Origin of the sequence: Pusillimonas sp. NJUB218, assembly GCF_003788685.1 — a bacterium.
Taxonomy (GTDB): Bacteria; Pseudomonadota; Gammaproteobacteria; order Burkholderiales; family Burkholderiaceae_B; genus Neopusillimonas.
Window position 1 is genome coordinate 55,761 of record NZ_NQMK01000004.1, and the last position, 114,460, is coordinate 170,220.

Sequence of the window (114,460 nt, forward strand, 5' to 3'; positions counted from 1 at the left end):
AAAGCGCAAGTACCGACTTGACCGTCCAGCGGTCTGTTGTGTCGTTTGCGCCGACGGTTTCGTTACGGGAAATGGCGACTGCTTCCATGGATATCCACACAAAAATAATTAACCGGACTGTATGGTAGTAAGGACCCGAGAGGCAGGCAAGGGGGGTGATTTTTTAAGTTCGGCTAATTTGTCTTGAAAATAAATTAAATTCAATCAAGTTCATTCATTTTTCATTTAGTTTGGGCTCGAACGCGCGTGGATCGGCTTGCTTGCCTATTGGTAAATAAATGTAAAAATGACGTCGGGCAAAGTTACCCGCTATCATCATGCCTTTTGCCTGGCGGAGATTTGACGCATGAGTTTGTACACGAAAGAGGTCACCATCGAATGGGGTGATTGTGATGAAGCCGGAATCGTGTTTTATCCCAACTATTTTTACTGGTTCGATTGCACGTTCCAGGGCTTGCTGCGTAGTCGTGGCTTAAGCCAGCGCGACATCCGCCACAAGCTCAAGGGCGTTACACCGTTGGTCGACGTCGGTGCCCAGTTCCGTTCGCCCGGCGCGTACGACGATGTAATTACGATTGAGGCTGGCGAAATTGAATGGGCCGAGCGCCGTTTTCGTGTGCCCTACACCGTCAAATGCGGAGACCGCCTGGTAGCCACGGGCCACGAACTGCGCGCGTGGGCCCAGTACACCGAAGATGGCGGCATTAAGGGCGCTAGCGTACCTGACGAATTCAAGGCCTACTTTAAATAGGCCGACGTAGGGTCCAGCCGGGTGACGGGCGCGCACAAACATTGATGGGGCGGCCATGGCCCGGTGGGTAGGTAAATTAGAGTCGGCTGATCCCGTTCAGGCGGCTAGCGCATCGGCCCATGGCCGCGCTGGCGCTTGAATGGCGGCCATTAGCTGGTCGACTTCGGGCAGCAATTGCTCGACGTAAAACCGCGCGGTCTCGATTTTTGCCTTATGCCACAGGCTTGCAGCAGGGGCCTGGGCTGCGGCGACAGCGTTGCGCGCCCACACATAGGCCAGAACGCTATGCCCAGCCAAGCGCAAATAAGCCACACTGGCTTGCAAAGTCAGTTCGGTATCCTCGCTGTAGCGCGTTGCCAGCAGCTGGGTCGCGGCTTCGAGTTTGGCGGCTGTATTCAGGGCCGCTTCGGTAAAGCAGGCATGCTCGGGAGCTTGTGATGTTGCCCAGTCTCGAATATTGTTTAGTAGTAAGCCCAGCCGACGGCCGTCGTCGGCCAGCACTTTGCGCGTCAGCAGGTCGTGCGCCTGAATGCTGGTTGTGCCTTCGTAAATGGTCGTTACGCGTACGTCGCGCACCAGTTGCTCGATACCGGTTTCGGCAATAAAGCCATGCCCGCCGAACACCTGTAGCGCGTTGTAGGTACAGGTTTGTGCGTTTTCGGTCAGAAAGCCTTTGATGATGGGCGTGAGTAGCCCGACCAGGTCGGTTGTGTCTTGGCGGGTTTGGGCGTCGGTGGCCCAGTCGGCCTGGTCGATAAGCAAGGCCACCCAGTGTACAAAGGTGCGCCCACCCTCGATAAATGCCTTTTGCGTGAGCAGCATACGCTGCACGTCGGGATGATGAATGATGGGTGCGGGTTGGCCTTTGTTTGCGGCGCGACCTTGTCTGCGATCTTGGGCGTAAGCTAGCGCGTTCTGAAAAGCCAGGTCGCTGATGCCCAGGGCCTGAAGGCCGGACAGCAACCGGGCTTCGTTCATCATGGGGAACATCGCGGCCAGCCCTTTATTGGGCTCGCCGACCAGCCAGCCCTGGGCCGACTCGAAACGTAAGCTGCATGTGGCGCTGCCGTGCAACCCCATTTTGTGTTCGATGCCATCGCAAAAAATGGGGTTGGGTTGGCCATTGTCGAGTATTTTAGGCACCAGGAACAGGCTGAGCCCACGTGACCCGGAAGGGGCGCCAGCGATGCGAGCGAGTACCAGATGCGCAATGTTTTCGGTCAGATCGTGGTCGCCGCCGCTGGCAAAAATTTTCTGTCCGGAAATTAGGTAGCTGCCGTCTGGCGCAGGCTCTGCGCGCGTTGTTAGTAGCCCGATGTCGGATCCGGCGTGAGGCTCGGTCATGCACATGGAACTGGTGACTTCGCCGGTGGCCAGCAAGGGCAACCAACGGCGTTGCAGGCTTTCGGTTGCGCTATGCCGCAGGCAGGCCGATGCGCAATGATGGATGGCCGCATACATGACAAAAGCATGACTGGCGGCCGAGAGGATTTCGTTGGTGATACTGAATACCAAACGGGGTAAGGCTTGCCCCCCGTCGGCTTCGTCGGCGCACATCGAGGGCCAACCCAATTCGCAATATTTAGCATAGGCCTGTTTAAAGCCCGGGGGCGTCTGCACTTTGCCATTTTCCCAAGTGCAACCCGATTGGTCTGCGGCGTGGTTTAACGGCAGCACCTGCTCGGCGGCAAAACGCCCCGCTTCGTCGGCAATTTGCAGCAGTACGTCGGTACTTACCCCGCTGTAACGAGGAAGCGCCGATAGTACGGCATTGGCGTCAAGAACATCGTTCAGTATGAAGGCGAGGTCTTGCGAAGGGGGCGTGTAGTGCAGCATGGTTAGCGTGGTGCCAAACGGGTTGCGCCGTCGAGGCGGATGACTTCGCCGTTAAGGTAACGGTTGCTGATGATGTGGCTGGCCAGATCGGCAAACTCGGAGGGTTGGCCCAGCCGATGCGGAAATGGGATGGAGTTAGCCAAAGATTCCTGGACCTCGGGGCTGGCGGTGTAGAGCAACGGGGTCAGGAAAATGCCGGGTGCAATCGACATGACACGCACGCCAAACTGCGCGAATTCGCGAGCCAGCTGGATCGTCAATGACACCAGGCCACCCTTGGAGGCCGCGTAGGCAGCCTGACCGATTTGCCCTTCGTAGGCCGCAACCGAAGTGGTGAACAGGATAACGCCGCGCTCTTCGCCAATGAGGTCGCTGGCGATCATGTCGGCCGCCACCAGGCGTGTCATGTTGAAGCTGCCTACCAGGTTCAGGTTGACGATTTTGGTGAAGTCTTCAAGCGGCATGGGACCACTCTTGCCGACCACACGTTTGCCCGTCCCGGCGCCGGCGCAGTTGACGAGCACGCGGGCCACGCCGTGTTTCGAGCGGGCTTCGGCAATAGCGTCTTGTGCGCTGTCGGGGCTGGTGACGTCGCATTCGATGGCCAGGCCGCCTAAGCGAGTGGCCACGTCGCGAGCGCGATCCATTTGAATATCAAGAATGGCGACTTTGGCGCCTTGCGCGGCTAGGCGTTCGGCAGTGGCCTCGCCTAAGCCCGACGCGCCACCGGTAATTAGTACAGGGGTATCTTTCATTTCCATGGTGTTTTTCCTTAGCAGCAGCCGTCTTGAGTAGGCGGCTTGAGGCGTGCGTAGCGGCCATAGACCGGGTCTTTGTCCAGACCCAGCAGGCGCACGGCGTTGTCACGCAAGATGAGAGGTTTGACTTCGTCGCGGATGCCGATCTTGTCGAAGTCTTCGAGCCAGCGATCGGGCGTCATGACGGGGAAGTCGGAGCCGAACAACATTTTGTCTTTCAGGATGGTGTTGGCGTATTGGATCAAAATGGGCGGGAAATACTTGGGCGACCAGCCGGACAGGTCGATGTAGACCTGAGGCTTGTGTGTGGCCACAGCCAGCGCGTTTTCTTGCCATGGGAACGAAGGGTGGGCAATGACAATCGGCATGTCAGGGAAGTCGACAGCCACATCGTCAAGGAACATTGGGTCGGAATACTTCAAGCGTACGCCGCCACCGCCACGCATGCGTGCGCCGACACCTGTTTGACCACTGTGGAAAATGGCGGGTAGTCCGGCCTCTGCAATGACTTCGTACAGGTCGTAGGCGGCGCGGTCGTTGGGGTAGAACTCTTGCGCCGAGGGGTGAAACTTGAAACCGCGAATACCATAGTCGTCGATAAGGCGACGGGCTTCGCGGGCCCCCATTTTGCCGCGCATCGGGTCGATACTGGCAAACGGAATCAACACGTCTTTGTGCTTGGCTGTTTCTTCGGCGATTTCTTCGTTCGAGATACGGACCTGACCGTTGGCCCGCTCGGTGTCGACCGTGAAAATGACCGCCATCATGTTGCGTTCACGGTAGTAGGCTGCCGTTTCTTCGATGGTGGGGCGGGGCATTTTTTCTTTGAAGTACTCGGCCATGGCCTTGTCGAAGGCAATGGCCACTTCGTCGGGCGGGTTGCGGGTCGAGACTGTTGCGTGGATGTGGATATCGATCGCAACGAGGGGCTTCTGCTCGGTCATACAGCGTCCTTTCAGGCAGTTACAGAATGGGGTTGAGCCAGCATGACTTGGTCGTCGTCAGGCTGTGTAGCATAAAGTTTTTCGACCAGCGCAGCGCGGGTTTTAAGCATGGTGCGCTGGTTGATCGACCCTTTGTCGGTCATTTCGCCCAGCTCCATGAGGGCTGGGTCGCGCAGCAGCAGTGCTCGCACAACGCGGTTCGAGCTGCCGGTACCTTGTGCGGCAAGCTGGTTTAGCAAGTGTTGGGCCCAGGCCTTGACGTCGGGGTTGTCGGCAATTTCGGCCAGTGGCGCACCCTCGGCCAAGTTTGGCGACAGCGCCGAGGCGGTGGGCAGCAACAAAATCATCATGCCCAACTCGTCGCGGTCGTGGCCGGTAATGACGGCGTCGTGAATATAGGGCGCACCGGCGGCGATGATTTGCGAGCGCATGGCCCCGACGTTGACCCAGGTACCGCTGATCAGCTTGAAGTCTTCGGCAATACGGCCATTGAAACGCAGGCCGGCGCTGGGGTTGCTGTCGTCGATCATGATGGCGGCATCGCCGCTGCAGAAAAAGCCTTCGTCATCGAAGCTTTCGGCGGTCAGGTCGGGCTGACGCCAGTAACCCGGGGTAATGTTGGGACCGCGGTAACGGACTTCGGTTTTGTCGCCGCAAGGGGTCAGTTTGACGTCGCACCCCGGTGCCGGAATGCCAATGACGCCGGCCTGCCAGTTGGGCACGTGCGCCGAAATGGCAAACGGTGCGCTTTCGGTCATGCCCAGACCTGTGGTCATGGGTATGCGCGCCCCGACGGTTTGAATGGCCAACTCGTCGATGGTTTTCTTCAGCGGCGCGGGCAGGGCGGCGCCGCACGGGAAGATCAGGCGCATTTTGCGGAAGAAGCACTCGCGCAGCACCGGATCGCGTTTCATTTCGTGGGCCAGTACTTCAAGCCCTTTGGGCACCGAGTAATACATGGTTGACGGCACTTCGCGCAGGTTGCGCAGCGTTTCGACCATGCCGTCAGGCGTAGGCTTGCCTTCGTCGATATACATCGTGCCGCCGTTGTAAATGACGACGCCGATGTTGTTGTTGCCGGCGGCCGTGTGGTGCCAGGGCATCCAGTCGACCAGTACCGGGACTTCTTCGCGCAGGAAGGGGTAGCACTGCAGCAGCATTTGCTGGTTGCTGGTGACCATGCGCTGGGTGTTGATAACCGCTTTGGGCAGCTTGGTCGATCCTGAGGTAAACAGAAATTTGGCGATGGTGTCGCCGGTGATGGCCTGATGCGCGGCGTCGACCTGATCGGTGACGTCGGTGGCCTCAAGCGCGCTGAACGGTGTGCATTTGCGGCCTTCGATGCTGCCTTCAACAAAAATCAGTTCGACGTCTTCGGGGATGGCGATTTTAATGGCGTGTTCGTAGCGGGCGGCATCGTAGGCGAAAACTGCGCCGGGCGTGAGCAGATCGGCAGCATGTCGGACGCGCTCGGCGCTTTTCGACAGCAGCGAATAGGCGGGTGAAATGGGCGCGAACGGAATGCCAACGTGTTGTGCGGCCAACGCCAGCAGGCCGTGCTCGATGCTGTTTTCGGACAAGATCATGAGCGGTCGTTCGGCGCTCAGGCCCCGGTTGATCAAGGCCTGACCCAGATGCTGCATACGTTTTACAGCGTCTTTGTACGTTAAATGGCGCCATTGGCCCTGCTTGTCGCGCTGCGCCAGCAATGTGGCGTCGGGGCGCTCGGCGGCCCAGTGCAATAAAGGTTCGGTGTAGCAGCGCGGGTAATCTTGCAGCGGGTCGGTGCTGCGCATGATCATGCTGCCGTCAGGGCGCTGTTCGAGACTGGCGTCGTGGGGCCCCAACGAAAGGGCGCGAAATGCTGCGTTATCTGTGGTCATGGTTTGTCTCCTCGTCCTGCTTAACCCAGGCTGACTTTGGCGGCGCGTTTCTCAAGAAAGGCATTGACGCGCTCTTTGGCCTCGGGGGCCCCTTGCGTGATCGAGGCCATCAGGGCCTCGGTGAACAGTCCATGCGACATGGGTTGCTCGGCAATAAGGGGTAAAGCATTCATGATAGCGAAATTTGACAGCGGTGCGTTGCTGGCTATTTTGCGGGCAAGTTCGCGCGCCTTTTCCATGGCCTGGCCCTGGGGGGTGACGTAGTGAGTCAGGTTAATGGCCAGACCTTCTTTGGCGTCGAGCACGTGTCCGGTCAACATCATTTCGGTGACGCGTGAAAAGCCGATGAGCTTGGAGACACGTACGGACCCGCCGCCGCCCAGGAAAATACCGCGCTGTCCCTCGGGCAAGCCAAAGTAGGTGGTGTCGTCAGCGACGCGAACGTGGGCGGCTGAAGCCAGTTCCAGCCCTCCGCCCACGACGGCACCCTGCATGACGCAAATCACTGGGAATCGGCCAAACTGGATCTTTGAAAAGGCGTCGTACCATTTGAAAGAATGCTGAACGCCTTCTGCGGTTGTGGTTTCAGAAAGCTCCGACAGATCAAGGCCGGCGCAAAAATGCACCCCTTCGCCTGCCAGAATGGCGACCCGAATGGAGTCGGGCAGGCTTTCGAACGCTTGACGCAGTTGTTCGACAACGCGCAGGCTCAGGGCATTGCGTTTCTCCGGACGGTTCAGGGTTAGGGTGGCGATCTCGTCTTCGATCTGGACTTTGACCAGGACTTCGGGGTTAGTATTTTGAGTCATGAGGTTTTCCTTTAAATGAGTTTTACGCCGTGGCCGACGTGGCATTCTTCGAGGCGGATATGCCCAGGTAGCTTTCGGCGATTTTCGGATTGTTGGCTAATTCGTTGGCATTGCCTTCTAGCACAATGCGCCCGTTCTCAAGTACGTAGCCGTAATTGGCCAGTCGCAATGCGGCGCGGGCATTTTGTTCGATCAGCAGGGTTGAAACACCGTGTTCGCGCAGGCTGCCGACCACTTCCAGCACCTCTTTGACGATTCGCGGTGCCAGGCCCAGGCTGGGTTCGTCGAGCATGAGCAACCGGGGCTTGCCCATAAGCGCGCGCCCGACGGCCAGCATCTGGCGCTCGCCGCCCGAAAGCGTACCGGCCAGTTGGCTGGCACGTTCGCTAAGCCGGGGAAATAGCGAAAATACCCAGTCGAGCTGATCCATGGGTTGGCTTTCGCGTGCGCGGTAACGCCGGAAGCTGCCTAGTTTCAGATTGTCGAGTACGGTCATGTCGGCAAACAGCGCGCGCTGTTCAGGCACCAGTGACATCCCGCCCATGACGCGCGCCTCAACGTTTTTGCGCGCCAGCGACTGGCCTTCGAAATGGACGTCTCCGGTGCTGCGAATGACGCCCATGATGGCGTTGAGCAAGGTGGACTTGCCGGCCCCGTTGGGGCCGATGACCGTGACGATGCTGCCATGGGACACCTTGAGCGAGACGCCGTGCAGTGCCGTGACTTTGCCGTAACCGGCATTGAAGTTGCTGACTTCAAGAATGGGCGTCGTTGTGTTCATTCGACACCTCCCAGATAGGCTTCGAGTACGGCGGGGTTGGTTTGTATCGTAGCTGGCGGGCCTTCGGCAATTTTTTGCCCAAACACCATGACCACGATGTGGTCGGTTAACTGCATCACAAACTCCATGTCGTGCTCGACGATCAGTATGCCCATGCCTTCGTCACGCAGGCTGGATAGCAGTTTGGCCAGCGCTTCTTTTTCGAAGGCGCGCAGACCCGCCGCCGGCTCATCAAGGAGCAACAACACCGGGTCGCAACACAGGGCCCGTGCAATTTCAAGCAAGCGTTGCTGGCCCAGTGCCAGGCTGCCGGCTTCGGTGTACATATGCGCTTCCAGGCCGACACGCTTCAAGGCATGAGCAGCCTCTTGCAGAATGGAGGCTTCGGTACGTCGATCGGTGTGCAAGGTTGCCGACACTACACCGACATTGGCACGCAGATGGGCGCCCAGGGCGACGTTGTCGAGCACCGTCATGTTGGGAATCAGCTTGACGTGTTGAAACGTGCGAGCAACGCCCATGGCGGCAATTTCGCGCGAGGTTTGCGCTTCGATACGCTGCCCCATGAACGATACGGTACCTTCGTTGGCGTGCAGCAGGCCGGTGACGAGGTTGAAGGTTGTTGACTTGCCCGCCCCATTGGGGCCGATCAGACCAACGACTTCGCCGGCTTTAACCTGGAAGCTGACGTTGTCGACGGCGACCAGGCCGCCAAATTTTTTACGCACCCCTTGAACGTCGAGCAGCGGCGTGCCTTTGGCTGTGGGCGCCCGACGTGGCAGGGTGGGGGCTTTGGCCAGCGGGGGCGGTGTCTTGCGTGGCAGCAGGCGGGTAAACCAGGGCCACATGCCGTCGGGGGCAAAGCGAAGTAACAAGATCAGGATCAGACCAAAAACCAGCCATTCGAAATTACCGGCGGTGCCGAACAGGGCGGGCATAAGGACTTGTAGTTGGTCTTGCAACAACTTGACCACACCGGCGCCCAGTATGGCGCCCCACACGCTGCCAATCCCGCCAACGACCAGCATGATGACGTATTCAAGGCTGAAGGTCAGCCCAAAGGGCGTGGGGTTGATGGCGCGTTGCAGGTGAGCAAACAACCAGCCCGACACGGACGCAAACAGGGCCGCAATGACGAAAATAGTGATTTTCATGCGGGCAGTGTTGACGCCCATGGACTCGGCCATTTGCACGCCGCCTTTTAAGGCGCGGATGGCGCGCCCCGGGCGGGAGTTCAGCAGGTTGAGCATGGCCCAGCAGCCGATACCCAGGCACGCCCAGATCAGCCAGTACATGGCACGCCCGTTGTCCAGATCGACGCCAAACAAGGCGATGGAAGGCAAGTTGGCAATGCCATCGTACTTGCCCAGCCCTTCGACGCTGCCGAACAGGTAATACAGCGCAATGCTCCAGGCGATGGTAGCCAGTGGCAGATAATGGCCGGACATGCGTAAGGTAATGGCGCCAATAATGTAGGCGCTGCCCCCGGTAATCAGCAAGCCGGCGATCAGCGTAACCCAGGGCGACAACCCATACTGGGTCGAGAGTACCGCGGTTGCGTACGCCCCGATACCTACAAAGGCCGCCTGGCCAAACGACGTGAGGCCGCCAATGCCGGTAAGCAAGACCAGTCCAACAACGACCAGGGCATACAGGCCAATATAGTTCGCTTGCGTGATCCAGAAGTCGGGGACGGGCAGGAAGGGCACACTGGCAATAAGCAGCCAGATCAACAGAGTAAGGCGGTTCATTAGTGATCCTCCTCGTGAGTACCGCTGCGTAGTGACAACCACAGCAGCACGGGGACGACCAGCAGGAAAACAACAGCTTCTTTATAAGCACTGGCCTTGAACGACGAAAAAGACTCGACGATGCCTATGCCCAGTGCGCCGACCAGCGTCATGGGATAGCTGACCAGCCCCCCAAAAATCGAAGCGACGAACCCCTTTAGGCCAATGAGCAGGCCTGAGTCGTAGTAGATGGTGACGATGGGGGCGATGAGCATGCCGCACAGCGCACCGATAAAGGCGGCAATGGTGAAGGACAGCTTGCCCGAAAACGAGACTGAAATGGCCAGTAACCGCGCACCGACGTTATTTGAGGCCGCGGCACGCAGCGCCTTGCCCCACAGGGTGCGGCTGAACACAACCGCTAGTGCGATGATCAGTAAGGTCGCGACGGCCACGACGATGACGTTTTGGCCGTTCATGCGCAGCCAGCCCAGGCTGATCGAGCCATCCCAGAATACCGGCGTACGATAGCCTTCGACGCCGAAGAAAATAAGAGAAAAGCTGACCAGAACAAAGTGGATGCCAACCGAGACAATCAGCAGCACCAGGATGCTGGCGTTGGCCATGGGTTGATACACCAGGCGGTAAATAAGCGGACCCAGGGCGGTCACAATGATCAGCGCAATCAGGCACTGAAAGAAGAAGGGCAATTGGCTGGATGCCGCCCATACGGTAAGCGCTGCCAGTGCTAACGGGGCAACCACGTGCGACAGTGCAATCCGCCCGATCTGGCGGTAGTCGCGGTCGCGATGTGCTTCGAGGGCGTCGAACAGGCCGGCCAGCAAGGCCATGCCAACCAGCAGCCACACCGTGCCGGGCACTTTGCCGGTGTTAAGCCACGCTAAAGACAACGCGCCATAGACGACGAATTCGCCTTGCGCAAAAAACATGACGCGCGAAACGGCAAAGACCAGGACCAGCGCCATACCGAGCAGCGCATAGATAGCGCCCGTCGTGATGCCGTCCTGAATCAGAATTGCGCTGATTTGGAAGGAGTTCATGGTGATACCAGGGAGGATGTTGCTGAAATACCCCGCACAACACCATGTGTTGCGCGGGGTTAGAAGAAGCGCAGACCTCGGGTTTTAGTTGGACAGCTTCCAGTCGTTGCCATTGGGTGTGATGATCACCCGTGCGTCGGGCCCAAAGCCCCAATGGTCTTGAGGGGTGTACTTGAGCATGCCTTTGGTAGTGGCAATTTCGCCATAGTTTTCGAGTGCGTCGCGCAGCGCCGTGCGGAATTCTGGCGTGCCGGGCTTGGCGGTTTTTAGCGCGACAGGTACAACTTTTTCCAGGATCAGGGCGAAGTCGTAAACGTGAGCAGCAAACTGGGTGCGGGTGCCGGCACCGAACTTGTCTTCGTAGGTTTTCACGAACTTAACGGCGTTGGCCTTGCCGGGGTGGCTGTCGGGCAATTGCTCGGCGACTTGTTCGGGACCGGAGCTGACCAGAGCGCCCTGGGCGTCTTTGCTGGCAAGACGCAGGAAGTCGGGCGAGACGGACGCTGCGGTGTGATAGATTTTGCCTTGGTAGCCGCGTTCTTTCAGTGCTTTTTGGGGCAGTGCAGCACCGCCGCCTACGGCAACTACCACGACCGCATCGGGGTTGCCCGCGACGACGCTCAGGGCCTGGCCGGCCACGCTGTTATCAGCGCGTGTGAAACGTTCGATGGTGGTTAGTTTGATACCAGCGGCCTCTGCCTTTGCTTTAAAGGCTTGCAGATACGATTCGCCATAGGCATCAGACAGCCCCAGGAACGCAAGGGTCTTGACTCCGTTGGCTTTCATGTGTTCGAGCAAGCCGTCGGTGTAGTATTTGGCGTGCATCACGACGCGGAATGTCCAGTAGTCCTTGCCTTCGGGTAGTTCGGCGGGCGCGGGCGACAACTGGGGTACTTTCGCCTCGTTGGCCACTTGAGCCAGTGCAATGGTGGCCGGTGTATTGGCCGCGCCCACCATCAGGTCAACCTTGTCTTCTACAAAGCGCCAGCCGTTCTTGGTGGCCGAGGTCGGGTCGCCGGCATCGTCCAAAATGGTCACCACGAGTTTTTCGCCGGCAATTTCAGCCGGCCATAGCGTGGTGGCATTACGTACAGGTACGCCCAACGATGCGCCGGGGCCCGTCAGCGATGTGCTGACACCGATATTGATGTCGGCCAAGGCGGCCTGCGACAAAAATGCCGAGGCAAGGGCAACCGCGACTGCGCTTTTGAGTTTCATGGTTTGTCTCCTGGTGCTGTTTTTATGTGGGTAAAGCGGTATATTGTTAATGCGGTTAACAATGAACTTATGTTATATATTTGACGAAATCTCTTCTATAAGTGCAAACCCTTGGTTAACGACAATATCTCCAATGACGGCGCGCCAACGACCGAACTCGATCCGCCGCTCACGTACGTTGATTTGCAACGCGATTCGCTGGGCTATGCCATCAAGCGGGCGCAAGTACGTTCTTACGAAGTGCTGTTCCGGGTGCTCGGTCCAGACTCCCTTACACCCGGCCGCATGACGGCGCTAAGTATTGTGGCCACACAGCAGGGCATTAACCAAACGGTGCTGGCCGAAATGCTGGGTATTACCCGTGCGGGTGTGGTGAAAGTGATCGACTCGCTGGAGTCGTTGGGCTATGTCGAGCGACAGGCCATACCCGAAGACCGACGCAGTTATGCGCTGGCAGTCACGCCAGCAGGGTATGCCGAGTTGAGTCGCCTGAATACGCTGACGCGTGGCTACGAGAAAATGATTGCTTCGAAGCTGACGGCGAATGAGCGCAGGTTGTTGATGACGTTGCTGGATAAGGTGGCGACCGATTAGTCGCTGGCGCGGAACGCTCGAAATCGACCAGCCCCAGGTTGGTCGAAAACGCTTCGCGCAAACAAAAAGCCCTGCATTTTTCAATGCAGGGCTTTGGAATTTTTTGGCGGAGCGGACGGGACTCGAACCCGCGACCCCCGGCGTGACAGGCCGGTATTCTAACCAACTGAACTACCGCTCCGCAGCGGTTTGGTGTCTAACCAATGCCAAAAAATTTTGGCGTCCCCTAGGGGATTCGAACCCCTGTACTCACCGTGAAAGGGTGATGTCCTAGGCCTCTAGACGAAGGGGACAGGACGTTTTTAGCGTTGCGCAGTATAACATAAAATTTTACTACGCGTTCTTTGCGGGTTTTTGGTGGAGGTAAGCGGGATCGAACCGCTGACCTCTTGCATGCCATGCAAGCGCTCTCCCAGCTGAGCTATACCCCCTAAAACCGGTCAGTACTTTGTTTAACTTTCGTTAGAACTTGGTGCTGTCCTGCAAAGAAGTGAAATTATGCACGAGTTTTTTTTGTTGTGCAAGTCGATTCGCTAAAATTTTTTAAAAAAGCGTTATTTTTTTCGTCGAGGCCAATATTTTTGGCTCCGTCTGAGAGAAACCTCTGTTTCGAGAGCGGCGGATCTTTATGGCGCTAAGTACAGCTGAGAGCGACTGGGTATCAGGGCGACGATGGTGTTGTCACGGTGGTTTTGCTTGGGGCGGGAATTTGTTTGCATATGCGTTGATCAATGACAAGCGAATGAATCATTACTCCTTCATAATTAAGGGTTAATCTTTCTGTTTCTCCTGGTTATGTCAGAGCTACTTATGCAGGTGCCCCCCACGTGTACCGACCCGCTGTCTGAAGAAGGCTCCCTTTTCAAAGGGCTGGCCGAAAATGCCATGGTGGGCGTTTACGTTGTTTATCAGGGTCGGTTTTTATACGTCAATGCCAAGTTGCTCGATATGTTGGGGTATGCGCGTGCCGAAATGGTGCAGCGTATGTCGTTGTTCGATATCGTGGCCCACGACGAAAAGCACTTGGTCGAGGCCCACCTGAAGCGGACGATGTTGGGCGATATCTCGCAGTTTCACTACGAGCGCAAGGCACTGAAAAAAGACGGCTCTTTTATTGACGTCGAGGTGTATTGTTCGCGCATGGTGTTTGGCGGGCAGGTGGCATTGGTCGGTTTGATGCTTGACATCACTCAGCGCAAGGCAGATGCCGAATCGGCGCATCTGGCGTCGTTGGTGTACAAGCACAGCAGCGAAGCCATGGTCATTACCGACTCTAATGGCGTCATCATTACGGTTAATCCGTCGTTTACCGACATCACCGGGTACTCCCTCGACGAGGTCTTGGGGCAACGGCTCAATATTCTTAGTTCCGGTCGTCACCCCGAAACCTTCTACCGCGAGATGTGGGGGCACTTGGCTAAAACCGGCAAGTGGCGGGGGGAGATCTGGAATCGCCGTAAAAATGGCGAAGAATACGCTGAAAGTCTGGTGATCAATACGTCTTACAACGACGATGGTTCGGTACGGTGTCGTATCGGTGTTTTTTCCGATATCACCACCAAAAAAGAGAACGAGCAGTTCATTTGGCGCCAGGCTAATTACGATTTCCTTACGGGGTTGCCTAATCGCAAGCTGCTCGAAGACCGTCTGGCCATCGAGTTGGCCCGGGCGAATCGTTCAAAAACAGAGGTCGCACTTATTTTCCTTGACCTGGATTTTTTCAAAGAGGTCAACGATAGTATGGGGCATGCCATGGGCGACGAGCTTTTGCGGCAGGTAGCCCGTCGGCTGACGCAGTGTGTGCGGGAAGCCGATACAGTCGCGCGTTTGGGCGGGGACGAGTTCGTCATTATTACCGGTGGCCTGACCGACCGCGCGGTAGTGCGCCGTATTTGCGAGCAGGTGCTGCAGTCGCTGGCCAAGCCCTATCGCCTGAAAGACCAGTTGGCGTATGTGTCGGCCAGTGTGGGGGTGGCTTTTTACCCTGGCGATTCAAAAGACCAGGAACAACTGATGCAGCATGCCGATCTGGCGATGTACGCAGCCAAAGATGCGGGCAGAAGCCAATTTCGTTTCTATGACGTCAAGATGCGCGAAGCAGTGCGCGAACGTTGGCAGTTGTCGCGAGATCTGCTTGGCGCGCTTGAAACAGGGCAGTTCGAACTGCATTATCAGCCGGTTATTGACTTGGCGACGGGTCGCATTGCGAAAGCCGAGGCGCTTATTCGCTGGCGTCACCCCGATCGCGGCTTTGTCAGTCCGGCCCAGTTCATCCCGTTTGCCGAAGACAACGGAATCATTATTGGCATTGGCAACTGGGTGTTCGACGAGGCGACTCGCCAGTTGGTTGCCTGGCGCAATCTGGGGTTCGAGGACTTCAATGTGGGCATCAACGTATCGCCCGTACAGTTGCGTGGCGAAGGGCTCGATCACCGTCAATGGTTGCAGCGTCTACAAGACCTGGGCTTGCCGCCTGGCCAGTTGGTGGTTGAGCTTACCGAAAGGGTGCTGATGGACGTAGCACCCATTGTTACCGAAAAGCTTCTGGCGTTTCGCGATGCTGGGGTTCAGGTTGCGCTCGATGACTTCGGTACCGGCTATTCGTCGCTGTCATACCTTAAAAAATTCGACATCGATTACCTGAAGATCGATCAGTCATTTGTGCGCAACTTGGCCGAAGGTTCTGAAGATATGGCGTTGTGCGAGGCCATGATCATGATGGCCCATAAATTAGGCCTGCAGGTGATTGCCGAAGGTGTCGAGATGGCTCATCAGCGCGATTTGCTTAAAGGCATCGGTTGCGATTTTGCCCAGGGGTATCTGTTTTCTAAACCCGTACCTGCCGCCGCATTCACCGAACTACTGAGTTCTGGCCTTGCGAGCAATTAATGCGGCGGTAGCCAGGCTCAAGAGTGCCAGCAGCAGGGCCGGAATGTTGCCCCAGCGTACATAGGGCGTTAGGCCCTGAGTACCCTGCACCTCAACATCAAGTACGCCAGGTTGTAGTGGTGTCAATACGGCCCTGACCTTGCCGTCAGGGTCGATAGCTGCAGTCATGCCGGTGTTGGTGGCGCGCAGCATGGGGCGCGCCGTTTCAAGTGCCCGCATACGGGCAATTTGAAGGTGCTGCTGCAATGCCCACGACTGGCCAAACCACGCCAGGTTGCTGACATTGACCAGTAAACTGGCGCCCGGGTCGGTGCCGTTGATCGATCGTACGCCTTCGATAATTTCTTCGCCGAACACGTCTTCGTAGCAGATGTTGGGCGCAATACGTTGCCCCGCAAGACTGAACGAGGATTGTCGGGTTTGGCCCCGGTTGAAGTCGCCCAACGGAATATTCAAGGCGTCGACAAACCAGCGGAAGCCGGGTGGGATGAACTCGCCGAACGGCACCAGATGATGCTTGTCATAACGATAGCTTGCCGTGCCCGCCTGCAGGCTGGCCAGCGGTGTCGAGCCGTTGAATGCAATGACGCTATTCGTGTAACGATCTTCACCATTGTTGGTGTGTAGCGGAATCCCCATTAACAGTGTGGCTTGTCGAGCGTTGGCGACGTCAAGCCAGCGCTGCCAGGTTTGTGGCGCGATGCGGTTCTGAAACAAGGGTATGACCGTTTCGGGCAAGATAATCAGGGCTGGGTTGGCACCGGCTTCTTTTGGGGGCAGGCCCGCCAGTTGAAGGTAGGTGTCTATACCTTGCTGCAAATGATTCGGATCAAACTTAAGCGATTGCTCGATATTGCCTTGCACCAGCCTGACCAGCATGGGGTTGCCCAACGGTTGCCACCAGCGGATTTGCGCCAGGCCAAGGCCTCCGATGACCAGCCCGATGGCGCAAACGACCGTCATGGCCGCCGGCGATTCGCTGGGCGATTTTTGGGCTTGCATCAGTAAGGCGATGGCTCCTGCAGTAAATGCTGCGACCCAGGCTACGCCGTAAACGCCAAGTACCGACGCCCAGCCACTAAATGGGCCATCGGCGTGGGCGTAGCCGATGTTCATCCAGGGGAAACCGGTGAACAAGGTGCCACGCAGCCATTCGGCGAGCATCCAGAGCGAGGCCCAGGTGGTTGCTGTTAGCAGGAACGTCGAAAAGCCGGCGGGGGCCGCAAGCGCGGGCGCTTCGGCTTGTTGTGGCGCTGCGGCGTCGGGCTTGGCGATGACCGTGTTTATGCGCGGTGCCGCCAAGCGTGCAAGAAACGGACGGCAAAATTTATAGGTAAGGCCAGTGACCAGCGCAACGAATACCGCCTTGCCGGCGGCCATTACCAAGACCGCCACTCCTGACAGCACAGGATGCAGGCCGCCATATGTATGCAGGCTGATGTAGATCCAGTAAAGCCCCAACGCGAAGTTGCCCAGGCCGAAAAGGAATCCGCTGAGGGCAGCCTGACGGACCGTGCCCGAACGCCATACCCATAATGCCAGAAAGGTAAGGGTCAGCACTTGTACATACGGCAACAGCCAGGCGGGCAGGGGGCCGTCGGAGAAACTGAAGGCATGTGCCGCGCCAATAAGTAGCGGCTGCAAGGTGCGCCGGGCGTGATTCAGCCCGGCGAAAAGGTTACTGCGCATCGGAGGGGGTCAGCAGGGAGGTTTCGTCGTGTTGGATGTTAAGCCACAGAACACGCTTGGCGTCGGCGCCTACCACGGTGATGTTCAGGCCTTCACGGTTGATGGTGTCGCCCCGGCGGGGAATATGCCCTAGTTCTGCCGTGATCCAGCCGCCCAAGGTGTCGTAGTCGTCGTTGGGCAGGGTGGTATTGAATGCCCGATTGAAGACGTCGATTTCGGTGATCCCCATGGCTCGCCAGTTGTTGCTGCCTGTCTGGAAGATGGTTTTTTCGGCCTCTTCGTCGAACTCGTCTTCGATGTCGCCGACGATCTGTTCCAGTACGTCTTCCATGGTAACCAGCCCTGCGGTACCACCGTGTTCGTTGATGACAATGGCCAGGTGGTTGCGGTTGTTGCGGAATTCGTGCAACAGTACATTAAGCCGCTTTGACTCGGGGATAAACACGGCCGGGCGCACAAGGGGGCGCAAGTCAATAGACGGGTTGGTGATGGTGAGCAACAAATCTTTAGCCAGCAAGATGCCGACAATGTTGTCGCGATCGTTCTCGTAGATTGGAAAGCGCGAGTGGCCGGTTTCGATGATTTCGGGCAAGAGCTCGGCCAACGGTTTGCTGATGTCGAGCATGTCCATTTTAGAGCGCGGCACCATGATGTCGCCCGCTGTCTGGTTGGCTACATCTAGCGCGCCGGAGATCATCGAAAACGAGTCGTCGTCGATTACGTGACGGTCGTGTGCAGTTTCGAGCAGTGCACGTATGTCTTCGCGGTTTTCGGGTTCGGGACGGATGCGTGAGACCAGTCGGCCCAGCAAGGATTTTGACGCCGGTTTACCCGGTCGGGGTTCTGTATCGGGAGGTTGTGAGTCTGACATTGTCAGGAAGACGAGTTGATCAAGCCCCTAGCATAACGGAAATTTGTGACGATTTCAGGCGGCGTGCGTCTTAGGTGTTATACGGGTCCGGGATGTTCAGGCGCGCCAGCAGCCGGGTTTCGAGGGATTCCATTTCGTGGGCTTGTGCGTCGTCGAGGTGGTCGTAACCCAGGGCGTGCAGCACGCCGTGAATGGTCAGGTGCGCGGCATGATGTAGTACGGGCTTGCCATGTTGCCGGGCCTCGTCGAGCAGCACGGGGTGGCACAACACAATGTCTGCGCGCAGCGTGCCCTCGGGGTCAATGCCGTACTCGAATGTCAGTACGTTGGTGGCATAGGCCTTGTCGCGAAACTGGTGATTGAGCTCGCGCCCTTCGTCTGCGTCGACAATCCGCAGACTGAGCTCGACGCGCTCGGCGTCGGGCTCGACCCACTGGTAGATATTGTTGAGCGCGCTTCTAACCCAGTTGCGCAAACGCCAGCGGGGTAATTCGGGTGCGTTGGTGCCGTACTGTACCGACAGGCTGAAATCAGGGTGTGGATGGCTTGTCATTGGCTTTTTCGTAGGCGTCGACGATGCGAGCGACCAGCGGGTGACGCACAACGTCGCGGCTGGTGAAGCGTGTGGTGGCAATGCCCTGCACCGATGTCAGTACATCGAGCGCATGTGTCAGGCCGCTGGGGTGCCCTTTAGGTAAATCGATTTGAGACGGGTCGCCATTGATGACGGCCTTGCTGCCAAAGCCGATACGCGTCAGGAACATTTTCATTTGTTCTGGCGTTGTGTTCTGGGCTTCGTCGAGAATGACAAACGCATGGTTCAGCGTGCGGCCGCGCATATAGGCTAGCGGGGCGATTTCGATGGTTTGCTTTTCGAACAGGCGTTGGACTTTTTCGAAACCCATCAGGTCGTAAAGGGCGTCGTAAAGGGGCCGCAGGTAAGGATCAACTTTCTGGGCCAGATCGCCTGGCAAAAAGCCCAATCGTTCGCCCGCCTCGACCGCGGGGCGGGTGAGCACCAGGCGTTGTACTGATTCTCGTTCGAGCGCGTCGATGGCACAAGCCACGGCCAGCCAGGTTTTGCCCGTACCTGCGGGGCCGACACCAAAGGTGATGTCGTGCTTGAGAATGTTGTTGAGGTATTCACGCTGGCGGGGCGTGCGCGGCCGTAGGTCGGTGCGCCGGGTACGCAAGACCAGGTCCGAGCTCAGGTCGTCGACAGGCGGGATCTCGGGTAACGGCTCGGGCGGCTCGGGTTCGGCAGGCAATTGTGTTCGGCCTGCGCCCAGTTCGACCAGACCCAATTGGATATCATCAATGGTCAAGGCTTTATGCACGGCCCGATCATGAAACCATTGAACGGCTTTGGCTGCAGTCTTGGCTTGCTCGCCTTCGACGGTGATTTGACTGCCGCGACGGCTCAAGGAGACATTCCAGCCCTCGGCAATTTGACGCAAGTTGTCGTCGAGCGGGCCGCACAGATTGGCGAGGTGCATATTGTCGCCGTCGAGGCGCAATGTTACGGCCTTGCCGCGTCGGGTTTGTGTCATGAGTGCAGTTCGCCTTTAAGCGTATTGGTGTTGGTTTGTGTGACTTTGACGTCGACCATCTGGCCAATAAGCGCCGCCGATGCGGGGAAGTTGATGATCCGGTTGTTCTCGGTGCGGCCCATCAGTTCGTTCGGGTCGCGACGCGAAGGCCGTTCGGCAAGGACGCGCTGTACTGTGCCCACCATGTCGACACTGATAGCGGCGGCATGTTCGTTGATCAGCGCCTGCAAACGGTACAAGCGCTCAAGTTTTTGTTCTTTTGTGGTGTTGTCTTCGAGGTCGGCGGCAGGCGTGCCTGGGCGACGCGAATAGATGAACGAAAACGATTGGTCGAAGCCCACGTCGCGGATGAGTTTCAGGGTTTGCTCGAAGTCTTCTTCGGTTTCACCGGGGAAGCCCACAATGAAGTCGGACGAGAGCGTCATGCCCGGACGTGCAGCCTTCAGGCGACGCACAATAGACTTGAATTCGAGACCCGTGTAGCCCCGCTTCATGGCGGCCAGGACGCGATCGCTGCCTGCCTGAACGGGCAGGTGCAAAAAGGGCACCAGCTTGGGCAGCTTGCCGTGCGCCTCGATAAGGCGGGTGGTCATCTCTTTGGGGTGCGAGGTCGTGTAGCGGATGCGCTCGATCCCGGGAATATCGTGGATGTATTCAAGCAGCATGGCGAAATCGGCGATGTCGCTTGTGTCGCCCATAGGGCCTCGGTACGCATTGACGTTCTGCCCCAGCAGCGTAATTTCTTTAACGCCCTGGTCGGCCAGGTCGGCGACTTCGGTCAGCACATCATCGAACGGACGGGAGATTTCTTCGCCGCGGGTATAGGGCACGACGCAGAAAGTGCAGTATTTGCTGCAGCCTTCCATGATGGACACAAATGCCGTCGGGCCCTCGATGCGGGCGGGCGGCAGGGCATCGAATTTTTCGATTTCGGGAAAGCTGATGTCTACCTGTGAGCGCCCGGTACGGCGACGTTGTTCGATGAGCTGTGGCAGGCGGTGCAGGGTTTGCGGCCCGAACACAACATCGACATAGGGCGCGCGATGCACGATAGCTTCGCCTTCTTGACTGGCGACACAGCCGCCTACACCGATGACCAAGTTGGGGTTTTGCTGTTTCAGATGCTGTACGCGGCCCAGGTCTGAAAAAACTTTTTCTTGTGCCTTTTCGCGCACCGAACAGGTGTTGAACAGAATGACGTCGGCTTCTTCGGGGTTTTGGGTAATCTCCAGACCGCGATCGCCGCGCAGAACGTCGGCCATTTTGTCGGAATCGTATTCGTTCATCTGGCAACCGAAGGTTTTGATGAACAGCTTGCGCGGGCCAGTGGCGCCGTCGGCTTTGGGCGGGTTAATGCGCTTGAGGGGAGTTTCTTGCATGATTTTAGCCGTGACGGGTGTTTATCCCGGGGGCATTAATAGTGGAAAACCCTTTATTTTAACGTGTACCGGATTTTTTCAGGCGATTTGGTTGACCAAACCTATGTCAGCGGCCCTGTCATTGGTTTCGCAGGGTCGTTGATGTCACCCATTGTGCCTATAATGTTCCGGATCCATCATGGAAATAAGCTAATAACACCAAGATATATTGAGCTGGTGTGAAGGTTTTCCCGATTTACACAAGGAGGTTGTCATGTCTGAACAAATCAATGTGCCGCGTCGTCGCGTTATGGCCGCAGCAGGTGCTGCGGCTGCTTGGGTGGGGGTAGGCGGTGTGGCCCGCGCTGACTCTACCGAACCGGCCTCGCAATCGAATCCCGGCCCAGTGTCGGCGGCTAAGCCGCTGCCCGACTACGCCAAATGGAAAAACGCCGATAGCCTGATCGTACATAGCGCCAACACTATTGAAACGCGCCGCGATGCGTTTGGTAGCAGTGTGGTTACCCCGCTCGACCGTCTGTTCATTCGTAATAACGTCAGTCCGCCGCCCGAGTCCATCATGGCCGACCCCGACGGCTGGACACTTGAGGTTAACGGCGTGGGTAAGCCGGCTAAATTAACCGTGGCCCAGCTTAAAACGCTGGGGCTTCAGGCGTTGCCCATGGTGTTGCAGTGTTCGGGTAATGGTCGCGCGTACTTCCAACACAAGCCCAGCGGCACGCAGTGGCAGGTTGGGGCTGCTGGTTGCGTTATCTTTACGGGTGTACCTGTGGCCGCCGTTGTCGAGGCCTTGGGTGGTGTAACCGATGGCATGGTCTACATGACGGGTACAGGCGGTGAAGAGATCCCCGCCGGGCTCGACCCCAAGACGGTGCAAGTAGAACGCTCGGTGCCGCTAGACGCCATGAAAGACGCCATCCTGGCCTGGGAAATCAACGGCGAGCCGCTGCCTTTGGCGCATGGCGGCCCATTGCGGTTGATTGTGCCCGGCTACACCGGCGTAAATAACGTCAAGTACCTGAAGCAACTGGCTTTTACCAAAGAGCAGTCCCCTGCCAGCATTCAGCAAAACAGCTATCGCATGACCGATATTGGCGTCAAAGGCGGCCCACAGTTTCCCGCCGTCTGGGAAATGCCGCCCAAGTCCTGGGTTACATTGCCTTCCGACCCTGCTAAGCCCATTAAGGCCGGTAAAGTTGTCATTACGGGTTTGGCCATGGGTGGTATCGATGCAGCCACCAAAATCGAGGTTTCGGTTAACGGCGGTAAAGACTGGCAAGAGGCACGGTTTGTCGGCCCCGACCTGGGTAAGTATGCTTGGCGGCAGTTTGCCCTGACAGCAGACTTAAAACCCGGCAGCTACAATATTGCCAGCCGCACCACCAACGCCAAGGGCGAAACGCAACCAGCCGACCGTGTTGAGAACAATCGTGGCTACAACAACAACAGCTGGCGTGACCATATGGTCGCCATCAAGGTCGTTTAATAAGGAAACACAATGAAATTTGCAGCATTAGTTGCCGCTGCTGCGTTATCCATGGCAGGCGCGCCTGCCATGGCCGACGATGCGCAGTTGGCTCGTGGTAAAGAACTCTTCATGAGCAAGGCTGTACCGGCCTGTGCGGTTTGTCATACATTGGCCGATGCCGGTGCCAGTGGCGCCATTGGTCCTAACCTCGACGAGCTCAAACCTGACGCGGCTCGCGTTATGAAGGCGCTTAAAGAGGGCCTGGGCACCATGCCGTCGTTTGCAGCAACGCTTAACGCCGCTGACATGGAAGCCGTTACGGCCTACGTAGTGCACGCTACGTCTAAGTAAGCTTGGCCTGAAACGCCAATAAAAAAAATGCCCCGGTTTTTGTTAACCGGGGCATTTTTTTGTGTAGTGGTACGCGCGGCGTCAGAACATGCGTAAGCGTGTGTGGCCGCACATTAAACTGAGCGGCACACGACCATAAGAATTAGCCTTCTTCGATTTCTGCTGCAGGGTCGTCTTTTTTGACAGGCTTGACCAGGTCTTCGCGCTTGACGCCCAGCCACATGGCAATAGCGGCTGCCACAAAAACCGACGAATAAATACCGAACCAGATGCCAATGGTAAGCGCCATCGCAAAATAGTGAAGGGTGGGGCCACCAAAAATCAGCATGGAAATCACCATGATTTGCGTCGAACCGTGGGTGATGACGGTTCGGGAAATCGTCTGGGTGATGGCGCCGTCGATGACTTCGCTGACGCTGGCCTTGCGTTGTTTGCGGAAGTTTTCGCGGATGCGGTCCATGATGACGACTGATTCGTTGACCGAGTAACCCAGTACGGCAAGGACACCAGCCAGAACAGCCAGTGAGAATTCCCATTGGAAGAAGGCGAAGACCCCGAGAATAATAACGACGTCGTGCAAGTTGGCGACAACGCCCGCCAATGCGAACTTCCATTCGAACCGCATGGCCAGGTAAATCATGATGCCGATAACCACGCACAGCAGCGCCATAAGACCATTGTTGACCAGTTCCTGGCCGATTTGCGGCCCCACGAACTCGACGCGACGCAATTCGACGTCGGGGCTTTGAACCTTAAGTGCCTCGAAGACGCGTTCGCTTTGTTGGGCGGTGTTCTCGCCTTCGCGCAGGGGCAAGCGTATCAGGACGTCTTGCGACGTACCGAAGTTCTGGACTTGGTAGTCGGTGTAGCCTAGGTCGTTCAGGCTACCGCGGATCTGGTCAAGCTGGGCGGCCTGCTGGTAGTGTGTTTCCATGACTGTGCCGCCGGTAAATTCGATGGACAGATGAAAGCCACGCGTGGCGATAAAGAACACGGCCAGCAAGAATGTGATCAAACTGATGGCGTTCAGCACCAACGCGTGGCGCATGAACGGGATGGTACGGTGAATGCGGAAAAATTCCATGGTGTCGTTGCCTGATACTTAAGTTGCTGGGGGCGCTTAGTCTTGTTTCGGCTTCCAGATTTGGCCGATGGAAATGCTTTGCAGCTTGCGTTTGCGCCCGTACCACAGGTTGGCCAGCGCACGTACGCCCACCACCGAAGAGAACATTGACGTCAGAATACCGATGCAGTGAACGACGGCGAACCCGCGTACCGGACCCGAGCCGAAGGCCAGCAGGGCCAGACCCACGATAAGGGTGGTCAGGTTGGAGTCGAGAATTGTTGCCCAGGCGCGTTCGAAACCTTGATGAATGGCCTGTTGCGGCGGTAGCCCGGCCCGAAGCTCTTCGCGGATACGTTCGTTGATAAGTACGTTGGAGTCGATAGCCATGCCTAGCGTAAGGGCAATAGCCGCAATACCGGGTAGGGTTAGCGTAGCTTGCAGCATCGACAGCGCTGCCAGCAAGAGCAATACGTTGAAGGTCAGGCCTAGCGTAGAGAAAATGCCGAACAGGTGGTAATAGACCATGATGAACAGGGCCAGGGCAATAAACCCGTACAGGGTCGAGTAAAAGCCCATCTTGATGTTTTCGGCACCGAGGCTAGGGCCAATGGTGCGTTCTTCGATGATGTTCATGGGCGCTGCCAGCGAGCCGGCGCGCAGCAGCAGGGCTATGTCGGCCGCTTCCTGGGCATTCATGCTGCCGGTAATTTGTACCTGACCCCCGGGGATTTCGCTGCGAATGACGGGGGCGGTGACGACCTGGCCTTTGCCTTTCTCGAACAGCAGAATGGCCATGCGTTTATTGATGTTGTCGCGGGTGACATCGCGGAAAATACGCGCGCCCTTGGCGTCGAGCGTCAGGTTGACTGAAGGCTGTTGCGTTTGCTGGTCTCGGCCAGGCTGGGCGTCTTGAAGATTTTCGCCGGTAAGAATAACCTGGCGGCGCAGCAGCAGAGGGCGCCCGTTGGTGTCTTCGAAGCGTTCTAGCCCGAACGGTACAGTACCCGCAGCAAGTGCGTTTTGGGCCGACTGCGAGTCTTCAACCATACGGATTTCGAGTGTTGCTGTGCGACCCAGGATTTCTTTGGCCTTGGCAACATCTTGAACGCCGGGCAACTGAACAACGATACGATCGGCGCCTTGTTGCTGAATGACCGGTTCGGCCACACCCAGTTCGTTAATACGGTTATGTAGCGTGGTGATGTTTTGCTTTAGGGCGTTGTTCTGAACTTCGGTAATAGCGGTTTCGGTCAGGCGGCCGGTCAGCACTTCGGTGCTACCGGCAGTAGAAGCCGTGAAGGCCATTTCTGGCAGACGGCTGCGCAAGGTCGTCAGGGCGCTGTCGCGCGCCTGGGCGTTGGCAAAACGTGCAACAACCGACAGGCCTTCGCGCTCTATGCCGGAGTTTTCGACGCGATTTTCGCGCAAAATTGTACGTACGTCGTTTGACAGGGCATCGTAGCGGCCGGTCAGGGCGCCTTGCATGTCGACTTGCAACAAGAAGTGCACGCCACCGCGCAGGTCGAGGCCCAGGTACATAGGGTTGGCGCCCAGGGCAGTCAGCCAATCGGGCGATGCAGACAGCAAGTTAAGGGCGACGGTGTAGCTGGGGTCGGCTGGGTTGGGGTTAAAGGCTTTTTCCAGGACGTCGCGTGCCTTGAGCTGGGTGTCGGTCGAATCGAAGCGGATACGAACGGCCCCCACCGGGCCATTTTGTTCGAAATAGGCGCCCGTGGCGTTGATGCCCTCGGCGCGCAAGACGTCTTGGGCCCGCTGAAGCGTACCCATATCGACTTTCACCGATGTTTTCGCACCTGCAATCTGGACGGCCGGAGATTCACCGAAAAAATTGGGCAGCGTGTAGATAAACCCGATGATGACGGCGGCCAGGACGATCAGGTACTTCCAGAGAGGATAGCGATTCATGGTGAGTCGGTGATTAAGACATGAACGAGCCCCGGCGCATTAAAGAATGGCCGGGGCGACGATAGGCGCAATGCGCTTAAAGCGATTTGATGGTGCCCTTGGGCAGCACCGAAGTGACGGAGGCTCGCTGCAACAGTACTTCGACGGGCTTCTCGGCCAACGAGGAGACTTCGATGGTGATATAGCTGTCGGTGACTTTGGTGACTTTACCCAGCAGGCCGCCGGACGTGATGACCTCGTCGCCTTTGGCCAGATTGGCCACCAGGTTGCGGTGCTCTTTCTGACGCTTCATTTGGGGGCGAATCATCAGGAAGTACAGGATCACGAACATCAGGATGATGGGCAGCATACCCATCAGGGCGTTACCTTCGGCGGGGGCCTGGGCGATGATCTGTACAAGTGTGTCTGTGGCGGACATTCAATGACTCCTGGGAATAAAGTTAATTTTCTATTGTAGCGATATCTGGCTAGCTGATGCCCCGGGCACGATCTTCGTGAAATTTCGCTTTCCATTGGGCAAATGTACCGGCTTCTATGGCTGCTCGCATTTCGGCCATTATCTTTAAGTAAAAGTGCAGATTGTGCAAGGTGTTCAAGCGGGAACCGGTGATTTCATTTGCTTTTTGCAGGTGGTGCAGGTAGGCGCGTGAAAAGTGTGTGCAGGTGTGGCAGTCGCAGCTGGGGTCGAGCGGGCGGGTGTCGTCCCGATAGCGGGCATTACGGATCTTAATGTCGCCGTAGCGTGTGAACAGCCAGCCGTTGCGAGCGTTACGGGTGGGCATGACGCAATCGAACATGTCAACGCCCTGGCTCACGCCTTCGACCAGGTCTTCGGGTGTGCCTACGCCCATCAGGTAGCGCGGCGCGTTTTCGGGCAGCCGCGGGGCGACGTGCGCCAGAATGCGCATCATGTCTTCTTTGGGTTCGCCGACAGACAAGCCACCAATGGCATAACCATGAAAACCGATGTCGACCAGCCCGGCTAAAGACTCGTCGCGTAACGACTCGAACATGCCGCCTTGCACAATGCCGAACAGCGCATTGGGGTTTTCGAGCTGATTGAACGCATCGCGTGAGCGTTTGGCCCACCGTAAAGACATGCGCATCGACCGCGCAGCTTCTTCTGCCGTGGCGGGGCGTCCGTCAATGGTGTAGGGGGTGCACTCGTCAAACACCATGGCTATGTCGGAGTTGAGCGAGCGCTGGATGCGCATGGACTCTTCGGGGGTAAGGAATAGGCGCGCGCCATCAATGGGCGAGGCGAACTTCACCCCTTCTTCGGTAATTTTGCGCAAGCCGTTCAGGCTGAATACCTGAAACCCACCCGAATCGGTCAGGATGGGCTTGGGCCATTGCATGAATCCATGCAGGCCACCGTGCTTTTCCATGATTTCGGTGCCCGGGCGCAACCACAAATGAAAGGTGTTGCCCAGCACAATCTGCGCGCCGATGTCGTCGAGCTCGTGCGGCAGCATGGCTTTAACGCTGCCATAGGTGCCCACGGGCATGAAAATTGGGGTCTGAACAACCCCGTGGTTAAGCGTGATTTGGCCGCGGCGTGCCTGGCCGTCGGTGTGGAGCAGTTTGAAATTTAGGCCGGTCATGAGTGTGGGCTTTCGATGAGCATGGCATCGCCGTAGCTGAAGAAACGGTAACGCTGGGTGACGGCGTGCGCATACGCCTGACGGATAGGTTCGATACCCGCCAGTGCCGACACCAGCATCATGAGCGTCGAGCGCGGCAGATGGAAGTTGGTGATCAGGGCGTCGACCAGTTGAAAGGTGTAGCCCGGCGTGATGAAAAGATTGGTGTCGCCGGTCAGGCTGTTGTTGTGGCGGTCTGACGCCAGCAGTGCAGCGGCGGACTCGAGCGCGCGGACACTGGTAGTGCCTACCGCAATGACGCGTCCCCCCTTGGCTCGTGCCTGGCGTATGCGTGCAATGACGTCTGCGTCGACACTGAAGCGTTCGTAGTGCATGACGTGTTCGCTGATTTTGTCTACCCGTACGGGCTGGAACGTACCCGCGCCGACATGAAGTGTGACGTAGCACTGCCCGATACCGGCGCTGGCCAGCTGGTCGAGCATGGGTTGGTCGAAGTGCAGCCCGGCGGTTGGTGCCGCGACGGCGCCAGGTTGCTGGGCGTACACCGTTTGATAGCGCTCGTCGTCTTCGTTGTCTGCTGCGTGCTCGATATAGGGGGGGAGCGGTGTCGCGCCGTAATGCTCAAGCAGCGTTAGTGCGTCTTCGGGAAACTCGACTTCGAAAAGCTCGCCTTGGCGACCCGTTACTGTCATGGTGAACGCGTCGGCGATGCGCAGCCGGGTGCCCGGCTTTGGCGACTTGCTGGCTTTGATGTGAGCCAGTCCCCGGTTGATGTCTGTGATGCGTTCAATCAGCAGTTCGACCTTGCCGCCGCTTTCTTTGTGGCCGCGCAGCCGGGCCTTGATGACTTTGGTATTGTTGAATACCAGCAGGTCATTGGGGCGCAGCAAGTCGGGCAGGTCGGTAAATTGCCGGTCGTGCAGCTGGCTGGCTTTGTCGAGGTGCAGCAAGCGGCTAGCGGTGCGTTCGGCCGCCGGCTTTTGGGCAATCAGTTCGGGGGGGAGCTCGTAATCGAACGCCGCCAGGTCAAGGTCGTGTGTCACGTAATGGCGCAAAGAAAAGCGTTGTTTTTAATACCGGGGCAAACCACGGGGTGGGGTGTGTGCCGGGGCAAGGGTAACCCACTATTTTAAGCGCTTGTGTCAAAATTGCAGTTGGGCCAACTGGGCGGTTAGTTCCGTCGGTTCGCATAAGGGTAAAACCGGCTCGGTTTTATGACGGTGGGGTATCAGGCATGGTTTCAGGGGTAGTCATGGCGAGTTCAGCCAAATGGCGTGGTTTTCGATCGGTGTCTTCATGGGCAGGGGCGCTGGCCTTGGCGCTTATGGCTGGCGCGGCCTTCGGGCAGGGGCTGCCGCCCGAGCTCCAGCAGGCGTGGCGTGCAACGCGGCTTGCCGAAGCCGAAGTGTCCATTGTGGTGCAGGAACTCAATGGTCCGCGGTTGGTATCTATTAATGCTGATCAGGCTCGCAACCCTGCGTCGGTCATGAAAATGGTCACGACCTGGACAGCGCTTTCAGGATTGGGGCCCGAATATCGCTGGCGCACGGCGTTTTTTGCTGATGGCGACGGCCGGCCCGACGCCCAAGGTACCCTCAAAGGGCCGCTATATCTCAAAGCGGGCGGTGATCCTTTCTTAACTGTCCAAGAGCTTTGGTCACTGTTGCGCGAGCTTCGGCTGCGCGGCATTAAAAACTTGTCGGAAGTCGTTGTTGATCGATCCCTGTTTGGCCGTGTTGCCATCGATACCGGCGCCTTCGACAATGCACCCGATCGCCCTTACAACGCCAGTCCAGATGCGTTGATGGTGGGGCTGGGCGCGGTCCGTTTGTCGTTCCAGCCCGATCCGGTCGCTCGGAAATGGGTGACGGTAATCGATCCGCCTTCTCGCGACATCCGGGTTGTGGGAGAGGTCGCATGGACAGATCAAGTGTGTCCGGGCTCACCTCGCGTGGGGGCGGTTGTCGTGCCTGCCGGTAACGGGGCCACAATCCAGGTCTCGGGCGCTGCAGCCGGCTCGTGTGGCGAGTTCAGTGTGTACCGCGTTGCGCTCACGCAGCCAGCGCACTTCGAAACCTTATTCCGGTCATTGTGGTCCGAGCTTGGCGGCACTTTGGGTAAAGGGTTTCGAGATGGCGTTACGCCATCCCGCGCGGCATTGGTGGCATGGCATGACTCCGAAACCTTGTCGGACACTATCCGGCATGTGAACAAGTACAGCAATAATGTGATGGCGCGGACGCTGCTACTGACTCTCGGAGCCGAACAGTTGGGCAACGGGGCGACACCCCAACGCGGGGCCCAGGCCGCTGAGGCCGTCTTGCGCGAACAGGGTGTCGATACGCGCGGCTGGCTGATCGACAACGGCGCGGGCCTGTCGCGCGAGGCCCGGCTGACGGCCAATGGTCTGGCGCAAATGCTGACGGCTGCCTGGAATTCGCCCATGATGCCGGAGTTCATGTCGTCGCTGGCTATTGTCGGTGTTGACGGTACGGTGCGACGCCGTTTGCGGTCCGACGAAGCCCGGGGGCGTGCCCATCTGAAAACCGGCACTTTGCGCGACGTGCGAGCGGTGGCGGGTTATGTTCTGGGGGCCAGCGGTAAGCGATACTTAATAATCAGCATGGCCAATGGCGAGCGCGCTACGGCTATCCGGCCGTTCGACGATGCGTTAATCAGTTGGCTCAGCGAACGGTGATCAGGGCATCGTCCGATCGATTTGCCCTTCGATATTAGTGATGGGCTGGGGTGGTTGCCAACGGTCGCTGGTAAACGCATTAAACTTTCACAAAACGATTACCGATATTTATTGCAGGAAGCTGTTATGCCCATCCATGAAATTCGCCACCCCCTGATTCGTCACAAACTGGGCTTGATGCGTCGTGCCGATTTAAGCACTAAAAATTTCCGTGAAATGTCGCAAGAAATTGCGGCGCTGCTTACCTACGAGGCGACCAAAGATCTGCCCCTGGAGCCTAACCAGGTTCAGGGGTGGTGCGGCGAAATCGAAGTCGAGAAACTTGCCGGAAAAAAAGTGACCGTGGTCCCTATTTTGCGCGCGGGCATCGGTATGCTCGATGGCGTGTTAACGCTGGTGCCGGGTGCGAAGGTCAGCGCTGTGGGCATTGCCCGCAACGAGGAAACCCTTCAGGCGCAAACTTACCTTGAGCGTCTGGCCGGCTCTCTTGAGCAGCGCCTGGCACTGATTGTCGACCCCATGCTGGCCACGGGCGGTTCGATGGTGGCCACCATCGATATGCTTAAAAAGGCGGGTGCGGTCAATATCCGTGCTCTGGTGCTGGTGGCGGCCCCCGAAGGCATCAAGGCCGTCGAAACCTCCCACCCCGACGTGCATATTTACACCGCGTCCATCGATAGTCATCTTAACGAAGATGGCTATATTATTCCGGGCTTGGGCGACGCCGGTGACCGCATTTTTGGCACTCGCCAGAAAGAAGACTGACGCCAAAACACGGGTATGACAATTAAGCTTTTTTGCCGGCCTTTAACAATTGTCAATTTTTTGCGGCCCGATTGCGTTAGTATGAAGACTGATACACAACCTTTCCAAGGAGAGTTTCATGGCTAAGAATGATTTGAAAGCGCAAGAAGAAGAGTTCATCGACAGCGTCAAAGACAGTCTCGACGACGCTGAAAAATTGCTGCGCGAAGCTGCGCAGGCAACCGGTGACAAGGCCACCGAATTGCGTGAGCGTGCCATGCTCTCGTTGCGTCGCACCCGCGAAGCCCTTTACGACACTCAAGATGCCATGCTCGAACGCGGCCGCCGTGCTGCCCGCGTTACCGACGAATACGTTCACGACAACCCCTGGCAGGCTATTGGTATTGCCGGCCTGACTGGCTTGCTGATCGGCATGCTCATCAGCCGCCGCTAAGCCGGACGTCGCGCCTTATGGCATTACGTCAGTCCGTCAGCGATCTGTCCGTAACGTTTCTTTCGGCAGTTCGCACCCGCCTCGAACTTTTTTCCCTCGAGGCGGCCGAACAGCGCGCCCGTCTGGTCAGCATGCTGGCCATGGCGTTCGGCGCGCTGGTGTGTCTTACGCTGGCCTTATTTGTTTTTACGTTGCTCGTAGCGCTGTATTTTTGGCCTACCGAATACCGCTACATGGCCCTGGGTGTGCTGGCGCTGCTTTACGCTATCGCCGGGGGCGGTCTTTTGTGGGCGGTACGTCATGCGCTGGTTAATGGTCCGCCGCCTTTCTCCGCCACCCTCGACGAACTTCGCCGCGATGCCGATTTGCTGGTTCGGGTGCGTGAACCCGCCCGTACTTCGACTGACAGCGACACCTCCGACCGTTTGCAGGGGGGGCTATGAGCAAGCGTATGTCTCGCGCCGAGGCCCGTGAATTACGTATCGAGCTCTTGCGTGCGCGTGCCGCTATCGAGCGTCAAAATTTACGCAAGTATTCGGCGGGCTTGGTCAACGATCTGTCGCCGGGCAATTTGGTGCGCGGTGTTTTGCCGCGCGGCCTGGGTGAGGGCGGGGCCAGTAACCTGCTGATGCAGGGAGTGGGGCTGTTGACGCGTTATCCGTTTCTGGTGTCTAGCGTTACAGGTCTGTTGTCGGGCCGCGGGCGTGGCAAAGCTGGCAAGCGGCTATTCCGGGCGCTGTTGGGCGGCTTGCTGGGTTGGCAAGCCTTGCGCATGGCCCGGCGCAACAAAACGTCGGGCGCTGACTAATTACAGACCCAACTGCCCCCACATGGCGTCGACCCGTTTTTTTACATCGTCATCCATGGCAATAGGTACGCCCCATTCGCGCTGGGTTTCACCAGGCCATTTGTTGGTGGCGTCCAGGCCCATTTTGCCGCCCAAGCCCGATACGGGCGAGGCAAAGTCCAGGTAATCAATCGGTGTGTTTTCGACCAGGACCGTGTCACGTACCGGGTCCATACGCGTGGTCATGGCCCACACTACCTCTTGCCAATTGCGGGTGTCGATGTCCTCATCGACCACCACAATGAATTTGGTGTACATGAACTGACGTAACACGCTCCACAGGCCAAACATGACCCGTTTGGCGTGGCCAGGGTACTGTTTACGTATCGACACCACCGCCAGACGATAACTGCAGCCTTCAGGCGGCAAATAAAAATCGACAATCTCGGGAAGTTGGCGTTTGAGGAGCGGTACGAACACTTCGTTCAGGGCGACGCCCAATACAGCTGGCTCGTCTGGGGGTTTGCCGGTGTAGGTGCTGTGGTAAGTCGGGTTGCGCCGCATGGTGATGCGCTCGACGGTAAATACCGGAAACCAGTCTTGTTCGTTGTAGTAGCCGGTGTGGTCGCCGTAAGGCCCCTCGAGTGCCATTTCGTAGGCGGCGCCTTTGGGTGGGGTGACGCCGTCTGGAACAGACAACGGCATGGCATCAGGGTGGTCGGCCGGCAAGATGTGACCTTCGAGCACAATTTCGGCGTAAGCCGGTACCGACAGATCACTGCCAATGGCTTTGGTCAGCTCGGTGCGCGACCCGCGCAACAGACCCGCAAATTGATACTCTGACAGGCTGTCAGGTACCGGCGTCACGGCCCCCAGGATGGTGGCGGGGTCTGTGCCCAGCGCTACGGCAATCGGAAACGGTTTGCCTGGGTTGGCCAGGGCGTGATCACGGAAATCGAGGGCACCGCCCCGGTGCGATAGCCACCGCATAATGAGCTTGTTGCGTCCGACGAGCTGTTGGCGGTATATACCCAGGTTTTGCCGCTTGGCGTTAGGGCCCCGGGTAATGACCAGCCCCCAGGTTAACAATGGGGCAACGTCGCCTGGCCAGCAGTGCTGCAGGGGGATGTCGTTCAGGTTGACGTCTTTGCCTTCCAGAACAATGTCGTGGCACGGAGCGCCTTTGACATTTTTGGGGCTCATGTCCCAAAGCGCCGACTTGAGCATCGATACCTTAGCCAAGGCGTCTCGCAGTCCTTTAGGGGCCTCGGGCTCGCGTAGCGATGCCAGCAGTTCGCCAATATCCCGCAGTGCGCCGACGTCTTCAGCACCCATGCCCAAGGCTACCCGACGGGGTGTGCCGAACAAGTTGGCCAGCACCGGCATTTTGGCAGGTGCATTGTTGTGCGTTGCGTTTTCGAACAGCAAGGCTGGCCCTTGGTCGCGTAAAACCCGGTCGCTGATTTCCGTCATTTCGAGTTTGGTGGAAACAGCAGCCTTGATGCGCTTGAGTTCGCCATTGGCTTCCAGTTGCGTTATAAAGTCGCGTAAGTCACGATATTTCAAAAGACTCTCCAGGCAAGGCCCATGGTGCAAATCAATTCGGGTGCGGCGCTTGGCCGTGCGTTTCGAAGTTTACGACATCAGCTCAGCGAGCTGGTGCACGTGTGCGCGGTTTATTTGGGTCTTGCTGCACTGGTTACGTTTGCGCTTAGCATGACGGTGCCCGCGTTGCGCGAGCAAACCCGGCAGGTACACACCGCGCTGTTGTCCAGTTTACGTCCGGCCGCCTTGCAAGACGACCTGTTGGCCGAGCCCGGCCGCGTGTTTTCCGTTGATCGTTTGTTAGGGCAGTATCAATCTGGCGAAGCTAAGCCGCCAGTTGTCGACGGCGAGGTTGCGGCGCAGGGGCCGGGCCAACCCTCGATCGATCAGCCGTTTTCCCAGGTGTTGGCCGATGTCGACTCTTATGCCATTCCTGGCGTCAGCCGCGCTCAAAGTCAGGCACTGCGCAGCTACATAGCGCGTAAGTATCGTATTGCCCATAAGGCGGCAGGGGTACTCATTCAAAATGTTTTCAGTGTGGCTCGCGAACTCGACCTCGACCCTCAGTTGGTGCTTGCAGTCATTGCCATCGAGTCGCGCTACAACCCGTTTGCCGAAAGCCACGTCGGGGCGCAAGGCCTGATGCAGGTCATGCCAAGGGTGCACAAAGACAAATTTGAAGAGTTTGCCGAGGGGGTTGATGCCGCCTTGAATCCGTTGGCCAATATCCAGGTCGGTACCAAAATCTTGTACGACTGCATCAAGCGTCGTGGTTCGGTGCAAGGCGGGTTGGCGTGTTATGTGGGCGCTACCGGCCCCAACGATGGTGGCTACGGCGCCAAAGTACTGGCCGAACGACGTCGAATCGCTCTGGCTTCGGGTATACCCGTCGAACAGTAGTGCCACCGCACCGGCCCGGCGTGAATGCCGACCGATACGGCCGGTGCCGCGCCTGGGTTAACCCAAAAACTTCCGCATCCGGTCGACGGCTTCCTCAAGGCGATCGAGCCCCAACGTATACGAAAACCGCAGCATACGATTGGCATGAAACGGTCCGAAGTCGCGCCCGGGTACGGCGGCGACGTGCGCCTGTTTTAAAAGGCGCTGAGAAAAGTCTTCGCTGTCGGTGCTGTGCTGGCTGATATCGGCATAGATATAAAACGCGCCATCAGGCGTTACCGGCACATGTAGCCCCAGTTGTTCGAGCTGTGGCAACAGGTAATCGCGTCGCTGCTGAAAAGATAGGCGGCGGTTTTCGTAGATGTGCATGACGTCGGGCTCGAAGCAGGTCAGGGCTGCATGTTGCGCCAGACTGGGGGCGCAGATGGTCAAGCTGGCCGCCAGGCGGTCGACGGCTTCGATCATGTCGGGCGGGATAATCATCCAGCCCAGTCGCCAGCCGGTCATGTGAAAATACTTCGAAAAACTGTTGATAATGATGATGTCGTCATCAAGCACTAATGCACTTTGCGGACGATCGCCGTAATACAACCCCAAGTAGATTTCATCCATGATGATGAATCCGCCGTGGCGGCGCACTTCGGCGACCAGTGCTTTCAGTTCGTCGGGTGCGATGCGCGTGCCGGTGGGGTTGCTGGGTGATGCGATCAGTACACCACGTGTGGCCGGCCCCCAATGACGGCGGACATCGTCAGCCGACAGCTGAAAACGTTGTTCGGGGGTTGAGGGTATCAAGCGCGGAATACCGCCAGCGCTGATGATGAAATTCTGGTTGGCCGGGTAGGACGGGTCGGGCAGCAACACCTCGTCGCCCGGGTTGATCAGCGCCATGGCGGCCAGCATTAGTGCGCCCGATGCGCCGGCGGTAATGACCACGCGCGATGCGTCGACAGGCGCCCCGAAAGCGGCGCCGTAATATTGCGCAATGGCTTCGCGTAGCGCGCTCAGGCCCAGCGGCGGTGTGTACCCCGAAAGCCCGGCCGCTGAAGCGCGGTTCAGCGTGTCGAGTACTGGGCCGGGTGCGGTGAAGTCGGGCTCGCCAATGCCCAGACTGATAACGTCGTGCCCTTGGGCATTAAGGGCGTTGGCTTGCTTGAATAATTCGACGGCGTAGAATGGCAAAACTGCGTTGCATCGCTGGGCCAGATGAGGCATTTTGGGTCTCTGTAGTAGGCGCTGAATCGGGTCAAGGCATTATTAAATCTCATAAAGCGGTACAAAGGAAATCAGCAATGGAGTCTTCATCCCGTCGGGCATTTTTTACGGGGCGTCGTGTTGCAAAAACGGCCTGGGGCCAGTTCAGTCAGCGTTTGCGCCGGGTGGTGGGCGGTACGTTTTACGACGATGGCGAATACGACGGTTATGGTCGGGGGCGCCTGGTGGTTCAGGGTGTGGCCGATGCGCGTCATGCGCGCGAGCTTTGCGCCGAGTACGGCATCATCATGGTGCTTGATGGTATTGATTACCCGACGTTGCCGGTTGGCCAGTCCGTATTGCGCATCGACCCCGGCCGCGAAATGACCCAATGTCAGCCCATGCCCGACGCGCAGCACCTGTGGTTTGTTCAGCCGGGTTGCTTGGTGGGCGAGTTACAGCAAGCGGGCTTGCGACAGTTCGATTCGTTTCCCAGTTATTTGTCGGTCGCGGCGTGTATCGCCGACCGCACCCTGATGAACTGGCCGACAGGCCAAACCTGGCGATCGGGCCTGTCGTTGGCATCAGTGGTGCTTGCCGATGGCACCACCGGGGTGCTCGGGCCTTTTGGTGCCGACAACAAACAGCCGCTGGGCAGTCTGACGCTGCAAAGCCTGGTGCCGCAGCTGTTTCGTCTGGCCGCCGACGCGCCTGCCCGCGAATGCGCCGAAAGCCAATACTGGCCGGGTCGGTATCGTCTTGATGCGCTCATGCCTGAGCCGGGGCGGGTATTGAATTTGTCGCACTTGTTGTTGGGGCATGGCGGCGACCTGGCGTGGGTCGACTGGATGGTCTTCGAGGCGTTGAGCGACCCGGTTTCTCCGCCGGTACTTAAAGACTGGGGCAAACAAGCCGGCGAACCTGGCGATCATTGGTATACCGCGCAGGGGCTTGATCTTCAGATCAAAGGCATGTTCGACCCCTGTGGTATTTTTCCCCATCCGGGTCAGGACCTCTGATATTTTTATTACGGGTTCTGCGTAATAATCCTCGCCAACGCCCCGGCGTCGCGAAAGCGGGGCTAGAATGGGAACCCGTCATTCTTCGTTCATTCTGGTAAAGATCTATCATGGAAGAAAATCTGCGCAAAGCGGCCCTCGAGTACCACGAGAAAGGTCGCCCCGGCAAAATCGCTGTCACACCCACAAAACAGCTCTCAAACCAGCGCGACCTGATGCTGGCTTACTCGCCGGGGGTGGCTGCCGCCTGCGAAGAAATCGTAGCCGACCCGCAAAATGCGCATCGCTATACGGCGCGTGGCAATTTGGTCGGGGTCATCACCAACGGTACTGCGGTGTTAGGTTTGGGCAATATCGGTGCACTGGCGTCCAAGCCGGTCATGGAAGGTAAAGCCGTACTGTTCAAGAAATTTGCCGGCATCGATGTCTTCGACATCGAAATCAACGAATCCGACCCAGACAAACTCGTCAACATCATCGCTGGTCTCGAGCCTACATTTGGTGGCATCAACCTTGAAGACATCAAGGCGCCCGAATGCTTCGAGGTCGAACGCAAGTTACGCGAGCGCATGAGCATTCCGGTGTTTCACGACGACCAGCACGGTACAGCCATTTGCGTCGCTGCAGCCTTTATTGGCGCGCTCAGCGTGGTAAACAAAAAGATTGATCAGGTCAAGGTCGTGGTGTCCGGCGCTGGTGCGGCCGCGCTGGCCTGTCTCGATCTGATGGTCGACCTGGGGCTGCCCGTGTCCAATATCTGGGTGTCCGATATCGAAGGCGTTGTGTACAAGGGCCGTACCACGTTAATGGACCCCGAAAAAGCGCGGTACGCGCAAGATACCGATGCTCGTAAATTGGGCGATGTCATTGGTGATGCCGATGTATTTCTAGGTTTGTCGGCCGGGGGCGTACTTAAGCCCGACATGGTCAAACGCATGGCCGCCGACCCCATTATCCTGGCATTGGCCAACCCCAATCCCGAAATTCTTCCTGATGACGCGCACGCAGTGCGTGACGATGTCGTGATGGCTACCGGCCGTTCCGACTATCCCAACCAGGTCAACAACGTATTGTGCTTCCCGTATATTTTCCGGGGGGCGCTCGATGTCGGTGCCACAACCATTACCCGCGGCATGGAAAAAGCCGCGGTGTATGCCATTGCGGCCTTGGCCCAAGAAGAGCAAAACGACGTCGTGGCAGCCGCTTATGGCACCTATGGCGTGTCGTTTGGCCGCGAATACCTCATTCCCAAACCTTTCGACCCACGCCTGATTTTGCGTATTGCCCCTGCGGTTGCCAAAGCAGCGATGGATGACGGTGTGGCTACGCGCCCCATCGAAGACTTCGAAGCTTATGCCGAGCAGTTGCAACAGTTCATGTACCGCTCAGGTTCCTTCATGAAGCCGATGTTCTCGGCGGCAAAAGCCATGGTGCGCGACGGTGGCAAGGCGCGCATTGTCTTTACCGAAGGCGAAGACGAACGCGTGTTGCGTGCGGTTCAGATTATTGTCGACGAGAAACTGGCCAAGCCAATTTTGGTGGGGCGTCCCGACGTGCTCGAGGCCCGCATCAAGCGGTTTAACTTGCGGCTCAAACTTGGCGAGAATGTCGAAGTCACTAACCCCGACTGGGACGAGCGCTTCCACACATACTGGACAGCTTACTGGGAAATGATGTGTCGTCGCGGTGTCAGCAAAGAAATGGCGCGCGTCGAAATGCGTCGCCGCCTGACCCTGATTGGCGCCATGATGGTTCGTATGGGCGACGCCGACGGCATGATTTGCGGCACAGTGGGCTCGTATGCCGATCACCTGCGTTTTATCGATGAAGTCATCGGGAAGGCGCCGGGGGCAAATACCTACGCGGCCATGAATATTCTGCTGTTGTCCGAACGTACGGTCGCTTTAGCTGATACGCACGTCAACGACGATCCAACAGCCGAGCAGATTGCCGAAATCACGATCGCGGCGGCCCAGCAGATGCGTCGTGTCAATATCGAACCTAAAATCGCGCTGTTGTCGCGGTCTAATTTCGGTACGGGCAGTTCGTCGTCAGGCGGCAAAATGCGTCGTGCGCTCGAACTGGTCCACGAACACGCGCCCGATCTTGAGGTCGATGGCGAAATGCATGGCGATTGCGCGCTTGACGAGTCTCTGCGCGAGCGTATTCTGCCGTCCACAACCCTGAAAGGGGCAGCCAATTTGTTGATTTGTCCCAACGTCGACTCAGGAAATATTGCTTACAACTTGCTGAAAACAGCGGCGGGTGGCAATGTGGCAGTAGGACCGTTCTTGTTGGGTGCAAATGCACCGGTTCACATCCTGACATCAAGCTCAACTGTTCGCCGTATCGTCAACATGACGGCAATGGCCGTTGTCGATGCCAACACCCGGGGTTTGACTAAGTAATGCGTTTTAACTATTTGTCAGAGGCGCACTCATGACTCAGACCGCGTTGGAAAAAAAGCTGAAAAAGGGCGGCCAGTTTGACGCTGCTACAGTCACCCAGGAAGCGCTTGCCGATCAGGCGCAAGCCTTGGGGCTGAACTGGTGCGTAGTCGAATGTGACCGCGCACGCAGTCGCTCCGCCGTATTGCGTGCCGTGGTCAAGGCGGTCGATTTCCCCGAGTTTTTTGGTAGCAATCTCGACGCCCTTTACGATTGTTTATGCGACACCGTTATCGACCAGAAGGCGGGTATGGTGTTGTGGTTCCACAATCTGCACTCGGGTGATCCGGCCTTGGCTGACGATGCCAAAGCTATTGCCTCGGTCTGTGAAGACGTGGTCGAGTATGCCGCCAACAATGGGCGTATTTTTGCTTTTGCCATCGAGCATGCGGGTAAGCACCCCGACCCTGAACCGGGCGTTTCGCCCATGCCGTATTCAGGCAGTTAGTCTTTTTAAGCCGGGCTCGCCCCGGCTTTTTTGCGTGCGCCTGGCTTGTTGGCGCATATCGGTGGGTGTCTGGGCGGTTAGTGCCAGCCCAGCAGGGCGCTAATGGCCGAAATCATCGCCAGTCCTGCGGTCTCGGTACGCAGTACGCGGGCGCCAAAACTGATCTGCGTCGCGCCGTGCTTCAGTGCCGTGGCTGTTTCTTCGTCGGACCAACCGCCTTCTGGTCCGACAAGCAAGGTAATGTGGGGTGTGGTCAGGCCAGCAACGGCCTGAGCCAGCGTTGTAGATGACTGCGGGTGACACAGTAGGGTCAGGCCCGCTGTGCCACTAGCCAGAAAATCGGCCAGTGAAACCGGAGCGGTTACCGTGGGCAGACGGTTTCGACCACATTGCTCGCAAGCCGACTGTATGGTTTTTTCCCAGTGTTGCAGGCGTTTTTCGGTACGTGACCCCGATAGTTGCAGTACGCTGCGGCGGGCCGCGATAGGCACAACCCGGGTGGCACCAAGCTCGACGGCTTTTTCGATGATCCAGTCCATTTTGTCGCCGGACGCCAGGCCTTGCGCCAAGGTGATGTGGCCCGGCAACTCACGCTCTATCGGGTCTTTGTCACCCAATTGGGCGAAGGCGTGCTTGCCGTCGATGTGCAATATGGCCTGGTATTCTCCCCCCGTCCCATCGAACAGAGTGATAGGGCTGTTGTTTTTTAGCCGCAATACGCGTACGGCGTGATGCGCCAAGGCGTCGGGCAGCGCCATGGTGTGCTGCGCGGTTAACGGGGTGGGGCAATAGAAACGTGGCATGAATGTGGGTGTTGTCAGGTGATCAAAAGCGATGCGGATGCAGAAATCGCAGGCTTTACGTCGGTGTCGACAAGTGTATCGGGTTTGGCCGTAACAAGTTAATTCTTACCACGGTGTTAAAATGCCGGGCTTTACAACGCTAATTTATTGGGGTTTGCCCTAGTGTTTTGCGGGCATGCCCACGTTTTGCGAGTACTAAATGAGCCAATCGCCCACTCAAGATTCATCTCTGGCCAATGCCGTCCGAGCCCTGGCCATGGATGCAGTCCAGCAAGCCAAGTCGGGCCACCCCGGCGCCCCTATGGGTATGGCCGATATTGCCGAAGCCCTCTGGACGCGCCATTTGCGTCATAACCCGGCCGATCCGGCATGGGCCAACCGCGACCGTTTCGTATTGTCCAACGGTCACGGCTCCATGCTTATTTACGCGCTGCTGCATTTAAGTGGCTACGATCTTCCCATCGAAGAACTCAAAAACTTCCGGCAGCTGCATTCTCGTACGCCGGGCCACCCCGAAGTGGGTATTACCGCTGGCGTTGAAACCACAACCGGCCCGTTAGGCCAGGGTGTGAGCAATGCAGTTGGCATGGCGCTTGCCGAGGCCCTGCTGGCCAAAGAGTTCAACCGTGACGGTCATAATATTGTCGACCACTTCACGTATGCCTTTGTGGGCGACGGCTGCCTCATGGAAGGCATCTCCCACGAAGCGTGCTCGCTTGCCGGTACGCTTAAGTTGTCCAAGCTGATCGTTTACTACGACGACAACGGTATCTCCATCGACGGTAACGTCGAGCACTGGTTTGGCGACGATACCCCGGCGCGCTTTGAAAGTTATGGCTGGAATGTGATCCGTAATGTAGACGGGCACAACGTGATGGCGGTTGACCAGGCCACCGAACAGGCCAAACAGAATGCAGCCCAAAACAAGGGCCCCACGCTTATTTGCTGCCGTACGGTGATTGGCAAAGGCGCGCCCAACATGGAAGGTTCCGAAAAAGTACACGGAGCGCCATTGGGGGCCGACGAAATTGCTGCCACTCGTGCCGCCCTGAATTGGCCGCACGCGCCGTTCGAAATTCCGGCTCACATCTATCAACGTTGGGATGCCCGGGTCAAGGGTCAGCTTTGGCAGGGCGAGTGGGACACAGCCTTTGACGCATATGCCCAAGCCTATCCGCAACTGGCGGCCGAATACCAACGCCGCATGAAAGGCGACTTGCCCGACGGGTTCGAAGGTCAGGTTCAGGCATTCATTCGCGCTACCGCCGAGCGCGCCGAAACCGTGGCAACGCGCAAGGCTTCGCAGCTGGCCATTACTGCGTTGGTCGACGTGCTGCCCGAATTGCTGGGCGGCTCAGCCGATCTGACCGGTTCAAACTTTACCGACTGGAAGGGTGCCCAACCTGTCCGTGCCACTGAAAACGGTCTGCAGTTCGGCCGTCACATCAATTATGGCGTGCGCGAGTTCGGTATGGCTGCCATCATGAACGGCGTTGCCCTGCACGGTGGCTACCTGCCTTTCGGCGGCACGTTCCTGACATTCTCCGACTACTCTCGCAATGCGCTTCGCATGGCCGCGCTCATGAAACAGCGCGTGGTTCATGTGTTTACGCACGATTCTATCGGTTTGGGCGAAGACGGCCCCACTCACCAATCGGTCGAGCACGCCGCCAGCCTGCGTCTCATTCCAAACTTGCATGTCTGGCGTCCTTGCGACACCACCGAAACAGCCGTGGCCTGGGCGCAATCAGTATCTCGTCCGGCCAGTATTGGCATGAATGTTCGTGCAGGTGGGCCATCAGCGTTGTTGCTGTCGCGTCAAAATCTGCCTTTTGTCCAGCGTAACGACGACACGATCGCCGCGATTGCGCGTGGCGGTTATGTGTTGTCCGATGCCGATGGCTTCAAGGCGGTCATTATCGCCACAGGCTCTGAAGTCGAACTGGCATTGGCGGCACAACAGCAACTGGCCGAAAAAGGCGTGGCGGTGCGCGTTGTGTCCATGCCGTGTACCGAGCTTTTCGATGCACAAGACGCGACCTGGAAGGGTAGTGTTCTGCCTGCAGGTATTCCGCGTGTGGCGGTCGAAGCCGGCGTCACGGCAGGCTGGTACAAATATGTTGGCCTTGAAGGCGTCGTTGTCGGTATCGACACGTACGGCGAATCGGCGCCGGCAGGGGTGTTGTTCAAGCATTTCGGTCTGACTGCCGAGCGTGTTGTTGCGGCCGTCGAACAGGTTTTATAAACAGGAGATTTACCATGGCAATTCGCGTAGCGATTAACGGATACGGGCGTATTGGCCGCAACATTTTGCGTGCTCACTACGAAGGCGGCAAAAAACACGACATCGAAATCGTGGCCATCAACGATTTGGGCGACCCTAAAACCAACGCTCACTTAACGCGCTACGACACCGCGCACGGCAAGTTCCCAGGTACGGTCGAAGTCGACGGCGATCACCTCGTCGTTAATGGCGACAAAATCCGTGTTTTGGCTAACCGTAACCCGGCCGAATTGCCCTGGGGCGAACTGGGTGTCGACGTCGTGCTCGAGTGCACCGGCTTTTTCACCACCAAAGAAGCGGCTGGCGCGCACATCAAAGGCGGCGCTAAAAAAGTCATTATTTCGGCCCCCGGCGGTAAAGACGTCGACGCGACTGTTGTCTACGGCGTCAACCACGACGTGCTGAAGGCTTCCGACACCGTTATTTCGAACGCTTCGTGCACCACCAACTGCCTGGCCCCGCTGGTATTGCCACTGCACCAAAAACTGGGTGTTGTGAACGGCCTGATGACCACGATTCACGCTTACACCAACGACCAGGTTCTGACTGACGTCTATCACTCCGACCTGCGTCGCGCTCGTTCGGCTACCTCCAGCATGATCCCCACCAAAACCGGTGCGGCGTCTGCGGTCGGTCTGGTGTTGCCCGAACTGAACGGCAAGCTCGACGGCTACGCCATGCGCGTGCCCACTATCAACGTGTCCATCGTCGATCTGTCGTTTGTTGCGGCACGCGAAACCACGGTTGAAGAAGTCAACGCCATCCTCAAAGAAGCTGCAGCTTCCGGCCCGCTCAAAGGCATCCTCGACTACAGCGAAGAGCCTCTGGTGTCGGTCGACTACAACCACACTGCCGCATCGTCTACTGTCGACGCTGGTCTTACTAAAGTGTCGGGCAACCTGGTCAAGGTTTGCTCGTGGTACGACAACGAGTGGGGTTTCTCGAACCGCATGCTCGACACCACAGTGGCCTTGATGTCTGCCAAGTAAGCTGTTGGTTCTTTTGCAAAGGGCGGGGACTCCCCGCCCTTGCGCTATCTGTCAATTTCGTTTTCCCCGCCGCCCATGTCCAACGTCCAAACTCTTTCCGCCCTGGTTAAAGCCAATCAGCTGTCCGGTAAACGCGTGTTTATCCGCTCCGACCTGAACGTTCCCTTCAACGACAACCGCGAAATCACCGAAGATACGCGCATTCGTGCGTCTATTCCCGCCGTGCGCATGGCCCTCGACGCCGGCGCCGCCGTCATGGTGACCTCGCATTTGGGTCGCCCCACCGAAGGCACTGTCACAGCCGACGACTCTTTGGCGCCTGTGGCGCGCCGTATGTCCGAATTGCTGGGTACAGAGGTCAGGCTGGTCGCCAATTGGGTCGAAGGCGTTGACGTTGCACCGGGGCAGGTGGTTATGCTCGAGAACGCGCGTTGCAACGTGGGTGAAAAGAAAAACGACGAGGCCTTGTCGCGCAAAATGGCCGCCCTGTGCGACGTTTACGTAAACGACGCCTTTGGTACGGCTCACCGCGCCGAAGCTACCACGCACGGTATTGCGCGTTTTGCGCCGGTGGCTTGCGCAGGTCCCTTGCTCGAAGCCGAGCTCGACGCGCTGGGCCAGGCCCTTGAGCAACCCAAGCGTCCTATGGTGGCGATTGTGGCCGGCTCAAAAGTATCGACAAAGTTGTCCATTTTGCGTGCACTGGCCGACAAGGTCGACCAGTTGGTGGTGGGTGGCGGTATTGCCAACACCTTCATGCTGGCCCAGGGCTTGCCTATCGGCAAGTCGCTCGCCGAACCCGATCAAGTCGAAGAGGCCCGCGCGGTCATTGACATCATGCAGAAGCGCGGGGCGGGTGTGCCGATTCCTACCGACGTTGTCTGCGCAAAGTCTTTCAGCGCCGATGCCCAGGCGACGGTCAAGGCGTCTGCCGATGTCGCCGAAGATGACATGATTTTGGATATTGGTCCCGATACGGCGCAAACATTGGCCAACATTCTCAAACAGGCCGGTACCATCGTCTGGAACGGCCCCGTGGGCGTGTTTGAGTTTGATGCTTTCGAAAACGGCACCAAAGTGGTGGCGCAAGCCATTGCCGATTCCGCCGCGTTTTCAATTGCGGGCGGTGGCGACACCCTGGCGGCTATCGCCAAGTACAACATTGCCGACAAAGTTGGCTATATCTCGACCGGTGGCGGTGCTTTCCTCGAGTTCCTCGAAGGCAAGGTACTGCCCGCTGTGGACGTTCTGCAACAGCGCGCCGCCGGCTAAAGTCGATAAGGAGCTCTGCTATGACGACGGCGAAACGACTGGTTCGTACCCATCCTGATCAATTGTTGGTGGGCCTTGTGTCCATTTCCGATCGCGCGTCGTCGGGCACCTACGAAGATCAGGGTATCCCGGCGCTTCAGGGTTGGCTTGAAGGGGCGCTGGTCAACGGGGCGCAATTCGAGGCCCGTCTGATCCCAGACGAGCAAGCGCTTATTTCGAGTACGCTGGCCGAACTGGTCGACGAGGTCGGTTGCGACCTGGTGTTGACCACCGGGGGTACTGGTCCGGCGCGTCGCGATGTCACGCCTGAAGCCACGCTGGCTGTCGCGACAAAAACCATGCCGGGTTTCGGCGAACAAATGCGCCAGATCAGCCTGAAGTTCGTGCCCACGGCCATTTTGTCGCGGCAAGTTGCCGTCATTCGCGAAACGGCCGATCATGCGGCACTTATCATTAATTTGCCCGGTCAGCCCAAAGCTATTCGCGAAACCCTCGAAGGCCTGAAAGACGATCAGGGCAACACGCAGGTTGCAGGCATATTTGCCGCCGTGCCCTACTGTATCGACTTGATCGGCGGCCCCTACATCGAAACCCATGAGCACGTCGTGAAAGCCTTCCGTCCGAAGTCGGCTGTTCGGGTAAAATGACAACCATTCTTTATTCAATCTGACAGGAGTCTTTCCATGGCCCTCGTTTCCATGCGTCAGCTGCTCGACCACGCTGCCGAAAACGGTTACGGTATCCCCGCATTCAACGTCAACAACCTTGAGCAGGTTCAGGCCATTATGGAGGCCGCCGACGAAACCAACAGCCCGGTCATCATGCAGGCTTCGGCGGGTGCGCGTAAATACGCTGGCGAAGGCTTCCTGAAGTATCTTATTCAGGCGGCTGTCGAAAGCTACCCCCATCTGCCCGTTGTCATGCACCAAGACCACGGTCAGTCGCCCGCCATTTGCCAGGGCGCTATCAACCTGGGCTTCACCAGCGTCATGATGGACGGCTCGCTCAAAGAAGACGGCAAAACGATTGCCGACTACGACTACAACGTCGATGTCACCCGTAAAGTGGTCGACATGGCACACAAGCTGGGTATCACAGTCGAAGGCGAACTTGGCTGCCTTGGCTCGCTTGAAACCATGCAAGGCGACAAAGAAGACGGTCACGGCGCCGAAGGCAAACTGACCATGGACCAGCTCCTGACCGACCCTGAGCAAGCAGCCGATTTCGTACGCCAAACTCAGCTCGACGCCTTGGCTATCGCTATTGGCACGAGCCACGGTGCCTACAAGTTCTCGCGCAAGCCCACTGGCGACATCCTGTCTATCGCCCGCATCAAAGAAATCCACCAGCGCTTGCCCAATACGCACTTGGTTATGCACGGTTCGTCCAGCGTTCCCCAAGAACTCCTCGCCGAAATCCGTCAGTTTGGCGGCGACATGAAAGAAACTTATGGCGTGCCTGTCGAAGAAATTCAGGAAGCCATCAAGTTTGGCGTTCGCAAAATCAACATCGACACCGATATCCGTCTGGCCATGACCGGCGCCATCCGTCGTTTCATGGCCGAGAACCCCGGCAAGTTCGACCCGCGCGAATACCTCAAGCCTGCCCGTATTGCCGCCAAGCAAATTTGCTTGCAGCGCTACGAACAATTTGGTTGTGCCGGCAACGCCAGCAAAATCAAGCCGGTTGCGCTCGACGAAATGGCACGCAAGTATGCGGCCGGTGAACTTGCCCAGGTAGTTCAGTAAATGTCAGCCTTGCTTCAGTCGTCTATTCAGTCCTTGCCGCTGCTTGCGCGCGGCAAGGTGCGCGACATGTATGCGGTCGGTGACGACAAGCTGCTTATTGTTGCTACCGACCGCATCTCGGCGTTCGACGTCATTCTCGACGATCCTGTGCCCGGCAAAGGTCAAGTGCTCACCGACCTGACCGAGTTCTGGTTGAAAAAGCTCGCGCACATTGTGCCTAACCACAGTACCGGTGTCCGGCCCGAAGATGTCGTTCTTCCCGAAGAGCGCGATCAGGTAGTCGGACGCGCTATGGTGGTCAAGCGGCTCAAACCCGTGATGGTCGAAGCTGTCGCTCGTGGTTATCTGATCGGTTCGGGCTGGAAAGACTACCAGGCTACCGGTGCCGTATGCGGCATCGCCTTGCCGGCAGGGCTTAAACAGGCCGGTCGTTTGCCCCAGCCTATTTTTACGCCTGCAGCCAAAGCCGAAGTCGGCGCACACGACGAGAACGTCGACTTTGCACACGTCGTGCGCGAAGTTGGCCAGGAGATGGCCGAGAAAATCCGCGACATCACACTGCGCTTGTACAGCGAAGCCTCCGAGTACGCGGCGACCAAAGGCATTATCATTGCCGACACCAAATTCGAGTTCGGTCTGGATGACCAGGGTGTGCTGCATCTGATGGACGAAGTCCTGACGCCCGACTCGTCTCGTTTTTGGCCTGCCGCCGATTACGCCGAGGGCACCAGCCCGCCATCGTTCGACAAGCAGTTTGTGCGCGACTGGCTCGAGACCCAGGTGTGGGACAAAACGCCGCCCGCGCCGCGTTTGCCGGTCGATGTCGTCGAGAAGACGGCGGCCAAGTATCGCGAAGCCCTGACACGCCTGACGACCTGATCATGACCACAGCCAACACTGCCTCTAGTCAGCCCGTTGTGGGCGTCATCATGGGTTCATCCAGCGACTGGGATGTCATGAAGCACGCAACCGATATGCTTGATGCGTTTGGTGTGGCTTACGAAGCCCAAGTGATTTCGGCGCATCGTATGCCGACCGACATGGCCGAGTACGGCGCAGCAGCCCGGGCGCGTGGTTTGCGCGCCATTATTGCCGGTGCAGGCGGCGCAGCCCACTTGCCCGGCATGATGGCGGCCCTTACGCCGGTCCCGGTGTTTGGCGTGCCCGTGCCCTCGCGTTATTTGCGCGGTGAAGACTCGCTTCTGTCTATTGTGCAAATGCCGAAAGGTGTGCCTGTGGCGACCTTTGCCATTGGCGAGGCCGGCGCAGCCAATGCGGCATTGCACGCCATTGCCTGTCTGGCCACAACCGACAAGGCTCTGGCCGATCAACTCGATGCCTTCCGTGCCCGCCAAACCCAGGCGGCGCGCGATATGGTCGTTCCACCCGTTTAATAATTTTATGACTGCACTTCAGCATTCCATGCCTGTGCCGCCCGGTAGCTGGCTGGGTATGGTAGGCGGCGGCCAGCTGGGTCGCATGTTTTGCCACGCTGCACAAAGCCTGGGTTACAAGGTGGCCGTGCTCGACCCCGCAGCCGGCTGCCCCGCCGGGGTCGTTGCCGACCGCCATATTCAGGCCGCTTACGACGATCCTGCTGCGCTCGAGTTGCTGGGTAGTTTGTGCGCCGCGGTTAGTACTGAATTCGAAAATGTTCCGGCCGACAGTCTTCGTCGCTTGGCCAGACATTGCGCCGTCAGCCCCTCGGGTGATGCCGTCGCTGTGGTGCAAGACCGCATTCTTGAAAAGGCGTTTATTACGCAAGCCGGTGTGCCTGTTGCACCGTATTGCGCCGTTACCGATCGCGCACATATTGTCCAGGCGCCCGACAATTTGTTCCCGGGCATATTGAAGGCAGCCCGGTTGGGGTACGACGGCAAGGGCCAGGCCCGGGTAAGCTCGCGCGATGCAGCGCTTGAAGCGTTTGATGCCTTTGGCGGCGTGCCTTGCGTACTCGAAGCCATGTTGCCGCTGGCCGATGAAATTTCTGTGGTCATGGCACGGGGTTACGATGATGCCTGTGTGGTCTATACCCCAGCGCACAACGAACACCGTGATGGCATTTTGGCCGTTTCCACCGTCGACCCAGTAGCCGTCCAGTCGCGCCAGGCGCTGTATGCACAAGCGGCCCAGGCCGCTCAGCGCATCGCGGGGCAACTCGATTACCGTGGCGTTTTGTGTGTCGAGTTCTTCATTCTTGAAGACGGCAGCCTGGTGGCCAACGAAATTGCCCCACGTCCGCATAACAGCGGTCACCATACCATTAACGCCTGCGTATCCAGCCAGTTCGAACAACAAGTCAGGGTCATGGCAGGCTTGCCCTTGGGTTCGGCGCATAGTCATAGTGCGTCGGTCATGCTCAATATTTTGGGTGATTTATGGTTCGATGCGGCTGGTAATATGCGCGAGCCCGATTGGGCCGGTGTTTTGGGGTTCGATCATGCTCACTTGCATTTATATGGCAAGGCCGAGGCCCGCAAAGGCCGGAAGATGGGCCATATCACTGTAACTGGCGCAACGCTCGATCAGGCCCGGGAACAAGCCGCGGGCGTCGCTCGCGTGTTGGGTTTAGCCTATTCATGACGCTAGCTGCCGGCCCTACCGATATCGATGCCGCGGCGCGTCGGCTGGTCGCTGGCGGGCTGGTCGCCTTTCCGACTGAAACGGTTTATGGTTTAGGCGCCGATGCTGAAAATCCCGCTGCCATTGCGGGTATTTATGCGGCTAAAGGCCGGCCCTCCGATCACCCTGTCATTGTCCATCTTGCACCGGGGGCCGACCTTGCCTATTGGGCAAAAGACATTCCTGACGTCGCCTATGCGTTGGTTGAGGCGTTCTGGCCAGGTCCGCTGACGCTTATTTTGCCGCGCGCCGATCGCATCCCCGATGCCGTCAGTGGCGGGCAAGACACGGTTGGTTTGCGGTGTCCGTCGCACCCGGTAGCGCAGCAGTTACTGGCGCAATTTGCCCGACTTAAAGGCGGGCAGGGCGGGGTCGCTGCACCATCGGCCAATAAGTTTGGACAGGTGTCGCCCACAACGGCCGATCACGTCCGTGCCGAATTCCCCGAGCTGGATGATTCCCGTCTGCTCGTACTTGATGGCGGCGCCGCCCAGGTGGGTATCGAGTCGACCATTCTGGATGTATCGCGGTTAGGTAAGGGTGTGCCGCCGGCGCTGCTGCGGCCGGGGCATATTAGTGCCGCCCAAATTGCCGATGTCATCGGCGTCATGCCGTCATTGCAGGCAGGCACCGATGCGCCGCGCGTGTCGGGTTCATTGAAAGCGCACTACGCGCCTCATACGCCTTTGGTGTTGCTGGGGCGCGATGAGATCCAGACAGCAGCTCAGCGCTTGGTTGCTAAAGGTTCATCGGTCGTGGCCGTGGGCTTTGGTAACCCACCCGTCGGGTTTGTCCCTGCCGATACGGCGCTGCGCCACGCAGAGAAAAACGAAGGCGCCCGTGACCCAGGCATCGATTTTTTAGGTAACGCCCGCTTGCTGTGGGTGCAGGCACCAGAAGACCCGCACGCTTATGCGCATGCGCTTTACGCACAGTTGCGCGCCATTGACGCGCTGGGTGCAGACCAGATCATGCTGGAGCGCCCGCCGGAAACCGAGGCGTGGCGCGCTGTGAATGACCGTATCGGGCGCGCCGCCGCCGCGTTTGGCGGCTGACGCCCGATATCATTTAGATGGCGGTGAGATGTACCCCCGCCGTGTTGACCCAGACGTTTAAACGCCCAGATACCGCGTCAGCAGGTCGGGTTGGTTAATCAACGTGGCGCTTTCTTTTTCTTCGACTACCACGCCTTTTTCAAGTACGACGCAACGGTCAGTGTTGGCCAGTACCTTGCGATAGTTGCGGTCGACAATTAGCGTGGCTACGCCGGTGTCTCGAATGGTGCCGATAATGCGCCAGATTTCGGCGATGATCAGCGGCGCCAGACCTTCGGTGGCTTCATCAAGAATCAGGATGTCGGGGTTGGTCATCAGGGCGCGACCGATAGCCAGCATTTGCTGCTCACCCCCGGACAACTGTTGACCACCATGTTGCAGGCGCTCGGTCAGACGAGGGAAGGTCTCCAGCACCCGTTCGTATGTCCAGTCGTTGCGGCCATTAAACCCGGGGCGGGCGGCTACCAGCAGGTTTTCGCGCACGTCTAGGTTGGGGAAAATACCGCGCCCTTCGGGTACGTAGGCAATACCCTGACGGGCCACTTGGTGCGGTTCTGATCGGGTGTGGTCGGCACCTCGAATTTTAATGCTGCCCGCTGTGGGCCGGATATGGCCCATGAGTGTGCGGATTAGTGTGGTCTTGCCCATGCCGTTACGGCCCAGCAATCCGATAGACTCGCCTGCATTGATTTGCAAGTTCACGTCGAACAGGATGTGGCTTTCACCGTAGTGGGTATTGATGCCCTGGGCGTCGATCAGGACGGTCATTCTTCTTCTCCCAGGTATGCGGTTTGTACGTCGGGGTTGTGCCGGATGGATTCGGGGTCGCCATGCGCAATGACACAGCCGTTAACCATGACCGTGATTTCGTCGGAAATACGGAAAACGGCGTCCATGTCGTGTTCGACCAGCAAAATGGCGTGCTCTTTCTTAAGGGAGTCGAGCAAGTTCAGCATGCGGTCGGTTTCTTCGGCGCCCATGCCCGCCAGAGGCTCGTCGAGCAACAGGACTTTGGGGTGAGTGGCCAGGCACATGGCGATTTCGAGCTGGCGCTTGCCGCCGTGGGAGAGCAGCCCGGCTGGCCGGTCGGCGAACTCGGCCAACCCGGCCAGCTCTAGAGCGCGGTCGGCGGCTTCGTTACTGTAAGTGCACTTGCTGGCCGGGAAGGCCCAGCTCCAAAATTTTTGATGGTTCGACTGGGCCGAAATACGGCAGTTTTCGTGCACGCTGAGCGATGGAAAAATAGTGGTGCGTTGATAGCTGCGACCCAGGCCTGCCCGGGCGCGGTCGGGCTGCGGCCAGCGGGTGATGTCTTTGTCGAGCATAGTAATGTTGCCCTCGTTGGGGGGGATTTCGCCAGACAGGACGCTGACCAGTGTTGATTTGCCTGCGCCATTAGTGCCAATGACGGCGTGTACAGACCCCTGGTTAAGGTCGACTGAAACGCGGTCGATGGCCACCAGCCCACCGAAGCGGCGTGTGATGTTCTTGGCCGATAAGAGTGTTTTAGACATGCGTAATACCTTTACTTGGCCGTTGCCGGTGCGGTGGAACGATTGCGGCGGGCGCGAAGTTGCTCGGGCAGCCCAATAAGACCTTTAGGCATGAAGGCAACGAGCGCGATAATGGCCAGACCAAACGTTAAGTGCCAGTGGATGGCAAACGACCCGAAGATAGCCTCGGACTGAAAGACCTCTTGCAACAAAATAAGGCCGATAGCCCCAATAACGGCGCCCCAAAGGCGACCCATGCCCCCCAAGATAACCATAAGCAGCACCAGGCCGGACTGCTCCCAGGCGAGTAGTTCGGGATTAACGTAGCCATCTTTGACGGCATACAGCAGGCCGGCTAGCCCTCCGAATGCGGCGGCTATGACATAGGCGGTAAGTTTGTAGCCAAACGTAGAGAAGCCGGCGGCGCGCATGCGCTGTTCGTTGACGTGAATGCCGGTGAGCGCAGCGCCAAAGCGCGAGCGCATCAGCATGGTCAGAAAGCCCCAGGTAAACAGCAGGCAAGCCAGGGTGAACAGATAGAAGGTATAGCTGTTGTCGATATTAAGAATGACCCAGTCGCCAATGCGAAGCTCGGGGCGTACGTACAGGTAGATGCCGTCGCTGCCGCCACCTAGTTTGGTGTCGTGGAAGACGTAGTAAGCCATTTGCGCGAAGGCCAGCGTCACCATGATGAAGTAAATGCCTTTGGTGCGCAGGGCGAGTGCGCCGGTAATAACGGCATAAGCCATGGCACACAGAATGGCGGCGGGGATAACCCACAGCATGTTGCCCGACGCGTACTCGGGCGACAGCAGGGTGACCGCATACGCCGAGATGCCGAAAAATGCCGAATGCCCCAAGCTGACCAGCCCCGTGCAGCCCACCAGTAGTTGAAGGCTTAGCGCAAACAGGGAATAAATCATGATCTTGATGATCAGAGCGGTGTAGTAGTCGGCGGTGACCATGGGCAACAAGGCCGTGATGATGACCAGAACTGGCACCAGAAGGGTACGAAATGAGGATTGCATACGTCGTTAGCCTTGCTTGAACAGCCCCTCGGGCTTGAATAACAGAATGGCGGCCATCATGAGATAGACCAGAACCCCAGCGGCTTGCGGGAACAGAACTTGACCGAAGGTGTCGACAAAGCCAATTAGCATGGCGGCAACAAAAGCCCCCTTGATTGACCCGATGCCGCCGATAACGACCACGACGAAGCAAATAATAAGAATGGCATTACCCATGCCCGGATATACCGATGAAACGGGTGCGGCAATGGCGCCGGCCAGCGCGGCCAGGGCAACCCCTAGAGCGAAAACAATACGGAACAAACGGTTGATGTCGATACCCAGCGAATTGATCATTTCACGGTTGCTGGCGCCGGCGCGGATCATCATGCCCAGGCGGGTGCGGGCCAGCAGCCAGTACATAAGCAGGGCAACCACAATACATACGGCCGAGATGAAAAGGCGGTAAGTGGGATAGGTCATGACGTCGCTAAGCGCAATAGTGCCGCTGAGCCAGTCGGGCGGTGATACACCGTGAACGTCGTTGTCGATGATGATGCTGCGCAGTTCTTCGAAAACGAGAATCAGGCCGTATGTCATGAGGACCTGTTGCAGGTGCTCGCGGGTGTACAGGTAACTGTAAAACGCCCATTCTAGAAAGTAGCCCAGTATGGCGGCCAGAAAAATGCAAGCCACAAGGGTGGTTACAAAGCCCCCGCCCAAATACTGAGCCACAAGGGGCTCGAGGGCGAAGGCCATGTAGGCCCCGATCATATAGAAACTGCCATGCGCCAGGTTGATGATGCCCATGATGCCGAAAATGAGCGTAAGCCCGCTGGCAACCAGGAACAGCAACAACCCGTACTGTATGGCGTTAAGACACTGAATTAAAAATATGACCGGGTCCACGTGGCCTCCTACTGATTTATTGTTATTAGTTCATTTTGCAGCCAACCGACGGATCGGCCAGCGCTTTTACTGCAACCTTCACAGGTACGTTGTCTTCGCCTTTAACTTCGCGCAAGTACATGTCTTGCACAGGGTTACCCGACTTGGACAGCGTGAATTTGCCGCGAGGGCTGTCGATGGTAGCGTTGCGGATGGCATCGCGCATCTGGTCTTTTTTGGCAACGTCGCCACCGACGGCTTTCAGGCCGGCGTCGAGCATTTGCGCGGCGTCGTAGCCCTGAACGGCATAAACGTCAGGCGGCAGCTTGGGGAAGTTCTTTTTGTAGCTTTCGCGGAAGGCGTTGTCGCGTTCTGTGTTCAGGCCGTCGGCGTAGTGCAACGCCGTCAGCAGACCTTGTGCCGATTCTCCCTGAGCTTTTAGGGTGCCGTCGGTCAGGAAGCCGGCGCCGACCAGTTCGATATCTTTGCCCAAGCCAGCTGCGGCGTAGTCTTGTACGAATTTGACGGCACCACCACCCGCAAAGAAGGTGTAGACGACATCGGGCTTGGTGGCCGCGATTTCAGTCAGCAGGGGCTGGAATTCAACCTGAGGGAAAGGCAGTGTCAGGTGTTTGACGACTTTGCCACCGGCTTTTTCAAAAGATTCTTTGAAGCCATCGGTGGACTCTTTACCTGCAGCGTAGTTCCAGGAAATAGTGACCGCATTTTTGTGGCCTTTTTCGGCTGCAGCGGCGCCCATGGCGTAGCCCGGTTGCCAGTTGGAGAACGACGAACGGAATACGTTTTTGCTGCACAGGGGGCCGGTGATGGCGCCTGCACCCGCGTTGGGGATGATCAGGGTGGTGTCGGAATCGGTGGCGGCCTTAGCCAGCGCCATGGCCACGCCCGAGTGCACTGTGCCGACCAGAATGTCGACCTGGTCGCGCTTGATCAGGCGGTTGGCGTTATCGGGGCCCTTGGACGGGTTGGACTCGTCATCAACACGGAAGTAGGTGATTTCCTGGCCGGCAAGTTTGCCGCCTTGTTCTTGAACATAAAGTTTGAAGCCGTTTTCGATGGCCTCGCCTAATTGCGCATAGGTGCCGCTGTAGGGCAGCATGAAGCCGACCTTGACTTCGGCGGATGCAGCACCTGCGCCAAAAGCCATCGCGACGGCGAGGGCGGTACCTGTCAATACTTTCTTCATTTGTCTACTCCTTGGTGTTGTCAATAAAGGTACTGCTGGAAACGCGTTAACGCGTAGAAAGAACCCTGCGGGTTAATTGTTATTTGTTATCGGCCTGAATCGGGTTCAGGTTTGTTATGAAATTGATCAGTGCCGCATTGAGTTGTTCTGGCTGGTCTTTGTGCGGCGAATGACGGCAGTCGTCAATGATACAGAGTTTGGTATTACTGACTACCCGGTGAATCCCTTGGATTTGATCGAGTGTGCCGTATTCGTCGTCCTTGCCCTGAATGGCCAAAACCGGGCAACGGATATCGGGCAAATACTTTTCAATATTCCAGAATTTGAACTCGGGGTTGAGCCAGATATCGTTCCAGGCCCAGAATGTCAGGTCGGGGTTTTGGTGATAGCGCGCAAACTTTTGCGGCAAATCGGTGTGTAAGTAGGCTTCGCGCGCCTTTTCGATGCTGGCGATGGTTATGTCTTCGACAAAAATATGCGGCGCTGCCACTGCAATGGCTTTAGTGCGTTCGGGGTACATGGCCGCATACAACAGCGCAATCGAGCCCCCGTCGCTATGACCATAAAAAACGGGTTTTTCGTTATCAAGCCCGAGCGCGGCAAGTACGGCAGGCAGGAAATGTTCGGCTTGGGTGTGCATGTAGCTGACCGGCCATTTTTCGTCGGCTGGCCGAGGTGTGCTTTGACCATAGCCATAACGCGAAAACACCAGACCTCGGCAGTTGGCCAGCGCGCAAAGCTGTTCGGGCCAGTCGCGCCACAGGGCTACCGAGCCCAACCCTTCGTGCAAGAAAACGATGAGGTCTTTGTCGGTTTTTTCGGGCGACAACAGCCTGCATTCGATAGCGTAGTCGCGGCCTTGCGCCGTAATGTTCACCATACGGTCAACCGCATTCAGCGAGCCCTGCATATCTTATTGCTCCTGGCGCTGACGCAGACGGAAACGCTGGATTTTGCCGGTGGCCGTTTTGGGCAGCTCGTTGACAAAATGAATGGTACGCGGATATTTGAACGGGGCCAGTTGCGATTTAACATAGGCCTGCAGCTCGGTTTCGATACCGCCATCAGCCGTTTTCCCTTCGCGCAGTACGACGTAAGCCGTTGTTTTAACCAGGCCTTGGTCGTCGGTAACCCCAATGACGGCAGCCTCGAGTACCGACTCATGTTCGATCAGCACGTTTTCAACTTCGACGGGTGAAACATACTGCCCGCTGACTTTGATCATGTCGTCGCTGCGACCTGCATAGGTGTAATAGCCTTCGGCGTCGCAAATGTACTTGTCGCCGCTTTTCAGCCAGTCGCCCAGCATGGTTTCGCGGGTTTTGGCCCGATTGTTCCAGTACATAATGGCGGCGCTGGGACCCTTGATGTAAAGGTCGCCTATGGTGCCGGCCGGGACTGCCTTGCCGTGGTCGTCGCGCAATTCAATTTCGTAGCCCGGCACGGGTTTGCCTGTCGTACCGTAGCGTACGTCGCCTGTCTGGTTCGAAATGAAAATGTGCAGCATTTCGGTGGAACCAATCCCGTCGAGGATATGGCATCCAAAGTGCCGGGTAAAACGGTCGCCCAGGTCTTTGGGTAGCGCTTCGCCGGCCGACGCACAGACGCGCAGGTTGACGTCGGCACGGGCGGGCAGGTTGGGCGATGCGAGCATGCTGGCGTAAAGCGTGGGTACACCGTAAAAAACAGTAGGTTTGTGTTGAGTCAGGCGTTTGAAAACAGCGTCGGGGGTGGGGCGTTCGCCCATTAGTACGACTGTGGCGCCGACCGACAACGGGAATGTCAAACCGTTGCCGAGCCCATAGGCAAAAAACAGCTTGGCCGCCGAAAAAACGATGTCGTCTTCTTTCAGGCCCAGTACGGGTTTGCCATAAAGCTCGGCCGTGTGCCATAAGTTGGCGTGGCAGTGGACGACCCCTTTGGGTTGGCCGGTTGAGCCCGACGAATAAAGCCAGAACGCAATTTCGTCGGCTTTGGTGTTGACTGCAGGCGCCTGGGGGGCGCGATCCATGAGCGACTCGAAGCTGTCGATACCTGCCGGCAATGTATTGCCGCCTTCCGCCACCACAATGTGGCGCACTTCGTTGTTAGATTGGCTGACCGCTTTTTGGACGGTGTCGAGCAGGGCAGGCGATGTGAAGATGGCTTGTGCCCGGCTGTGTTCGAGCATGTAAGCGTAGTCTTCGGCCGTAAGCAGCGTATTAACGGCGACAGGAACGACACCGCCGTGCATTGCGCCTAAAAACACCACGGGCCAGTCGATGGTGTCGTGCATAACCAGCAGAATGCGCTCTTCCCGGCGTATGCCCAGATTTTTAAGCAACCCGGCGAAGGTCGAGACGCGAGTCGCGAGCTCGCCGTACGTCATGCGGCGGTTGTCGTCGATATAAGCCGTTTTATCGGCGCGAGTCTGGTTGAGCTCGGTCAGGTAGCGGGCGTAATTCAGTTCTGCAGGGCAGGCTTGCATTGTTTTGTCTCCAGGATGAATCAGTACCCGGCGTCTTGTGTATGTTTTTATGTGACGCCGGGGGCAGGTGTTTAGTTCACGATTTTTTCGAGTACGCCGGGGGCGCCCTGAATGGCTGAAAGCCGATGGTAGAAACGCAAAGCGCGCAACCCGCCTAACTCTTCGCCGCCACCTGCACGCCCGGGGCCGCCGTGGTTTGACTGCGGCATGACGTTACCGTGACCGGTGTGGACTTTGGCGACATCGTTGTTGATCAGGTGAACGCGTCCGTGGCTTTCGGCCAGGCCGATGGCGGCTTGGGCCAGGAAATCGGGGTCGTTGCTGTACACCGAGGCAACCAGCGAGCCCATGCCGCGCCGGGCTAGCGTCAAGGCGTGGTCGGTATCGCGATAAGGCATGAGCGTGGCAACGGGGCCGAAGACTTCCATTTCGTGGACCAAAGGATGGGTGTCTGGGGTTTGCGTGCCGAACACGACCGGGGGAACAATGGCGTGTTGGTTGCCTTCGGCCTGGATGTTGATGTCTTTGCGACCGTCGAAAATAATGTCGCTGCAGGTTTCGAACTTTTGAATGCCGGCCACAATGGCATCGCGTTGCGCCGTACTGACCAGGCTACCCATGCGAACACCCTCGATGCGCGGGTCGCCGACGGTAATGCCTTTGAGTTTGTCGGCCAACGCAGCGGCGACAGCAGCGTAGCGGGCTTGGGGTACCAGAATACGACGGATCGCGGTACATTTTTGGCCCGACTTGATGGTGAGTTCGCGCACCACTTCGCGCACGAGTAGCCCCATGGCGTCGTCGTCGGTGTCGGGGCCCAGCAGCGCACTGTTGACGCTGTCGGTTTCGGCATTGAAGCGTACGCCTTCGAGTTTGATTTTAGGATGGTTGCGTAACGAAGCGGCAGTGTCGGCAGAACCGGTGAACGAGACAACGTCGAGCGAATCAAGCGCTTCGAGCATATTGGCGGGGCGGCCGCATACGATACTGAGGGCGCCGGCCGGTAAAATGCCGGCGTCGATGACGTCTTTAACCATTTCGTGGGTAAGCCAGGCGGTGGCCGAGGCGGGCTTGATGACTACCGGCACACCCGAAAGTAATGCGGCAGCGGCCTTTTCCCAGAGCCCCCACGACGGAAAATTAAAAGCGTTGATGAATAAGGCAAGACCGCGCACCGGTACCAGAATGTGCTGTGTGGCAAAGGCGTTGTCGCGCGCCAGTGCGTCGGCAGTGCCGTCGGCCATTAGCTGGCCCGCAGTCAACTTGCTACCCAACTTGGCGTAGTACGACAGGGTATAGATACCGCCGTCTACATCGACGGCACTGTCGTTTTGTACGGTGCCCGAGTTTTTTAACGAAATATCGAAGTATTTGTCGCGGTTGGCTTGCAAGACCTTGACGATAGCCCCGAGAAGCTCGGCCCGTTGTGCATAAGACAAGGCACGCAGAGCGGCACCGCCCTGGTTGCGGGCAAACGCGTAGGCGGCGGCCATGTCGAGACCATCGGCGGTGACGCTGGCCAGGGTGTCGCCCGTTACCGGATCAAGCACCGGGCTGCCAGCGCCGGCGCCTTCTTGCCAGCGACCTTCAAGGTAGTTTGCGAGTTTGTTCATGACAATATTCTTTACAGTGGGGCGGGCATAGCCACCGGGGTTAACGTCGTGTCGGCGCAATACACGTACACGACAGGGGCGAACCGTCTGGCCTGACGCTTTTCCGGCGGTGCGCCGGGGCAGTTTGGTCAAGCCTTTTGGGGGTTAGCGCCGGGTAAATTCGATAGCGCCTTGCGGCAGGAGGTACAGCACCAGCGCGCGGCCTTTGCGCACGGTGGGGCTATGAGCGGTGTCGGGGCCGTAAACCAGCCACCCAGCCGGATGGCCGTCGAATTCGGCACCGTTGTCGAGGGGCATGATGAGGTCGATTTCACCGTTTGGGTGACGATGGTGCGGACCGGCAAGGTCGTTCATGTCGACGACATCAACCGAGTACCCGTTGAGAGACTCTGAAGGTTTGATGACGCGGCCGTAACGAATGCCGCCTCCCTCGTATTGGCACATCCAGCCTTCGGCAACGCCGGTTTTACAGGCCGCGACAATGTCGTTGTACATCGACCCGCCGGCCGGGAAGGCGGTATTCAGGTCGTTTTGCAAAGCGTTATCCAGGGGACGCGACCCAATGTGGTCGGTGACCTGTTTGATCAGCTGCTGAAATGTCTCGGGGGTCATTGTTATGGTTTCCTGTTCTGCCGGCGCGACAAGCAAAATACTGCAATGCGGACTTGGCATTAAACTGCTTGCTGCGTCGGCCAAGTTATCGCGACAAGGTTAAAAATTAGGGCTTTTCTTCAATATTGTCAAGCATTATAATGCATGTCATACCATTCATTAGGGTTAATCAGAGTGAACAATAAAGCACTAAGGCAACCGCTCGAGGCCCGCGAGGACGCTGGCGGGCAGGACCGAGACCCTTACCTTATTGCCTTGGGTGAGCGTGTTCGCAGTTTGCGCTCGATTCGTGGCATGACGCGCAAAGAATTGGCCCGGGCGGCGCAGGTGTCCGAGCGCCACCTGGCCAATCTCGAGCGTGGGTTGGGCAACGTTTCTATTCTGGTGCTTTTGCAAATTGCCAAGGCGTTTAATTGCGTGTTGGCCGAAATCGTCGGTGACGTCACGACATCCAGCCCCGAATGGCTGCTCATTCGCGAGTTGCTGCAGGGTCGGTCTGAGCACGATCTGCAGCGTGCCCGCGAAACGCTTGCCCAGTTGTTCGCCGGTCAGGTGGGGCAGGTCGGTAAAAACCGTAGCAAGCAAATTGCGCTGGTGGGCCTGCGCGGCGCAGGCAAGTCAACCATTGGCCGCATGCTGGCGGCCGACATCGGTTATCCGTTTATCGAACTCAGCGACGAAATCGAGCGTGTCGCGGGTTGCGGCATTCTTGAAATTCACAGTCTTTATGGGCCCACGGCCTATCGCCGCTACGAAAAGCGTGCCCTCGAAGAAGCCCTGCAGTTATATCCTGAAATGGTTCTGGCGACGCCGGGTGGTATTGTGTCCGAACCGGCCACCATGAATGTAATGCTTTCGCATTGCTACACCGTATGGCTCAAGGCCACGCCCGAAGATCACATGGCGCGGGTGATGGCTCAGGGCGATTTCCGACCCATGGCCGGCAACAACGAAGCCATGGCCGACCTCAAGCGCATTTTGGCCGGGCGCGAGGCGTTTTATTCCAAGGCCGATTACGTGTGCATGACCAGTCAGCTCAGTCTCTCAGAGGCTTTTGAAGGGCTGCGCAACCACATCCGCGAATTGGCGGGGCTATCTCTGGTCTAGCTGCATTTTAGTGCAAACATGCATTTTTTTGCATGAACCGTGTTGACGACCCGCTAATGTTGCATTATTATGCACACAAATTCATTAGATGCATTATTATTCAGGTTACCAAAGAGGAGACCCTTCCATGACTGAAGCCGCATCCCGCGTAGAGTTTCGCACCGACCCCAGCCAGTACAAACACTGGGACCTCAGCTTTGACGGTCAGGTTGCCACGCTGGCAATGGACGTTAATGAAGACGCTGGTTTGCGTCCTGGTTATAAGTTGAAGCTCAACTCGTACGACCTGGGGGTCGATATCGAGCTGCACGACGCCCTGCAACGCATCCGCTTCGAGCATCCCGAAGTGCGTACCGTGGTGTTGACCAGCAAGAAAGACCGCATTTTCTGTTCTGGTGCCAATATTTTCATGTTGGGTCTGTCTTCGCATGCCTGGAAGGTCAACTTCTGCAAATTCACCAACGAAACCCGTAACGGCATCGAAGACACCAGCCGTAACAGCGGTATCAAATTCATTGCCGCGGTAAACGGTGCGTGCGCGGGTGGTGGTTACGAAGTCGCCCTGGCTTGCGACGAAATCCTGCTCGTCGACGATCGTTCTTCGGCCGTATCTTTGCCCGAAGTCCCGCTGCTTGGCGTATTGCCCGGTACCGGCGGTCTGACTCGCGTGACTGACAAGCGCAAGGTGCGTCACGATCGTGCCGATATTTTCTGCACACTGGTCGAAGGTGTACGTGGCGAACGTGCCAAAGAGTGGCGTCTGGTCGACGACATTATCAAGCCTGCTCAGTTCGAAGAAGGCGTCAAAAAGCGTGCCGCCGAACTGGCCGCAACCAGCGATCGTCCCGCCGATGGCAAGGGCGTTGCGCTCACGCCGCTCAAGCGCGAAGATGCCGCCGATTCAATCACTTATCAGTACGTTCAGGTTGTCATCGACCGCGAACTGCGCACTGCCACACTGACCGTCAAGTCGCCGTCGGCCGATGTGCCCACCGATATCGCCGGTATCGAAGCCCAGGGCGCCGCCTGGTGGCCACTGCAAATGGCACGCGAACTCGACGATGCCATCCTGCAATTGCGTACCAACGAACTTGATGTCGGTACCTGGATCCTCAAAACCGAAGGCGACAGCGCACGCGTGCTGGCAGCCGACGAAACCCTCAAAAAATTTGCCGATCACTGGTTCGTCCGCGAAACCACCGGCATGTTGCGTCGCACGCTGGCACGTCTCGATGTCACCTCGCGTTCGCTGTTTGCTCTTATCGAGCCAGGTTCATGCTTTGCCGGCACGCTGCTCGAGCTGGCGCTGTCAGCCGACCGTACCTACATGCTCGACGACCCCGAGACCGACACCCCTGCACAGATCGTGGTTAACGACCTCAATTTTGGTACCTACCCCATGGTCAGCGCGCAGTCGCGCCTCGAACGCCGCTTCTACGAAGAAGCGCCGGCTCTTGACGCAGTACGTGCCGTCATGGGTCAGAAATTGTCGGCACAAGAAGCCGAGAAACTTGGCCTTATCACCTTCGCACTTGACGATATCGATTGGGCCGACGAAGTGCGTATCGCACTCGAAGAGCGCCGTGCCTTGTCGCCTGACTCGCTGACGGGTCTTGAGGCCAATTTGCGCTTTGGTGTGAAAGAAACGATGGAAACCCGTGTGTTTGGTCGCCTGTCGGCCTGGCAGAACTGGATTTTCTATCGGCCCAACGCTTCGGGTGACAAAGGCGCCCTCAAGCTGTACGGCAAAGGTGAGAAACCCAGCTTCGACTGGAATCGTGTGTAAATCTGCGACGATTGAAACTAACAGGAGTCAACAAGATGTCCGGTATCAACTACTCAGAGAAAATCCCCAACAACGTCAACTTGTCCAGCGACCGTACGTTGCAACGTGCGCTCGAACATTGGCAGCCTAACTACCTCAAGTGGTGGGCAGACATGGGCCCCGAATCGTCGCAGAACATGGACGTTTACTTGCGCACAGCAGTCAGCGTCGACCCAAGCGGCTGGGCTCACTTTGAACACGTCAAAATGCCTGATTACCGTTGGGGTATCTTTTTGACGCCGCCCGAGCAAGATCGCAAGATCCACTTCGGTGAGCACATGGGCGAAGCAGCCTGGCAAGATGCGCCCGGTGAATACCGCGCAAATCTGCGTCGTATCATCGTTACGCAGGGCGACACCGAGCCGGCGTCCGTCGAGCAACAACGCCATCTGGGCCTGACCGCGCCGTCGCAATACGACCTGCGTAACCTGTTCCAGGTGAACGTTGAAGAGGGCCGTCACCTGTGGGCCATGGTTTACCTGCTGCACCGCTACTTTGGCCGCGATGGCCGCGAAGAAGCCGATGCACTTTTGCAGCGTAACTCGGGCAGCGAAGACAGCCCCCGTATTCTGGGCGCGTTCAACGAGAAGACCCCCGATTGGCTCGCGTTCTACATGTTCACGTACTTTACCGACCGCGACGGCAAGTTCCAGTTGTGTGCTCTGGCCGAATCGGCCTTCGATCCGCTGGCTCGCACCACCAAGTTCATGCTGACCGAAGAAGCGCACCACATGTTTGTGGGCGAATCGGGCGTGTCGCGTGTTCTTCAGCGTACCGCGCAGGTCATGAACGAGCTCAAGACTGACGACCCCGGTGCGATCCGTCGTGCTGGTGTTATCGACCTGCCGACCATCCAGCGTTATCTGAATTTCCACTTCAGCGTAACCGTCGACCTTTTCGGTGCCGACCAATCGTCTAACGCTGCTACGTTCTACACCACCGGCCTGAAAGGTCGTTACGAAGAAGGCAAGCGTACCGATGATCACGTTCTGAAGAACGACACCTACCGTGTGCTGGAAGTCAAAAACGGTCAATTGAACGAAGTCGAAGTGCCTATGCTCAACGCACTGAACGAAGTGCTGCGCGACGACTACATCAAAGACTCGATGGCTGGTGTTGCTCGTTGGAACAAGGTGCTCGAAAAAGCAGGTGTCGATTTCCGTCTGACTGTGCCGCACAAGGCCTTCAACCGCAAAATCGGTACTTTGTCGGGTATTCGTGTTTCGCCCGATGGTCACGTACTGACCGAAGAGCAATGGAATGCCAACGTCGACAAATGGCTGCCCACCCCCGAAGACCGCGCTTTCGTGGCTTCGCTGATGGGTCGCGTTGTCGAACCCGGCAAATTCGCCAACTGGATCGCACCACCGGTCATGGGCATTAACCGTCAACCCATCGACTTCGAATACATCCGCTTCAACTAATTGATGTACCGGTGGTAACCTCGTAATCGGGCGTATGCGCTTGGCATCCGCCCGATTATCGATTTAGCATTTGTTTTATATAAAAAGTCGCATGGGCCGGCAATCTCGCCGCTGTGCGTCCAGCTAGGAGACTCCTGATGACAGCAGCGTCGGCCGTTACCGTAAAAAAACAGCACCTGATCGACCCTGAAATTTGTATTCGCTGCAATACGTGCGAAGAAACCTGTCCGATCGACGCGATCACCCACGACAGCAATAACTACGTGGTTGATGCCGCCATTTGTAATGACTGTATGGCTTGCGTGCCGCCGTGCCCCACAGGCGCCATCGACAACTGGATTCAGGTCGTCAGCAGCAATACCTACTCGATTGAAGAGCAGTACACCTGGGACGAACTGCCCGAGCCCCAAGAGGTGCCCGAGGGCGTTGCCCAAGATTTGTCAGAGCCCGTAGATGCGCCCGTGGCTGATGCGCGTTCGACCACCGTGGCCAACGATGCCACCGATCTGGAGAACGTGCCTTTTACAGCCGCCGGCGCCACGATTCCGCCCTGGTCGGCTGCACACCCGTACGTCAACTTGTACACCCACAAGAACCCGGTGTCGGCGACCGTTGTGGGTAACTACCGCGTTACCGGCAGTGATACTGAAAGCGATATCCACCACATTGTGCTCGATTTCGGCGACCACCCCATGCCGGTGCTCGAGGGCCAGTCTATCGCCATTTTCCCGCCCGGTACGGACGCGAAGGGGCGTGCCTACCACGCGCGCCAGTACTCTATCGCTAGTCCGCGCGATGGCGAGCGCCCGGGTTACAACAATTTATCCATTACCGTTAAGCGTGTAACTGCAGACCACGATGGCAATGCCGTTAACGGGGTGTGTTCAAACTACTTGTGCGACCTGCAGAAAAACGACGTCGTCAAGGTCATTGGCCCCTTCGGCAACAGCTTCTTGATGCCCGATTTGCCCGACGCCAATCTCATCATGATCTGCACTGGGACAGGTGCGGCGCCTATGCGTGCCATGACCGAACGCTGCCGTCGTCTGGCCAAAGACAACAAGTACGACGGTACGCTCATGCTGTTCTTTGGTGCTCGTACCGAGCGCGAACTGCCGTACTTTGGCCCGCTCATGAACCTGCCCAAAGATTTCATCGATATCAACCTGGCTTTGTCGCGTGATGCCGATAAGCCCAAGCAGTATGTTCAAGACCTCATCCGCGAACGTGCTGACGATGTGCTCGATCTGTTGAACGACAGCAAAACCTGCATTTATGTTTGCGGCTTGAAAGGCATGGAAGAGGGTGTGCTGGCCGCCTTTAAAGATATTGTTACGGCCAGCGGCCAGAAATGGGAATCGGTCCACGCTGAACTTAAAGCCAAAGGTCGGCTACACTTCGAAACTTACTAATTCCTAACTTCCTAGATACAGGTTGTGTGAAATGAAATTCAGTGAGTTTCAAGTGGGGCAGGTGTTGCACCACCCGCCCGTCGTTCTTTCTGAAGCTGAAATGATCGACTTTGCTAAAAAGTACGATCCACAGTGGTTTCATACCGACCCGGCTGCGTCTAAAGACGGCCGCTGGGGCGGTGTTATTGGCAGCGGCTGGCTCACCTGTAGCTTGGCCATGCGCATGGCTGTCGATGCCGTTTTGCACGATTCCGAAAGCTTTGCGTCGCCAGGCGTTGAGAAAGTCCGCTGGATTCTCCCGACGCGTCCCGGTGATGCTTTGCGCCTCGAAATGCGTGTCGACTCGGTGCGTGTGTCTTCGTCGCGCGATGACCTGGGCATTTTGCGCTGGACATGGAGCATGTTCAATCAGCGCGATGAACAAGTGCTCGAGCTCGAGGCGACCAGCCTGTTTGACTTGGGTGCGACGCCCACGTCCTGACGTTCTTATTGCCCCAGTGCCAGACCCTCACGACGAGGGTCTGCGCCGCCATGCAGGCGGCCTTCGGGTGTAATGACAATGCCTTGCAGGCCGCTGGGCATGGCCCGTTCGGTAACACGGTGCCCCATGGCTTTTAACGTGGCCACAACCCCAGTCAACGACGTGTCTGCTTCAATTTCGGTGCCATAGTTGCGGCTGCCGCGGTTAGGCAGGTTAATCGCCTGTTGTATATCCAGTCCATACCCCAGTACACCCAGCAACGTCTTGGCCACATAATTGATGATGGCCGTGCCCCCGGGTGCTCCTATAGCCATGTGTAACGTATCATCTTTAAACACCATCATCGGCGACATGGCGCTTTTAGGACGTTTCCCCGGTTCGACCCGGTTGGCTAAAGGGCGGCCCAGATCGTCGGTGCCTGCCAACGAAAAGTCGGTTAACTGATTATTGAGCAAGAACCCGCGAACAAATAGTTTGCTGCCAAAGGCCGACTCGACAGAGGTCGTCATTGATACGGCGTTACCCTCGGCGTCGACAATCGAGACATGTGTTGTTGAGGGCGTGTCGGGGCTGTTGTCGGTACCAAAGCGTGCCAGGTCAGCGCCCGGCGGTTGCCCCGGCATGGCTTTAGGCATGGCCTGGTTTGTGCTGATCAGCCCCGCACGCTGACCTAGATAGCTGGGGTCCAGCAAGCCTTGTACAGGCACCGGCACGAAGGCTGGGTCGGCAATGTAGATATCGCGGTCGGCATAAGCCAGCTTGCCCGCCTCGGCAAAATAATGGACGGCCTGCGCGCTATCGGGCGGATGGCTTAACACAGGCGTGTGCTCAAGCATCGACAAGATTTGCATCACGGCAAGCGGGCCTGAGCTGGGCGGTGGCGGGCCGCAAAGCCTGTAGGCAAGATAGGGCGCGCATAGCGCCTGGCGCTTGATAGGCTGGTAGGTTGCCAAATCAGTCAAAGACAAATCGCCGGGCCGATCGTGCGACTGGACGGCCTGGACGATGTCTTGGGCCACAGCGCCACGGTAGAACGCGTCCACCCCTTCGGCGGCAATCCGACGGTACAGGGCGGCGAGCGCCGGGTTTTTAAGGGTATGCCCGACAGGCCAGGGTTTGCCGTCTGGAGCGTAAAAATACGTGCGGGCGCTATGGCTTTGATGCAGGCTTCGGCTGCCTGCTATCAGGGCATGCAGGCGCGGTGATACCGCAAAGCCAGATTCGGCCAGTCGAATGGCGGGTTCAAATAAACGGGCCCACGGCAGGCGTCCTTGTTCTTCATGCATTAAGGCAAGGCCGCGCAGCAAGCCCGGTACGCCGACCGACAAGCCGCTGTTGACAGCCTCACCATAGTCAAGTACGCCGTCATCATCATGAAAACGTGATGTTCCGGCGCGTGACGGTGCAGTTTCGCGCGCGTCATAGACGATGAGTTGTTGGCCCGGTTTATCGTACGCAAGTATGAAGCCACCGCCGCCGATGCCCGAGGACTGTGGCTCGACCAGCGTAAGCACCCACTGTGCGGCGATGGCTGCGTCGGCCGCGCTTCCGCCCGCACTGAGAATCTCGAAGGCGGCCTGCGTTGCCAATGGGTTGGCGGTAGAGGTCATGAACGACGAGGCCGTTGCCAGGGCGTGGTTGCCGCGCCCGGTTGCTGCTTCAGGGTCTGGGGGCGGTGCATCAGAATGAATAGCAGTGCAGCCTGCGCCCAGAATCAGCGCCATACCTGCAAAGCCGTGTTTGAGTGCCGACCCAAGTCGCATCAGGTGTCCTTCGTTTGTGGTGGCCTATCGGTGACGAGTTCAGTCAGCCATTGTTCAAATGCTTTTAGGGCATCACCTTGTTCAACATATGCAGGGTAACTGAAGTAATAAGACTGTCGCATGGGCAAAGCCCCTTCAAAGGGAACAGCCAGTGCTCCGCTGGCCAGCGCCTCGCGCGCTAAAAATCGAGGAATCAGCCCTACGCCCAGGCCCGCATTCACTGCCGCGAGCACCATGGTAAAGAGTTCGTAACGCGGCCCGGCCGCAATAGAGGGGCTGTAGGCCAGGCCTTGCGTGCGATACCAGTCACGCCAGGCATCCGGGCGTGACATCACATGCAGGTGGGGTAAAGATGACAGGCCTTCGGGGCTATTTCGGGCGGCTTCATACAGCCGCGGCACACAAACAGGCAACATGGCTTCTTCGTCGAACAGTTTGATGCCCCGCGTGCCTGGCCAGGGCTGTTCTGCATGGTAAATGGCCGCGTCGAAGGGGTGGTCGGCAAACTGAAACGGCAGTGTCCGTACCGACAGGCTGACGGCAATATCGGGGTGCCGCGCACGTAACTGCGGCAAACGCGGGATTAGCCATGTGGTGGCGAGGGTCGGTAGTACGGCAATATGCAGGCTGTGCCCGACGCCTGCGCGTGACATCAGACCTACGGTGTCTTTTTCTAGCTGCTCCAGGTGGTGTCGCACGCGCGCGGCGTACTCGGCACCGGCGTCGGTCAGGGCGATGCGGCGCCGGACGCGGTTGAACAGTGCCACGCCCAGGCGTTCTTCAAGGCCCGTTACTTGGCGGAATACGGCACTATGGGTTAATGCAAGTTCTTCGGCCGCCCGCGAGAACGACCCGAGGCGTGCTGTGGCCTCGAAGGCTTGCAACGCGCCAAGATTGGGTACACCGTTTCTCATTGTTTCCCCGCAATAGATTCAACGTGCGCATTTGTCACGACATTGTGCAATTTTATCAATTGCATTGTGCTTATAACTCACATAACCTGTTGCTACTCGCCGCAGTCCGCTTGTCAGCGGCCGTTTTTTCGGCAAAAATACTTTAAACCTAAACATATCCCTACGGAGCACCTCATTATGTCATCGGCCCCCTCATTCAACTGGGAAGACCCCCTGTTGCTCGATTCGCAACTTACAGAAGAAGAGCGCATGGTGCGCGACGCCGCTTATGCGTACGCCCAAGACAAACTGGCCCCTCGCGTTCTCGAGGCTTTCCGTCACGAAAAAACCGATGCAGCCATCTTCCGCGAAATGGGTGAGCTCGGTCTGCTCGGCGCTACTATTCCCACCGAATACGGCGGTTCGGGCCTGAACTACGTGTGCTACGGCCTTATCGCCCGCGAAGTCGAACGCGTCGACTCCGGCTACCGCTCCATGATGAGCGTGCAGTCGTCACTGGTTATGGTGCCTATTAACGAATTCGGTAGCGAAGAGCAAAAACAGAAGTACCTGCCCAAGCTGGCCAGCGGCGAATGGATCGGCTGCTTCGGCCTGACCGAACCCAACCACGGCTCCGACCCTGGCGGCATGGAAACGCGTGCTGTAAAAACCGCCAGCGGCTACAAGCTGTCGGGCGCCAAAATGTGGATCACCAACTCGCCTATCGCCGATGTTTTCGTTGTATGGGCCAAGTGCGTTGGCGGCGATTTTGACGGCAAGATCCGCGGCTTCATCCTTGAAAAAGGCATGAAAGGCCTGTCAGCCCCTGCCATCCACGGCAAGGTCGGCTTGCGTGCCTCTATTACGGGCGAAATCGTCATGGACGAAGTCGAAGTCAGCGACGAGCAAATGATGCCCGGTGTCAGCGGTTTGCGCGGCCCGTTCACTTGCCTTAACTCGGCTCGTTACGGTATTGCCTGGGGTGCTTTGGGCGCCGCCGAGTTCTGCTGGCATACCGCTCGCCAGTACACACTCGACCGCAAGCAGTTTGGCCGCCCCTTGGCACAAAACCAGCTGATTCAAAAGAAACTGGCCGACATGCAAACCTAAATCACGCTGGCATTGCAAGGTTGCCTGCGTTTGGGCCGCATGAAAGACGAAGGCACCGCTGCCGTCGAAATCACGTCCATCATGAAGCGTAACTCTTGCGGCAAGTCGCTCGACATCGCTCGTTTGGCGCGCGATATGCTGGGCGGTAACGGTATCTCCGACGAATTCGGCGTTGCCCGTCACTTGGTCAACCTCGAGGTCGTCAACACCTACGAAGGTACCCACGACGTTCACGCTCTGATTCTGGGCCGTGCACAAACCGGTTTGCAGGCGTTCTTCTAATACGTTTGCGGCCCGAGGCCGGTGGGGTTATACCGCCGGCTGTCCAAATAAAAACCCCTAAGTTTTTTTATCGAAGCTTAGGGGTTTTTAGTATGTGGCGGCTTGTTGGCGCTGCGATGACGTTGGCGTTATTCAGATGCCTGCAGCCATCGCCGCAACCCTGCGGCTTTGGGTTAGCGGAACACCACCGTGCGGTTGCCATTGAGCAAAATGCGATGCTCGACATGGCTGCGAACCGCGCGGGCAAGCACCAGGGATTCGACATCGCTGCCGACCTGGGTTAATTGCTGTGCGCTCATGGCGTGGTCGACACGTTCGATGTCTTGCTCGATGATTGGGCCTTCATCCAGGTCGGACGTGACGTAGTGGGCGGTGGCGCCGATAATTTTCACGCCACGGGCATGTGCCTGATGGTAGGGGCGTGCACCCTTGAAGCTGGGCAAGAAACTGTGGTGAATGTTAATGGCCCGGCCAGACAAGGCCCTGCACATTTCGGGCGACAAAATCTGCATGTAGCGGGCCAGTACGACCAAGTCGATTTTTTCTGATTCGACCAGATCCAGAATTTTTGCTTCCTGCGCGGCCTTGGTTTCGGGTGTGACCGGGAAGTGATGGAAGGGTACGTTGTGGGCTGCGGCCATACCGGCGTGGTCGTTATGGTTCGATACGACGCCCACTACGTCGACATTCAACTGACCGCTATGGGTGCGGAACAGCAGGTCGTTAAGGCAATGGCCTTGCTTGCTGGCCAGAATAAGCAATCGGGCCTTGCGTTTGGCATCGTAAATACGGGCCTGCATTTCGAATTTTTCTGCAATCGGCGCAAAACGGGCCTCAAGGGCTCCGGCGTCGTGATGCTCGGGTAGTTTGAAATGCACACGCAAAAAGAAGCGTTCGACTTCGGTGTCGCCGAATTGCTGGGCATCGATAATATTGCCGTGAAGGGACAGCAACCAGCCGGTGACGCTGTGCACGATACCAATACGGTCTGGGCAAGACAAAGTCAGAATGTAGTCGTTCATTGTGTGTGTTTCAGGTAAGTGTTCGATCGATTTGTTGGCTTGCGTGGTGTGCAATGGCCAAGCTTGCCGTCAGGCCCGGCGACTCTATGCCCAGCAAATGAAGCAAGCCTTCAACGCCATGCGTTTCTGGGCCGGCAATTAAAAAATCGGCGGCGGGCGCAGTTGGGGGCCCTATTTTAGGCCGTATTCCGGTATACGCCGGCACCAGGGCACCGTCGGGCAAATCCGGCCAGTATTGTCGCACGGCGGCATAAAAGCCGGTGCTCCGATCCGGGTCAAGGCTGTAGTCTATGGTGTCGACCCATTCGGTATCGGGGCCGAAGCGGGCCTGGCCGGCCAGATCAAGTGTTAAATGGATGCCTAACCCGGCGGTGTCGGGCATAGGGTAAATCAGATGGGTAAAAGGCGTGCGGCCCTGTAATCCAAAGTAGGTGCCTTTGCAGTACCACGCTTTGGGTATGGCGAGATTGGTCAGCCAGGGCAGTCGAGATGCAACGTCAGGCGCTTGAAGTCCTGTCGCGTTGATCACAGTGCGTGCCGTCAGGGTGGTTGGCGATTCGCCGCCAAAAGACAACTTCAATAGGCCTGAATCGAGTCGCTCACCGTGCAGCAAAGGCGTGCGGAATACGGCTTGCGCACCGTGGCGCTGGGCATCGCCCAGCAAACTCAGCATCAGGCCGTGGCTGTCGATAATGCCGGTTGACGGCGACCACAACGCTGCCAGGCACTGCAGTTCGGGTTCAAGCGCCGTGGCCTGTTCGCTCGATAGCCAATGCAGGTCGTGGACCCCGTTTTGCCCGGCTTGGCGCGCCAATGCTTTGAGCTTGTCTAATTGGTTGGCCGACGTGGCCACAATGAGCTTCCCGGTTTGCCGATGCGCTACCCCGTATTCGCGGCAGTGCGCATACAGCAGCGCTTTGCCCTCGACGCACAGCCTGGCCTTCAGGCTGTTGGTCGGGTAATAAATGCCGGCATGTATGACTTCAGAGTTTCGGGCGCTGACGCCGCTGCCGAACTGATCCTCTGATTCGACGATCAGGACGTCGCGTCCTTGTCGCGCCAAAGACCGTGCAATCGCCAATCCAATGACACCGGCGCCCAGAACAATACAGTCGGTATCAGCCACGTCTTAAGGCGCCAGGCGCTGTAAGGCCCATTGGCCGTCGGGCTGCTGCGTAAAGCAAAGTCTGTCGTGAAGGCGCGAAGGGCGGCCCTGCCAGAATTCGACGCGATGTGGCGTCAGCCGGTAGCCGCCCCAGTGCTCGGGCCGCGCGGGCTCGCTGCCTAGTTTGGCGGCGAGGTCTGCAACGCGCTGTTCGAGGGCATCGCGGCTGATTGGGCGACTTTGCGGTGACGCCCAGGCGCCAATGCGCGATTCGAGTGGGCGGCTATGAAAGTACTCGTCGGACTCTGCAGCCGGTACTTTTTCGACGATGCCTTCGAAACGCACCTGGCGTTCAAGTTCGGGCCAGAAAAACAGCAACGCAGCGCGTGGCGATGCGTGCAGCTGTTGTCCTTTGTCAGACTCGTAGTTTGTGAAAAAGACTGGGCCGCGGGCGTCAAACCCTTTCAGCAAGACAATGCGTGCCGAGGGTTGGCCATTCTGGACGGTAGCCAATGTCATGGCGTTGGGCTCGATGACTTCGGCCTTTAGGGCGTCGTTAAACCAGGTGCTGAACTGATCGAACGGGTTGCTGGCGATGGCGTTTTCAAGCAAGACGCCTTTACGGTACTGTTGTCGGATATCGGCGATGGACATGTGGGCGTAGAGAAATGAAGGAGCGTTTAAAGGCGGGGTTAGGCTCAGGACGGCGCAGCACCGTTCAGGTGGCGCACCAGGTCGTCGAGCTTGCGATCGTGAATACCAGCGTCTTTGAGTGCACGGTTGGTTTCAATGACGTATTCGATGCATGGCCCATACGTCCCGTGTGCTCGTCGCACAATGTCGACCAGCTGATGCGTTTGCAGGTCGCGGACGTAGCTGTCTTTGGTCTTGTCCATGGTAAATACCAGGGCACCTACGGCGCCGTGCTGCGTATGGCAGCTTAAGTGCCGTGGGACGTAGGCACCGCTGGGCATTTCACGTTTCCAGAGCTCGTCGAGCACGTCGGGAACGTGTTTTGCCGCTACCCGATACACCATGCCGCGACACGAGCCCCCGTTTTCAAGGCCAAACACCAGGCCTGGTTGTTCGGGCGTGCCGCGGTTAATGCGTGACCATAGGCAGAGCGAGCGATGATAGCCGCGAACCAGCGCTAGCCGTCGCTCGATGAAGTCGAACTCGGGGCGCCAGACCAAAGAGCCATAGCCAAAAACCCACAGATCGTGGCCTTTTTGCCAGTGCTTCAGGTAGTCTTCAAGCGAGGCGCGTCGTTCGTCTTCGGTCAGTCGCCGAAAAGCGTGGGGGTTGGGGATATGGCCGGGGGGTGAAAAGGGCTGCGATTGTGTCACGATACTTGCCGGAAACTTCGGGTGCCGCGGATCGGGCATGGTCTAATAGTAATACGACCCGACCCACAGTTCCATGATGTCATGATGCAAATTCCAGAACCTGTTGATACAGAACGACGCTTCGGCGGCTTGGCGCGCCTGTATGGCGACGATGCACCGGCGGTCTTTCAACGAGCGCACGTGGCCGTGGCGGGTTTAGGGGGCGTAGGCTCGTGGTGTGCCGAGGCGCTGGCGCGCTGCGGGGTAGGCGCGTTAACGCTGATCGACCTCGACCACATTGCCGAGTCGAATATCAATCGTCAGTTGCATGCGCTGTCAGACACCTTGGGACAGTCCAAAGTACAAGCCATGTCCGACCGGGTCACAGGCATTAACCCGGGTTGTCGGCAGGTGCTGGTCGACGATTTCGTGTCCCCCGACAACATTCAGACCGTTTTTTCCGACGATGTCGATGTCATCATCGATTGCACCGATCAGGTCTCGGCCAAGCTGGCCATGATCCTCGAAGCGCGTCGTCGCAACATCGCTGTGGTGGTATGCGGCGGCGCCGGCGGCAAAACCGCCACGACGTCTCTGCGCGCCTCAGATTTATCGGTCACGCAAAACGACGCCTTGTTGTCAAAGCTGCGCAATACGTTGCGGCGTCAGCACGGCTACCCTCGGGCGGCTGCTGCGGCCGGCAAAGCCCCGCGCCGCATTCCAAAAATGGGTGTGCGTGCGGTTTGGTTCGACCAGCCCGCCGTACTGCCCGCCTTGTGGCAAACCGACGATGCGGCGTCAGGCCCGCAGGGCCTGTCATGCGCGGGCTATGGCTCCTCAGTGATGGTGACGGCGACCATGGGGATGGCCGCCGCTGGCGAAGCTATTCAGTGGTTGCTGACGCGCCGCTTTCCATAAACGTCTTCAGTACACGCCCGGTGTGCGATTTATCTGCGCCGGCCATCAGTGCTTCGGGTGCGCCTGCCATGACCAGGCGGCCCCCATGGGTACCGCCTTCGGGCCCCATATCCACGATCCAGTCGGCCTCGGCAATCACATCAAGGTTGTGCTCGATGACGACAACGGTGTTGCCCGCATCGACCAGTCGATGAAGAACGTGCGTCAGCTTTTCAACGTCGGCCATTGAAAGTCCGACAGTCGGTTCATCGAGCACATAAAGTGTGTGGGGTGCGCTTGAAGCCCGTCCAGTGGTGATGACGCCGTCAGTCAGGCGGGCTTTGGTCAGCTCGGTTACCAGCTTGATGCGCTGGGCTTCGCCGCCCGAAAGCGTCGGCGAGGGCTGGCCCAGCGTCAGGTAGCCCAGGCCCACGTCTTGCATAAGCTTGAGCGCCCGCAAGATTTTCGGGTGCGCCGAGAAGTGCTCAATGGCGTCGTCTACGTCCATTTTCAGCAGATCGCCTGCACTTTTGTCTTGCCATTTGACGTCCAGCGTGTCGCGGTTAAAACGTTCACCGTTGCAGGCGTCACAGGGCACTTTGACGTCCGGCAGGAAGCTCATTTCGATCGTGCGCAGCCCTTGCCCTTCGCATATGGGGCAGCGACCTTCGCCGGTATTGAAGGAGAATCGAGCGGCACCCCAGCCGCGCAGTCGCGCATCGCGGGTGTTGGCAAACAGTTTGCGGATGTCATCCCAAAAGCCCACATAGGTAGCTGGGCACGAACGCGGTGTCTTGCCAATAGGTGTCTGGTCTACCTCGAGCACACGGTCAATGACGTCGTAACCGGAGATTTGCGTGCAGCCCTGCCATTCGGGCGCGGTTTTTTTGCCAACGACGCGAGCCAGATTGTCGAGTAACACCTCGCGCGCCAGGGTCGATTTTCCGGAGCCTGACACGCCGGTGATGATGCTCAGACGGCCTATCGGGATATCGACGTCAACGTTTTGCAGATTATGCAAATGAGCGCCTTTCAGGCGTATCCATCGATCGTGCTCATTTACGTTGCGCCGGGGTTGTGCGGGGTGCTGTACTGGGTGCTTCAGATAACGGCCCGTCAGCGACTGCGGGTCGTTCATCAGGTCTTCAACAGTGCCTTGCGCTACGACCCGGCCGCCGCGCACGCCGGCGCCGGGGCCCATGTCAATGACGTGGGCGGCGCGACGGATGGTGTCCTCATCGTGCTCGACAACGACCAGGGTGTTGCCATTGCCTTCGAGTTTGCTCAAGGCATTGAGCAAAATCTCGTTGTCGCGTGGATGCAGGCCGATAGTGGGTTCGTCGAGTACGTAGCACACGCCCTGCAAGTTGGACCCCAACTGCGCCGCAAGACGAATACGCTGGGCTTCGCCGCCGGACAATGTTGGCGCGGAACGGTCGAGCGCCAGATAGCCCAGGCCGACCGTTTCCATGAAGTTCAGGCGTCCCTTGATTTCGGTCAGGATGTCGCGCGCAATCTCGGCTTCGCGCCCTCGACTGACGAGGCCGCTGAAAAACGTTTGCGCCTCGGCGACAGATTGTGCGGTGAGTTGGGTAATAGATTTGTCACGCCACCGGAACGCCCGCGCTTGTGGGTTGAGCCGTTCGCCATGACAGGCTTTGCAGGGTTGCGCCTCGCCTTCGAACCATGCGTTCCAGGCAGTTTCCTCACCGGTTTGGGTGTCGTCAAACCCTTGCAACTGAAGGCCAGTACCAAAACAACTGGTGCACCAGCCGTGTTTTGAGTTGTACGAAAACATGCGGGGGTCAGGTTCGGGGAAGCTGGTGCCGCAGCAAGGGCAGGCGCGCTTGACCGAGAAATGGATCTGTTCGGGGTGTTCGGACAGCAGGTGCATGCTGCGTTCGAGCGAACCCGTCTGGCGAGTTAAAGGCGACAACACGCTCAGGCTGCCATGCCCGAACTCCAGGCCGGTGCGCAAGGCCTGGCGCAGTTCTGTTTCGTTGGCCGGGTCAACGACCAGGTCGGCGACGGGTAGTTCGATGGTGTGCTCTTTGTACCGATCAAGGCGCGGCCAAGGGCTGACGGGGGTGAACTCGCCATCGACACGCAGATGCGTATAGCCTTTGCCAGCGGCCCATTTGGCCATGTCGGTGTAGTAGCCTTTGCGCGCGGTCACCAGGGGTGCCAGTATGCCGATGTGTTCCCCCTTTTTGTCGCGCAAAATTTGCGCGGCGATCTGGTCGGCTGTTTGTGATTGCACCGGCACATTGCACTCGGGGCACATTTGCGTACCCAGCTTGACGTAAAGCAAGCGCAAAAAGTGATGTATTTCGGTCATGGTGGCGACGGTTGACTTGCGGCCGCCACGGCTGGTGCGCTGTTCGATGGCGACTGTCGGTGGGATACCGTAAATGGCGTCGACATCGGGCTTGCCGGCAGGCTGGACAATGGCTCGTGCATAGGCGTTCAGTGACTCGAGATAGCGACGTTGCCCCTCGTTGAACAGAATGTCGAAGGCCAGTGTCGACTTGCCGGACCCCGACACCCCGGTAATGACGGTAAAGGTGTCGCGCGGGATCTGAACGTTGACGCCTTTCAGGTTGTGCTCCCGGGCGTTCAGGATATCAATTGTTCGGGGTGCGTCGCGGTAGACTGGGGCGGGCTCGGCCAGCGGCGCAGCGGCGGTTGTTGCGCCCGCGCCAACGATAGACTGCTCGTATTCTGTTAACGCCTTTCCGGTGTGTGACACGGGGTGCGCCATTAGGTCGGCCGGAGTACCGGCCGCCACAATATGCCCACCCGCATCACCGCCTTCTGGTCCCAGGTCGATGACCCAGTCAGCCGCCCGAATCACATCAAGGTTGTGCTCGATAATCAGCAACGAATGCCCGGCCGCCAGCAGTTTACGAAATGCTCGCATCAGGCGGGCGACATCGTCGAAATGCAGGCCGCTGGTCGGCTCGTCGAATAAAAACAGGCTGCCTTTCTTGGCGACCTTGGCAGACGATATACCGCTGCGCGACGCGGAGGCCAGGTGCCCGGCAAGTTTCAAGCGTTGGGCCTCGCCGCCCGAGAGGGTGGGCACCGGCTGCCCCAGCTTGACATATTCCAGACCCACATCGGCCAGCGGGCTCAGGCCCCATTGCACGTCACGCAGGCCCGCAAAGAAATCAAGCGCTTCGCGCACCGTCATGTTCAGCACGTCGTCGATGGATGCTGTCCGGCCGAGATGCTCCACACGCACTTCAAGAATCTCGGGCCTGAAGCGTTTGCCGTCACAGTCGGGACAGCGCAGGTATACATCGGACAAGAACTGCATTTCGACATGTTCGAAGCCAGTGCCGCCGCATGTCGGGCATCGACCATCGCCGCTGTTGAAGCTAAATGTACCCGGTGTGTAGCCGCGCTCTTTGGACAGATCGGCTTGGGCAAAGAGTTTGCGGATGGCGTCGAATGCGCCGACGTAGCTGGCTGGATTCGATCGGGCGGTTTTCCCGATGGGCGTTTGGTCGACCATGACCACGTCTGCAATTTGCTCGGCGCCCAGCAGATGTTCGAACTCCCCTGGCGCTTCGGTGGGCTTGCCCTGGCGTTTGAGCAGCGCCGGATACAAGACGTCTTGAATGAGGGTGGATTTGCCAGAACCAGAAACGCCACTGACGCAGACAAGTCGCCCCAGCGGGATAGATACTGATACGTTCTTGAGGTTATTGGCCCGCACGCCTTCGAGCAACAGTTTGGGTGTTGACGGCTGGACGGCTAGCGGTCGTGGCGCTTCAACGCGCAGGCGATTGCCCAGGTAGTTGCCGGTTAGCGTGTCGGCTTCGCGCAGTTGAGCGGGCGTGCCGTCGAATGTGATGTGCCCGCCGCGTTCTCCCGGCCCGGGGCCGATGTCCAGAATGCGATCGGCCGCAACCATGACTTGGGGATCATGCTCAACGACCACCAGGGTGTTGCCATTGTCGCGCAAGCGGTGCATGACTTCGACGATGCGGTTCATGTCGCGCGGGTGCAGGCCAATAGACGGTTCGTCGAGCACGAACAGAGTGTTCACCAGCGATGTGCCCAGCGCGGTGGTCAGGTTGATGCGTTGCACTTCGCCGCCCGACAAGGTGCGGCTTTGGCGATCGAGCGATAAATATCCCAGTCCGACGTCACAAAGAAAGTCGAGGCGGGTACGTACCTCTGTCATCAAAAGGTCAAGCGCGGCATCTAGCGCATCGCCGAAGCTGAGTGTCTGGAAGAAGGTGCGAACCTGCTCAATAGGCAGACGCATAAGGTCGTGCAGGCCAAGCCCAGGCAGCGCATTTAGCCGTGCATCGTCAAACTGTGCATGAACCGGTTTGAAGCGGGGGTAAAGCGGGTTGACCGGTACATGGGACTTCCCTAGTCGCCACAAGGTGGCATCGGGCTTGAGCCGGGCGCCGCCGCAAGTCGGGCAGGGCGTGTAGCTGCGGTACTTCGACAGCAGAACACGTACGTGCATTTTGTACGCTTTGGTCTCAAGCCAGTCAAAAAAGCGTTGCGCGCCGTACCACTGGGTTTTCCAGGCTTGCGGCCCGCCGCGCCAGGCCGGATCGCCATGGATGACCCAATGACGCTCGTCTGGCGATAGTGCTTTCCAGGCAACATCTAAACGTACGCCTGCCGCGTCAGCATAGTGTTGCATCTCGGCCTGGCATTCTTTATAGCTAGGGCTTTGCCATGGCTTTATGGCCCCTTCGCGCAAGGTTTTGGTGTCGTCGGGCACGACCAGGCCGTAATCGATGCCCATGACACGGCCAAAGCCCCGGCAGGCTTCGCAAGCGCCCAAAGGCGAGTTGAACGAAAAGGTGCTGGGCAGTGGGCGGGCATAATCAATATTGCACTGGGCGCAATGCAATCGGTTGCTAAAGCGCCATGCCGTCTCTGGGCCGTCGGCGCTGTCCGAGGCATATACGGTGATGTGGCCGTCGCCTTGCTTGAATGCGGTTTCCAGGGCCTCGCCCAAACGGCTTGGGTCGACATTGCTTAAGCGGAAACGGTCTTGAATGACATGCAGGACTCGTTTGGCGGTCGGGGTGGTTGTGCCGGTTTTTTTGCCCTTCTTCTGTGTAGTCGGGGTCGTTGCATCGACGGAGATGTCGACGGTTTCTTCGTGGTGGATGCGGGTGTAGCCCTGTTGGTCTAAAAAGCCGCGAATTTCGTCTTCGGTGAAATTAGCCGGGATACCGATAGGAAAGGTGATGACCAGACGCGGGTCGGCGCCAGCGGTACGTTCGGCCAGTGCATTGCGCACTGTGGCGGCATCGTCTTGTATGACCCGGTTGCCGCAGCAGCGGCAGTACAACTGCCCCATTCGGGCAAACAGCAGTTTCAGGTGGTCATTCAGCTCGGTCATGGTGCCCACTGTGCTGCGCGAATTGCGCACGGGGTTGACCTGGTCGATAGCGATGGCCGGCAGTATGCCCTCGATACGGTCAACCTGCGGCTTGTCCATACGGTCGAGAAACTGACGCGCGTAAGGCGAAAACGTTTCAACGTACCGCCGCTGGCCTTCTGCGTATAAAGTGTCGAAAGCCAGCGAGCTCTTGCCCGACCCCGACACCCCGGTAACGACCAGCAGTTTGCCGGTGTCTATGGTGACGTCAAGGTTTTTCAGATTGTTCTGGCGGGCGCCAAAAATGCGAATTGAAGAGCTCATAAGTAACAACGCAACAGGAGATTTGAGGCAACGGCCAAGTTTACGGTAGAATGGTGGGTTAGTTATAGTTCAAGACCCGCTATTCGGAGAATTCGTCATGGCAGAAGTCAAGCGTAACCGGCGCAACACGATCGAACGTCGTTGCCTGGGCAAAGCGTTCAAGCGTTTGTTTATTAAATCGCCTAAAGGCGTATTTAAAATGCTCGAAAAAGTAAAAAAGGCCTGATACCAAGCGCTTTTTTATAAAACCCGGCCTACTGGCCGGGTTTTGTTTTTTGGGCCGGCATGTTTGCCGCCCAGTTTTTTGCGGGACAGCCGAGTCGTTACGGGTTGTGTTTAATGCAAGCCGGGGGGCGCTCGGTGCGGGCTGAAGGTGTCGTCGGCGTTGTCTTCATCGCCGCTATCGTCATCATCTTCTTCGTCAATGTCGGGTAGGGGCTCGTCGCTTAGCTCGAACGGCAAAATGCCGCCGATGTCATCGCTCCAGGCCACTTCTTCGCCTTCGTGGTCGACCTTGATGAATCTGACGCCTTCCAGGTCAGACAACTGAATGGCCCACAGGTATTCGCAGTCATAGACTTCGTCTTTGATGTCTATGCCCCCTTTGTTGCCAATGATGCGGGCGTTTTGGCCGCCAATCGCCACAATCACGTGGTTCTCGGCGTCGTCGGCGACGTCGAGCGGGATGCCGAATACGACCCATTCGAAACCGGTTTCGTCGGCATCAATAATTTCGGCCAATACGGGTTTGCCAATGTAGGCGCTGAGCGCGTCCGCGGTGCGGCCCAGGTAATCGATTTCTTCGTCGGTAAACGTTAGCGGCTGCGGGGACGTTGGTGTGTTGGCCATGGCTTGCAATCTTCGGGTCAAACCTCCATTTTAGTTTTATTTGCCAAGACGGCCTACAATCGTCTTTTGTCTTACTTTTACGGGTTCCTTTCATAGCATGGCTCAATACGTTTACACCATGAATCGCGTGGGCAAGATCGTGCCGCCGAAGCGACAGATTCTGCGTGATATTTCGCTTTCTTTTTTCCCGGGGGCCAAAATTGGCGTGCTCGGTCTGAACGGTGCGGGTAAATCGACACTGCTCAAGATCATGGCGGGTGTCGACAAAGAAATTGAAGGCGAAGCCGTGCCCATGCCGGGCATCAAAATTGGATATCTACCTCAAGAGCCCCAGCTGAACCCCGAGTCTTCGGTGCGACAAGCGGTTGAAGAAGGCCTGGGTGACGTGTTTGAAGCGCGCAAGCGCCTTGACGCTGTATACGCGGCCTATGCCGAGCCCGACGCTGACTTTGACGCGCTGGCTGCCGAGCAGGCCGAACTTGAAGCTGTGATCGCAGCCGCTGCATCCAGCGGTGCCGACGACATCGAAACTCAAATGGAAGTCGCTGCCGACGCTTTGCGTTTGCCGCCTTGGGATGCCGTTGTCGGCAAGTTGTCCGGGGGTGAAAAGCGTCGCGTTGCCTTGTGTCGGTTGTTGTTGTCCAAACCCGACATGCTCTTGCTCGACGAGCCCACCAACCACCTTGACGCCGAGAGTGTTGAATGGCTGGAAGTGTTTTTGCGCAAGTTCCCGGGTACCGTCGTGGCCGTCACCCACGATCGTTACTTCCTGGACAATGCTGCCGAATGGATTCTGGAACTGGATCGCGGCCACGGCATTCCCTGGAAGGGCAATTACAGTTCGTGGCTCGAGCAAAAAGATAATCGTTTGAAGCAAGAAGAGGCGAGCGAATCAGCCCGTCAGCGCACCATCAAGAAAGAGCTTGAATGGGTGCGTCAAAACCCCAAAGGCCGTCAGGCCAAGGCTAAGGCGCGTCTGGCTCGTTTCGAAGAACTGTCGTCTCACGAATACCAGAAGCGCAACGAAACCCAGGAAATTTTCATTCCTGTGGCCGATCGCCTGGGTAACGAAGTGATTGAGTTCGATGGCGTCAGCAAGGCATTTGGCGACCGTTTGCTCATCGACAACCTCAGCTTTAAAGTCCCACCAGGGGCCATCGTCGGTATCATTGGCCCTAACGGCGCGGGTAAATCAACGTTGTTCCGCATGATTTCAGGTGCCGAACAACCTGATTCTGGCGCGGTGAAAATCGGGCAAACCGTTAAGGTGTCGCATGTCGACCAGTCGCGTGATGCCTTGGCCAACGATAAAACGGTCTTTGATGCGCTGTCCGATGGTGCCGACTTGATCACGGTAGGCAAGTTCGAGATGTCTTCCCGCGCGTATCTGGGGCGTTTTAATTTCAAGGGCAGCGACCAGAACAAGCTGGTCGGCAATTTGTCCGGGGGTGAGCGTGGCCGTTTCCACCTGGCCAAAACGCTTATTGCCGGAGGCAACGTCCTGATGCTCGACGAGCCATCGAACGACCTCGACGTAGAAACACTGCGTGCGTTGGAAGATGCCTTGCTTGAGTTTGCCGGTACCGTCATGGTCATCAGCCACGACCGTTGGTTCCTCGATCGTATCGCCACGCATATTCTGGCGTTCGAGGGCGATTCGCAAGTCGTGTTCTTCGATGGCAACTATCAGGAATACGAAGCCGACAAGAAGCGTCGTCTAGGCGAAGAAGGCGCGAAACCAAAGCGTATACGCTACAAAGCACTCAAGTGAGTTGTTACAAATTGCGGGGTATCCAGTTGTCAGACAATGGGTGGCTGGCCCCGCAGTTACGCTGTTACGCTTCTGACGTTCGCCTTAATTATTCTTGGGGTGTTGGTTTATTTCCTGATACATTGTTTGCGTAAGCTCACATTTGGCGCCGAAAATTTTGGCACTCTAGAGTCATCGCAGACATCAACCTGCACATTATTCAGGAGGTCACCATGACATTGACGACAATTACAAAACTTGCTGCTGTTGCTTTGGTTTCTGTAGCCGCCGCTGGCTGTTCTAGCTGGGACAGCATGAGCAGCCGCCAAAAGGGCGCAGTTACTGGCGCCGGTGTAGGTGGCGTGGCGGGTGCGGCCATTACCGGTGGTAGCGTTCTGGGCACTGTGGGTGGTGCGGCAATTGGTGGTGTTGTCGGCGATCAAATCGGCAAGCGCCAGTAAACCAGTAGCTGCTTCAGGCAAGAGCGGTCACCTTTTTGGGTGGCCGTTTTTTATTGGGTTGCTATTGTTGTTTTTGCTGCTGCGTTGATCGGGGGTGTTGGTTTCAGTGCTTGCGGGCGCCGGTTTGGCCTGGGCAGGCCCGGCGGGGCATCGCACGGCCCCTGCGGGGCTACCCGTCAAACGAACGCAGCCCGAGGCGTGCGCGAAACTCGCCGGCACGACCCAATGGGTCGAAAACGCCGGCTCAAACAGTCGCGCACTTGCATCCTCGGTCAACGCCCGTTCGACGGCGTGCTCAAGCCCTTGGGCCCACCCAGGCCAAACCTGCACCAACGTAATGGCATATTCGTACTTCAATAAATGTCGTTGATTGAGCACGGTTAAACGCGAGTGCTTGATATCCCGGTCAAAACCTCCCCGAGTGATAAATACTACGAGATGGCTTATAGACAGACGCCGAAGATAAGACGGTAGATAAATGACGAAGGACGACAGGCCCTAAAGGGCAAACGGTGGAATTAGGATAATCCGGCGCTGATCAATCCCGTGAGTTCCGCAATCGCCTCGCGCGGCGTTTGGCCGATGGGTAGCCCCGCAGGGGACGTGCGATGCCGGCGGCCAGTGGGCCTTTGATCAGTGCAGCATGCTCATAAAAAAACGGCCACCGAAAAATGGTGGCCGTTGCATGAGTCAGGCGCTTAAACTCGTCGCGCTTCGACTTGCGGCATTTCGATTTTGACTTCGAGCACTTCGAGCGAATCGTGCCGGTCGACGTTGACCTTGATGTCGTCCGGATTAATTTGCACGTATTTCGAGATGACTTGGAGCAGCTCTCTTTGAAGCTCGGGCAAGAAGTCGGGCGCCTTGCTGTCGCCGCCGCGTTCGTTAATAAGAATAAGCTGCAGCCGGTCTTTGGCCACACTAGCGGATGTTTTCTTTTGGCCCAGCAGGAAAGACAAGAAAGACATATCACTTACCCCCGAACAGGCGCTTCAAAAGCCCGGGTTTTTCGTAGTCGATGAACCGTAGCGGCTTTTCTTCGCCCAGGTAGCGTGCCACCACATCTTGGTAGGCCAGCGAGACATCGCTATCACGCATGTGAATGGCGGGTACGCCTTGGTTCGAGGCCTGCAATACCATTTCAGATTCGGGAATAACGCCGATGAGTTTGATGCGCAAGATGTCTTCGATGTCTTGCAAAGACAGCATCTCGCCGTCGACCACACGCTTGGGGTTATAGCGGGTAAGCAGCAAGTATTCTTTGATGGGCTCGTCGCTGTGAATGGCGCGGTGCGATTTGGACGACAAAATGCCCAGAATGCGGTCAGAGTCGCGTACCGAGGAGACTTCAGGGTTGGTAACGACGATGGCATCGTCTGCAAAATAAGACGCCATCAGCGCGCCAGTTTCGATACCTGCGGGTGAATCGCAGACAATGTATTCGAAACCCATGTCTTTCAGGTCGTTCAGAGTTTTCTCAACGCCTTCTTTGGTCAAGGCGTCTTTGTCGCGCGTTTGTGACGCCGGCAAAATGTAAAGGTTTTCAAGTTGCTTGTCGCGAATGAGCGCTTGCTTGAGTGTTGCTTCGCCCTGGATGACATTGACAAAGTCATACACCACCCGCCGCTCGCAACCCATGATGAGGTCGAGGTTGCGCAGGCCGACGTCGAAGTCGATAACGACGGTTTTATGCCCCCGCATGGCCAGGCCAGAAGAAAAGCTGGCACTGGTGGTTGTTTTCCCCACACCGCCTTTGCCGGAAGTTACTACAACAATTCGCGCCATGACGATATCAATCCCTTAAGTGTTTTTGTGAATCACGTAATCGTAATGCAAAACCGCCGCCACATGGCAGCGGCGCCTACCCTTTTGTACCAAGCGGCACAATCTGTAAAGTTTCGCCGTCGAGCTGGACGATGGCGGGCTGGTTCGCCAAAGCCGGATCAAGCGCCGATTCGACCACGCGATACACGCCAGCGACGGCGAGCAGTTCGGGGTTGAGCTGGGTGGTGAATATTTTGGCGCTGGTATCGCCACGGGCACCCGCCATGGCCTTACCCCGCAGGGGGCCGTAAACGTGGATGTTGCCGTCGGCGATAACCTCGGCGCCTTGGCTGACCATGCCGATGACGATCAGGTCGGTGCCGCGAGCATAGATGCGCTGGCCCGACCGCAAAGGGCGGTTGATGACCATGGCGGCAACTGGTTGGTTGCCGGTACTTGTTGGCTCGGTGTCGCCGGATTGGGCTGGCGCGCGTTGAGCGTTGACGGGAGCGTTAGCTGGGCTGGCTTTTGACGTTGGGCTGGCGGGTTCGGCTTTGGCCGATGCTGAGCCCGTTTTGGTCGTGGCCGATGGCGCAGCAGGTTTGGCGACGATAGGCGGCGGAGTAGTCTCGGTCGGTGCGGTTGAACGTACGGGTGCGCTGGACAAGTCGACGGGCTCGAGGCCGCATTGGCGGGCCTGTTCGAGGTTGCTGTCGTTGGCCATGACCCCGATCGGCCGCAGTTGGTGTTTGCGTAGCGCACTGATCAAGGTTGGCCAGTCGACAGCGTCGTTCAGTCCTTGTGCATCGATGACGACCGCTTCGTTTTCGAAGAAGCTGCCCGCGTCGGCCATACGCTGGTCAAGCGAGGCCAGTAGTTCGGACAAATCGGCGCTATGCAATACAACGCGTACGGCGTAAAGCGTAGCGCTTTTGAAGTCGAGTGCCAGCGGGCTTTTTTTATGGGGCGAGTCAGTCACAGCAAAGCACCTCAAACCCAGGTATCGCGCAGCGTAACGGCACGGTTCAGCACGGGCTTTTCGGGGGTCGAGTCGACCCGGTCGGCCACAAAGTACCCCAAACGTTCGAATTGCCAGATTTTGTCGGGTGAAGCTACCGTGCCGGGTTCGAGCCAGCCTTGGACGACCTGGAATGAGTCGGGGTTAATGGCCGCCAGGAAGTCCTTGTCGCCCGCGTCGGGGTGCGGGTCGGAAAACAGGCGATCGTAGAGCCTGATTTCGGCCGGGATGGCGTGTGCGGCGCTGACCCAGGTGATATTGCCTTTGACTTTGACGGCCGACGAACCGGGGGTACCGCTTTTTGTGTCGGGCAGGTATTCGGCATGGACCTCGGTAATGTTGCCGTTCTCGTCTTTGACGCAGCCGGTGCAGGTGACGATATAGCCATACTTGAGCCGTACTGTGTTGCCTGGGAAAAGACGGAAGTACTTTTTGGGCGGGTCTTCGCGGAAGTCGTCGCGTTCGATCCAGAGTTCGCGGCTGAAGGGAAACTCACGCTGACCACCCTCGGGTTCATGCGGGTTAAGAGGCGCGTGGCACAGTTCAGTCTGGCCTTCTGGGTAGTTGGTAATCACCAGTTTGAGCGGGTCGAGAACGGCCACACCACGATCGGCGATGGGGTCGAGGTCGTCGCGCAGGGCTTGCTCGAGGATACTGTAGTCGATGCGGGAATCGGCCTTGGATACGCCTAGACGTTCGCAGAACAGACGAATAGCCGCTGGCGTATAGCCGCGTCGGCGCAAACCCGCCAATGTAGGCATACGGGGGTCGTCCCAGCCCGCAACGTGCCCTTCACGCACCAACTGAAGCAACTTGCGTTTGCTGGTGACAACGTAGCTCAGGTTCAGACGCGCAAATTCGTACTGGTGTGGCAGGGGCTCGGCCAACTGTCCAAGTTCGACGAGGCGCGCAAGAATCCAGTCGTAGAAGGGCCGTTGGTCTTCGAATTCGAGGGTGCAAATGCTGTGAGTGATGCCCTCGAGGGCGTCTTCGACGGGGTGCGCCCACGTGTACATGGGGTAAATGCACCAGGCATCACCCGTACGATGGTGATGCGCATGGCGGATGCGGTAAAGCACCGGGTCGCGCATATTCATGTTGGGCGAGGACATATCGATTTTTGCACGCAGGGCCATGCTGCCGTCGGGATGTTTGCCATCGCGCATTTCTTGCAGCAATTGCAGTGATTCGTCGGCGGGGCGGTCTCGCCAGGGCGAGTTTGTGCCTTTTTCGGTCAGTGTGCCGCGCGTGGCGCGCATTTCGTCGGGGCTTTGTTCATCGACGTAGGCATAGCCGCCGCGAATCAGGGCTTGCGCGAAACCGTACATGGTTTCGAAATAGTCGCTGGCGAAATAAAGATTGGTTTCGCCGTTGTGTTCCCAGTTGAAGCCTAGCCATTGAACGGTGTCGATGATGGCGCGCACGTACTCGTCATCTTCTTTTTCGGGGTTGGTGTCGTCGAAACGCAGGTGGCATGCCCCCTGGTAATCGCGCGCCAGACCAAAGTTAAGGCAAATGCTTTTGGCATGCCCAATATGCAAGTAGCCGTTGGGTTCGGGCGGGAAGCGCGTGCGTATCTTGGCGACGTCGGGCTCGCCTTGCTGCTGCACGGCGGCAGGACCGGGTTTGCCGGCCCAACGTTTGTCGGCAAAGCGATGGCTTGCCAGATCGTTTTCGATAATAGTGCGCAGAAAATTTGAGGGGGCAGGTGAGCTGGATTCGGTCGACATAGAAGGGGGCACGAACGTGCGATACAAGAGAGCAATACAAAAGAAGCATTTTGCCACGTTCTGCACTATTTGCCTGTCTACCCGTCCGCGGTTAGCATTATGTGGCGTCCAACTTTGGCAAATCATGACGAACTCACCACTTTGGTTGTCCCAGCTCCAGTTTTTTTTCAGTCTGGGTTTTCTGGGGCTGTTTCTTTTGACACAGGTCGGGCTGGCCTGGGTACTGGTTTTTTTCAAGCTGCGTGCCAGGGGCGGGGTTCAGTCGCGTTATGTGGCCGCCTACCGGTTTTGGGTCAGGGTATTTGCCCTGACAGCCATATTGGTTATGGCCGCTGGTGTGCCTGTACTGGTGCAATTGGGCAGTGTCTGGCCCGGTCTTATGGGCAAAATGGGTAATGTGGCCGGCCCGCTAATGGCTGCCGTCATTATCACAACCTTTGTCTTCAAATCATGCTTTTTGGGCGCCATGTTGTTTGGACAGCGTCGCATGTCCGATACGCTGCATACCGTCATGGTTGTGCTGGTTGCCATAGGCCTGACCCTGGCGTTGGCCTGGGCCATGGTGCTGATGTCCTGGATGCAGTCGCCGACGGGCGCCGAGTTCTCCGATGGTCTGTACCGTGTGGTTGACTGGTACGCCTTGATTTTTAACCCCTTTTTCCCATCTTTTCTTGGGTTGGCGTTGGTGATCTCGGCGTTGGTCGCGGGGTTCCTCATGATGGGCGTGACGGCGAGACACTCGTTGCATCACACCGTCGACGATACTGATCGTAGTGTTTTTCAAACCGGCCTTGGCCTGGCGGCGGCGGGCAGTGTGGTGTTGTTTGTGCTGCTGGCTTTGTATGGCGTGCAGGTCGCTGTAAACCAGCCAGCCAAGGCTGCAGCAACTGCAGCCTATTGGGTCTCGGGTTCCGCGCCCGACCTTCCGCTCCTGGCGTGGCCCAGCGAATCCGGTGTACGCAATCTTTTTTCAGTGGTCCTGCCCGATCTGGCGCGACCTTGGCTGGGGGTTGATGAAATCGGTGTGTCGTTGGGGCTCGACAAGTTCGCAGGCATGCATGCTCCGGTGGCACTCACGTTCTGGTCTTGGCGGCTATTGGTAATTTTGGCGGGCGGCGTGTTTTTCTTCAGTTGGTTGACGCTGCTTTATTTGCGTCGCCATGCTTTCGAGCTCACGGCGCTGCCCCAGGGATGGCGCCGTGGTTTATCCGCTTGCCGTTACGTGGGCTGGGCATTGTTAGGCTTGTTCATGGTCCATGTGTGGCTGGGGCAGGCCCCTTTTGCGGTGTACGGTACGGTGACGTTGGCTGAAGTGGCCGTCTCCGAAAGCAACGATGTCTTGTTCGCCACCACACTGGCCTACGGGGTCGTGTACGTGCTGTTGCTGGCCGGTTTTATTCAGTTGCTGAATTACTCAGTACGTTATGGCGTCGTGCCTGTGGCGCGGCGTAGGGGGCGGGCATGATCGACACACTGGTTGCCTTGTTGGGCATCGACGCTCATGCGCCCGAATTCTGGATGCCGCTGGTGTTCATGGCGGTGTTTTACGCCATTATTGTGGCGGGTACTGTCCTCGATGGCTTCGACATCGGGGTGGGTTGTCTAGTACCGTTTGCTGCGGCCGAATTACGGCCGCGTATGCTTGCGTTGCTGAGTCCGTGGCGCGACGCCAACGAATTTTGGCTGATCTTGGGTATGGGGCTTTTTCTGACGGCCTTCCCTAACGCTTGGGGGCCCGTCATGCAGGCCTTGTACCTACCCATGGCGTTGCTGGCCATCGGTGTTATGGTGCGCTCTGCTGCATTCGAACTGCGTCTGCGTGCGCCCGTGCATTTGCAAAATCGCTGGTCATTGGCCTTTGCGTGGGGTTCCTGGTTAACGGCTTTTGCACACGGGTTTTTGCTCGGGCGCATTGTCGTGGGTTACGAGCCAGGTACTGGTTATTTTGGCTATGCGGTTTTTGTCGGGGCTTGCGCTATTGCGGCCTACAGTTTGCTGGGTGCAACCTGGCTCATCATGCGCGAGCCAGGTGAACTGCGTATTCGTGCCGCCTGGTGGGGGCGGCAGTCGGTGCGATGGGCAGCGGCCGGTTCGGTGGCTGTCTCGTTAGTATTGGCTTTTGCGAACACGGGCGTGTTTTTGCGCTGGAGCGATGGCCCTCAATGGACAGTCGTTGTCGGGCTTTGGGTGTTTACGCTGGTCAGTTTCATGACCATCGAAATGAGCTTGCAACGTACCATCCAGTACAGCCATCGAGTGACTGCGCTCCCGTTCGTCATGACGCTATTGGTCTTTTTGATCACGCTAGGTGGTCTGGGGTACAGTTTCTTCCCTTATCTGGTGCTCGACGACATTACGGTCTGGGACGGCGCGGCGTCGGTTGAAACTTTACGTCTTATCTTGGCTGCCGTTGTCGTGGCTTTGCCGGTTGCGCTGGTATTCAATATCTGGGTGTACTGGCGCATGTTTGGTCTTTCCAAGGCACCCAAGCCGCCGCAGTTCAGGCTTTAGTTTGCCCGCCTGAAAGCAACGGCAGGCTGATTGTTATGGCCAGCCCGCCCGACGCAGCTTCGCCCAACTTCATGGTGCCCTGATGGGCTTTCACAATCGCGTCCGATAATGCCAGCCCCAACCCGACTGACCCCGTCAGGGTTCGGGCGTCATCCAGCCGCGAAAAAGGTCGCAACGCCTCGGCGCGGCGCTCTGGATCGATGCCTTTGCCATGGTCGGTAATGGTGATTACGGCGTGGTGCTGGGTGACTGACAGCGAAACCTCGACAGGCGGCGTGGCGTGGTTAAGGGCGTTGGTGACGAGGTTGTCGATGAGTCGGGCCAGGGCTGTACGATCCGCATTGATCATGACTTCGGTGTCTGGCAGCGCGATCATGTGCACATCGCTCCCGGCGCTTTCCCAGGCACTGATTTGCTCTTCAAGCCAGTGGCGCAGGTCAAGCGTGGCAAAGGTGTACGTGCTTAAATCGGTGCCGCGCACAAACCCGATGAACTGGTCGATGATGCGCTGCATATCGTGAATGTCTTTACGAAAGCCTTCTTGCGCGTCGGTACTGTCGAGCATTTCGGCGCGCAGCCGCATGCGGGCCAGCGGGCCTTTTAAGTCGTGAGGCAGCCCGGCCAACAACGTCCGTCGGACAGCATCGGACTCTGCCAGCGTATCGAGCATCGCGTTGAAGCGCTCGCCCAGGCGACGTGTTTCCGTTGGCCCGGCGGGTTCAACCCGCTGTGGTTTGCCGGCGGCCAATTGGTCAGCCGCTCGCGATAGCCGTGTAAGTGGTCGGGTGATATGCCATGAAAAAGCGGCAGCCACAAGAAGCAGTAGGCCCATGCCGCCCAGCCAGGCCAGAATCGCTGGCGTGCTTACGGGCGGGGCCAGCTGATCCAACGGAATGACCAACCATTCTTGGGCGTTGCTTTCGGGGTTTTCGTTGGGTGCCAGCGAAATGTAGAGGCGCGGCACCGGCCCGCGTGACAGCCCGACACGAGTGCCATCATCGAGCCGTGCGTTGAGGGCATCGACAAAATAGCGTAGTTCGCGGCGCAAGTCGTTGTCTGGTGGGGGTTTTGGCGGCGTGGCCCCAGGGCGTTGGTGTCCTGCGTCGTTGTCACGCCGAATGCGGCGCTCGAGCTGTGCGTTGGCCGGCAATGTGCGTGACCATAGCCGCCATTCGTTACGCGAGGCCTGGCGAACAAACTCGGCCCGCTCTGCCGCCGGTACTTTGGCGAGCGATTGGCGCAAGGTACGGATGGTTGTAGCCGTGACTTCGACCGTGACTTGTTCGGTAAATTTTTGCCTGAAATGAGCCACCGTAGCCAAAGTGGCTGCCTGAACCACGAGCAAAGTACCCAACGTAAGCAGAATAAGGCGCGCGCTGAGCGAGCGCGGCACCAGTATGCCGAGTTTGTTTTTAAAGCTGGCCATTATGGCGAGAACCGATAGCCAATACCCCATACAGTTTGGATCCAGCGCGGCTGTTTGGGGTCGTCTTCAATGGCGCGGCGCAGGCGCAGTACGGCAATGTCAATGGCACGGTCGTTACGTTCGCCTTCGTCGTCGTCGCGGGCCAGGGCGAGCAGGCGCTCGCGCGACAAGGGCTTGCCCGGGTTACGTATCAGCGCTTCTAGCAGGTTGACTTCGCCGCCGGTGAGTTTGATGACCTCGTCATCTTTGAAGAGCTGGCGTAGTACCGGGTCGAAGCGGAACGGTCCGAATTCGACAGCTTGTTCTTTGACCAGGGCCGAGGCGCCTTTTTTGCGCCGTAATACGGCCTCGATGCGCGCCAGCAGCTCGCGCGGGTCAAAGGGCTTGCCCAGGTAATCGTCGGCGCCGGCCTCAAGGCCGATGATGCGGTCGACGGTTTCATCTTTGCCCGTCAGCAAAATGACCGGAATGTCTTCCCCTTGTTGACGCAAGCGGCGACAGGCATCCGCGCCATCGCCGTGAGGGAGCATGCGGTCAAGCACGATCAGGTCGGGCGAATAGCGTTCAATGCGCATTTCGAGGTCGCGACTGTCGGGCGCCAGCAGGGTGTCGTAGTGGTGCCGGTTGAGGTAGTCGGCCAGCAGTTGGCGCAGGGCGGGGTCGTCGTCGACGACCAGCACTTTGGTAAGCGGTTTTTCCATAGTCTGAAGTTTGCGCGATCGGGCAGCAGTGGGCAAGCGCTTCGAAATAAACTGAAACGGCTCTTCATACTAAAATGTCGTGATGTCCTTCAGCCCCGACCCCCTCGATACCCTTCAGCAGGTTTTTGGTTACGACGCCTTCCGGGGCAATCAGCAAGCCATTATTGAACATGTCGTCGCCGGTGGCGATGCCTTGGTGCTCATGCCTACCGGGGGCGGTAAGTCACTGTGCTATCAGATTCCCGCCTTGGTCCGGCCTGGTGTGGGTGTGGTCGTGTCGCCTCTTATCGCGCTCATGCAAGATCAGGTCGATGCGTTGCTCGAGCTGGGCGTGCGGGCTGCATTTTTGAATTCCACGCTCGATTGGCGCGAGGCGCGTCAGGTCGAACAGGCGTTTCAGTCGGGCCAAATCGACCTGCTGTATGTCGCGCCCGAGCGCTTGCTGAGCGATCGTTGTCTCGACATGTTGTCGCGCGGCAAAGTGGCGCTGTTCGCTATTGACGAAGCCCACTGCGTTTCGCAATGGGGACACGACTTCCGGCCCGAGTATCTCGGGTTGTCGGTGCTGGCCGAACGCTGGCCTGAAGTGCCGCGCATTGCCTTGACGGCCACCGCCACGACCGCTACCCGGCACGAAATCGTACATCGCTTGCAGCTCGACGGTGCACAGCAGTTTGTCTCCAGTTTCGATCGCCCCAATATTTGCTATCGCATTGTTGAAAAAAACGAGGTGCGTCGTCAGTTGCTCAATTTTATTCAGACCGAGCATGACGGTGATTGTGGCGTGGTGTATGCGCTGTCGCGTGCCAAGGTCGAAGGAACCGCCGATTTCCTGTGCCGCCAGGGTGTACAGGCTTTGCCCTATCACGCCGGGTTAAGCGCTACGCAGCGCGCCGAGAACCAGGCCCGCTTTCTGCGTGAAGACGGCATTGTCATGGTGGCAACCATTGCTTTTGGCATGGGCATCGACAAGCCTGATGTGCGGTTTGTCGCTCATATCGATATGCCCAAGTCTGTCGAAGGCTACTATCAGGAAACCGGCCGGGCTGGGCGCGACGGTGCACCGGCTACGGCGTGGCTTGCTTATGGCTTGCAAGACGTCATGCAGCAACGCCGCATGATCGATGAGTCGCCTGGAGATACGGCATTCAAGCGACGACTGGGGCAACAGCTCGATGCCATGCTGGGTTTGTGCGAAACGGTCAATTGCCGGCGTCAGCGCTTGCTAGCGTATTTTGATCAGCAGATCGAACCCTGCGGTAACTGTGATACTTGCCTGGAGCCGCCGCAGGCCTGGGATGGCACAGTGGCCGCACAAAAAATGCTGTCGGCCGTTTACCGCTTGTGGCGCGAACGAAACCAGCGTTTTGGGGGCGGGCATTTAATTGACATTTTGCGCGGCAAACTTACTGATCGCGTCCGTCAGAATCAGCACGAGACCTTGACTGTATTCGGCGTGGGTAACGACTTGTCGGAACAGGCCTGGCGCGGCGTGTTGCGCCAGTTATTGGCCATGAATATATTGGCGGTCGATCACGAGGGCTATGGCACCCTTGCGCTCACGGATGCCAGTCGCCCCGTTCTAAAAGGTGAAACCATGCTGATGTTTCGGCGTGAAGCCGAAAAGGCTGCGCGGCAATCACGCGTGGCCAAGCCGCGTACTGCGCAGCCCGACTTGCCGCCCGAGGCGCAACAGCGCTTTGAAAACCTGCGCGCCTGGCGTGCCGAGGTGGCGCGTAGCCATGGGGTACCAGCCTACGTTATTTTTCACGATGCCACGCTGCGCGAATTGGCGCTGGCCTGCCCGCAAACCCTTGAAGAGCTGGGGCATATCAGCGGCGTCGGCGTACGTAAGCGCGATGCCTACGGAGAAGAGGTCTTGCGTTGCGTGGGTCTCACGCAGCCGGTCTGACTCTTGACGCGGAATTTAATACCTCTCATGAAACGAATACCTTTTCTTCCCGATACTTACACTTTTATGTTGGTTGGCACCGTCGTGCTGGCCAGCGTGCTGCCGGCCTATGGCAGTTTTGCCGTTGTCCTGAAACATGTCACGACAGTTGCGATTGCCTTGCTGTTTTTTTTGCACGGGGCCAAGTTGTCACGTCAGGCCATCATCGACGGTCTGACGCATTGGCGTTTACACGCGCTGATACTGTCTTGCACTTTCGTGTTCTTTCCTGTGATGGGTTTCGCTTTGAAGCCTTTGCTGTTGCCGCTGATCAACGATGAGCTTTATCTTGGGGTGCTCTACATGTGCATGCTGCCAGCTACTGTGCAGTCGGCGGTTGCCCTGACAGGTATTGCTCGTGGCAATGTTCCGGCGGCGGTTTGCGGCGCGTCGGCCTCTACGCTGCTGGGTATCGTCATTACGCCTTTTTTGGTGAATGGTCTTATCACACCGACGACGGGAGCAGCGTCGCCTATTGACTCCGTTGCCAGCATCTTCGCGCAACTTATGTTGCCGTTCATTGCTGGTCATATTTTGCGGCCCTATTTTGATAATGCCTTTCGCAAGGCAGGCAAGGCGCTGTCATTTATAGATCGCGGGTCGATTCTGCTTGTTATTTATAGTGCCTTCAGCGCAGCGGTTATCGGCGGTATCTGGCAACAGATATCGGCGTCTATGGTCGCCGGTTTAGTTGTTATTAGTTTGGTGTTTCTTGCTTTGGCTATGGTTTTTGTGCATACCCTTGCCAAAGTGTTTGGTTTTGGGCGCAAAGATCAAATCACCGCGATCTTTGGCGGTGCCCAGAAAAGCCTGGCCAGCGGGGTGCCGATGGCACAGGTTTTGTTTACCTCATCGGTGGCTGGGGTCATGGTTTTGCCGTTGATGATTTTTCATTTGTTGCAGCTCATCTTCAGCTCGATATTGGCGCAGCGTTGGCACCGGCAAAATGAAGAACTGCCATAACGACTAGTTCTTCGGACGCTCTGCTTTTTCTGGGTTGATTGACTAGGAAAATAAGTCGGGCGTATTGCCTGCGGCGCTCGGGGGCGTCAGCCCCAGGTGCCGCCAGGTCGTGTGTGTTGCCATACGACCACGCGGGGTGCGCTGCAGGTAGCCGTGCTGTATCAGATACGGTTCGATTACGTCTTCAATGGTGTCGCGTTCCTCGCCGATAGCCGCAGCCAGGCTGTCTACACCCACTGGGCCGCCATCAAACTTGTGAATAATCGCGTCCAGCAGCTTGCGGTCCATCAGGTCGAGGCCTTGCGGGTCGACGTCGAGCATGGCCAGTGCAGCACCCGCGGTTTGTTCGTTGATAACGCCATTCGACTTGACCTCGGCATAGTCGCGTACCCGGCGCAGCAGCCGGTTGGCAATACGCGGCGTACCGCGCGCGCGTCGCGCGATTTCGGTGGCGCCGTCGGGGGTAATGCTGACATTAAGCAGGTTGGCGCTGCGCGTCACAATATGGGTCAGGTCTGTGACGTTGTAGAACTCAAGTCTTGAGACAATGCCGAAGCGGTCGCGCAATGGGTTGGTCAGCATGCCGGCGCGTGTTGTTGCGCCCACGAGCGTAAAAGGTTGCAGGTCGATTTTTACGCTGCGTGCAGCCGGCCCCTCGCCGATCAAAATATCGATCTGGAAGTCTTCGAGGGCGGGGTACAGGATTTCTTCAACAACGGGCGACAAGCGATGAATTTCGTCGATGAACAAGACATCGTTTTTTTCAAGGTTGGTCAGTAATGCGGCCAGGTCGCCCGGGCGCTCAAGAACGGGACCCGACGTTTGGCGCAGTTGCACGCCCATTTCGTGGGCGACAATATGAGCCAGGGTGGTCTTGCCCAAGCCTGGAGGGCCGAACAGCAGCACGTGGTCAAGCGCTTCGCCGCGTTTGCGTGCCGCGGCAATAAAAATTTCAAGCTGTTCGCGTGCGCTGTGCTGACCCACGTACTCGGCCAGCAGCTTGGGGCGCAAGGCCCGTTCAATAGAGTCTTCGCCCGGCGAGCTGGTTTGCGGGCTGACAATGCGTTGCGGAGCGTTGCCGGTTAGGGCGTCGGATTGAATGGCCATAAACAGTTACCCAACAATAAGGCTGCAGTCTAACGCGACAAAGACTTGAGGGCCAGACGGATGCCTTCGGCGACGTCAACATCGGCAGGCAGCGTTTTGAGTGCCGCCTGCGATTCGGCGGAAGAGTAGCCCAGTGACAGCAACGCGTTGACGATGTCGTCGCGGCTGGATGCGGGTTGACCGGGCAGGCCGGCCGGCAAGTCGGCGCCGATTTTGCCCTTGAGTTCGAGCAGCAGTCGTTCGGCTGTTTTCTTGCCAATGCCTGGTACCCGCGTCAGGCGCCCCGTTTCTTGCCGGGTAATGGCGTCGGCCAGTTCTTCAGAGGTCATCCCCGACAGCACGGCCAGCGCCGTGCGTGCCCCGATGCCTGTAACTTTGATGAGCGCGCGAAAGGTGGCGCGTTCTTGAGCTGAGTTGAACCCGTATAGGATATGGGCATCTTCGCGCACCGCCAGGTGGGTGAACAAAGTGGCTTTGGCTCCGGTGTCAGGCAGGTTGTAGAGCGTGCTCATCGGGACATCGATTTCGTAGCCCACACCGCCGACGTCAATGCACACGGTTGGCGGGGATTTTTCGATAAGGGTGCCGGTAATGCGTCCGATCATGTTGCGGTTTCCTGCAAGGGGGCGTTTATAGAGGATTTACACAAGGCGTCCGCCGCGCAGGCGGGTACCGCCCAGGCTGCTCAGCGCGCCCGATGTCTTGAGTTTCTCGGTGAGCGGGCCGACGTGGGCGTGGCAAATGGCGCAGGCTAGCGCATCGGCCGAGTCGGGTGAAGGCAGGCCACTGAGTTTGAGCAAGTGCTGCACCATGGCTTGTACCTGTTCTTTGGCGGCATGCCCATTACCTACCACTGACTTTTTTATTTGTAGCGCAGTGTATTCGTGTACATCGAGATTGTGGTCAGCCAGCGCACACATGGCTGCCCCGCGAGCCTGACCCAGCAACAATGTTGACGTGGGGTTGGTGTTGACGAACACTTTCTCGAGCGCCGACACCGTGGGCTGGTGGACTTCGACGACTTCGCGTACGTTGTCGAGGATGGTTTTGAGGCGCCGGGCCAGGGGTTGGTCGGTGGGCACCACAATGGTGCCGCTGCCGACGTAGGTCAGGCGCATGCCCTGGACATCGATAATGCCAAAGCCGGTGCGCCTGAGGCCCGGGTCAATGCCGAGAATCCGCATTAGTGGCGGAAGTGACGTGTACCCGTGAAGACCATGACGATGCCGCGCTCGTTTGCGGCGGCGATGACTTCGTCGTCGCGTACGCTGCCACCAGGCTGGATGACGCAGGTGGCACCGGCATCAACGACTACGTCAAGACCATCACGGAAAGGGAAGAAGGCGTCGGACGCTACTGCTGAGCCCTGCAGGCTGAGCCCGGCATTGTCGGCCTTGATGGCGGCGATGCGCGCCGAGTCGATACGGCTCATTTGGCCGGCGCCAATGCCCAAGGTCATGCCATTGCCCGTAAAGATGATGGCATTGGATTTGACGTACTTGGCGACCTTCCAGGCAAACATCAGGTCTTGCATTTGTTGCGCAGAGGGCTGCTTGGTGGTGACGACCTTGAGCATGGCTGGGTCGACCTGGAAGTCGTCAGGATTTTGTACCAGCCAGCCGCCGCCGACGCGTTTGATGTCGAGTGCGTTGTGAGCTTCGCCGGCTGGGATTTCCAGAACGCGAACGTTTTTCTTGGCCGCGAATACGACGAGTGCTTCCGGGGTATAGGCGGGCGCCAGCAAGACCTCGACGAACTGCTGCGAGGTAATCGCTTGCGCGCAGGCTTCGTCGACCGGACGGTTGAACGCAATGATGCCGCCAAATGCCGAGGTAGGGTCGGTTTTATACGCCTGTTGGTAAGCGGCTTCAGGGGTGTCGCCTACCGCTACGCCGCAGGGGTTGGCATGCTTGACGATAACGCAGGCGCTTTGTGTAAAGCTGCGAACGCATTCCCAGGCGGCGTCGGCATCGGCAATGTTGTTGTACGAGAGTTCTTTGCCTTGCAATTGGCGGTAGCTGCCTAGCAAACCCTGTCCAACCGGCTGGTCGACATAAAACGCTGCAGTTTGGTGTGGGTTCTCGCCGTAACGTAGTGCTTGGTGCTGTTTGACCTGCAGCGTTAGGGTGCGAGGCCATGTGTCGCGGGCGGGTTGAGCGTCTTGCGCAGGCTCGGCTTCGGTCAGGCTTGTCAGGTAGGCCGCGATGGCGCCGTCGTAGGCTGCTGTGTGAGCATATACCTTGGCGGCCAGTTCCAGGCGCAATGCGTAGCCCGGTTCGCCCTGCGGGCCGTCGATATCGGCCAGTACACGCGGATAGTCGGCCGGGTCGATGACGACGGTTACGCCGCCCTCGGGGGTGCCATGATTTTTTGCGGCAGCGCGCAACATGGCCGGCCCGCCGATGTCGATGTTCTCAACCGCATCTGCAAACGTGCAGTCTGGTTTGGCAATGGTTTCGCGAAACGGGTACAGGTTGACCACCAGCAGGTCGATGCGATCGATGCCGTGGGCTTCGATGGTTTGCATGTGTTCTGCACTGTCGCGCCGGGCCAGCAGGCCGCCATGAATTTTTGGGTGCAAGGTTTTGACGCGGCCGTCGAGAATTTCCGGCGAACCCGTATGTTGCGCGACTTCGGTAACAGGTAGACCGGCGTCAGCCAGCAGTTTTGCGGTACCGCCGGTAGACAGCAGCTTGACGCCACGCTGGGCCAGTGCCTTGGCAAAGTCGACGATGCCGGTCTTGTCGGAAACCGAAAGCAGTGCGGTTTGAGTTTTCATGAGATAGCAAAAAATAAAGTGGGAAATCAGGGTTGCAGATTGTGGGCTTGCAGTTTCTTGCGCAAAGTACTGCGGGTAATACCCAGCATGTCGGCAGCTTTCGACTGGTTGCCGTTGGCGCGTTCAAGGGCCACTTGCAACACGGGGCGCTCGACGCATGAAATGACCATGGCCAGCATGTTGTCGGGTTCAGAGTCGCCCAGGTCGGCAAAGTAGCGTTCGAGGTTGTCGCGCACGCATTGTTCCAGTGGATTGAGGTCGTTCATGTGTACAGATTTTTGCTGTTATTGGTTTGGTTGGGTCAGGCAGCCAGCGCGGGTACGGATTCGGATGTTGCCGGTGACAGGATGAAATCGTCGGGGGCATGCAGATCGAACCAGTGGGCGACCGCGGCAAGTTGTGCCTGGGTGGATTCAGTTTGATTGATGTGGCTTAGCAGCGCGGCGCTGTCGGGCTGTTCGGCGAGGTACCAGCCAATGTGTTTCCGTGCCGAACGTACGCCAGTATATTCGCCATAGAAGCGATAGTGGTCTTCGAGGTGCTCGAGCAAGCAGGAACGAAGCTCGCCAAAGGTGGGGGGTGAGAGGTGCCGGCCTGTGTCGAGGTAATGGGCCACTTCGCGGAAAATCCAGGGCCGCCCTTGGGCGGCCCGCCCGATCATGACTGCGTCGGCGCCGGTGTAATCAAGTACATAGCGGGCCTTTTCGGGGCTGTCGATGTCGCCGTTGGCAATGACGGGGATGGACAATGCTTGCTTGACCGCCTTGATGGTGTCGTACTCGGCTTGGCCGTTGTATAGGTCGGCGCGGGTGCGTCCGTGCAGGGTAAGTGCGGCAATGCCGATATCTTGTGCCAGGCGTGCAATGTGTAGGGCGTTACGCGATTCGGCATCCCAGCCGGTACGGGTTTTGAGCGTTACCGGTACGTTGTACGGGCGGCATGCCGACACTACGCTTTCAAGAATTTGGGCGACCAGGGCTTCGTGGCGCAATAGCGCAGAGCCCGACGCGACGTTGCACACTTTTTTGACCGGGCACCCCATATTGATATCGATGATGTGCGCGCCTTTTTGAATATTAAAAACGGCGGCTTCGGCCATCATGGCGGGATCGGCGCCCGCAATTTGCACGGCAATGGGAGTGGACTCGCCTTCGTGGTTGAGGCGCCGCGACGTTTTGACGCTGTGCCAAAGCTTTGGGTTGCTGGCCGCCATTTCGGAGACGGCATACCCCGCCCCCAGTCGCTTGCACAATTGGCGATACGGACGGTCGGTGACACCGGCCATCGGGGCGACAAAAACACGATTGGGGAAGGTCCAGGGGCCGATACGCATAGGGTCGATTTTAACCGCCAATTAGGATTGGGGCTGACGTCAAGATGTTACGTGCGTATGCCTTGCAGCAGGTGCGTGGCTAGCGGGGTGCGTAGGGTGTGACTTAAGTCCATGGCCAGCAGCCCTAGGCCGCAGGCGTGCTCCACCAACGGGTTGCCTGTGGCAAATATGCGAGGCAAGACGTCGGTAATGGCGGCGGTTGCCCAGCGGTCGATGCGCCGTTGTCCGGTAAAGGTATCGAGCAGCGGTGTAGGGTCGGACGAGGGGTTGGCCAGCCAGAACCGCAGGGCGTGGGCCAGTTGTGACGCATCGCGCAGGCCCAGGTTAAGGCCCTGGCCGGCAACCGGGTGCAGTGTTTGTGCGGCATTGCCAATGGCGACCCCACGTGCGTGTGTGCGTAGCGGCCCTGCATTCAGGCCGAGCGGAAATTGCTGGCGATTGCCGTTCAGTGTCAGCCGGCCCAGCCGCGTGCCGAAGGTGTCATTCAGGGCGGCGTTGAATTGGGCCGGAGCCAGGTGCATGAGCGCTTGCGCCTGATCGGGATGGCAGCACCAAACGACGCCATAGTGGCCCTCGCCCGACGGATGGGGCAAAACAGCCAGAGGGCCTTGACGAGTGAAGCGCTCGAAGGCCCAGCCCTGGCGGGGCTCGGAGGCGGTGACCGTGGCCAGCACCGCGGCCTGTGCGTAGTTGCGCTCGATACCTTTTGGTTTCGCTCCGTCTGATTGAACCGCCAAGTGTGCGGTTATCGGGCCGGTATCGGGGTGCAGTTCGACCGGGTTGCCAAATGCAGGCGTGACGGGCCTGGACTTAAGCCGGGTGACCCCGCTTTTTTCCAGTGCCGCGTGCAGCGCGACCAGCAGGTCGGGATAGGCGACCACGCACCCCAACTGGGGAACGCCGAAATCGTCGTGTTGAACGAGGGTGCGACCTAAACGCTGGCGTTGTGAAACGTGAACCGTTGTGATGGGGCTGCACCGACTCGGCCAGGCGTTGAGGGCCTGCAGAGCGACTTGACTGCCGTGATTCAGGGCAATGGTGCGTGGGTCGGTGGGGCTGTTTAAAGTGTCTGTCGCAAAGAATTGGGTGCCCACGAGCGCGATACGAGCAGGGTCGGGGGAGTAGCGGGCCAGCATCAGGGCCAGCGCGCTGCCAACCGGGCCTGCGCCCATAATAACCAGGTCGAAATCGGGTTGGGACATGAAGGGTTCTAATACAATCGGCGTTCGGTTGAACTTCGGAATAATGCAGATGAAGCAACATCGCAGCAAGGTCATTGTAGCGCTGCTGGCGGCAGTGCTGGGTGTGTTTGGCGCCCATTGGTGGTATTTGCGTCGCCCCTACGCGTGGTTGTTCACGTTGGTAACGCTGGGGTTGCTGGCCTACGCGCAAACCTTTCCAAGCTGGTGGGATAACCCGGCATTTTTGCTGCTTTTTATTCCCATGGCGGCGGGGTGCATCGAGGCCTTGGTGTTCAGTCTGAAACCAGACGCCTGGTTCGATGCCCGCTACAACCCGGGCTCGTCGCTGCAGACCCAAACGGGTTGGGGCCCGGTGCTTGTGGCTATTTTGACGGTGTTTCTGGGTGGTACGGTTGTCGTTTTCGGGATTGCCGCAACTGTGGTCCATGTGTACACCGCCCTGGGCTGGCTGGATGGCTATCAGCTTTGATTGACGTTCGCGCACCATTCAACGAGGTGTTGTGGCGCTGCAAAATTATCGACCAAGTCATCTTTGAGAGGCCTGGCTGTCTTGTCTGAACCCATGTCTGCAGGTTAGAATGGCGGTCTCTTCATTTTATAGGAGCTGAAGCGGTGAATACCGATTCTGGCGACAGTAACAGTCGATCGTGTATCGACAATTTTATTGATCTCTAGGCGCGTTTTCAGGTTTTCAGCTTGGTCACGCCCTGGGGTAATACAGCAGGGTGTGGCATGTCTAACCGGGTTATCTCCGGGTTTTACGCCACCCACTTTTTAAATCCTGGCCACGTTTGGTCAGTTGCTTTGCGTGTGCATTGTGCGGCATACGAAAGGTGGTGTTATGCGTTTGTTCAATTTGTTCCTTCGTCGCGCTGGCGTTCAGTCGGTGCCTGCTCGTGACCGTAAGCCTGCTGCTTCGCGTCTTACCGTCGTGTGCTCGCGTGACCACATGGCCGATGTGCGACGCGCCTTGTACAAAAACTTCGAATCTGCAGGCCTTAAGGTGGGCTCGGTACAGGTCAGCGCAGCGGCCGATCCGGCACTGGTCAGTGCCTGTGTCACGGTAAGTTGTTCCCCCGAAATGCGCCCCGTGCTCATGAAGCAGGCGCGCGACCTCACTACCGTTGCCGGTGTGCGTCATGTGCGCTGGGGTGATCATCGCCATATTGTTTTAAACTAGCGGGTGTTTTCGCTTTTGGGTTGTTGTCCATGGATGTCCTAGGCTGGCTTGTGCCCTGGGAGTTTTCTCCCGCACTGGTGCTCATGTTTGTGGTGGGCATTGTGCTGTTCATCCGTGGTACCCGCGAACATCGCATTTCTGCGGCGCGTCAATGGCTGTTTTGGTTGGGTATTGTGGTGTTGTATTTGTCGCTGCATACCCGCATCGACTACTACGCCGAGCGCCTTTTCTTTGCTCATCGTTTGCAGCATCTCGTGCTGCATCATCTAGGCCCGCTACTTATCATGGGGGCTTACCCCGGTCAGGTCATGCGCGCCGGGTTGCCCATGCCGCTTCGGCTTTGGCTAAAAAATTTCCGCCTTACCCCCTTGGGGCGCTTCACCGAGGCCGTGCTGACGAACAAAATTCTTGTGCCGTTCATGTTCGTGTTCTTGGTGGTGATCTGGCTTATTCCCAGCGTGCAGTTTTATTCCATGCTCGACTGGCGCCTGTATCGTTTCATGAACTGGTCCGTGGTCATTAGCGGGTTCTTGTACTGGAATTTGATTCTTGATCGTCGCCCAAGCCCGCCCGCTGTACTATCGCCGGGGGCACGTATTTTGTCGCCGGTCATTACGATGGTGCCGCAAATGGTGGTCGGCGCAGTGATTACGTTCACCGAATACGACCTATATCCTATTTTCGATCTCTGTGGCCGCGCAATACCGGGCATGTCTGCAGTTACCGACCAGGCCATAGGCGGTCTGACGATGTGGATTTTGGCTGGTTTCGTCGAGGTTTTTGGTTTGTTATTTGCGTTGGGTACCCTGATGCGCCTGTCGGGCAAAGGGCGGTTACCCGGCAAGATAAGGTCGGCCGCTGTGCCGGCTGTGGGGGTGGCAGGCACATGAAGTACACGGGCGCGGCGGTTCTGGTATTTGCTTTGTTTGCACCGGTGGCCGGCCAGGCCCAGCCCATGGGGTTGCCCAGTATGGGGTCCGCCTCGTCGGCGGAATTGTCTCCTGCCCTCGAAAAAACGCTGGGCGACGCCATCATGGAGCAAGGACGTCGCGACCCAACCTATATCGACGACCCCGATGTTTCCCAGTATCTGAATGAGATGGGGCGCAAGTTGTCTGGGGCTGCGGGTAGCGCAGCCATCGATGTGTTCGGTGTGCGCGACCCCTCGATTAACGCATTTGCCCTGCCGGGGGGCTACGTTGGCATCAACAGTGGGTTGGTGGTGGCCTCAACCAACGAGTCGCAACTGGCGTCGGTGGTGGCGCACGAAATCGGCCATGTCAATCAGCGCCACGTTGCCCGTGGCATGACACAAAGCAATCAGTCCAGTCATATTGCCATGGCCTCCATCGCCGGGGCCTTACTTGCCGCCATAGCCGGTGCCGGTGATCTCGCTGCAGGTGTTGCGGCCTTCGGCCAAGCGGCGGCGGTCGACCGCCAGTTGGGCTTTTCGCGGATGGCCGAGCAAGAGGCCGACCGCGCCGGCGTAGAAATGTTGCGTCGCGCCGGCTACGACCCAGTCGGTATGGTGCAAATGTTCGAGCGTTTGGGGACGGCATCGAGGCTGAACGAAGGTGCAGGGGGCGGCAGTTATGCCAGCACTCACCCGTTGTCGATTCAGCGAATGTCCGATATCGAAAACCGCGTGCGGGCCTTGCCGCCTGTTCGGCGCAACGATACCGATGCCTACTGGTTTGTGCGCGCAAAACTGCGTGTTATCCAATCGCGCGACTCGCTCGCGCTGCGCAACACCGAAGCGGTGCTTCGGCAAGACGCTCAGTCGGCTACTGGCGTGCCCAAGGCAGCAGCATGGTATGGCCTGGCCTATCTGGCCTGGCAGCGGAAAGACCTTGATGAGGCCGCCAAGGCGTTGCAGAATGCGCGGGCTGACGGCATATATTCGCCCCAAATCGCCGGGCTCGAAGCCGATATTGCCTTGTCGCGTGGCGATAATCAAAAGGCCGTAGATGCCGCGCTCAAGGCGTTCGAACGCTGGCCCGACAATCAGGCCTTGGGTATGGTGGTGGCACGGGCATTGCAGGCCGACAACCAGCCCGAGAAAGCGGTCCAAATGCTCACCAGCATGATTAAAAAATGGCCCGATGAGCCCCGGTTTTATCAGATGCAGGCGCTCAGTCTCGAACGTATGGGTCGGCCCGTGCAGGCGCGTCGCGCCATGGCCGTCTTCTACGAAAAAACAGGTGCTTTACCCACGGCGGTGTCGCAATTACAGCAGGCGCGGGGCATGACTCAAGACTTCTACGTGCAGTCTGAACTTGACGTCGAAATCCGAACCCTGCAAGAACGGGTTCGGCGCAATCGTGAGTTGCTAGAGCAGTTTAGATAGGGCTCGGCCTAGCCCTAGCCCGCAGCTGGGCCAGGCCTGTTGCGACGTTATTGCTTGCGCTCGAAGAAGCGGGATAGCCGCGTGGGCAACCAGCTGGTGTGGCCCGGAAACTTCCCCGTAATAAACCCCACGTGCCCCCCCTCGGCGGGTTGGTGCAGCAACACTTGTTCTGAACACTCTTTCGGTCCCGGTAGCGACGCTTCGGGAACAAAGGGGTCGTTGCGCGCGTTTAGGATGAGCGAGGGTGTTGTCAGCGCCTTTAGCAGGGGCTTGGAAGAAGCTCGCGTCCAGTAATCGAGGGCGTTTTTGTAACCGTGCATGGGCGCGGTGTACATGTCATCGAAGTCGCGAATGGTTTTGATGTGATTAAGCCGCAGGGTGTCGATATTGCCGGGGAAACGTTGGGCTTTCTCGGCGATTTTTCGCTTCATTGAGGCCAGGAAATAGGGCGAATACACCCACTTGCCAACCGGCGTGTCGGATAACGCGCCGCCCGCAGCAACGAGGTCGAGCGGGACGGAGATGGCGGCGGCCGCATTGACCCAATGGCTGGCGTTGGGGTTTTCGGCCAGAAACTTAAGCATGGCATTGCCCCCGAGCGAGACGCCTGTGGCGTGCCAGCGAGCGTTGGGAATGCGGGCCCTGACGGTATCGAGCATGAAACCGACATCTTCGGTGTCGCCCGAGTAGTAGGCTCGCGCCATGCGGTTTGGAAAGCCTGAACACCCTCGAAAATGGGCGATGACGACAATCCAGCCCCGGCCCCGGAAGTACTGGGCGATTGATTGGGCGTAACGGCTGTTGCTGTTGCCTTCGAGGCCGTGAAACAGTATTAAAGCCGGTGTTTCTTCGAGCCCCATAAGGGCTTGCCAGTCGGTGCGGTCGGCCCACCGATAGGCGGCGGTATGCTCGAGAGCAGGCTCGCGCGGGACGCGAACATTGGCGGCGGTTTTATCGGCGAACAGGCCAGGGCCTGTCCAGTCGAAGTCGAGAAAATCGCCATCGGGGGTGTCTACCCGTTCGCGTACGAACGAAATATGATGAAAGCGCGCGACCGTTGCGCCCCATATGGTTTGCGTGTGCCCACCGGGCAACCATATGGGGGAAGGGCAAGGCGAGAGATCGAGCTGGGCGGCCACGGGCTGACGCTTAGTGGCCGTGGACGTGTTCGCCTGGCTTGAGCTGGTAGGTGGCGCTGCAGTAGGGGCAAACGCCCTGGCCCGATTTGGCGACTTCGATGTAAACGCGCGGGTGCATTGACCAGAGCGGGGCTTTCGGGCCGGGACAATAAACAGGCAGGTCGGCTGCGCCGACCAGAATGACGTCATCGTTGTGTTTTGCAGGGGTATCGGCACTGCTCATGATTCGTCCTGGGATAATGATTTGACTGGCTGCATTGTACCAACAGCCCGCGACAATTCAGCGAAATAAAACAATTCGGGTGCGCTCGTATATGATTGCGGGTTTACAGGGTTGTCCCGGCATTTTTCAAAAAATGCCCGAAGGGTAATGAGGCGTCGGATGGGGTCTTTATCTACTTATAACGCGTGGTCAAAGGCGCGGGCACAGAAAAGCTTCAACGAAGGTTTTCGTCAGGTCCTGCCCACCATGGTGGCAACCAGCCTGTGGGGGTTTGTGACTGGTATTGCCATGGTCAAGGCTGGCATGTCTGAAGCCATGGCCAGCCTGATGACGTTGTTGGTGTATGCGGGTTCGGCCCAACTGACTGCACTGCCGCTTATCGTGGCCGGTGCGCCCATATGGCTTATTTTTGCGGCAGCGTGTGTGGTCAATATCCGATTCGTGATATTTGGTGCGGCCATGCAGCCGTTTTTTGCGCGCTATCGCTGGCCCTCGCGCCTGGGTCTAGGCTTTTGGTTAAGCGATATGGGTTTTGTTTTGTTCATGACGCGTTTTGCCGACAGCAAAAAGCGCGGCACACGCCATCAGTTCTGGTATTACCTCGGGCTGATTATTCCGGGCTGGATTTCTTGGCAGGTGGCCTCGTTGGCCGGCATATTCATGGGCGGCGTTGTGCCAACAAGCTGGGCGCTAGAGTTCGCCGCGACGCTGGCGTTGCTGGGCATTACGATTCCGTTGGTCAAAAATATGCCCATGGCGGTTTCTATATTGGTGGCAGGCACCATTGCCTGGCTGGGGCAGCCGCTGCCCTTGCGTCTGGGCCTTGCTGTGGCCGTTGTTGGCGGCATTGTCGCCGGCGTTTTGACTGAAAAGCATCAAGCCTCAGCAAAGGTAAGCCATGGCTGATAATGACACCTATGTTTTGGCGGTAATCGGGCTGCTGACGTTGTGCAGTTTAATTACTCGTGCGGGTTATTTTGTATTCGGTAATCGAATCCCGTTAACCGAGGGTGTGCGTCGCGCATTGCGTTATGCGCCACCCGCCGCGCTTATTGGCATTATTGTTCCCGAAATTCTGCCCTGGTCAGAAGGGGCTCATGCCTTTGTCGATGTTCGTTTGCTGGCTGTGTTGGTCGCCATAGTGGTTTATGCGCGCACGCGCAGTACGGTGGCCGTTATTGTGTCGGGTATGTTGGCGTTTTGGGTGATACGGGCGCTGTTGTAGCTGCTACCTTGGCTAAGTAGTGGATATTTAACGACACTTTCGGGTGGCCCTTTTGGGCTGTCATAGGGTTGCGGGACGACGTGCGTTAAAATGCCCGGGTTATCAAAGTCTGGCGGGGTGTTCCTGCGCAGGCGTAACCTTATTCAATGACAGAAACTATTATCTCCGATACTCCGCAAATCACGTTTTCCGATCTAGGCTTGCACCCGGGCATTTTGCAGGCAGTCGCCGCAACGGGTTACACCGTTCCCACGCCTATCCAGGCCAAAGCTATCCCGGTCGTCATGCAAGGTCGCGACGTCATGGGTGCGGCGCAAACGGGCACAGGCAAAACCGCCGCTTTCACGCTGCCCATATTGCAGCGCTTAATGCCTCTGGCCAATAGCAGTGCCTCACCTGCTCGACACCCGGTTCGAGCGCTGATTCTTACGCCTACCCGCGAGCTGGCAGACCAGGTCGCCGAGAACGTGTCGCGTTACAGCGAGTCTATTCCTTTGCGCTCGGCGGTAGTGTTTGGCGGTGTCGATATCGCCCCTCAACGCGACGCGTTACGGCGCGGTTGCGAAGTCGTCATTGCTACCCCGGGTCGTTTGCTAGACCACATCGAGCAAAAGAACGTGAGCCTTGCCCAAGTCGGTATTCTGGTGCTCGACGAGGCCGACCGCATGCTCGATATGGGTTTCTTGCCCGACCTCGATCGCATCGTTCGTTTGTTGCCACAAAGTCGTCAAACCTTGTTGTTCTCGGCAACCTTCAGCCCCGAAATCCGTAAACTCGGTCGCACTTGGCTTAAAGAGCCGGTCGAAATCGAAGTCGCGCGACCCAACGCCACCGCCGAGAACGTGACGCAAATTGCGTATCCGTTGTCAGGCGATGCCAAGCGGGCTGCTGTTGTTCATCTGGTCAAGTCGCGCGGGCTTAACCAGGTTATTGTTTTTTCAAATACAAAAATTGGCACCAGCCGCTTGGCGCGCTTGCTCGAGCGCGATGGTGTCAAGGCCGAGTCGATTCATGGCGATAAAAGCCAACTCGATCGCATGAAGGCGCTCGAGGCCTTCAAGGCAGGTGATCTTGAAGTCTTGGTAGCCACCGATGTTGCCGCACGTGGTCTCGATGTGGCAGGTGTACCTTGCGTTATCAATTATGACTTGCCCTACAACGCCGAAGATTACGTTCACCGTATCGGTCGTACGGGCCGTGCCGGCGCGTCGGGCGAGGCCATTGCTTTTTTTGCCCCTGACGAAGAGCGTTACCTTCTCGACATCGAAAAGCTCATCAAAGCCAAGATCCCGCGCGGCACGCTCGAGCTACCCGCACAGGTTCAGGCTGCAACGCGCCGTCCCTCGACAGGCGCCTCCTCGTCGGGTCGCGAACGTTCTTCCCGGGCTTATGCCGACATGTCGTCGCGCAAGCCTGTCGATGACTTCTTCACCAAGCCCTATGTCGCGTCGTCGGTATCAGCAGCGCCCCAGCTGCCCAAGTCAGCCGGGCCCGGCAAGGCCGTGCGTAAGCAGGTGGGCGTACTCCTGGGCGGCCGCTAGGTCAGTCGGCGTAGCCCGGTGGGCTTGCCGCGCTCTGCCCAAAGGCACGTGTCTTGGCATTGGCTTTGTGGGTGCGCAGTGCAGGTGTTCAGGCTTGCGCCATCAGGGTTTGGCGCAGCATCGGCGGCCCGCCATTAATGGCGGGCATTCTATTTATGGTTGCCAATAGCTTTTCCAGGTGACCAATATGTGGCAGCATCGGGCCAAAAAACCGGTTTTCGGTGGCAGTTTGCACCAATAACGTCGGGAAGTTCTCTACATCTTCATCCCCGAGCAGCTCGGGGTTTTCTTCGATATCCACCCAGATAAAAACGTACTGCGGAAACTTGTCTGCCAATTGTGCAAAGGCAGGGGCGTAGTCGCGACACGTGTCGCACCAGGCAGCACAAAAACATGCGACCAAACTGGTGTCTGTGCTGCTGTCGGCCAAGTGCTTTCTTAGCGGGTCAATGTGGTCGGGAAGTGTGAAAACGGGCATAAACAGGGGCAAAAACGGGTGTGTGTCTGGGGCAAATTGTTTTGGCTTTAGCTATGATAGTCGAATGTTTGAAAGGTCACTGAAACTATGTCTGATTCTCGTGTAGTTGCCAACGTCTCCGAGCCCGTCCGGGTCTCTGGCATGGCGTCGGTGGGGCAGGCGTTTCGGCGTGCGCTGGTATCGCAGCTGCACCCCAAAATGTTGTTTGCTTTATTTTTGCCCTTCATTATTGCGCTGCTGGGCGGTATCGTTTTGCTGTGGGCGTTCTGGGCGCCGCTTACTGCCTGGCTAAGCGGCGAGGCGGCCAATTGGGGCGTACTGACTACGGTAGACCAATGGATGCTCGGCATCGGGTTGTTTTCTTTGCAAGCCTACCTGGTGCCTTTGCTGGCCATAGCCATTTTGCTGCCGCTATCGGGCATTTTGGGGTTGGTCATTGCTGCCGTGTTTGTCATGCCGCTGGTGTTGCGTCACCTCGAGCAACGCGAATACCGGGGACTCATTCGGCAAGGGCAAATGTCGACTGCGCTAGGCATCTGGAATGCGGTCTGGGTCGGTGGGATCTTTGCCATCGGCTGGTTGCTGACCATGCCGCTTTGGCTGTTTCCGCCGTTTCCGATTTTGTTGCCCATTTTTTGGTGGGCATTCGCCTTTACGCGTATGTTGCGTGTCGATGCCGTCATCGAACATGCCAGCCCTGTCGAGCGCCGCATCATCTGGAAGCGGCATAACCGCAAGTACTGGCTGATGGGCTTTATTCTTTCATTGATCAATCTGTTTCCGCCCGCTTGGCTGGTGTTGCCGGTGTTTTCGGCACTGGTGTACGCGCATTTCAGCCTTGAGGCTTTGCGTCAGTTGCGCCAAGAAACCGTTATCGATGTCTAAGTTTTAAAAAAGGTGAATCAATGACATCTATTACTGTGCCTCGTGTACGCCTCATTATTGTGGGCGACGAAATTTTGTCCGGCCGTCGGCAAGACAAGCATTTCTCAAAGGTCATCGAGCTTCTTGGGCAGCGGGGCATGCAGTTGTCGGGTGCCGAATTCGTCTCCGACGATCGTGCCAGTATTGCCGCCGTACTCAAGCGCAGCTTTGCCACTGACGACATTGTCTTCAGCTGCGGCGGCATCGGGGCGACGCCCGACGACCAAACCCGTCAGGCGGCCGCTGAGGCGCTGGGGCTTGACCTTGCCCTGCATCCCGAGGCTGAACGTCTTATTACCGAACGTTGCGCCGAGAATGAGAAAAATGGCGTCGGCAGCGCCGATATGTCATTGCCTGAAAACCAGCAGCGTTTGCAAATGGGCGTGTTTCCAACAGGGGCTGAAATCGTTCCCAATCCCTACAACAAGATTCCTGGTTTTTTCATTCGTAACCATACCTTCATGCCCGGCTTTCCGGTCATGGCTTGGCCAATGCTCGAATGGACACTCGATACGCGTTACCGCCAGTATCATCACCAGACGGTGCGTGTCGAGCATTCCTTCCTGGTGTTCGGGCTACCTGAATCACGCATTACGCCGGCGCTCGAAGCCCTCGAGGCGCGTTGGCCCGGCGTAAAGGCGTTCAGTTTGCCCAGTATGGGCGGCGAGGGTAAACCGCATATCGACCTGGGCGTCAAAGGCGAACACCTCGCCGCGGCCGAGGCTTTGGCCTTTTTGAAGAATGCGGCCCAAGAGGCCGGTGGCACCTTGTCGCCCTGACACCTCCCTCTGGCATTGGGTGCGCCTGGCTGGCTCTGCTGAAGCAAGCTGGTGCACCTGGGCGCTTTTATCGGACCACACACGACAGGCAAAAAGATCTTGCCAAAACGACAACTATTTTCATAATATGAGAATGTTGCGTTGCGTCAAAGTCAAGCATGTCCCGAACCGAACTCTCTGCCCGCCCAGGGGCTACCGTCCAAAATGCTCCTTCCGAATCACCGATCACCATTCAGGTGCTCGAGCGTGCCATGCTGTTGCTCGACGTACTGGCGCATCAGGCCGAACCCGTTCCGCTCAAAAACCTAGCGGCTAAAACCGGGTTGCATACGTCGACGGCGCATCGCATTCTTAACGATCTGGTTGCGGGGCGTTATGTCGAAAGGGTGGACAGCGGGCTGTATCGTCTCGGCATGCGTTTGCTCGAGCTAGGTTCGCTGGTTAAAGGGCGCCTGAGTGTGCGAGAGGTGGCCCTGGATCCGATGCGTGCGTTGCATAAACTGACCGGGCAAACCGTTAATTTGTCGGTGCAGCAAAATGACGAGATCGTTTATATCGAGCGCGCCTGGAGCGAGCGGTCGGGTATGCAGGTGGTGCGTGCAATTGGTGGGCGTGCGCCCTTACACCTGACGTCTACCGGAAAACTGTTTTTATCGGCCAGCGATTCGCGTCAGATCAAGGCATACATTATGCGTACCGGGCTCACCGGCGCGACGCCCAACAGTATTACTCAGGCCGACAAGCTTGAAAAAGAGCTCGCCCTGGTGCGTCGCACCGGTTATTCACGCGACAACGAAGAACTCGAACTAGGGGTCCGTTGCATCGCGGCCGGTATCTACGATGATGCCGGTAATTTGCAGGCGGGGTTGTCAATTTCGGCGCCTGCCGAGCGCATGCGCGACGAATGGATTGATGTTTTGCTCAAGACGGCCAGCAGCATTTCTGAAGCGTTGGGCTTTGAGGGTGGGCCAATCAGCGGACGCTGAAAAAGCCTGTTCCAAAATTATTGCACTGCAATAAAAAATTCATTGACATGTTGTTTTTAAAGGGTTAAATTATTTTTGTGCAACGCAGCATAACCCTTATTTAAAGGAAAACACCATGAGCGCAATTCCCCAACAAATTTTTGCCAACCAGAAAGCCTCGCTTGACAAGATCCTGGCTGCTCAGGGTTCGATCTTCGGCGGCTTCGAAAAACTGGTTGATCTGAACCTCAAAGTGATGAAGGCAACGTTTGAAGACGTTGCTCAGAAATCGCAAGAAGCTATCGACGTTAAAGACCCTCAAGAAGCGGCAGCTTTTACGTCGGGCCTGGTACAGCCTAACGCCGACAAGGCGCTGGCCTATGGCAAGCACGTCTACGACATTATGTCTTCGGTTCAGTCCGATTTGGCACGCCTTGCTGAAGAGCAACTGGCCCATAGTCAGAAGCAAATGCATGACACCATCGACCAGTTGGCAAAAAATGCACCTACTGGCACCGAAGGCGCCATTGCTTTGCTGAAGTCGTCGGTGGCCTCGGCCAACACAGCCTACGAAACTGTTGCCAAAGCAGCCAAGCAAGCCAGCGAAGCAGCCGAGTCGAACATCACGGCAGCCACCAACGCCACCTTCAAGGCCGCATCTGAAGCCGCTGAAGTGGTTAAGTCGGCCACGCCTCGTACGCGCCGCGCCTCGTAATACAAGCGGCAGGCTGCCGGGCGGGTTTCGGCCGGTATGCTTGCTGGTAAGATGCCTTTAGTGTGCTTTGCCCGCTAAAAGCAGTCTGCCTTTGAACTGCACCCCAAAAGTTGGACACACATCCAACCTTTGGGGTGTTTTTCATGGCGAAGCCGGATGGGCGGTGCAGTACAAAGCAGTGCCGAAAAACTTGTTTCGGCAGAAGCAGCGTAACGCCCGATGTGTTTATTTATTGAGCGTTGACAAGCTACGTACGCATTCGCCGATAAGTGCGGGGCCGCGATAGATCAGACCGGTATAAAGCTGGATGGCGTTTGCGCCCGCCTGTATCTTTTCGACGGCCTGACGCCCGCTGCCAATACCGCCAACGCCAATAATGGCAAATTGCGGACCCAATTGTTCGCGCAGGCGACGAATGACAGCCAGCGACAAGGCGTGAACCGGCGGGCCCGACAAGCCGCCGTTCTCTTCGGCATGCGGTTGGCCTTTCACGGCATCGCGCGACAGTGTTGTGTTGGTTGCAATGACGCCGTCAACGCCATGGCGACCCAGCACGTCTGCAATGACATCAACCTGTTCGGTAGATAAGTCAGGGGCAATTTTTACCACCAGAGGCACGCGTTTGCCATGCTGGTCTTCAAGCGCCTTGCGCTTGTCGGCCAGTGCTGACAGAAGACCACCCAGTTCGTCTTGCCCTTGCAGGGCTCGCAGGTTCTGAGTGTTCGGAGACGAAATATTTACGGTAACGTAGTCAGCATGCGGGTACACACCCTCCAAGCCGATCAGGTAGTCGTCAACGGCGCGCTCAATGGGTGTGGCGGCATTTTTGCCGATATTGAGCCCTACAATGCCGCCCTGTTGGCGCCACTGGCTGCGCTGCACGTTCTGTAGGAAGACATCGAGCCCGCGATTGTTGAACCCCAGTCGGTTGATGAGTGCATTGGCGGCTGGCAAGCGAAACATGCGTGGCTTCGGGTTGCCGTCTTGGGGCTTGGGCGTTACGGTGCCCACCTCGATAAAGCCAAAACCAAGGTTTGCAAGGGCGTCGATGTGCGCTCCGTTTTTGTCTAGCCCTGCCGCCAGCCCGACAGGGTTACGCAGTTGCAAGCCCATGAGTTGCGTAGGCAGACTGGGCGCGCTATGCATGAGGCGCCTGGTGAAGCTGCAGTCGTAGGCCTTTTGTAAAGACGACAGCGTGAGTTCGTGTGCGTGTTCGGCGTCTAATGAAAAGAGGGCAGGGCGGGTAAACGAGTAGGCGTTAAAGAGTAATGACATGGCTCAGCCGGCCAAGGGTTCGGGGGTGGCCCAAACGCCGTTGACGTAGATTTGATGGGGGCGAAAAACAGATTTGTACGCCATTTTACGGCTTTCATGAATCCAGTACCCCAGGTAAAGCCAGGGCAGGTCCAATTCACGGCAATGCTCGACTTGCCAAAGTACGCCGTATGTCCCCAGACTGCCTGGGGCGGAGGGGTCAAAAAAGGTGTAGACGGCTGATAAACCCGTGTCCAGCACGTCAATGATCGACACCATTTTCAGTTCGTTTTCGGGGGTGCGGAATTCGACCAGTGCGGTGTCTACCCGGCTGCTGAGCAAGAATTGGGTGTACTGGGCTT

At 57.8% G+C, this 114,460-nt stretch carries 105 protein-coding genes, 3 tRNA genes and 1 pseudogene (2 of these 109 only partly in view); 48 read left to right on the forward strand and 61 right to left on the reverse strand.

All coding sequences use genetic code 11. The features are described from left to right. Positions 1–88, reverse strand: partial view of a biotin synthase BioB gene (gene bioB, locus CHR62_RS06685; protein WP_093969331.1) — the 5' end (the start) only. Its footprint begins 920 nt before the window's first position; the window shows 88 of its 1,008 coding nt (coding positions 1–88); its start codon is at positions 86–88; its stop codon lies beyond the left edge, outside the window. Between the two features lie 258 nt (positions 89–346). Here bioB and CHR62_RS06690 point away from each other — a divergent pair, with 258 nt between their 5' ends. Beyond that, positions 347–751, forward strand: coding sequence for a thioesterase family protein (locus CHR62_RS06690; RefSeq protein WP_093969330.1), 405 nt, complete (start codon positions 347–349; stop codon positions 749–751). 96 nt (positions 752–847) lie between these two features. Here the strand turns inward: CHR62_RS06690 and CHR62_RS06695 are convergent, their stop codons facing one another. The 9 genes from CHR62_RS06695 to CHR62_RS06735 all read right to left on the reverse strand — a co-directional run bounded on the left by CHR62_RS06695 (position 848) and on the right by CHR62_RS06735 (position 11,771). Beyond that, the gene (locus CHR62_RS06695; protein ID WP_123660433.1) at positions 848–2,587 is read right to left on the reverse strand and encodes an acyl-CoA dehydrogenase; all 1,740 of its coding nucleotides are present in this window, start codon (positions 2,585–2,587) and stop codon (positions 848–850) included. Positions 2,588–2,589: 2 nt separating this feature from the next. Further along, entirely contained in the window at positions 2,590–3,348 is a 759-nt protein-coding gene (locus tag CHR62_RS06700) for an SDR family NAD(P)-dependent oxidoreductase (protein ID WP_093969328.1), read from the reverse strand. Positions 3,349–3,359: 11 nt separating this feature from the next. Then, a complete protein-coding gene (locus CHR62_RS06705) occupies positions 3,360–4,289 on the reverse strand; it encodes an amidohydrolase family protein (protein ID WP_093969327.1) in 930 nt (309 codons plus the stop codon). An 11-nt stretch (positions 4,290–4,300) separates the two neighbouring features. Next, positions 4,301–6,172 carry a feruloyl-CoA synthase gene (locus CHR62_RS06710; protein WP_123660434.1) on the reverse strand — a complete coding sequence of 624 codons (1,872 nt, stop codon included), beginning with the start codon at positions 6,170–6,172 and terminating at the stop codon, positions 4,301–4,303. 20 nt (positions 6,173–6,192) lie between these two features. Beyond that, positions 6,193–6,981 (reverse strand): crotonase/enoyl-CoA hydratase family protein, encoded by a 789-nt coding sequence (locus CHR62_RS06715; RefSeq protein ID WP_123660435.1) that lies wholly within the window; start codon positions 6,979–6,981, stop codon positions 6,193–6,195. Positions 6,982–7,003: 22 nt separating this feature from the next. Next, on the reverse strand, positions 7,004–7,762 hold the full coding sequence (locus CHR62_RS06720) for an ABC transporter ATP-binding protein (protein ID WP_123660436.1): 759 nt from the start codon (positions 7,760–7,762) through the stop codon (positions 7,004–7,006). Further along, positions 7,759–9,513 (reverse strand): ATP-binding cassette domain-containing protein, encoded by a 1,755-nt coding sequence (locus CHR62_RS06725; RefSeq protein ID WP_123660437.1) that lies wholly within the window; start codon positions 9,511–9,513, stop codon positions 7,759–7,761. Before CHR62_RS06725 ends, CHR62_RS06720 begins: the two co-directional genes overlap by 4 nt. Next, the gene (locus tag CHR62_RS06730) at positions 9,513–10,553 is read right to left on the reverse strand and encodes a branched-chain amino acid ABC transporter permease (RefSeq protein ID WP_093969322.1); all 1,041 of its coding nucleotides are present in this window, start codon (positions 10,551–10,553) and stop codon (positions 9,513–9,515) included. Before CHR62_RS06730 ends, CHR62_RS06725 begins: the two co-directional genes overlap by 1 nt. An 84-nt stretch (positions 10,554–10,637) precedes the next feature. After that, entirely contained in the window at positions 10,638–11,771 is a 1,134-nt protein-coding gene (locus tag CHR62_RS06735) for an ABC transporter substrate-binding protein (protein ID WP_123660438.1), read from the reverse strand. A 111-nt stretch (positions 11,772–11,882) separates the two neighbouring features. On the opposite strand from CHR62_RS06735, the gene CHR62_RS06740 reads away from it, so the two are divergent. After that, the gene (locus CHR62_RS06740; protein ID WP_093969320.1) at positions 11,883–12,365 is read left to right on the forward strand and encodes a MarR family winged helix-turn-helix transcriptional regulator; all 483 of its coding nucleotides are present in this window, start codon (positions 11,883–11,885) and stop codon (positions 12,363–12,365) included. A 104-nt stretch (positions 12,366–12,469) separates the two neighbouring features. Here CHR62_RS06740 and CHR62_RS06745 read toward each other — a convergent pair. The 3 genes from CHR62_RS06745 to CHR62_RS06755 form a co-directional block, all read right to left on the reverse strand. Continuing rightward, a tRNA-Asp gene (locus CHR62_RS06745) sits at positions 12,470–12,546 on the reverse strand. A gap of 36 nt (positions 12,547–12,582) precedes the next feature. Further along, positions 12,583–12,658, reverse strand: a tRNA-Glu gene (locus tag CHR62_RS06750). A 62-nt stretch (positions 12,659–12,720) separates the two neighbouring features. Further along, positions 12,721–12,796: transfer RNA gene (locus CHR62_RS06755), tRNA-Ala, on the reverse strand. A gap of 379 nt (positions 12,797–13,175) precedes the next feature. Between CHR62_RS06755 and CHR62_RS06760 the strand changes: the two genes are divergently transcribed. Further along, positions 13,176–15,254 carry a bifunctional diguanylate cyclase/phosphodiesterase gene (locus tag CHR62_RS06760; RefSeq protein WP_158609100.1) on the forward strand — a complete coding sequence of 693 codons (2,079 nt, stop codon included), beginning with the start codon at positions 13,176–13,178 and terminating at the stop codon, positions 15,252–15,254. Here the strand turns inward: CHR62_RS06760 and lnt are convergent. From lnt to miaB, 5 genes are all read right to left on the reverse strand, one after another. Continuing rightward, a complete protein-coding gene (lnt, locus tag CHR62_RS06765; protein WP_123660440.1) occupies positions 15,225–16,943 on the reverse strand; it encodes an apolipoprotein N-acyltransferase in 1,719 nt (572 codons plus the stop codon). The two genes, CHR62_RS06760 and lnt, sit on opposite strands and share 30 nt — an antisense overlap. Further along, positions 16,933–17,814, reverse strand: a complete 882-nt coding sequence (locus CHR62_RS06770; RefSeq protein WP_123660441.1) for an HlyC/CorC family transporter — start codon at positions 17,812–17,814, stop codon at positions 16,933–16,935. Before CHR62_RS06770 ends, lnt begins: the two co-directional genes overlap by 11 nt. 70 nt (positions 17,815–17,884) lie before the next feature. Then, a complete protein-coding gene (gene ybeY / locus CHR62_RS06775; RefSeq protein WP_093969316.1) occupies positions 17,885–18,367 on the reverse strand; it encodes an rRNA maturation RNase YbeY in 483 nt (160 codons plus the stop codon). Beyond that, complete coding sequence (locus CHR62_RS06780; RefSeq protein ID WP_123660442.1) at positions 18,345–19,364, reverse strand: PhoH family protein; 1,020 nt, start codon at positions 19,362–19,364, stop codon at positions 18,345–18,347. Before CHR62_RS06780 ends, ybeY begins: the two co-directional genes overlap by 23 nt. Continuing rightward, on the reverse strand, positions 19,361–20,743 hold the full coding sequence (gene miaB / locus CHR62_RS06785; protein WP_123660443.1) for a tRNA (N6-isopentenyl adenosine(37)-C2)-methylthiotransferase MiaB: 1,383 nt from the start codon (positions 20,741–20,743) through the stop codon (positions 19,361–19,363). Before miaB ends, CHR62_RS06780 begins: the two co-directional genes overlap by 4 nt. A gap of 253 nt (positions 20,744–20,996) precedes the next feature. Between miaB and CHR62_RS06790 the strand changes: the two genes are divergently transcribed. Beyond that, positions 20,997–22,229, forward strand: a complete 1,233-nt coding sequence (locus CHR62_RS06790; RefSeq protein WP_093969313.1) for a sulfite oxidase — start codon at positions 20,997–20,999, stop codon at positions 22,227–22,229. A 12-nt stretch (positions 22,230–22,241) separates the two neighbouring features. After that, a complete protein-coding gene (locus tag CHR62_RS06795) occupies positions 22,242–22,562 on the forward strand; it encodes a cytochrome c (RefSeq protein WP_093969312.1) in 321 nt (106 codons plus the stop codon). Between the two features lie 142 nt (positions 22,563–22,704). On the opposite strand, the gene secF is transcribed toward CHR62_RS06795, so the two are convergent. From secF to queA, 5 genes are all read right to left on the reverse strand, one after another. Then, the gene (gene secF, locus CHR62_RS06800) at positions 22,705–23,646 is read right to left on the reverse strand and encodes a protein translocase subunit SecF (RefSeq protein ID WP_123660444.1); all 942 of its coding nucleotides are present in this window, start codon (positions 23,644–23,646) and stop codon (positions 22,705–22,707) included. A 36-nt stretch (positions 23,647–23,682) separates the two neighbouring features. Further along, positions 23,683–25,554, reverse strand: a complete 1,872-nt coding sequence (gene secD, locus CHR62_RS06805) for a protein translocase subunit SecD (protein ID WP_093969310.1) — start codon at positions 25,552–25,554, stop codon at positions 23,683–23,685. Between the two features lie 76 nt (positions 25,555–25,630). Further along, positions 25,631–25,972 carry a preprotein translocase subunit YajC gene (yajC, locus tag CHR62_RS06810; protein WP_093969309.1) on the reverse strand — a complete coding sequence of 114 codons (342 nt, stop codon included), beginning with the start codon at positions 25,970–25,972 and terminating at the stop codon, positions 25,631–25,633. 49 nt (positions 25,973–26,021) lie between these two features. Continuing rightward, the gene (gene tgt, locus CHR62_RS06815; RefSeq protein WP_093969308.1) at positions 26,022–27,158 is read right to left on the reverse strand and encodes a tRNA guanosine(34) transglycosylase Tgt; all 1,137 of its coding nucleotides are present in this window, start codon (positions 27,156–27,158) and stop codon (positions 26,022–26,024) included. Then, the gene (gene queA / locus CHR62_RS06820) at positions 27,155–28,201 is read right to left on the reverse strand and encodes a tRNA preQ1(34) S-adenosylmethionine ribosyltransferase-isomerase QueA (protein WP_093969307.1); all 1,047 of its coding nucleotides are present in this window, start codon (positions 28,199–28,201) and stop codon (positions 27,155–27,157) included. The genes tgt and queA overlap by 4 nt, the downstream gene beginning before the upstream one ends. 209 nt (positions 28,202–28,410) lie before the next feature. On the opposite strand from queA, the gene dacB reads away from it, so the two are divergent. The 5 genes from dacB to CHR62_RS06845 all read left to right on the forward strand — a co-directional run bounded on the left by dacB (position 28,411) and on the right by CHR62_RS06845 (position 31,862). Further along, a complete protein-coding gene (gene dacB / locus CHR62_RS06825; protein ID WP_093969306.1) occupies positions 28,411–29,856 on the forward strand; it encodes a D-alanyl-D-alanine carboxypeptidase/D-alanyl-D-alanine-endopeptidase in 1,446 nt (481 codons plus the stop codon). A 126-nt stretch (positions 29,857–29,982) separates the two neighbouring features. Further along, entirely contained in the window at positions 29,983–30,621 is a 639-nt protein-coding gene (gene upp / locus CHR62_RS06830; protein ID WP_093969305.1) for a uracil phosphoribosyltransferase, read from the forward strand. Between the two features lie 118 nt (positions 30,622–30,739). Further along, positions 30,740–31,054 (forward strand): YqjD family protein, encoded by a 315-nt coding sequence (locus CHR62_RS06835; protein WP_093969304.1) that lies wholly within the window; start codon positions 30,740–30,742, stop codon positions 31,052–31,054. A gap of 17 nt (positions 31,055–31,071) precedes the next feature. Beyond that, positions 31,072–31,497 carry a phage holin family protein gene (locus CHR62_RS06840; RefSeq protein WP_093969303.1) on the forward strand — a complete coding sequence of 142 codons (426 nt, stop codon included), beginning with the start codon at positions 31,072–31,074 and terminating at the stop codon, positions 31,495–31,497. Beyond that, complete coding sequence (locus CHR62_RS06845) at positions 31,494–31,862, forward strand: hypothetical protein (RefSeq protein ID WP_123660445.1); 369 nt, start codon at positions 31,494–31,496, stop codon at positions 31,860–31,862. The genes CHR62_RS06840 and CHR62_RS06845 overlap by 4 nt, the downstream gene beginning before the upstream one ends. Here CHR62_RS06845 and CHR62_RS06850 read toward each other — a convergent pair whose 3' ends face one another. After that, positions 31,863–33,407 carry a UbiD family decarboxylase gene (locus tag CHR62_RS06850; protein WP_093969301.1) on the reverse strand — a complete coding sequence of 515 codons (1,545 nt, stop codon included), beginning with the start codon at positions 33,405–33,407 and terminating at the stop codon, positions 31,863–31,865. 21 nt (positions 33,408–33,428) lie between these two features. Between CHR62_RS06850 and CHR62_RS06855 the strand changes: the two genes are divergently transcribed. Then, the gene (locus tag CHR62_RS06855; protein ID WP_093969300.1) at positions 33,429–34,286 is read left to right on the forward strand and encodes a lytic transglycosylase domain-containing protein; all 858 of its coding nucleotides are present in this window, start codon (positions 33,429–33,431) and stop codon (positions 34,284–34,286) included. 57 nt (positions 34,287–34,343) lie between these two features. On the opposite strand, the gene CHR62_RS06860 is transcribed toward CHR62_RS06855, so the two are convergent. Next, positions 34,344–35,501 carry a pyridoxal phosphate-dependent aminotransferase gene (locus CHR62_RS06860; RefSeq protein WP_123660446.1) on the reverse strand — a complete coding sequence of 386 codons (1,158 nt, stop codon included), beginning with the start codon at positions 35,499–35,501 and terminating at the stop codon, positions 34,344–34,346. Between the two features lie 77 nt (positions 35,502–35,578). On the opposite strand from CHR62_RS06860, the gene CHR62_RS06865 reads away from it, so the two are divergent. The 3 genes from CHR62_RS06865 (at position 35,579) to CHR62_RS06875 (ending at position 39,394) form a co-directional block, all read left to right on the forward strand. Beyond that, positions 35,579–36,499, forward strand: a complete 921-nt coding sequence (locus tag CHR62_RS06865) for a hypothetical protein (protein ID WP_093969298.1) — start codon at positions 35,579–35,581, stop codon at positions 36,497–36,499. Positions 36,500–36,609: 110 nt separating this feature from the next. Continuing rightward, a complete protein-coding gene (locus CHR62_RS06870; protein ID WP_093969297.1) occupies positions 36,610–38,907 on the forward strand; it encodes an NADP-dependent malic enzyme in 2,298 nt (765 codons plus the stop codon). A gap of 31 nt (positions 38,908–38,938) precedes the next feature. After that, positions 38,939–39,394: a barstar family protein gene (locus tag CHR62_RS06875; RefSeq protein ID WP_093969296.1), complete on the forward strand. Its 456-nt coding sequence runs from the start codon at positions 38,939–38,941 to the stop codon at positions 39,392–39,394. Between the two features lie 77 nt (positions 39,395–39,471). On the opposite strand, the gene CHR62_RS06880 is transcribed toward CHR62_RS06875, so the two are convergent. Continuing rightward, positions 39,472–40,197 (reverse strand): 16S rRNA (uracil(1498)-N(3))-methyltransferase, encoded by a 726-nt coding sequence (locus CHR62_RS06880; RefSeq protein WP_123660447.1) that lies wholly within the window; start codon positions 40,195–40,197, stop codon positions 39,472–39,474. A gap of 199 nt (positions 40,198–40,396) precedes the next feature. On the opposite strand from CHR62_RS06880, the gene tkt reads away from it, so the two are divergent. The 9 genes from tkt (at position 40,397) to CHR62_RS06925 (ending at position 50,167) form a co-directional block, all read left to right on the forward strand. Then, positions 40,397–42,442, forward strand: coding sequence for a transketolase (tkt, locus tag CHR62_RS06885; RefSeq protein ID WP_093969294.1), 2,046 nt, complete (start codon positions 40,397–40,399; stop codon positions 42,440–42,442). 14 nt (positions 42,443–42,456) lie between these two features. After that, on the forward strand, positions 42,457–43,470 hold the full coding sequence (gene gap / locus CHR62_RS06890) for a type I glyceraldehyde-3-phosphate dehydrogenase (protein WP_093969293.1): 1,014 nt from the start codon (positions 42,457–42,459) through the stop codon (positions 43,468–43,470). 75 nt (positions 43,471–43,545) lie between these two features. Beyond that, positions 43,546–44,742 (forward strand): phosphoglycerate kinase, encoded by a 1,197-nt coding sequence (locus CHR62_RS06895; RefSeq protein ID WP_123660448.1) that lies wholly within the window; start codon positions 43,546–43,548, stop codon positions 44,740–44,742. A gap of 20 nt (positions 44,743–44,762) precedes the next feature. Continuing rightward, a complete protein-coding gene (gene mog, locus CHR62_RS06900; RefSeq protein WP_123660449.1) occupies positions 44,763–45,389 on the forward strand; it encodes a molybdopterin adenylyltransferase in 627 nt (208 codons plus the stop codon). Between the two features lie 36 nt (positions 45,390–45,425). Beyond that, the gene (gene fba, locus CHR62_RS06905) at positions 45,426–46,490 is read left to right on the forward strand and encodes a class II fructose-bisphosphate aldolase (protein ID WP_093969291.1); all 1,065 of its coding nucleotides are present in this window, start codon (positions 45,426–45,428) and stop codon (positions 46,488–46,490) included. Further along, on the forward strand, positions 46,491–47,369 hold the full coding sequence (locus CHR62_RS06910; RefSeq protein ID WP_093969290.1) for a phosphoribosylaminoimidazolesuccinocarboxamide synthase: 879 nt from the start codon (positions 46,491–46,493) through the stop codon (positions 47,367–47,369). Between the two features lie 2 nt (positions 47,370–47,371). After that, positions 47,372–47,884, forward strand: coding sequence for a 5-(carboxyamino)imidazole ribonucleotide mutase (purE, locus tag CHR62_RS06915; protein ID WP_173862496.1), 513 nt, complete (start codon positions 47,372–47,374; stop codon positions 47,882–47,884). Positions 47,885–47,891: 7 nt separating this feature from the next. Beyond that, on the forward strand, positions 47,892–49,073 hold the full coding sequence (locus tag CHR62_RS06920) for a 5-(carboxyamino)imidazole ribonucleotide synthase (protein WP_123660450.1): 1,182 nt from the start codon (positions 47,892–47,894) through the stop codon (positions 49,071–49,073). Beyond that, complete coding sequence (locus CHR62_RS06925) at positions 49,070–50,167, forward strand: L-threonylcarbamoyladenylate synthase (RefSeq protein ID WP_123660451.1); 1,098 nt, start codon at positions 49,070–49,072, stop codon at positions 50,165–50,167. The genes CHR62_RS06920 and CHR62_RS06925 overlap by 4 nt, the downstream gene beginning before the upstream one ends. Before the next feature lie 57 nt (positions 50,168–50,224). Here the strand turns inward: CHR62_RS06925 and CHR62_RS06930 are convergent, their stop codons facing one another. From CHR62_RS06930 to CHR62_RS06970, 9 genes are all read right to left on the reverse strand, one after another. Then, a complete protein-coding gene (locus tag CHR62_RS06930; protein WP_093969287.1) occupies positions 50,225–50,935 on the reverse strand; it encodes an ABC transporter ATP-binding protein in 711 nt (236 codons plus the stop codon). Continuing rightward, complete coding sequence (locus CHR62_RS06935) at positions 50,932–51,681, reverse strand: ABC transporter ATP-binding protein (protein WP_123660452.1); 750 nt, start codon at positions 51,679–51,681, stop codon at positions 50,932–50,934. Before CHR62_RS06935 ends, CHR62_RS06930 begins: the two co-directional genes overlap by 4 nt. An 11-nt stretch (positions 51,682–51,692) precedes the next feature. Then, positions 51,693–52,625: a branched-chain amino acid ABC transporter permease gene (locus CHR62_RS06940; RefSeq protein ID WP_370318044.1), complete on the reverse strand. Its 933-nt coding sequence runs from the start codon at positions 52,623–52,625 to the stop codon at positions 51,693–51,695. Positions 52,626–52,694: 69 nt separating this feature from the next. Further along, positions 52,695–53,576, reverse strand: coding sequence for a branched-chain amino acid ABC transporter permease (locus CHR62_RS06945; protein ID WP_093969284.1), 882 nt, complete (start codon positions 53,574–53,576; stop codon positions 52,695–52,697). Positions 53,577–53,601: 25 nt separating this feature from the next. Continuing rightward, positions 53,602–54,762, reverse strand: coding sequence for an ABC transporter substrate-binding protein (locus tag CHR62_RS06950; RefSeq protein ID WP_093969283.1), 1,161 nt, complete (start codon positions 54,760–54,762; stop codon positions 53,602–53,604). 79 nt (positions 54,763–54,841) lie between these two features. Then, the gene (locus CHR62_RS06955; RefSeq protein WP_093969282.1) at positions 54,842–55,672 is read right to left on the reverse strand and encodes an alpha/beta fold hydrolase; all 831 of its coding nucleotides are present in this window, start codon (positions 55,670–55,672) and stop codon (positions 54,842–54,844) included. Positions 55,673–55,675: 3 nt separating this feature from the next. After that, positions 55,676–57,229: a benzoate-CoA ligase family protein gene (locus tag CHR62_RS06960; protein WP_093969281.1), complete on the reverse strand. Its 1,554-nt coding sequence runs from the start codon at positions 57,227–57,229 to the stop codon at positions 55,676–55,678. A gap of 71 nt (positions 57,230–57,300) precedes the next feature. After that, positions 57,301–58,842 carry a 3,4-dehydroadipyl-CoA semialdehyde dehydrogenase gene (locus CHR62_RS06965; RefSeq protein WP_093969280.1) on the reverse strand — a complete coding sequence of 514 codons (1,542 nt, stop codon included), beginning with the start codon at positions 58,840–58,842 and terminating at the stop codon, positions 57,301–57,303. Positions 58,843–58,986: 144 nt separating this feature from the next. Further along, the gene (locus tag CHR62_RS06970) at positions 58,987–59,454 is read right to left on the reverse strand and encodes a DUF4863 family protein (RefSeq protein ID WP_093969279.1); all 468 of its coding nucleotides are present in this window, start codon (positions 59,452–59,454) and stop codon (positions 58,987–58,989) included. 174 nt (positions 59,455–59,628) lie between these two features. On the opposite strand from CHR62_RS06970, the gene CHR62_RS06975 reads away from it, so the two are divergent. From CHR62_RS06975 to CHR62_RS06995, 5 genes are all read left to right on the forward strand, one after another. Then, positions 59,629–60,561 carry a helix-turn-helix transcriptional regulator gene (locus CHR62_RS06975; protein ID WP_233574901.1) on the forward strand — a complete coding sequence of 311 codons (933 nt, stop codon included), beginning with the start codon at positions 59,629–59,631 and terminating at the stop codon, positions 60,559–60,561. A gap of 127 nt (positions 60,562–60,688) precedes the next feature. After that, positions 60,689–62,347, forward strand: a complete 1,659-nt coding sequence (gene boxC, locus CHR62_RS06980; protein WP_093969277.1) for a 2,3-epoxybenzoyl-CoA dihydrolase — start codon at positions 60,689–60,691, stop codon at positions 62,345–62,347. Between the two features lie 35 nt (positions 62,348–62,382). Further along, a complete protein-coding gene (gene boxB, locus CHR62_RS06985; protein WP_093969276.1) occupies positions 62,383–63,810 on the forward strand; it encodes a benzoyl-CoA 2,3-epoxidase subunit BoxB in 1,428 nt (475 codons plus the stop codon). A 137-nt stretch (positions 63,811–63,947) separates the two neighbouring features. Then, on the forward strand, positions 63,948–65,222 hold the full coding sequence (boxA, locus tag CHR62_RS06990) for a benzoyl-CoA 2,3-epoxidase subunit BoxA (protein ID WP_093969275.1): 1,275 nt from the start codon (positions 63,948–63,950) through the stop codon (positions 65,220–65,222). A 31-nt stretch (positions 65,223–65,253) separates the two neighbouring features. Beyond that, positions 65,254–65,703: a MaoC family dehydratase gene (locus CHR62_RS06995; RefSeq protein WP_123660453.1), complete on the forward strand. Its 450-nt coding sequence runs from the start codon at positions 65,254–65,256 to the stop codon at positions 65,701–65,703. A 5-nt stretch (positions 65,704–65,708) separates the two neighbouring features. Here the strand turns inward: CHR62_RS06995 and ggt are convergent, their stop codons facing one another. After that, the gene (gene ggt / locus CHR62_RS07000) at positions 65,709–67,466 is read right to left on the reverse strand and encodes a gamma-glutamyltransferase (protein ID WP_123660454.1); all 1,758 of its coding nucleotides are present in this window, start codon (positions 67,464–67,466) and stop codon (positions 65,709–65,711) included. Continuing rightward, complete coding sequence (locus tag CHR62_RS07005) at positions 67,466–68,380, reverse strand: LysR substrate-binding domain-containing protein (RefSeq protein WP_093969272.1); 915 nt, start codon at positions 68,378–68,380, stop codon at positions 67,466–67,468. Before CHR62_RS07005 ends, ggt begins: the two co-directional genes overlap by 1 nt. A gap of 177 nt (positions 68,381–68,557) precedes the next feature. On the opposite strand from CHR62_RS07005, the pseudogene CHR62_RS07010 reads away from it, so the two are divergent. Continuing rightward, positions 68,558–69,751, forward strand: a pseudogene (locus CHR62_RS07010) (acyl-CoA dehydrogenase). A 173-nt stretch (positions 69,752–69,924) separates the two neighbouring features. Here CHR62_RS07010 and purU read toward each other — a convergent pair. From purU to CHR62_RS07030, 4 genes are read right to left on the reverse strand one after another with little or no spacing between them, the layout of a single operon-like run. Next, positions 69,925–70,773: a formyltetrahydrofolate deformylase gene (gene purU, locus CHR62_RS07015; protein WP_093969270.1), complete on the reverse strand. Its 849-nt coding sequence runs from the start codon at positions 70,771–70,773 to the stop codon at positions 69,925–69,927. Between the two features lie 10 nt (positions 70,774–70,783). Continuing rightward, positions 70,784–71,899 carry an NAD(P)/FAD-dependent oxidoreductase gene (locus CHR62_RS07020; RefSeq protein ID WP_123660455.1) on the reverse strand — a complete coding sequence of 372 codons (1,116 nt, stop codon included), beginning with the start codon at positions 71,897–71,899 and terminating at the stop codon, positions 70,784–70,786. A 3-nt stretch (positions 71,900–71,902) separates the two neighbouring features. After that, on the reverse strand, positions 71,903–72,532 hold the full coding sequence (pdxH, locus tag CHR62_RS07025) for a pyridoxamine 5'-phosphate oxidase (RefSeq protein ID WP_123660456.1): 630 nt from the start codon (positions 72,530–72,532) through the stop codon (positions 71,903–71,905). Positions 72,533–72,576: 44 nt separating this feature from the next. Beyond that, on the reverse strand, positions 72,577–73,227 hold the full coding sequence (locus CHR62_RS07030; protein WP_370318045.1) for a gamma-glutamylcyclotransferase: 651 nt from the start codon (positions 73,225–73,227) through the stop codon (positions 72,577–72,579). 81 nt (positions 73,228–73,308) lie between these two features. On the opposite strand from CHR62_RS07030, the gene CHR62_RS07035 reads away from it, so the two are divergent. Then, complete coding sequence (locus CHR62_RS07035; RefSeq protein ID WP_093969266.1) at positions 73,309–74,121, forward strand: ThiF family adenylyltransferase; 813 nt, start codon at positions 73,309–73,311, stop codon at positions 74,119–74,121. Here the strand turns inward: CHR62_RS07035 and uvrA are convergent. Beyond that, complete coding sequence (gene uvrA, locus CHR62_RS07040; RefSeq protein WP_123660458.1) at positions 74,087–79,783, reverse strand: excinuclease ABC subunit UvrA; 5,697 nt, start codon at positions 79,781–79,783, stop codon at positions 74,087–74,089. The two genes, CHR62_RS07035 and uvrA, sit on opposite strands and share 35 nt — an antisense overlap. 97 nt (positions 79,784–79,880) lie before the next feature. Between uvrA and CHR62_RS15935 the strand changes: the two genes are divergently transcribed. Continuing rightward, positions 79,881–80,009: a hypothetical protein gene (locus CHR62_RS15935; protein WP_255416184.1), complete on the forward strand. Its 129-nt coding sequence runs from the start codon at positions 79,881–79,883 to the stop codon at positions 80,007–80,009. Positions 80,010–80,119: 110 nt separating this feature from the next. Here CHR62_RS15935 and CHR62_RS07045 read toward each other — a convergent pair whose 3' ends face one another. Continuing rightward, a complete protein-coding gene (locus CHR62_RS07045; RefSeq protein ID WP_123660459.1) occupies positions 80,120–80,632 on the reverse strand; it encodes a hypothetical protein in 513 nt (170 codons plus the stop codon). A gap of 97 nt (positions 80,633–80,729) precedes the next feature. Between CHR62_RS07045 and ettA the strand changes: the two genes are divergently transcribed. Both ettA and CHR62_RS07055 read left to right on the forward strand, forming a co-directional pair. Then, on the forward strand, positions 80,730–82,403 hold the full coding sequence (gene ettA / locus CHR62_RS07050; RefSeq protein ID WP_123660460.1) for an energy-dependent translational throttle protein EttA: 1,674 nt from the start codon (positions 80,730–80,732) through the stop codon (positions 82,401–82,403). Between the two features lie 212 nt (positions 82,404–82,615). Then, positions 82,616–82,843, forward strand: a complete 228-nt coding sequence (locus CHR62_RS07055) for a glycine zipper 2TM domain-containing protein (RefSeq protein WP_093969262.1) — start codon at positions 82,616–82,618, stop codon at positions 82,841–82,843. A 698-nt stretch (positions 82,844–83,541) separates the two neighbouring features. Here CHR62_RS07055 and minE read toward each other — a convergent pair. From minE to CHR62_RS07075, 4 genes are all read right to left on the reverse strand, one after another. Continuing rightward, positions 83,542–83,811, reverse strand: a complete 270-nt coding sequence (gene minE / locus CHR62_RS07060) for a cell division topological specificity factor MinE (RefSeq protein WP_093969260.1) — start codon at positions 83,809–83,811, stop codon at positions 83,542–83,544. Position 83,812: 1 nt separating this feature from the next. Next, on the reverse strand, positions 83,813–84,628 hold the full coding sequence (minD, locus tag CHR62_RS07065) for a septum site-determining protein MinD (RefSeq protein WP_093969259.1): 816 nt from the start codon (positions 84,626–84,628) through the stop codon (positions 83,813–83,815). A gap of 76 nt (positions 84,629–84,704) precedes the next feature. Continuing rightward, positions 84,705–85,586: a septum site-determining protein MinC gene (minC, locus tag CHR62_RS07070; protein WP_173862495.1), complete on the reverse strand. Its 882-nt coding sequence runs from the start codon at positions 85,584–85,586 to the stop codon at positions 84,705–84,707. An 11-nt stretch (positions 85,587–85,597) separates the two neighbouring features. Beyond that, positions 85,598–87,355 (reverse strand): glutamine--tRNA ligase/YqeY domain fusion protein, encoded by a 1,758-nt coding sequence (locus CHR62_RS07075; RefSeq protein ID WP_093969569.1) that lies wholly within the window; start codon positions 87,353–87,355, stop codon positions 85,598–85,600. 124 nt (positions 87,356–87,479) lie between these two features. Here CHR62_RS07075 and CHR62_RS07080 point away from each other — a divergent pair, with 124 nt between their 5' ends. Together CHR62_RS07080 and CHR62_RS07085 are read left to right on the forward strand one after the other, a co-directional pair. After that, on the forward strand, positions 87,480–88,820 hold the full coding sequence (locus CHR62_RS07080) for a cytochrome ubiquinol oxidase subunit I (protein WP_093969258.1): 1,341 nt from the start codon (positions 87,480–87,482) through the stop codon (positions 88,818–88,820). Continuing rightward, complete coding sequence (locus tag CHR62_RS07085) at positions 88,817–89,866, forward strand: cytochrome d ubiquinol oxidase subunit II (protein WP_123660461.1); 1,050 nt, start codon at positions 88,817–88,819, stop codon at positions 89,864–89,866. The genes CHR62_RS07080 and CHR62_RS07085 overlap by 4 nt, the downstream gene beginning before the upstream one ends. Here the strand turns inward: CHR62_RS07085 and CHR62_RS07090 are convergent. Together CHR62_RS07090 and CHR62_RS07095 are read right to left on the reverse strand one after the other, a co-directional pair. Then, positions 89,856–91,292: an ATP-binding protein gene (locus CHR62_RS07090; RefSeq protein WP_123660462.1), complete on the reverse strand. Its 1,437-nt coding sequence runs from the start codon at positions 91,290–91,292 to the stop codon at positions 89,856–89,858. The two genes, CHR62_RS07085 and CHR62_RS07090, sit on opposite strands and share 11 nt — an antisense overlap. Beyond that, complete coding sequence (locus CHR62_RS07095; protein WP_093969255.1) at positions 91,292–91,993, reverse strand: response regulator; 702 nt, start codon at positions 91,991–91,993, stop codon at positions 91,292–91,294. Before CHR62_RS07095 ends, CHR62_RS07090 begins: the two co-directional genes overlap by 1 nt. A gap of 82 nt (positions 91,994–92,075) precedes the next feature. Here CHR62_RS07095 and recQ point away from each other — a divergent pair, with 82 nt between their 5' ends. Both recQ and CHR62_RS07105 read left to right on the forward strand, forming a co-directional pair. Then, positions 92,076–93,905, forward strand: a complete 1,830-nt coding sequence (gene recQ, locus CHR62_RS07100; RefSeq protein WP_123660463.1) for a DNA helicase RecQ — start codon at positions 92,076–92,078, stop codon at positions 93,903–93,905. Between the two features lie 27 nt (positions 93,906–93,932). Further along, on the forward strand, positions 93,933–94,907 hold the full coding sequence (locus tag CHR62_RS07105) for a bile acid:sodium symporter family protein (RefSeq protein ID WP_123660464.1): 975 nt from the start codon (positions 93,933–93,935) through the stop codon (positions 94,905–94,907). Between the two features lie 42 nt (positions 94,908–94,949). Here the strand turns inward: CHR62_RS07105 and ruvB are convergent, their stop codons facing one another. The 7 genes from ruvB to CHR62_RS07140 are packed head-to-tail and all read right to left on the reverse strand — an operon-like array spanning position 94,950 to position 101,328. Further along, positions 94,950–96,014 (reverse strand): Holliday junction branch migration DNA helicase RuvB, encoded by a 1,065-nt coding sequence (ruvB, locus tag CHR62_RS07110; RefSeq protein ID WP_093969252.1) that lies wholly within the window; start codon positions 96,012–96,014, stop codon positions 94,950–94,952. A gap of 29 nt (positions 96,015–96,043) precedes the next feature. Further along, the gene (gene ruvA, locus CHR62_RS07115) at positions 96,044–96,619 is read right to left on the reverse strand and encodes a Holliday junction branch migration protein RuvA (protein ID WP_123660465.1); all 576 of its coding nucleotides are present in this window, start codon (positions 96,617–96,619) and stop codon (positions 96,044–96,046) included. A gap of 36 nt (positions 96,620–96,655) precedes the next feature. Then, entirely contained in the window at positions 96,656–97,198 is a 543-nt protein-coding gene (gene ruvC / locus CHR62_RS07120) for a crossover junction endodeoxyribonuclease RuvC (RefSeq protein ID WP_123660466.1), read from the reverse strand. Next, positions 97,198–98,793 (reverse strand): bifunctional phosphoribosylaminoimidazolecarboxamide formyltransferase/IMP cyclohydrolase, encoded by a 1,596-nt coding sequence (gene purH, locus CHR62_RS07125; RefSeq protein WP_093969249.1) that lies wholly within the window; start codon positions 98,791–98,793, stop codon positions 97,198–97,200. The genes ruvC and purH overlap by 1 nt, the downstream gene beginning before the upstream one ends. Before the next feature lie 26 nt (positions 98,794–98,819). Further along, positions 98,820–99,059, reverse strand: a complete 240-nt coding sequence (locus CHR62_RS07130) for a helix-turn-helix domain-containing protein (protein WP_093969248.1) — start codon at positions 99,057–99,059, stop codon at positions 98,820–98,822. Between the two features lie 35 nt (positions 99,060–99,094). After that, positions 99,095–100,126, reverse strand: a complete 1,032-nt coding sequence (gene dusB, locus CHR62_RS07135) for a tRNA dihydrouridine synthase DusB (protein WP_123660467.1) — start codon at positions 100,124–100,126, stop codon at positions 99,095–99,097. A 47-nt stretch (positions 100,127–100,173) separates the two neighbouring features. Next, positions 100,174–101,328 carry an FAD-dependent monooxygenase gene (locus tag CHR62_RS07140; RefSeq protein WP_123660468.1) on the reverse strand — a complete coding sequence of 385 codons (1,155 nt, stop codon included), beginning with the start codon at positions 101,326–101,328 and terminating at the stop codon, positions 100,174–100,176. A 49-nt stretch (positions 101,329–101,377) separates the two neighbouring features. On the opposite strand from CHR62_RS07140, the gene CHR62_RS07145 reads away from it, so the two are divergent. The 4 genes from CHR62_RS07145 (at position 101,378) to CHR62_RS07160 (ending at position 104,855) form a co-directional block, all read left to right on the forward strand. Beyond that, positions 101,378–101,797 (forward strand): NINE protein, encoded by a 420-nt coding sequence (locus tag CHR62_RS07145; protein WP_233574903.1) that lies wholly within the window; start codon positions 101,378–101,380, stop codon positions 101,795–101,797. 372 nt (positions 101,798–102,169) lie between these two features. Beyond that, on the forward strand, positions 102,170–102,508 hold the full coding sequence (locus CHR62_RS07150) for a hypothetical protein (RefSeq protein WP_123660469.1): 339 nt from the start codon (positions 102,170–102,172) through the stop codon (positions 102,506–102,508). Between the two features lie 20 nt (positions 102,509–102,528). Further along, positions 102,529–103,398: a cytochrome c oxidase assembly protein gene (locus tag CHR62_RS07155; RefSeq protein WP_173862494.1), complete on the forward strand. Its 870-nt coding sequence runs from the start codon at positions 102,529–102,531 to the stop codon at positions 103,396–103,398. Then, positions 103,395–104,855, forward strand: coding sequence for a M48 family metalloprotease (locus CHR62_RS07160; protein ID WP_233574904.1), 1,461 nt, complete (start codon positions 103,395–103,397; stop codon positions 104,853–104,855). Before CHR62_RS07155 ends, CHR62_RS07160 begins: the two co-directional genes overlap by 4 nt. A gap of 47 nt (positions 104,856–104,902) precedes the next feature. Here CHR62_RS07160 and CHR62_RS07165 read toward each other — a convergent pair whose 3' ends face one another. Further along, positions 104,903–105,994, reverse strand: a complete 1,092-nt coding sequence (locus CHR62_RS07165) for a YheT family hydrolase (protein ID WP_123660470.1) — start codon at positions 105,992–105,994, stop codon at positions 104,903–104,905. Between the two features lie 10 nt (positions 105,995–106,004). After that, complete coding sequence (locus CHR62_RS07170; protein ID WP_093969241.1) at positions 106,005–106,217, reverse strand: zinc-finger domain-containing protein; 213 nt, start codon at positions 106,215–106,217, stop codon at positions 106,005–106,007. 159 nt (positions 106,218–106,376) lie between these two features. Between CHR62_RS07170 and CHR62_RS07175 the strand changes: the two genes are divergently transcribed. The 3 genes from CHR62_RS07175 (at position 106,377) to CHR62_RS07185 (ending at position 108,983) form a co-directional block, all read left to right on the forward strand. Further along, positions 106,377–107,123, forward strand: coding sequence for an AzlC family ABC transporter permease (locus CHR62_RS07175; protein ID WP_093969240.1), 747 nt, complete (start codon positions 106,377–106,379; stop codon positions 107,121–107,123). After that, positions 107,116–107,442 (forward strand): AzlD domain-containing protein, encoded by a 327-nt coding sequence (locus CHR62_RS07180; RefSeq protein ID WP_123660471.1) that lies wholly within the window; start codon positions 107,116–107,118, stop codon positions 107,440–107,442. The genes CHR62_RS07175 and CHR62_RS07180 overlap by 8 nt, the downstream gene beginning before the upstream one ends. A 146-nt stretch (positions 107,443–107,588) precedes the next feature. Beyond that, positions 107,589–108,983, forward strand: coding sequence for a DEAD/DEAH box helicase (locus CHR62_RS07185; protein WP_093969238.1), 1,395 nt, complete (start codon positions 107,589–107,591; stop codon positions 108,981–108,983). An 88-nt stretch (positions 108,984–109,071) separates the two neighbouring features. Here the strand turns inward: CHR62_RS07185 and CHR62_RS07190 are convergent, their stop codons facing one another. Continuing rightward, positions 109,072–109,461 (reverse strand): thioredoxin family protein, encoded by a 390-nt coding sequence (locus CHR62_RS07190; protein WP_123660472.1) that lies wholly within the window; start codon positions 109,459–109,461, stop codon positions 109,072–109,074. 141 nt (positions 109,462–109,602) lie between these two features. Here CHR62_RS07190 and CHR62_RS07195 point away from each other — a divergent pair, with 141 nt between their 5' ends. From CHR62_RS07195 to phaP, 4 genes are all read left to right on the forward strand, one after another. Further along, positions 109,603–110,346 (forward strand): EI24 domain-containing protein, encoded by a 744-nt coding sequence (locus CHR62_RS07195; RefSeq protein ID WP_370318046.1) that lies wholly within the window; start codon positions 109,603–109,605, stop codon positions 110,344–110,346. A gap of 20 nt (positions 110,347–110,366) precedes the next feature. Beyond that, positions 110,367–111,164: a molybdopterin-binding protein gene (locus tag CHR62_RS07200; RefSeq protein WP_123660474.1), complete on the forward strand. Its 798-nt coding sequence runs from the start codon at positions 110,367–110,369 to the stop codon at positions 111,162–111,164. 158 nt (positions 111,165–111,322) lie between these two features. Continuing rightward, positions 111,323–112,150: an IclR family transcriptional regulator gene (locus CHR62_RS07205; protein ID WP_093969234.1), complete on the forward strand. Its 828-nt coding sequence runs from the start codon at positions 111,323–111,325 to the stop codon at positions 112,148–112,150. A 115-nt stretch (positions 112,151–112,265) separates the two neighbouring features. After that, entirely contained in the window at positions 112,266–112,844 is a 579-nt protein-coding gene (phaP, locus tag CHR62_RS07210; protein WP_093969233.1) for a TIGR01841 family phasin, read from the forward strand. Positions 112,845–113,069: 225 nt separating this feature from the next. On the opposite strand, the gene CHR62_RS07215 is transcribed toward phaP, so the two are convergent. Continuing rightward, positions 113,070–114,119: a quinone-dependent dihydroorotate dehydrogenase gene (locus CHR62_RS07215; protein WP_093969232.1), complete on the reverse strand. Its 1,050-nt coding sequence runs from the start codon at positions 114,117–114,119 to the stop codon at positions 113,070–113,072. A 3-nt stretch (positions 114,120–114,122) separates the two neighbouring features. Further along, a protein-coding gene (locus CHR62_RS07220) for an arginyltransferase (protein WP_093969231.1) crosses the window boundary here: on the reverse strand, positions 114,123–114,460 show its end. It continues 397 nt past the right edge of the window; the window shows 338 of its 735 coding nt (coding positions 398–735); its start codon lies beyond the right edge, outside the window; its stop codon occupies positions 114,123–114,125.

Coding starts and splice junctions, on each gene's coding strand:
- CHR62_RS06690 (WP_093969330.1), top strand. CDS start 347: ATGAGTTTGTACACGAAAGAGGTCACCATCGAATGGGGTGATTGTGAT.
- CHR62_RS06695 (WP_123660433.1), bottom strand. CDS start 2,587: ATGCTGCACTACACGCCCCCTTCGCAAGACCTCGCCTTCATACTGAAC.
- CHR62_RS06700 (WP_093969328.1), bottom strand. CDS start 3,348: ATGGAAATGAAAGATACCCCTGTACTAATTACCGGTGGCGCGTCGGGC.
- CHR62_RS06705 (WP_093969327.1), bottom strand. CDS start 4,289: ATGACCGAGCAGAAGCCCCTCGTTGCGATCGATATCCACATCCACGCA.
- CHR62_RS06710 (WP_123660434.1), bottom strand. CDS start 6,172: ATGACCACAGATAACGCAGCATTTCGCGCCCTTTCGTTGGGGCCCCAC.
- CHR62_RS06715 (WP_123660435.1), bottom strand. CDS start 6,981: ATGACTCAAAATACTAACCCCGAAGTCCTGGTCAAAGTCCAGATCGAA.
- CHR62_RS06720 (WP_123660436.1), bottom strand. CDS start 7,762: ATGAACACAACGACGCCCATTCTTGAAGTCAGCAACTTCAATGCCGGT.
- CHR62_RS06725 (WP_123660437.1), bottom strand. CDS start 9,513: ATGAACCGCCTTACTCTGTTGATCTGGCTGCTTATTGCCAGTGTGCCC.
- CHR62_RS06730 (WP_093969322.1), bottom strand. CDS start 10,553: ATGAACTCCTTCCAAATCAGCGCAATTCTGATTCAGGACGGCATCACG.
- CHR62_RS06735 (WP_123660438.1), bottom strand. CDS start 11,771: ATGAAACTCAAAAGCGCAGTCGCGGTTGCCCTTGCCTCGGCATTTTTG.
- CHR62_RS06760 (WP_158609100.1), top strand. CDS start 13,176: ATGCAGGTGCCCCCCACGTGTACCGACCCGCTGTCTGAAGAAGGCTCC.
- lnt (WP_123660440.1), bottom strand. CDS start 16,943: ATGCGCAGTAACCTTTTCGCCGGGCTGAATCACGCCCGGCGCACCTTG.
- CHR62_RS06770 (WP_123660441.1), bottom strand. CDS start 17,814: ATGTCAGACTCACAACCTCCCGATACAGAACCCCGACCGGGTAAACCG.
- ybeY (WP_093969316.1), bottom strand. CDS start 18,367: ATGACAAGCCATCCACACCCTGATTTCAGCCTGTCGGTACAGTACGGC.
- CHR62_RS06780 (WP_123660442.1), bottom strand. CDS start 19,364: ATGACACAAACCCGACGCGGCAAGGCCGTAACATTGCGCCTCGACGGC.
- miaB (WP_123660443.1), bottom strand. CDS start 20,743: ATGCAAGAAACTCCCCTCAAGCGCATTAACCCGCCCAAAGCCGACGGC.
- CHR62_RS06790 (WP_093969313.1), top strand. CDS start 20,997: ATGTCTGAACAAATCAATGTGCCGCGTCGTCGCGTTATGGCCGCAGCA.
- CHR62_RS06795 (WP_093969312.1), top strand. CDS start 22,242: ATGAAATTTGCAGCATTAGTTGCCGCTGCTGCGTTATCCATGGCAGGC.
- secF (WP_123660444.1), bottom strand. CDS start 23,646: ATGGAATTTTTCCGCATTCACCGTACCATCCCGTTCATGCGCCACGCG.
- secD (WP_093969310.1), bottom strand. CDS start 25,554: ATGAATCGCTATCCTCTCTGGAAGTACCTGATCGTCCTGGCCGCCGTC.
- yajC (WP_093969309.1), bottom strand. CDS start 25,972: ATGTCCGCCACAGACACACTTGTACAGATCATCGCCCAGGCCCCCGCC.
- tgt (WP_093969308.1), bottom strand. CDS start 27,158: ATGACCGGCCTAAATTTCAAACTGCTCCACACCGACGGCCAGGCACGC.
- dacB (WP_093969306.1), top strand. CDS start 28,411: ATGGCGAGTTCAGCCAAATGGCGTGGTTTTCGATCGGTGTCTTCATGG.
- upp (WP_093969305.1), top strand. CDS start 29,983: ATGCCCATCCATGAAATTCGCCACCCCCTGATTCGTCACAAACTGGGC.
- CHR62_RS06835 (WP_093969304.1), top strand. CDS start 30,740: ATGGCTAAGAATGATTTGAAAGCGCAAGAAGAAGAGTTCATCGACAGC.
- CHR62_RS06840 (WP_093969303.1), top strand. CDS start 31,072: ATGGCATTACGTCAGTCCGTCAGCGATCTGTCCGTAACGTTTCTTTCG.
- CHR62_RS06845 (WP_123660445.1), top strand. CDS start 31,494: ATGAGCAAGCGTATGTCTCGCGCCGAGGCCCGTGAATTACGTATCGAG.
- CHR62_RS06855 (WP_093969300.1), top strand. CDS start 33,429: ATGGTGCAAATCAATTCGGGTGCGGCGCTTGGCCGTGCGTTTCGAAGT.
- CHR62_RS06860 (WP_123660446.1), bottom strand. CDS start 35,501: ATGCCTCATCTGGCCCAGCGATGCAACGCAGTTTTGCCATTCTACGCC.
- CHR62_RS06865 (WP_093969298.1), top strand. CDS start 35,579: ATGGAGTCTTCATCCCGTCGGGCATTTTTTACGGGGCGTCGTGTTGCA.
- CHR62_RS06870 (WP_093969297.1), top strand. CDS start 36,610: ATGGAAGAAAATCTGCGCAAAGCGGCCCTCGAGTACCACGAGAAAGGT.
- CHR62_RS06875 (WP_093969296.1), top strand. CDS start 38,939: ATGACTCAGACCGCGTTGGAAAAAAAGCTGAAAAAGGGCGGCCAGTTT.
- CHR62_RS06880 (WP_123660447.1), bottom strand. CDS start 40,197: ATGCCACGTTTCTATTGCCCCACCCCGTTAACCGCGCAGCACACCATG.
- tkt (WP_093969294.1), top strand. CDS start 40,397: ATGAGCCAATCGCCCACTCAAGATTCATCTCTGGCCAATGCCGTCCGA.
- gap (WP_093969293.1), top strand. CDS start 42,457: ATGGCAATTCGCGTAGCGATTAACGGATACGGGCGTATTGGCCGCAAC.
- CHR62_RS06895 (WP_123660448.1), top strand. CDS start 43,546: ATGTCCAACGTCCAAACTCTTTCCGCCCTGGTTAAAGCCAATCAGCTG.
- mog (WP_123660449.1), top strand. CDS start 44,763: ATGACGACGGCGAAACGACTGGTTCGTACCCATCCTGATCAATTGTTG.
- fba (WP_093969291.1), top strand. CDS start 45,426: ATGGCCCTCGTTTCCATGCGTCAGCTGCTCGACCACGCTGCCGAAAAC.
- CHR62_RS06910 (WP_093969290.1), top strand. CDS start 46,491: ATGTCAGCCTTGCTTCAGTCGTCTATTCAGTCCTTGCCGCTGCTTGCG.
- purE (WP_173862496.1), top strand. CDS start 47,372: ATGACCACAGCCAACACTGCCTCTAGTCAGCCCGTTGTGGGCGTCATC.
- CHR62_RS06920 (WP_123660450.1), top strand. CDS start 47,892: ATGACTGCACTTCAGCATTCCATGCCTGTGCCGCCCGGTAGCTGGCTG.
- CHR62_RS06925 (WP_123660451.1), top strand. CDS start 49,070: ATGACGCTAGCTGCCGGCCCTACCGATATCGATGCCGCGGCGCGTCGG.
- CHR62_RS06930 (WP_093969287.1), bottom strand. CDS start 50,935: ATGACCGTCCTGATCGACGCCCAGGGCATCAATACCCACTACGGTGAA.
- CHR62_RS06935 (WP_123660452.1), bottom strand. CDS start 51,681: ATGTCTAAAACACTCTTATCGGCCAAGAACATCACACGCCGCTTCGGT.
- CHR62_RS06940 (WP_370318044.1), bottom strand. CDS start 52,625: ATGGTCACCGCCGACTACTACACCGCTCTGATCATCAAGATCATGATT.
- CHR62_RS06950 (WP_093969283.1), bottom strand. CDS start 54,762: ATGAAGAAAGTATTGACAGGTACCGCCCTCGCCGTCGCGATGGCTTTT.
- CHR62_RS06955 (WP_093969282.1), bottom strand. CDS start 55,672: ATGCAGGGCTCGCTGAATGCGGTTGACCGTATGGTGAACATTACGGCG.
- CHR62_RS06960 (WP_093969281.1), bottom strand. CDS start 57,229: ATGCAAGCCTGCCCTGCAGAACTGAATTACGCCCGCTACCTGACCGAG.
- CHR62_RS06965 (WP_093969280.1), bottom strand. CDS start 58,842: ATGAACAAACTCGCAAACTACCTTGAAGGTCGCTGGCAAGAAGGCGCC.
- CHR62_RS06970 (WP_093969279.1), bottom strand. CDS start 59,454: ATGACCCCCGAGACATTTCAGCAGCTGATCAAACAGGTCACCGACCAC.
- boxC (WP_093969277.1), top strand. CDS start 60,689: ATGACTGAAGCCGCATCCCGCGTAGAGTTTCGCACCGACCCCAGCCAG.
- boxB (WP_093969276.1), top strand. CDS start 62,383: ATGTCCGGTATCAACTACTCAGAGAAAATCCCCAACAACGTCAACTTG.
- boxA (WP_093969275.1), top strand. CDS start 63,948: ATGACAGCAGCGTCGGCCGTTACCGTAAAAAAACAGCACCTGATCGAC.
- CHR62_RS06995 (WP_123660453.1), top strand. CDS start 65,254: ATGAAATTCAGTGAGTTTCAAGTGGGGCAGGTGTTGCACCACCCGCCC.
- ggt (WP_123660454.1), bottom strand. CDS start 67,466: ATGCGACTTGGGTCGGCACTCAAACACGGCTTTGCAGGTATGGCGCTG.
- CHR62_RS07005 (WP_093969272.1), bottom strand. CDS start 68,380: ATGAGAAACGGTGTACCCAATCTTGGCGCGTTGCAAGCCTTCGAGGCC.
- purU (WP_093969270.1), bottom strand. CDS start 70,773: ATGAACGACTACATTCTGACTTTGTCTTGCCCAGACCGTATTGGTATC.
- pdxH (WP_123660456.1), bottom strand. CDS start 72,532: ATGTCCATCGCCGATATCCGACAACAGTACCGTAAAGGCGTCTTGCTT.
- CHR62_RS07035 (WP_093969266.1), top strand. CDS start 73,309: ATGCAAATTCCAGAACCTGTTGATACAGAACGACGCTTCGGCGGCTTG.
- uvrA (WP_123660458.1), bottom strand. CDS start 79,783: ATGAGCTCTTCAATTCGCATTTTTGGCGCCCGCCAGAACAATCTGAAA.
- CHR62_RS15935 (WP_255416184.1), top strand. CDS start 79,881: ATGGCAGAAGTCAAGCGTAACCGGCGCAACACGATCGAACGTCGTTGC.
- CHR62_RS07045 (WP_123660459.1), bottom strand. CDS start 80,632: ATGGCCAACACACCAACGTCCCCGCAGCCGCTAACGTTTACCGACGAA.
- ettA (WP_123660460.1), top strand. CDS start 80,730: ATGGCTCAATACGTTTACACCATGAATCGCGTGGGCAAGATCGTGCCG.
- CHR62_RS07055 (WP_093969262.1), top strand. CDS start 82,616: ATGACATTGACGACAATTACAAAACTTGCTGCTGTTGCTTTGGTTTCT.
- minE (WP_093969260.1), bottom strand. CDS start 83,811: ATGTCTTTCTTGTCTTTCCTGCTGGGCCAAAAGAAAACATCCGCTAGT.
- minD (WP_093969259.1), bottom strand. CDS start 84,628: ATGGCGCGAATTGTTGTAGTAACTTCCGGCAAAGGCGGTGTGGGGAAA.
- CHR62_RS07075 (WP_093969569.1), bottom strand. CDS start 87,355: ATGTCGACCGAATCCAGCTCACCTGCCCCCTCAAATTTTCTGCGCACT.
- CHR62_RS07080 (WP_093969258.1), top strand. CDS start 87,480: ATGACGAACTCACCACTTTGGTTGTCCCAGCTCCAGTTTTTTTTCAGT.
- CHR62_RS07085 (WP_123660461.1), top strand. CDS start 88,817: ATGATCGACACACTGGTTGCCTTGTTGGGCATCGACGCTCATGCGCCC.
- CHR62_RS07090 (WP_123660462.1), bottom strand. CDS start 91,292: ATGGCCAGCTTTAAAAACAAACTCGGCATACTGGTGCCGCGCTCGCTC.
- CHR62_RS07095 (WP_093969255.1), bottom strand. CDS start 91,993: ATGGAAAAACCGCTTACCAAAGTGCTGGTCGTCGACGACGACCCCGCC.
- recQ (WP_123660463.1), top strand. CDS start 92,076: ATGTCCTTCAGCCCCGACCCCCTCGATACCCTTCAGCAGGTTTTTGGT.
- CHR62_RS07105 (WP_123660464.1), top strand. CDS start 93,933: ATGAAACGAATACCTTTTCTTCCCGATACTTACACTTTTATGTTGGTT.
- ruvB (WP_093969252.1), bottom strand. CDS start 96,014: ATGGCCATTCAATCCGACGCCCTAACCGGCAACGCTCCGCAACGCATT.
- ruvA (WP_123660465.1), bottom strand. CDS start 96,619: ATGATCGGACGCATTACCGGCACCCTTATCGAAAAATCCCCGCCAACC.
- ruvC (WP_123660466.1), bottom strand. CDS start 97,198: ATGCGGATTCTCGGCATTGACCCGGGCCTCAGGCGCACCGGCTTTGGC.
- purH (WP_093969249.1), bottom strand. CDS start 98,793: ATGAAAACTCAAACCGCACTGCTTTCGGTTTCCGACAAGACCGGCATC.
- CHR62_RS07130 (WP_093969248.1), bottom strand. CDS start 99,059: ATGAACGACCTCAATCCACTGGAACAATGCGTGCGCGACAACCTCGAA.
- dusB (WP_123660467.1), bottom strand. CDS start 100,126: ATGCGTATCGGCCCCTGGACCTTCCCCAATCGTGTTTTTGTCGCCCCG.
- CHR62_RS07140 (WP_123660468.1), bottom strand. CDS start 101,328: ATGTCCCAACCCGATTTCGACCTGGTTATTATGGGCGCAGGCCCGGTT.
- CHR62_RS07145 (WP_233574903.1), top strand. CDS start 101,378: ATGAAGCAACATCGCAGCAAGGTCATTGTAGCGCTGCTGGCGGCAGTG.
- CHR62_RS07150 (WP_123660469.1), top strand. CDS start 102,170: ATGCGTTTGTTCAATTTGTTCCTTCGTCGCGCTGGCGTTCAGTCGGTG.
- CHR62_RS07160 (WP_233574904.1), top strand. CDS start 103,395: ATGAAGTACACGGGCGCGGCGGTTCTGGTATTTGCTTTGTTTGCACCG.
- CHR62_RS07170 (WP_093969241.1), bottom strand. CDS start 106,217: ATGAGCAGTGCCGATACCCCTGCAAAACACAACGATGACGTCATTCTG.
- CHR62_RS07175 (WP_093969240.1), top strand. CDS start 106,377: ATGGGGTCTTTATCTACTTATAACGCGTGGTCAAAGGCGCGGGCACAG.
- CHR62_RS07180 (WP_123660471.1), top strand. CDS start 107,116: ATGGCTGATAATGACACCTATGTTTTGGCGGTAATCGGGCTGCTGACG.
- CHR62_RS07185 (WP_093969238.1), top strand. CDS start 107,589: ATGACAGAAACTATTATCTCCGATACTCCGCAAATCACGTTTTCCGAT.
- CHR62_RS07190 (WP_123660472.1), bottom strand. CDS start 109,461: ATGCCCGTTTTCACACTTCCCGACCACATTGACCCGCTAAGAAAGCAC.
- CHR62_RS07195 (WP_370318046.1), top strand. CDS start 109,603: ATGGCGTCGGTGGGGCAGGCGTTTCGGCGTGCGCTGGTATCGCAGCTG.
- CHR62_RS07200 (WP_123660474.1), top strand. CDS start 110,367: ATGACATCTATTACTGTGCCTCGTGTACGCCTCATTATTGTGGGCGAC.
- CHR62_RS07205 (WP_093969234.1), top strand. CDS start 111,323: ATGTCCCGAACCGAACTCTCTGCCCGCCCAGGGGCTACCGTCCAAAAT.
- phaP (WP_093969233.1), top strand. CDS start 112,266: ATGAGCGCAATTCCCCAACAAATTTTTGCCAACCAGAAAGCCTCGCTT.
- CHR62_RS07215 (WP_093969232.1), bottom strand. CDS start 114,119: ATGTCATTACTCTTTAACGCCTACTCGTTTACCCGCCCTGCCCTCTTT.